The organism is Bradyrhizobium sp. STM 3562, from assembly GCF_045571435.1.
Lineage (GTDB): Bacteria > Pseudomonadota > Alphaproteobacteria > Rhizobiales > Xanthobacteraceae > Bradyrhizobium.
Map to the genome: position 1 here is coordinate 283,803 of NZ_CP120694.1, position 111,867 is coordinate 395,669.

Here is a 111,867-nt window from a genome sequence, read left to right on the forward strand (position 1 = left end):
GGGTTCGTGCCGTCGCCGATGGCGGCGAGGCCAACCGCGCCGTCATGGAGCTCCTGGCTAGGGCGCTCGGCGTACCCAGGGCCAGGGTGCGGCTGCTGTCCGGCGCGACCTCGCGGCTGAAGCAGGTTGCGATCGACGGCGATCCGGCCGAGCTCGGCGCGGCCTTGCGCGCGTTGACGCTGGAGACAGACAAGTGATGGAAGAAGCAGCATGACAGCTCGCATCATCGATGGAAAAGCCATCGCCGCCGATCTTCGCGCCCGTGTCGCCGGCGAAGTCGCGCGGGTCAAGCGCGACCACGGCCTCCTGCCCGGGCTCTCGGTCGTGCTGGTCGGCAACGACCCGGCCAGCGAGGTCTATGTCCGCAGCAAGCACAGGGAGACGCAAGCGGCCGGCATGGCCTCGTTCGAGCACAAGCTGCCGGCCGATGTCAGCCAGGACGAGTTGCTGGCGCTGATCGGCAGGCTCAACCGCGATCCGGCCGTACACGGCATCCTCGTGCAATTGCCGTTGCCCAGAGGCCTCCACGCCGAGACCATCATCAACGCCATCGACCCCGCCAAGGACGTCGACGGGCTGCATCCGAACAATGCCGGACGACTCGCCGGCGGTTTCGCCGCGCTTGCGCCCTGCACGCCACTCGGCTGCATCATCCTGAGCAAGACCGTGCACGCCTCGCTCGAGGGCCTGAACGCCATCGTCATCGGCCGCTCCAATCTGGTGGGGCGGCCGCTGCTGCAATTGCTGCTGAACGAAAACGCCACCGTGACGATCGTGCATTCGCGTTCGCGCGACCTGCCAAGGCTCTGTGCGCAAGCCGATCTGGTTTATGCCGCGGTCGGCAAGCCCGAAATGGTCCGCGGCGACTGGATCAAGCCGGGGGCGACCGTGATTGACGTCGGCATCAACCGCTTGCCTGCGGAAGGCGGCAAAACGCGGCTGGTCGGAGACGTCGCCTTCAAGGAAGCGGCAGAGGTGGCCGGGGCAATCACGCCGGTGCCCGGCGGCGTCGGACAGATGACGGTGGCGTGCCTGCTGGTGAACACGCTGCGCGCGGCCTGTGCAATCGCGCGGCTGCCGAAGCCGGCGGCGTAGTTTTCGGTCATCCCGGGGGTTCGCCTCTTCGAGGCGCCCCGGAATGACGTCGAAAAACTATTTCTTCTTCGCCCGCTCGATGCCCTCGAGGATCAGCTTGTGCGCTTCCTCGGGGCCGCCCCAGCGCAGCACCTTGACCCATTTGCCGCGCTCCAGATCCTTGTAGTGCTCGAAGAAATGCTGGATCTGGGCCAGCGTGATGTCGGGCAGGTCGCTGTAGGTCTTCACCCGGTCATAGCGCTGGGTCAGTTTTGACGAGGGCACCGCGATGATTTTTTCGTCGCCGCCTGCCTCGTCCTCCATGAACAGCACGCCCACCGGGCGCGCGCTCATGACAGCGCCGGGCACGATGGCACGGGTGTTCGCGACCAGGACGTCGCAAGGGTCGCCATCGTCGGACAGCGTGTGCGGGATGAAGCCGTAATTACCGGGATAGCGCATGGCGGTATAAAGAAACCGGTCGACAATCAGCGTGCCGGCTTCCTTGTCCATCTCGTACTTGATCGGCTCGCCGCCGACCGGCACTTCGATGATGACGTTGATTTCGCGTGGCGGGTCGATCCCGATCCTGACAGCGTCAATACGCATGAATGGCTCCGTGGCGCCTTGACGTCAGGCGCTCTGAGAAATGCTGATACAAGCCAAAGCGCCCTGGCACCAGAGCGTGTTGGCTTTGTCCTGGACACGCGATGCGATCGGAGACGATCGCCAATCCCGCTCCAGGCTGTGATTGAGCATGATCTTTTTTCGGAAAGCCCTTTGCGCTAACGCGGCGGCCCTCCGGGTCCGGATCGTGCTCTGGGCGTCATCCCGGTCTGTTCTTGAAGATGGTCTTGTTCGGAAAACCGACGACCACTTGTGCTAACGCGGCCTCTTCAGGCCCAGACCCGTTTAGTTGGTCCAGGCGAAGGCGACCTTGTCGAGCGATTTCGGCCCGAACCGCTCCGACGAGCGGGCGACCATGCGGCCGCCAAGAGCGCGGTAAAACTCGGTGGCGGGATCGTTGTCGGAGAGCGCCCAGACCACCATGCTACGCAGGCCGCTCTGGGCGAGGTCGCGCTTGGCGGCGGAGAACAGGCGGCGGCCAAAGCCGAGCCCCTGGAACTCCGGCCGCAAATACAGCTCGTAAATCTCGCCTTCGAAATGCAGGCTGCGGGCGCGGTTGCGGCCGTAATTGGCATAGCCCGCGACCTTGTCGCCGAACACCAGCACGCTGACGCGGCTGCCCTTGCGGATCGCGCTGTCCCACCATTGCGGGCCGCGGCGATTGATCAGCTTTTCGAGCTCGGCGCCCGGAATGATGCCCTGATAGGCCGCGCGCCAGGCTTCATCATGCGTTGCCGCCACCGCAGCCGCGTCTGCAGCTTTGGCTGGCCGGACCTCGATCAGGGTTGTGCTCATGACGATGATCAAAGCAAGTCGGCGGCTTCGCTTCAAGGTCTATCGTTAATTATCGGTTAACCTGTGGACTTTCTGCATCAGTTTTCTGTGAGACTTGTGCCGAAAAAGGACAGGGCGCGGCATAAGGCAGCAGTCCTCGGAACGCGCAGGCAGGCGGCAGGGCGGCAAGCTCGCGTTGAACGGCTGCGTCTGTCAAGAACGCACTGGATGTGAGTCGGCGCGGCCTGGTTACTGCCGATCCCGAAGCGTGCGCCAGAACTGATGCGCTCCTGCTGATGTCGGACAACAGATGACGTCCTGAGATGACGACTTGGCCCGACGATGACGTAATCCTGTATGACGGCGTGTGCATCTTCTGCTCGCGCTGGGTGCGCTTCGTCGCTGCGCGCGATTCGGATGCGCGGTTCCGCTTCACGGCGATCCAGTCGCCTTACGGCACGCGGCTCGCGCGGGCCTTCGGCATCGACCCTGGCGATCCCGACACCAATGCGGTGATCCATGACGGCGTCGCTTATTTCAAATCGGATGCGGCGCTAGAGCGTTTCACGATTTGGCGGAAGCGTAACCTGCGTTGGCGAAATAGTTGCTGCATTCGCGGGGCTGGATAGTTGTGACGAGGTCGCCGATGCAACGCCAAGTGTCTTCGATGGTGCGCTTCTGGGCGATGCGCATCCAATGCTTGATCTTGGCAAAGGCCTGCTCGATCGGATTGAGATCTGGTGAGTAAGGCGGCAGGTACCAGAGCCTGGCGCCGGCGCCGCGGATGATGCGGCGCAGAGCGGCCGACTTATGGCTGCCGAGATTGTCCATGATGACGATGTCGCCGGGCTTGAGAACGGGAACGAGTTGCTGTTCGACATAAGCTCGGAAGCACTCGCCGTTGATCGGCCCGTCGAAGACGCAAGGGGCCGTGAGACCATTGCAGCGCAGAGCGCCGAGAAAAGTCAGCGTTCGCCAGTGGCCGTGCGGGGCAAAACCTCGCACCCGCTCGCCCTTCGGTCCCCATCCGCGCAGCGGGGCCATGCTGGTTTTGATCCAGGTCTCGTCGATGAAAACCAGGCGCTGGGGATCCAAGCTGGCCTGCCATGACCGCCAGCGTCGCCGCCGACGCGCAACGTCAGCGCGGCCTTGCTCGAGGGCGAACAGCGTTTTTTTTGAATCGCAGTCCTTCGCGCCGCAGGAATGTCCAGACCGCATTGTGCGAGACCTTGACCCCGCGCGCGGCGAGTTCGTCCTTCAGCTTGTGCAGCGTCAGATGCGGCGTCTGTCGGATCCGCTCTTTGATGAAAGCGCGGTGTGGTTCCAGCACCGGCTTGCGATGCCCGCCCATTTTGCCCGGGCTCACCGAGCCGGTCGCCCGATGGCGCTGCGACCACTTCACCACCGACGACACTGCAACACCAAACCGTGCCGCTACCGTACGGCAGCTCTCGCCAGCTGCCACCGCCGCCACCACTCGCTCTCGCAGATCATTGGAAAGAGGTCGGCTCATCAGATGCTGGCCCCCAGCCCAGCCAGCATCTTGAATCACAAACCAACCCTCAGGGGAATCCCTCCCGATTCAGCCTAGCCATGAATTGCTCTAACCGTGCTCTCGCGCCTGCCGGGCTTCGGCTGGACCCGCATCCTGTTCGCGGTGCCAAAGCCGATGCGCGACGCCGTTTACAATCTCGTCGCGCGCAATCGCTACCGCATTTTCGGCAAGTATGACTCGTGCTTCGTGCCGGACGCCGCGCTGCGGGCGCGGGTGATGGAGTGACTCCTACTGTCATTCCGGGTTCGCTCGCTTCGCGAGTGCCCCGGAATGGCGAGGCCGACAATCAGCGCCTTGCACTCGCTGCGAGCACCTCCCTTGCGGCGCGCTCGCCGGAATCGCGGGCGCCGTGGGCGGTGGAGAAGAAGTTCGGCGAGGTGGCTTCGCCGGCGAAGAACAGGCGCTCATCGACGGGCGCGGCGAGGATGGCGCGGTCGCCGGCGTGTCCCGGAAGCGCATGCGAATAGGCGCCACGCGCAAAGGGGTCATGGGCCCAGCGCGACTCCGCAAGCGGCGTCAGCTTGCGGCGAAAATCATTGCCGAGGAAGGAGACGATCTCGTCGATGCTGGCCTGGGCGAACGCGCCCGCACCTGCATCCTCCAGTGCCTTGGCATAGCGGCCGCCGAAAAAGCCCTCGATGCAGGGCTGGCCGAAGGGGCGGATGTGATAGGTGCCCATCTCCGTGCGCATGGTGAGGCCGCGTAAGTTCCCGTCCTTCGGCAGCGCCTCCGCATCCGCAAGCAGCAGCGTCACCTTGTCGTCCACGCCGAGCGGCAGGCCCGCCGCGGCATCCACCTTCGCAGGGATCGCGGGAGAAAAGCGGATCGCCTCGTCGGCGATCAGATTGGTCGGCACCGTGACGATCACCCTGTCGGCTTGAAGCGTCCCTAAAGAGGTCGTCAGGCGCAGGCGTTGTCCGGAATGATCGACCAGTGTGACGTTGCAGTTGAGAACGACGGGAAGCGAATGCCCATAGGCCGTCATCAACCCGCCATAGCCGCGCCGCACCCGCCAGTTGATGTTGGTGTCCTCATAGGCGTCCATGTCGAGGATGGAGACCTGGTCGAGCTCGCAGCCGTTCACGTAGGTCGAGATCGCATCGATCATCGGATTCCAGCGATTGCCGGGCTCGAGATAGAGGCTCGCGGGCGCATCCTCGCCTTTGAGCGCCGCCTCATAGGCGCGCTCATAAAAGGCGTCGAGCGCGCGGAAATAATCGTCGCGTTCGTCTTGCGGAAAGACCTTGCCATAGGCGCGCTCGCGCCACGGTGGCAGGGTTTTGTCGATCTCGAAATTCAACTGTTCGGCGATGGCGACGAAGGAGTTCTGGTCGGCCGAATGCAGCCAGCCGCAGCCGACGTCGAAGATCACGTCAGGAGCGGCCTGCACGGTGTAGCCGCGGCCGCCGATGCGATCGCGCGCTTCCAGCACGATTGTGGTCAGGCCGGAGTTCTTCAGCCCGTGCGCGGCGCCAAGCCCTGCGGCACCTGCGCCGATGATGGCGACGTCGACTGAGGAGGGGAGGGAGCCCATGGCTCGGCTGTAGCACGTTCGCGGGAACGGCTAAAGCCGCCGCAAGCATAGCCGTCATCACCCGCGCATGCGGGTGATCCAGTATTCCAGAGGCCGGAGTCCTATGCGATAGGCCGCGCCGTACTGGATTCCCCGCATTCGCAGGGAATGACTGAGAATTACGCCACCGCTTCCTTGGCCTTTTCGGCGCGCTTGCGCTCGTTCGGATCCAGGAACTTCTTGCGCAGGCGGATGGATTTCGGCGTCACTTCGACCAGTTCATCGTCCTCGATATAGGCGAGCGCTTTTTCCAAGGTCATCTTGATCGGCGGCGTCAGCCGCACCGCCTCGTCTTTCGAGGTGGTGCGGATGTTGGTGAGCTGCTTGCCCTTGAGCACGTTGATCTCGAGATCGTTATCGCGGGTGTGCTCGCCGACGATCATGCCCTTGTACACCTTCCAGCCGGGCTCGATCATCATCGGGCCGCGGTCTTCCAGCTTGAACATGGCGTAAGCCACGGCCTCGCCCTGGTCGTTCGAGATCAGGACGCCGTTGCGGCGGCCCTGGATCTCGCCCTTGTAGGGCGCATAGCCGTGGAAGAGGCGGTTCATGATCGCAGTGCCGCGGGTGTCGGTGAGGAGTTCGCCCTGATAGCCGATCAGGCCACGGGTCGGTGCGTAGAACACCAGCCGCAGGCGGTTGCCGCCGGACGGCCTCATCTCGATCATCTCGGCCTTGCGTTCGCTCATCTTCTGCACGACGACGCCGGAATGCTCCTCGTCGACGTCGATGACGACCTCCTCGATCGGCTCGAGCGTCTGCCCGCTCGCCTCGTCCTTCTTGAACACCACGCGCGGCCGCGACACCGACAGCTCAAAGCCTTCGCGCCGCATGGTCTCGATCAGGATCGCGAGCTGCAATTCGCCCCGGCCCGACACTTCCATGGAGTCCTTGTCGTCGGCCTCGCGGACGCGGAGCGCGACATTGCCCTCGGCCTCGCGCAGCAGGCGGTCGCGGATCATGCGGCTGGTCACCTTGTCGCCCTCGGTGCCCGCGAGCGGCGAGTTGTTGACGATGAAGGACATCGAGACGGTGGGCGGATCGATCGGCTGCGCCGGCAGCGGCGTCTCGACCGACGGATCGCAGAAGGTGTCGGCCACCGTGCCCTTGGTAAGGCCCGCAATGGCGACGATGTCGCCGGCCTCGGCCTCGTCGAGCGGCGTGCGCTCCAGGCCGCGGAAGGCGAGAATCTTGGTGATGCGTCCCTGCTCGATGGTTTTGCCATCGGCGGACAGCACCTTGACCTGCTGGTTCGGCTTGATGCCGCCCGAGCTGATACGGCCGGTAATCAGGCGGCCTAGATAGGGGTTGGCTTCGAGGATCGTGCCGATCATCCGGAACGGCCCCTGCTCGATCTTGGGCTCCCCGACATGGCGCAGGATCAGATCGAACAACGGCTCCATGCCGGCGTCCTTGGGTCCTTCCGGGCTTTCCGCCATCCAGCCCTGCTTGGCCGAGCCGTAGAGGATCGGGAAATCGAGCTGCTCCTCGCTGGCATCGAGCGCCGCGAACAGATCGAACACCTCGTTGATGACCTCGGTCGGCCGTGCGTCCGGGCGGTCCACCTTGTTGATCACGACGATCGGGCGAAGCCCGACCTTCAGCGCCTTGGAGACGACGAATTTGGTCTGCGGCAGCGGGCCTTCGGCGGCATCGACCAGCACCAGGGCGCCATCCACCATGTTGAGGATGCGCTCGACCTCGCCGCCGAAATCGGCGTGACCGGGTGTGTCGACGATGTTGATGCGGGTGTCCTTCCACTGCACCGAGGCGGCCTTGGCCAGGATGGTGATGCCGCGCTCGCGCTCCAGATCGTTGGAGTCCATGGCGCGCTCGGCGACCTTCTGGTTTTCGCGAAAGGTGCCGGATTGCTGTAGCAGGCGGTCGACCAGTGTGGTCTTGCCGTGGTCGACGTGGGCGATGATGGCAACGTTGCGGAGTTTCATGCAGTGCTTCTTTTCAGTCCAGGCAATGACGTAAGGCCGCGATCTCGCCTGATAACGGGACCAGTTTTCCGTTAACGCTCAAGACCTGAGATACCAGAGCGCGATGACCCTTCTTCGAAGGGTCGTCCCACTCCTTGCTTTGATTCGCGCATGATCGTTTCGGACAACCGGCCCCGGCCTTGCCGCTCGCGCGGCCCTCCGGATCATGCTGCGGGATGGTGCGACACCCCAAAAAGGAAGCCCGGCCAACAGACCGGGCACCTCTCACGCGTTTGCGGCGCAATATATTCAGGAAACGCCAAAAAACAATGGCTTGTTTGGCCGGGGCAGGGCTGATTTTAGGCGCCAATCAGGCGCCTCAGGCCCCCTCCTCCGCGGTCGGGTAAACGCCGCTCAACACCTCCTCAAAATGGTTCTTGACCGACTGGTTGCAGAGACAGGCGCGTCCCTTCAACGCCGCGCGGTCGCGCACCCGGATGGCGCCGCGCCTGGTCTCGAGGATTCCTTCGGCCTTGAAAATCTGGATCACCCGGCTGGTGTAGCTGCGGCCGACGCCGAGCAGGGTCGAAAGCTGCTCATGGGTCAGCGGTACGATCTCCTCGGCATCGGTACGCTCCATCGCCGACATGATCCATTTCGCGGTTCGCTGCTCGATGGAGTGGATCGCGTTGCAGGCGGTCGATTGGAAGATCTGCGCCAGCAGGCAGTCCGCGTACCGGGTAAAGACGTTGCGCAGGGTCTTGGACCGTAGCTTCGCCGCGTCGAGCTGGTCGACGGGCATGCGCACGAACGGACCGCCGAATTTCACGGAGATGCGGGTGTAGGCCGGCAGATATCCCTCGCTGACAATGCCGCCCACCGCGCCCTCTCGGCCGACCAGGATGGTCTCGACATCGCGGCCGTCTTCGTTCGCGACCAGGAAGGTGGCGAGGCTCGGCCCGCACGGAAAGTGCACCACATTGACGTTGTCGCCAGGGCTGTAGAGCAGCTCGTCGGGCTCCCCTTCCTCATAGCAAAGATGCGGGGCAAGCAGCGCGTAGTCATCCGCGTCGAGCCGCCGCAATAGATTATTATACGGCCGGTCAATGACCACGGCCGTTTCATCACGTCGCCTCAGCATCGCCAAGGTCCCTCCTCCACCGGCGAGGATAATGGCCAGGCGGTTCCGAGGTTCCGTTCACAAGTGCGCAGACAGTGAAAGTTCTTTGTGGTGGCTTCGCCGTCGGGAACTCACCGACACGCCTTCGGGGCCGGCGGGTCCGCCGCGGCTACATCTCCACCCCATCAAACCTTTAGAGATCCCGCAATTATGGAAGTGGACTCTCCCGACGGCCCTTCGGGCCTGCCGCTGGATATTCTGATCGTGGAGGATGATCCGATCATCGCGCTCGATTTCGAGGACAGGATTCGCGGCTGCGGGGTGAAGCGGGTGCGATCGGCCAGTAACGTGGCACGCGCGCTCGCGATGATCGGCGAACGCGCACCGGACTTCGCATTGCTCGACGTCTCGTTGATTCGCGAGAAAAGCTTTGCGGTCGCCGAAAGGCTCGACGCGCTGAGGATCCCGTTCGTTTTCGTCACCGGGTATGGCGCTGAGGCGAACGTCCTGGAGGCGTTCGCGGACAGGCCGAGATTGAGCAAGCCGTGCACGACCGAAGCGCTGGAAGCGGCGCTGCGGCAGACGCCACGATCGTAGGCGACGCGTAGGAGATCGAAACGGACACTGGGCTTTCCGTCACCCTTCGAGGCCGCCGCGGAGCCTGTCATCGGGCCGCGCTTCGCGCGGACCCGTTGGCGGCGGCCCGTCAGGAATGACGGGTCCGCGTGTGCTCCGATTACCCCAGCTTCGGATCGAGTGTGGTCGACCACAACGCGACATCGGCGCGGTCGCGCAAGGTCACCGTCATCTGTCCGCTCGCCCCGTCGATCTTGACATGACCGAAGAACTGCATGCCCTCCGACGGAGGCAGGTTCTGCTTGCCTTCACCCGGCGCCTTGATGAAGCGCACTTCGGGGCCGAACGTGTTGTCGAGTTCGTTCGGTCCGAAGGTGCCGGCATGCAGGGGGCCGGAGACGAATTCCCAGAACGGCTCGAACTCCTGAAATTGCGCCTTGTTCGGATTGTAGTAATGCGCGGCGGCGTAGTGCACGTCCGCCGTCAGCCATACGGTGTTGTGGATCGGCGCGGTCTTGATGAAGCGCAGGATGTCGGCGATCTCCAGCTCGCGGCCGCGCGGCGGTCCATCGCCTTGCGCGAACGCTTCCGAGCCGCGCCTGTTGGCTGCGTCGTCATAGACAATCAGGCTGAGCGGCATATCGGAGGCGATCACCTTCCACATCGCACGCGAGTCCAGAAGCGAGCGCTTCAGCCAGGCCATCTGGTCCGGCCCGATGAAATAAGCGTCGGGACCATAGGTCTCCTGAAGATTAGGCCCGTTCGGGCCACGATAGCTGCGCTCGTCGAGAACGAAGACGTCGAGCAGCGGGCCGTAGCTGATGCTCCGGTACACCCGCCCCGGCTCGACGATGCTTTCGCGCATCGGATACATCTCGTGGAAGGCGCGTGCCGCGCGCGCGGCGAGCAGCGCGATGTTGCGTTCCTTGTAGGCGGCGGGAAGCTCCTTCGAGGCCGACCAGTTGTTGGTCACTTCATGATCGTCCCACTGCACGAAGATCGGCACCTCGGCATTGAAGGCGCGCACATTGTCGTCGAGGAAATTGTATTTGTGCGCGGCGCGGTACTCCTCGAGCGTCTCGGCGACCTTGGCCTTCTCCGGAATGGTGACGTTCTTCCAGATCTTGCCGTCGGCGAGCTTCACCTCGGAGGAAATGATGCCGTCGGCATAGATGGTATCGCCGGAATGCAGCAGGAAGTCGGGCCGGTGCTTGCGCATGGTCGAGAAGGTGAGCATGCCGCCGTCGTCGGGGTTGATGCCCCAGCCCTGGCCAGCGACGTCGCCGCCCCAGACGAAACTGACGTCGCGCCTGTCGGACGGAGCGGTCCGGAAGCGGCCGACCACGGGTTCGCTCTCGATGCTGGTATGGGCGAGATCGCGGAACTTCACGCGATAAAAGATGCCTTGGCCGCCGGGCAGATTTTCCAGCAGCATTTTCGCGGTGAAGTCGCTTTCCGGCAGCGCCGCGATCGGCGGCAGCGCGCGCGCATTGGCAAAGGACTCGGATGTCGAGACCTCGACCAGCATTTGCGAGGCGCGATCGGCGCGCGCCCAGACCACGCCGCTATCGGACGACACGTCGCCGGACTGCACGCCATGGGTCACCAGCGGCCGGTCGGCGGCGCGGCTGAGATAGGGCATCGCGATCGCGCCGATACCCGCACCTGCCGCGGTGGAGAGGAAACGGCGGCGGGAGATCGGGCGGAATTCGTTGCGGGTGATTTTGATGGCCATAGGAGCCTCGGGTTTGAGTCTGCTTCGACGCGTGACATGGGCCCCGTCGTTCCGGGGCGATGCGTCAGCATCGAACTCTGATGTGCAATTGCACATCTGAGAATCTCGAGAGTCTCAGGTGCGCAATTGCGCACCATAGTTCGCCCTCTTCGAGGCGCCCCGGAATGACGGGCCGCCGTCACGGAAGGACGCTAACCGCTATAGGAAAAGTCTATGACGCCCGGATTAAAGCGTGCTCATGGCGCGGAACTGCGCGCCGGCGCGCTGCAGATTCTGCGACATGGTCGCGATCAGGAGCCTGCGGTCGGCGACCGCGCGGTGAAATTGATCGAGCACGATGTTGAAGGCGACCAGCGCGCCTTGCTCGATCGCGCCGTCCTCGAAGCAACGCAGCGTGTCGCGCAGAATCGTGTCCGCTTCGCTCTGGAGCTGATCGAGCTCCTCGACTGAATCGCTGCGCCTGGCCTGCGCGATCATCTCGAGCAGGCGCTCGCGCAAATGGCTGTTGGTGTTGCGCTCGTCCCGTTTCAGATAGCCTGCGAACCAGGCTCCCAGCGAGCCCGTCGCCGACAGCGCCATCAGAGCCCACCAGATGTAGTCGCTGTATTTGTCGAGGAAGGTCTTCTCCTCGCCGTCGACATAGGCGGCCGCGCCGGGATGCGCGGGAATGACGGCGTCCTTGTCGGTATCGGGGGTTTCGATCTTCGCGGCGAGCGGAAACTCCGCCATCAGTTGCTGCCGCGCCGCGAACAATTGCCGCGTGAGTGCCGCCACCGTGGTGTCCGACAGGCCCTTGCGGGCGACGATGTGGTGGTTGAAGCTGATGGTCTTCACCTCATCGTCGGGACGATCGGGTGAGCCGCTGAAGGCGCCCGCGGGAATATCCGCGGCGTCGTAGGCGGGATGGTTCTGGGCGATCGCGTCCGCCAGATCGATGGCGAGGAAGGTCGGCTCGCCGCTTTCCTTGGCGGATGCGGCAATTGCCTCCGCCGTGATCTTGCTGTTGACCGGGCCCGCGGCGAGGTAGGCGTCCGCCTTTTGGTTGCGGATGGCCTCCGCCACTTCCGCGGTCGGAAACTGCACGATCTCCACCTTGCCGGGATCGACGCCGTACTGCTGCAGGATCACCTTGAGCAGGTTCACGTTGGCCTCGGTGCGGCCAACGACACCGACGCGATGCCCGGCGAGCTGGGCGATCTTGGTGATCTTCGCGCCCAGCTTTTTCTTGCCCTTGGCCCCCGGTACCCAGATCACGACAACGTTCTTGCGCAGGGTCGCCACCGCCTGCGCGTTCTTGGGCACGTCGAGATCGCCGCGAATGATCGCAAGATCGACATTGCCTTTCGACAGCGCCTCCGCGCTGGCAACGGCCCCGTCGGTCTGAACGAGCTTCAGGCGCACATAGCCGTGCGTCTGCGCAAACGTCTGCGTCAACGTTTGCACCACCTTGACGTCATCGCTGTTGGGGGGGCCCACGGCGATCTTCAAGAGCACCGGCCGCATCGCAAAGTAATAGCCGCCGGCAACCGCGCCGATCAGCGCGAGGACCAGCGCGATCGCGACCAACAGCGTTTGCTGTCCCGGCGAGCGCGGCGGGGCTGGGGCCGGTGGAGCGGCTAGATCGAGGCCTCCGGTCATGGATCTCGCAAATAAGCGTTTGAGGCTCAACTTCATGGCGCCGGCACAGTTTGCGGCATTGTAGCAAATTCCTTGGACCCGAAGGGTTACAACTGCGTCATGGTTAGCGGATCCGGCGGGATGCTCGCGGCATTACGGCATGATCGGGGAAAGCGGGTGCCGCTGTCTGAAAAGATCATGCCTAATCAATGGCCTAGGTGGCGAGCTATGCAACCTCGCGCGGTCAAGCAAAGTTCCGGCCAGAACGGGAGACGATCATGGTGAACCGACTGACGACAGAAGCGCGCAAATCGGAGCTTAAGGGCCTGCCCGGCTGGGCAGAGGCGCAGGGCCGGGAGGCGATCACGCGGACCTTCGTGTTCAAGGACTTCAACGAGGCCTTCGGCTTCATGGCCCGTGCGGCACTGGTCGCCGAAAAACACGACCATCACCCCGAATGGCGCAACGTCTACAGGACCGTGGAAGTGGTGCTGTCCACCCATGATGCCGGCGGCGTCACCGAGCGCGACATCAAGCTCGCCAAGGCGATGAACGCCATTGCCGGGCAGCTTGGCGTTTGAACGCGGCAAGGCCACAAGGCTTGCGGTGGCGCTAGCCAGTGCCCCGCTGCTGGAGCTAGGATCGGACGACATTCAAGTGCGGCCCTACGTTCGTCTCGTCACCTTGAGGCGCTCGTCAAGGGAACGCCGCTCCGTTGACGCGCCTCGAGGGACGAGGGCCGGGCTCTCGTAGCGGGGGGCCGTTCATCCTTCGAGGCCGCCGCTTCGCGACGGCACGTCAGGATGACGGTTCGAAATGGTGTTTCAGAACGATCCAGAGGCTTGAGGGGAGTTTTGGCAATGGCGTCAGACTATTCAGTGGGCTTTGAGCCGGCCGATCGGCTGGCTGAGGACCGCGAGAGCGTGCGCCGGCGGTTCTGGGGTAAGTTCAAGCGCGTGATGGCGACGCTTCCTTTCGCGGAGGATCTGCTGGCTGCCTATTACTGTGCCTTCGACAAGGAGACGCCGCGGCATGTCCAGGTCGCGCTGCTAGGGGCGATCGCCTATTTCATCCTGCCGTTCGATTTCATTCCGGACGTGATGCCGGTCCTCGGCTTCACCGACGATGCCGCCATCCTCGCCACCGCAATCCGCATGGTTGCCGCTCACATCACGCCGGAGCATCGCGAGGCTGCGCGCGCCGCACTGAAGCGGGGTATCGAGAGCGAAATTTAACAAGGCCGGAGCGCAGCTTCCGCCACCGCTCCGGCTCTTTTGCCCCCGATCGAGAAAGCTAGTTGCGCGGGCGCTTGATCGGCTTGTCGGCAACCTGCGCCTGAGCCCTTGCATTCTCCTTCTCGGCCTGGTCGGCCTGCCAGGCCTGGAACTGCTTGAACAGGGCTTCCTTATCGGACTCCGACTGGATGCTCTTCGCTGCCGCGGGATTCTGCTGCAGGAAGGTCTCGAACCGATTGCGCATGGCCTGATCGATGCCGTGGGATTCCAGCCATTGCTGCGCGGCCGGCAGGCGCTGCCAGCCCGCCAGCGGGGCTGCCAGCGAAGTCTCCTTCCATTTCGGATGGAACGGAGGATGTTGGAAGGTCGGGAATTTCGTGAAGAACGCGTCCACGAACAGCGCGAGCTTGCGATAACGGTCGGTGTTGGGGGCCCAATTATAGGCGGCAAGCACCGCCGGCACCGCGATGGTATCAACCGTTTCGCCGTCGGCGATCAGATTGGGATAGTCCTTCGAGGTCATGCGCGCCGGCAGGTAGTCGCCCTGCAGCGGCCTGTCGTAGTCGACCGTTGCGAGGTGAAAGCGGCCGTCGTTGTTGAAGGTGCTGACGGACTTGTAGGGCTTGCCGCCGACGACAATCACCGCGTCAACTTCGCCCTTCTTCAGTTTCTCCATCGCGATGCGCTGCTCGATATAGACGAAATTCGCCTTCAGCCCGAGCCGCTCGAACACGGTCAACGCTGTAACGAAGGTGCCGCCGTTGGGCAGATCGACGCTGACCGTCTTGCCCTCGAGATCCTTCAGATTGCGCACCGTTTTCGGCGCAATGACCTGCATCTCTTCGTTGTAGAGCTTGGTCACGTAAGTGAATTGCCGCTTGATGTCTTTCGCAAAGCCCTTGCGCTCGAGATAGTCGAGCGTGTCGGCGCGCACGATGCCGAGGTCGACGCCTTGCAGGAACAGAATGTCGGCGACGCTCTGGACCGAGCCGCGGCCGACGATGGGGAGCACGCGCAGCTTGTTGCCGTCATCCAGCACGGAGGCGAGGTCCGCGCCGAACTGGACATAGGTGCCGCCGATGGTGCCGGTGATCAGCGTCACCGTGTTGGCGTTGAGCGCCTGCTTGGTCTGCGCCGAACCGAATTGAAAGATGGCCCTGAGGCTGTCGCTGACCTTGGCCGGATCATACTCGGTCTCTTCGGCGCGCGCGGCGAGGCCGCACACCATCGCGATGGCAACGATGGCCAGTCCAAAAATCTTACGCATGTTGTCCCCTGAATGTGAAAGCTAATTGGCAGGTAGTTGCGCTAGGCGCTGTCGGGCCTCGGCGGAGCCGAACTGGGCGGCCTTCTGGTACCAGGCGCGCGCCTTCTCCGGCTCCGGCGTGATGTTGCGGACGTCGGAGGGACCAAGCACAGCCGGGTCGTAGGTCCGGGCCAGCATCAGCGCGGCCTCGGCGTTCTGCGCTTCGGCGGCGCGTTCGAGCAGCAGCCGCGCCGCGGGAACGTCGCCCATTGCCAGGAAATCCTTGGCGCGCTTCATCAGCGTGGCGAGCTCTGCGCTGTCGATCCGCTTCGGCTGCGGCGCCGGGGCGGGCTCGGCAACTGGCGGCGCGACAGCAACCTGCGGCGCCACGGCGGCAGCCGGTGCCGCAGCGGCAGGCGGCGTCACGACAGGGACAGGCGGTGTCGCAGCAGCAGGTGCTGCGCTTCGCAAGGCTGCCTGGTAGGCAGTCGAAATCTCCTCACGCGATGGTGCTGTTGCCGTCGCCACCACCCTAGGCCCAGGCGTCGGCGCGCTGGCGCTCGCCTCAGACGCCGGCGCAGTCATGCGCGTGGGATCCTTCAACTGCAGATCGGCAGCCGTGAGCTGACCACCCTCCGGCTTTGCAGCGGCGCTCGGCGATACCGCGGCGGAGATGGAAGCCTTTGCGTTGACGATGATGTCGCGCGTTGCGTCGGAGGAGAACCAGGTGAACAACGCGGCCGCACCCGAGGCCGCAACGACCAGCAAAAGTATTTTCGATGTGATGGACGCGAGCCCTCGCCTGCGCGGCGGGGCGACGAATTCGTGCGGCTCCGGTTCGCCGTCGGGATCGGACAGGAACAATGGGACCGACTGATCCGGTGTGTAGTCGTTTCTTGCGGATCGTCCGAACCTGTAAGCCGCTGGTTGAGAGTTCGTTAAGTCTTCGTCAAACCCATCGACATCGTGATCGTATGAACGAAACCGCGTCCTTGGCTCTACCATGGTGATGCTTCCCCACTACTGCAACGCAACAGTCGGGGCAGCCTTGGCCAATGTCCCTGCTATTCATTGTTATTGTCCAGATGCCGCCCCGCTACTGGAACTGCGGTAATCCGCCGTCTGAATCAGCCCAAAAGACGGCTCAGCTAGGCACGAATGGGGAGATTTTTTGGATTCATTGAGGCGGACGAGAGCAGTTCACAATGAAATTGTGGACATCATCTTCTGCGAATTCGCTGCATCGCAGATCACCCGCCGCAGCGTCCGGTGCATCCGGTCAGGGTAGGCTGGGTTAGAAAAACCGACGCGTTATCAGCGGCATATACAACTTATATGGAGATCGTTCCGGTCCGCTTTCTCACCCCGGCCAAGGGCCGAGCGCTCAGACCGGACGCCGCGCCGAGACTGTTTTGCTCGTGGCGAAATTGTGGCGAAAACGGCAAATGTGACATTGGGACGAAACGTCTGCGTGGTGGGCCGCTATGGTTAATGCCTGGTTTACATTGCCCGCCCACGCGCACCCTGAGCCGCCGTTTTTGCGCGGGTGCGCGCGGGCATCGCCGTCAGGGATGCACGATCACCTTGCCCATCGCCTTGCGGCCCGCGAGGACCTTGAGCGCGTCGGCGGTTTGCGACAGCGGGAAGGTCCGATCGACATGCGAGGAGATCTTGCCTTCCGCCGTCCACTGCACGAGCTTTTGCAGGTTGGCGCGGTTCTTTGCGGGATTGAGCCGCGCCCAATTGCCCCAGAACACGCCGCGGATGTCGCAGCCTTTGAGCAGCGCGAGGTTGAGCGGCATCTTCGGAATGTCACCGGCCGCAAAGCCGATCACCAGGAAGCGGCCTTCCCAGGCGATCGAACGCAACGCGGCCTCGGCATAGTTGCCGCCGACCGGATCGAAGATGATGTCGGCGCCCTTGCCGTCGGTGAGACGGCGCAAGCCCTCCTTGAGGTCCTCGTTGGCATAATTCAGCGTCAGCTCGGCGCCGTGCGCCTTGGCGAATTCGAGCTTTTCCTCCGACGACGCGCAGGCGATCACCCTCAGCCCCATCAGCTTGCCGAGCTCGCAAGCGGCAAGGCCGGTGCCGCCGGCAGCGCCCAAGACCGCGAGCGTCTCGCCTTGCTTCGGGCTTGCGCGATCCTCCAGCGCATGCAGCGCGGTGCCGTAGATGATGATGATGCCGGCGGCGCGGTCGAAATCCAGATTGTCGGGAATCTTCACAATGGAGGCGGCCGGCAGCGCGATCTTCTCGCGCGCGCCATTGTGACCGCAGGAGGCGATGACACGGTCGCCGACCTTGAGGTCGGTGACACCTGCCCCGACGCTCTCGATCACGCCTGCGACTTCGGCCGCCGGCGAGAACGGAAACGGCGGTTTGATCTGGTATTTGCCCTGGATCATCAGGAGATCGAAAAAATTCAGCGCCGCGGCCTTGATCGCGATCACGGCCTGCCCAGCCTCCGCGACGGGATCGGGCACATCGGCCAGCACGAGATCGTCGGGTTGGCAATATTGCGAGCAGAGAATGGCTTTCATGGACCCACCTGAGTTTCGGACGCAGAGTTTGTCGCGCCAACTTGTCATTGCCGCTGACGCGAAGCAATCCATCGCCGTGTCAAACATTCCGGATCATCATGCCGCTGGCGAACATCGCAACGACGTCTCACGAGGGATCGAACAATGTTTGAAAAAGGCCTGCTGAAGCACAAGCGCATCCTGATCACCGGCGGCGGCACCGGACTCGGCGCCGCGATGGGACGACGGTTTCTGGAGCTCGGGGCCGAGCTCGTCATCTGTGGTCGCAGGCAGGACGTGTTGGAGACGACGGCAGCCGAGATGCGCATCGCGAGCGGCGGCAAGGTCGCCACAATTGCCTGCGATATCCGCGACGGTGCTGCGGTCGAGGCCATGATGGACCAGCTCTGGCGCGAGGCTCCGCTGGATGTCCTGGTCAACAACGCTGCCGCAACCTTCATTGCCCAGGCCGAGCGGCTGTCGTTCCGCGCGGCGGACGCGGTCCTGGCGCCAACACTGCATGGCGCTCTATTGCACCATTGCCGCCGGCAAACGCTGGATCGAAGCTCGGCACAAGGGCGTGGTGCTGTCGATCCTTTCAACATCGACCATCACGGGCCGCGCCTTCACCGTGCCCTCGGCGATGGCGAAATCCGCGCTGCTGGCGATGACCAAGAGCCTCGCCGTCGAGTGGGGGCCGAAGGGCATTCGCATGGTCGCCATCGCGCCGGGCAGTTTCCCGACGCCGGGTGCTTCCGGGCAGCTTCGCCCCGAAGGCCGCGAGGAGGGCGCTGCGCGCAATCCGCTGGGGCGTGTCGGCGAGGTCAGCGAGCTGGCTGACCTCGCCAGTTTCCTGATCTGCGATGCCGCAGGCTACATCAACGGCGAAATGGTGGTGCAGGACGGCGGCGCCCATCTGCGTTCGTCGGGCGCGGAGGATCTGTTGCAATGGAGCGAGGCGCAATGGGAGGCCTTGCGCGCCTCTCGGGCGAAGAGCTGACCCGCAACAATCTGTGGCTGCCTTCCCAAAACTCGTGTTCCCGGCTATGGCTTCGCGCGGCGAAGCATCGATCACCGGGCCATCTTCCAGTCACAATATTGGGGGAACCAACCGCTCATGTCGTTTCGGCGGGCGCTGACAATTCTGATCATCAATGCATTGGCGTGCGGGGTGGCTCACCTCGCGCAGGCGCAATCCGCGGCCTCGCCAAAGCAGGCAAAGGCCGCCGCCAAGCCGGCGCCGGCGGCTGCCAAGCCATCGGCCGCGGCCGCAGGCGGTGCCGAGCCGACCCTAATCGGCCAGTTCGGTACCTGGGGCGCTTACACGGCCATGCCGAACGGCAAGAAGGTGTGCTTCGCGCTGGCCAAACCGACCTCGTCAAAAACCGTTCCGCCGAATCGGCCGCGTGATCCGGCTTATGCCTTCGTGTCCACGCGTCCGGCGGAAAAGGTTTTCAACGAGGTCTCGATCATGATCGGCTATGCGCTCAAGCCGGGCTCCGAATCGACATTGCAAGTCGGCGGCGCAACCTATGCGATGTACACGCAAGGAGACGGGCTCTGGATCAAGAACGCCGCCGAGGAAGAGCGGATGGTGGAGGCGATGCGCCGCGCTTCCGACGTCGTCGTCAAGGGCGTCTCGGCCAAAGGCACCGAGACGGTCGACACGTTCTCGCTCAAGGGCCTGTCGCAGGCGCTCGACAGGATCGCGCAGGACTGCAAGCGCTAACTCTTTTTTGGGCACTAAACCAATTCATGGCGACTTTCCAGCAAGCGCGGGACGCCTTATCTAATCGGTCATGATCAGCACCATCACCAACGCGATTGCGGCCGGTTCCGCGGCGCCCCTGCCTTTGGAAAAAGTCCCGCTGGAGGCCTATGTGCCGCCGGCGAAGCCGTCGTTGATCGGCCTGTCGCGGTCTGAGCTTTCCGAGCGGCTCGGCGAGATCGGGGTTGCACCCGCCCAACGCAAGATGCGGGTGCAGCAACTCTGGCACTGGATCTATTTCCGCGGTGCCAAGAGCTTTGACGAGATGACCTCGATCTCCAAGGACACGCGCGCCGAACTCGCCAAGCATTTCACCGTGGACCGGCCGGAAGTCGTCGCCGAGCAGATCTCCAACGACGGCACCCGCAAATGGCTGTTGCGGCTCCCTTCCGGCGATAAGGCCGAGAAGCCGCATGAGGTCGAGTGCGTCTATATCCCGGAGACCGACCGCGGCACGCTCTGCGTCTCCTCCCAGGTCGGCTGCACGCTGAATTGCGCGTTCTGCCACACCGGCACGCAGCGCCTGGTGCGCAACCTGACGGCCGGCGAGATCGTCGGTCAGGTGGTGGTCGCGCGCGACCGTCTCAACGACTGGGACAATCGCGAGAGCGGCCGGCTCGTCACCAACATCGTGATGATGGGCATGGGCGAGCCGCTCTACAATTTCGAGGCGGTGCGCGATGCGCTTTTGATCGTCGCCGACAACGAGGGCATCGGCATCTCGCGCCGGCGCATCACGCTGTCGACCTCGGGCGTGGTGCCCAATATCATCAGGGCCGGCGAGGAGATCGGCGTCATGCTGGCGATCTCGCTCCACGCGGTGCGCAACGAGCTGCGCGACGTGCTGGTGCCGCTGAACCGCAAATATCCGATTGAAGAATTGCTGCAGGCCTGCCGCGATTATCCCGGCGCCTCCAACGCGCGGCGTATCACCTTCGAATATGTGATGCTCAAGGGCGTCAACGATTCGCTCGAAGACGCCAAGCTGCTGGTCAAGCTGCTCAAGGGCATTCCGGCCAAGATCAACCTGATTCCTTTCAATCCATGGCCGGGCACGGCCTATGAATGTTCGGACTGGGACCAGATCGAAAAATTCTCCGAATACATCTTCAACGCGGGCTATTCCTCGCCGGTGCGCACGCCGCGCGGCCGCGACATTCTCGCCGCCTGCGGCCAGTTGAAATCCGAGACTGAAAAACTCTCCGCACGCGAGCGCCAGGCGCTGCGCGCCATGGCCATGACGGACTAGTCGTTGTGCGTTCGGTGTCCGTATTCGTCATTGCGAGCCGACGGGTCCGCGCAAGGCGCAGCCCGATGCCAGGCTCCGCGAAGCAATCCAGGGCCTTGAGCAAGATTCCGGATTGCTTCGTCGCTCGCGCTCCTCGCAATGACGGAAATGGCGTTTTCTCATGACGCTGATCGGCCGCCTTGTCGTCGTCTTCCTCGGCTTTCTCGCCGCCTGTCTCGCGGCGGGGATCATCATTATTGGCGCGCTGTTGTTTCCGGAGTTCAGCGAGCTCGGCACCGGCCCGGTCGATGAGGGCGTGTTCGACATTCTGCTCGGCTTCGGTTTCGTCGTCATTTCCGGCTTCGCGCTAATACCGGCAATGGTGATCGTCACGATTACCGAGGCCTTCTACATCCGCAACGTGCTGACCTACGCGGTCGGTGGCGGGTTGGTCGGGCTCGTCTTTTATCTCGGCCTGGTTCCTTTCGACACCGAGACCATGCGCTTCGAGGGCATTGTGCGGCGGCACCTCGAGATCATGACCGGCGCCGGCATCGTCGCGGGACTGGTCTATTGGATGATCGCCGGCCGCACCGCCGGCGCCTGGCGTGTGCCTCCGCGCAAGCTCAATCCGCCCCCGCCGCTGCCCTCGGCGTCGCGGCCGCCATCATCGCCGGAGCCTCCGCAGGCGCCGCCGCCAAAGTGAGTGTCATTCCGGGGCGCCTCGAAAGAGGCGGACTATGGTGCGCAATTGCGCACCTGAGAATCTCGAGATTCTCAGATGTGCAATTGCACATCAGAGTTCGATGCTGACGCATCGCCCCGGAATGACAACAGGGGTTTTCAGGCTCCGATACCTCCGCTAAACCGCGCGCCATGAACCGGACCGGACTCTTCATCGCGCTGTCGCTGGCGATCGTCATCGGCATTGTGTTCGGGCTTTATCCCGAACTCGACCTCAAGCTGGCGGCACTGTTTTATGATCCGCAGTCGCGAGCGTTTCCGTTGAAGCAGGATTGGCTCGCTGCCTTCGCGCGCGATGCGGCGATGTGGATCGCCTGGGGCCTCGCCACGCCCGCGATCGCGGCGCTGGTGATCAAGCTGCTGCGGCCGGACCGGCCGCTTCTGATGTCGGGCCGTGCCGTTGCCTTCCTCCTGCTCACGCTGACGCTGTCGGCGGGCGTGCTCACCAATTTCACCTCCAAAGCCTATTGGGGGCGGCCGCGTCCCGTCGCCGTGAGCGAATTTAGCGGCGAACTGCCGTTCGTCGCCTGGTGGGACCCGCGCGGCGGCTGCGGCCATAATTGCTCGTTCTTCTCCGGCGAGGGCGCGACCGCCTTTTGGACCTATGCCCCGGCGGCCCTTGCCCCGCCGGCCTGGCGGCCGCTCGCCTATGCCGCCGCCACCGCCTTCGGCCTGACCACGAGCGTGCTGCGCATGGCCTTCGGCGGTCATTTCTTCACCGACGTCGCCGCCGCGGGCCTTGTGAGCTTTCTCGTAATCTGGCTCGTCCACGGTTACATTTACCGCTGGCCGCGAACCCGGCTGTCGGACGAGGGAGTCGACGCCGCGCTGACGCGCTTTGCCTGGCCCGGCTATCGGCTCCGCCAGCGCCTGCTCGGCCGAGAAACAGGTCCCGCGCCGTCGGTGTGAGCGAGTCGGGTCGCGCCAGCCGCCATTAAGCAGGTGCCCACGGCTGCGAAATTTGATATGCGCGCAGCCAAGTCACCAACGACATCAGCCATTTCGAGCGATTGGAAGCTCTATGAGCACGATTTTGAAGAGCCTGCCTAAAGGGGAAAAAGTCGGCATCGCTTTCTCGGGCGGTCTCGACACCAGCGCGGCGCTGCTGTGGATGAAGCAGAAGGGCGCCCGCGTCTTTGCCTATACCGCCAATCTCGGCCAGCCTGACGAGGCCGACTACAACGAGATTCCGCGCAAGGCCGAGGCCTTCGGCGCCGAAAAAGCGCGCCTCGTGGATTGCCGCACGCAACTGGTGCATGAAGGTATCGCCGCCATCCAGTCCGGCGCCTTCCACATCTCGACCGGCGGCGCGACCTACTTCAACACCACCCCGCTCGGGCGCGCCGTAACCGGCACGATGCTGGTCGCGGCAATGAAAGAGGACGGCGTCAACATCTGGGGTGATGGCTCGACGTTCAAAGGCAACGACATCGAACGGTTCTATCGCTACGGCCTTTTGACCAATCCGAGCTTGAGGATCTACAAGCCCTGGCTCGACCAGCAGTTCATCGACGAACTGGGCGGCCGCGCGGAAATGTCGGCGTTCCTGACCGCGAACGGGTTCGACTACAAGATGAGCGCCGAAAAGGCCTATTCGACGGACAGCAATATCCTCGGTGCAACGCACGAGGCCAAGGATCTCGAGCGCCTGGACACCGGGATCACGATCGTGAGCCCCATCATGGGCGTGCCGTTCTGGCGCGACGACTGTGTCGTTAAGGCGGAGAAGGTCTCCGTGCGCTTTGTGGAAGGCCAGCCCGTCGCATTGAACGGCCGGACCTTCGCCGATCCGGTCGCGCTGTTTCTCGAGGCCAACGCCATCGGCGGCCGACATGGCCTTGGCATGAGCGACCAGATCGAGAACCGGATCATCGAGGCAAAGAGCCGCGGCATTTACGAAGCGCCCGGCATGGCACTCTTGTACATCGCCTACGAACGCCTGATCACCGGCATCCACAACCAGGACACCATCGAGCAATACCGCATCAGCGGTTTGCGCCTTGGCCGATTGCTCTACCAGGGGCGGTGGTTCGATTCCCAAGCCCTGATGCTGCGCGAAACCGCCCAGCGTTGGGTGGCGCGCGCCGTCACCGGTGAGGTGACGCTCGAACTGCGCCGCGGCAACGACTACTCGATCCTGAACACCGAGAGCCCGAACCTGACCTATCAGCCGGAGCGGCTGAGCATGGAGAAGGTGGAAGACGCCGCATTCACCCCGGCGGACCGTATCGGCCAGCTCACGATGCGCAACCTGGACATCGCCGACACGCGCGCCAAGCTCGACATCTACGCCGACACAGGCTTGCTATCGATCGAGGAGGGCTCCGACATCCTCAGGCTCGACAGCGACAAGGGCTGAGCGCAGCTCTTTCCCACGTCGTCCCGGACGAGCGAGCTCCCGGCGACGCCGCAGCATCGTCCGTGGCGAGCGCGATCCGGGACCCATAACATAACCACAGGCGGATGTTTTGTGGCGCGCTGATAAGTCGTGCATGCCACAAGCTCCTGCCAGCGGTTATGGGTCTTGGCTTTCGACGACCAAGAAACAAAAATGGCCGGGATTGCTCCCGGCCATTTTCATTTTCGCCTCTTGCCACAGCGCTACCGCGGCGGCGCGACCCCCGGTGGGGGCGGCGGCAGCGATGCGGTGCCGCCGTTGAGCAACGGCGTGATGCGGCGGATGGTGACCCGCCGGTTGACCCGGCTCGGCCCATCGGTCTGCTCCTTCAGATATTGCGAGCCGTAACCCTGCGAGGTCAGGTTTTCCGCGGGCACGCCGAATTGCTGGGTCAGCAGCTCGGCGGCGGCTTCGGCGCGGCGGTCCGACAGCGACAGATTGTCGGTGTCGTTGCCGGTCGCATCCGTGTGGCCCTCGATCAGGAACACCTCGCGCGGGTTGCGCTGGATGGCGCGGTTGAGGCCGTCGGCGATCACCTGCAGCTTCGCCGCCTGGTCCGGGGAAATCTCCCACGAACCGAGGTCGAAGTTGATGGTGTTGACGTCGATGCTCGGCATCAGCATGCGCACGTTCGGGCTGTAGCGGATCTCGTCGAGGGTGTAGCGCCGATCGATGCGGTCCACCGGCGGCGCCTCCATCGTCTCGTAAATCAAATCCGGCGGCGCATCGGCGGCATCGACAATGTAGCGATCGTAGGGAATGCGGACGACCGGCGGAGGCAGGTCCACATAGAAGCCGCCGACCGCGCGCGGATCGCGATAGCTGTTGTCGATGATGATGACCTCGCGGCCCATCGGGTCGCGGCGGATTCGTCGCAGCATCGAGCCATCAGGAGCGAGCACGGTGATGATCTGCGTGCCGTCGGGGCGGACCACGATGGTGCGGGTCTCGTTGCCTACGCGCTGGGTCTCGATGTCGCGCGCGCCGAAGCGGAAACGCTCCATCTCGTCGTGGCGAACGAACGCTTCGCCGCTGGGGTCGCGGATGATGACGCGGCCCGGCTCGGTGATGACAGTGCGCCCGCCTTCCTGAACTTCGCGCCGTTCATTGCGGAAGTCCTCGAGCCGCCGCGGCCCTTGCACCGCGGCCGGGTTGGCCGGCAGCGGGGTCAGCTTTGACTGTGGCTGCGGAGGCGGCGGCAGGGGCGCGGCCACCTGCGGCGGCGGACGGCGCACGGCCATCGGCGCGGCGCCCGACGGCGCGGCGCTCTGGTTGGTGGGTTGGTTAGCGGGCGCGCCCGCTGCCGGCTGCGGGGCGCCAGGGGCAGGTGCTGCGGTGCCGGGCGCCGGGGCAGGACGCGCAGCCGGAGCCGGGCCCCCGGCCTGAGGTGCCGGTGCGGTGGGCGCGATGGTCGGTGCCGTGCCCGCGCGGCCGCCTGGCGGCGGAGCTCCCGGCGTGGGCGATGGTGCCGGCGGCGTTGCAGGCTGGGCAGCATTTGGGCGCACGACGCCTGCGGGCGGAGGCGGAGGGGTGGTGCCCGCTGCGGGCGGATGCGTCGGAGCCGTCCCAGGAGCTGGCGTTGGGCTCGGCGCCGCATGCGGTTGGACCGGTGCCGGGCTCGGGGAAGCGTGCGGCGCCGGTGCCGCGGCCGGCGGTGGTGGGGGCGGGGCCGGTGCGTGCTGCGGCGGCGCGGGTGGCGGGCTCGGCTGCTTGGGCGCGGCAGGCGGTGGCGCAGCCGCCGGAGGGGGTGGCGGAGCGGGGCGCGCTGCCGGCGGCGGCGCCGGCGGGGTCGGATGCGCGGGCGGTGGCGGAGCCGGAGGAGTTGGTCGTGCAGGCGGCGCAGCCGCGGGCGGAGGCGGCGGCGTGGGATGCCCAGGTGCGGCACCAGGCGGCGGCGCGGGAGGATGCGGAGCCGGAGCGGCTGGGGGCGGTGCGGGGTGCGGCTGAGCCGCGGGCGGTGCGCCCTTCGGCGGTCCTGGGGGCTGTTTCGGAGCCTCCTTCGGCGGCTGCTTCGGTTTGCCGTCGGGGCCGACTTCTCCCTGTTGTGCCTGCGCCACGACCTGCGGCGCGTTCTCGGCATGCGTTGCAAAGCTTGCAAACTGCATCGCCGTCATGGCGGTCGTGGCAAGCAGCACGAGACGAAGTCTTGTCATCTGTTGGAAGTTCCCCGGAATGGCTCGAGTGAAAAGCGCGGCGATCAACAAATACGGGTTAGGCCGCAATGTGGCGGGTCTTGCGGATGGACTCGGATATATTTTTGAAAAAAGCAGGCCCCGAGTGGAACCAATTCATGGCGCATTCAGCCGCGCGATTCAAACGGCGGCTCAGATTTTCCCCCGCGGGATGTCGGACGCCCCATGATCGAGATCCGGCCCAGGTACAGCCGGTCTATCGATCTGCACATCGGTCGCGGGATTGGGCGTGCGCGGTCCATTCGGTCCGCGCACCGGCACTTCGTCCGGTCGCCCTGGCGGCAATTCGTCCGGCCGAGGCGGTTCGCCGGGCTCGCGCAACGGCGGCGGCCTTTCGGGATTGGGATTGCCGGGCGGGTTCTCCGGCGGCGGCACGGTCGGATGACCAGGCGTCGGCGGCGGGACCTCTGGAGGCTCGATCCCCATTTTACAGCGCCACCTTGCTGTTGCCGCCGATCTCCGGCCGCGTGCCGCTGACGAGCGCGGCAGCCATTTTGGTGTAGGCGACCAGCTTGCCCGGGGAATCCCAGAACTCGGCCTGCTCGGGTCTGATCTTCAGCACGCGAATATTGGGATCATCGGCATCCTTCCACCAGGCGCGCGCAGGCGTCGAAAACAGCTCCCTGATCTTGTTGCGATCATTGAACACCGCCGCGGTACCGCTGACCGAGACGTACTTCTGGCTGCCGGTGTCGGCAAAGGAGAGGTTGACCGCGGGCGCGCGTGCGATCTCCTCGTCCTTATGCTGCCGCGCATCGGCGAGAAAGTAGATGGCGTCCTCGTCGCGCTCGACATAGGCGGTCATCGGGCGCGCGCGCAGCTTGTCGCCGTCATGCGTGACCAGCATCGCGTAGCCGATCTTCTTCATCAGTTCCCAGGCGCGGTCGATATCGCCGACATTATTGTTGGCCATGTTCGCTCCCTTCGATTTGGAAGCGATAACGGCGCGACGACAGCGATGTTCCGCTTCCGCAGCGGAACGCTCATTCCGGCGCGTGACACACCGCTTCGATGTTGTGACCGTCGGGATCGAGCACGAAGGCGCCGTAATAATCCGGATGATAATGCGCGCGGATGCCGGGTGCGCCATTGTCGCGCCCACCGGCCGCGAGCGCGGCCTTGTAGAAGGCATCGACCGTCGCGCGATCTTTCGCTGCGATTGCGACATGCACCGGCTTGTTCAGGGCGCCCTCGCCGCCAATCCAGAAATCGGGCTTGCCATTGGCGCCAAAGCCCGCGGCGGATTCACCGGGCCGGTCTTCTTGCGTCACTTCCATGATGAGGCTGTAGCCGAGCGGCGCCAGCGCCGCAGTGTAAAAGGCCTTGGCGCGCGCATAGTCGGAAACCGGAAAGCCGAGATGGTCGATCATCGAAGTCTCCTGCGGTCGTGGAGCGAACCCCGTTCGCAGGTGATTTCAACAATGCCGTCGTGGCGGAATTGGCGCCATCCGCAAAATGCAGCCTCTCTCGCCCCGCGGATGCGGGACGAGAGAGCAGAACGTGACGGGCTGACGATCAGACCTGCCGTTCGACCAGCTTCAGCTTGAGCTCGGCGATGGCTTCCGAGGGGTTGAGGCCCTTCGGGCAGGCCTTGGCGCAGTTCATGATGGTGTGGCAGCGATAGAGCCGGAATGGATCCTCAAGATTGTCCAGCCGCTCGCCGGTGGCCTCGTCGCGGGAGTCGTTGACCCAGCGCGTCGCCTGCAAGAGTGCCGCGGGTCCCAGGAAGCGCTCGCTGTTCCACCAATAGCTCGGGCACGAGGTCGAGCAGCAGGCGCAGAGGATGCACTCATACAGCCCGTCGAGCTTTTCGCGGTCCTCGTGGCTCTGCCGCCATTCCTTCTGCGGCGTCGGCGAAGAGGTCTTCAGCCACGGCTCGATCGAGGCATATTGCGCATAGAAATTGGTGAGGTCGGGGACAAGATCCTTCACCACGGGCTGATGCGGCAGCGGATTGACCTTCACCGCGCCGTCTTTGACGTCGTGCATCGATTTGGTACAGGCCAGCGTGTTCTGACCATCGATATTCATCGCGCAGGAACCGCACACGCCCTCACGGCAGGAGCGGCGGAAGGTCAGTGACGGGTCGATATGGTTCTTGATCCAGATCAGGCCGTCGAGCACCATCGGGCCGCAATCGTCGGTATTGACGTAATAGGTGTCGATCCGCGGGTTTTTGCCGTCGTCCGGATTCCAGCGATAGATCTTGAACTCGCGCGTGTTGGCGGCGCCGGCCGGTTTCGGCCAGGTCTTGCCGCCGGTGATCTTGGAATTCCTCGGAAGCGCGAATTCAACCATTTGCTTTGCCTTTTGCCCTTCTCCTCATTGCCGGGCACAAGCGCGAAGCGCGTCTTCACCCAAGATATCCGGCAATCCATCATTCTTCCAGGATGGATGCGCGGGTCGAGCCCGCGCATGATAGTGTGTGTTAGTAAACGCGCGCCTTCGGCGGGATGTACTGCACGTCGTTGGTCATGGTGTAGTTGTGCACCGGGCGATAATCGATCGTGGTCTTGCCGCTCTCGTCGATCCACGCCAGCGTATGCTTCATCCAGTTCTTGTCGTCGCGCTCGGCAAAATCCTCGCGCGCATGCGCGCCGCGGCTCTCGGTGCGGTTGGCGGCGGATTCCATCGTCACCACCGCCTGCACGATCAGATTGTCGAACTCCAGCGTCTCGACCAGGTCGGAATTCCAGATCAGCGACCGGTCGGACACGGAGATGTCGGAAATCCCACTGTGCACCTTGTGGATCAGGTTCTGGCCCTCATGCAGCACCTCGCCGGTGCGGAACACCGCGCAATTGTTCTGCATCACGTGCTGCATGCTTTCGCGCAGTTTTGCCGTCGGCGTGCCGCCGGACGCGTTGCGGAAATGATCGAGGCGGCCGAGCGCCATCTCGGCCGAGTTCGCCGGCAGATCCGGCTGCTTGCCGTTTGGCGTCAGCTTCTCTGCAAGCCGCAGGGCCGCGGCGCGGCCGAACACGACCAGGTCGATCAGCGAGTTGGAGCCCAGGCGATTGGCGCCATGCACCGAGACGCAGGCCGCCTCGCCGATCGCCATCAGGCCCGGCACCACCGCATTGTCGTCGCCGTTCCTCTTGGTCAGCACCTCCGCGTGAAAGTTCGTGGGGATGCCGCCCATGTTGTAATGCACCGTCGGCACGATCGGGATCGGCTCGCGGGTGACGTCGACATTGGCGAAGATCCGCGCCGATTCGGAAATGCCGGGCAGCCGCTCGGCCAGCACCTTGGGATCGAGATGGTCGAGGTGCAGGTAGATGTGGTCCTTCTTCTTGCCCACCCCGCGGCCCTCGCGGATCTCGATGGTCATGGCGCGCGACACCACGTCGCGCGAGGCGAGGTCCTTCGCGGAGGGCGCATAGCGCTCCATGAAGCGCTCGCCTTCCGAATTGACCAGATAACCGCCCTCACCGCGGGCACCTTCGGTGACGAGACAGCCGGCGCCGTAGATCCCGGTGGGATGGAACTGCACGAACTCCATGTCCTGCAGCGGCAGGCCGGCGCGCAGCGCCATGCCGCCGCCATCGCCGGTGCAGGTGTGCGCGGAGGTGCAGGACGCATAGGCGCGGCCGTAGCCGCCGGTCGCGAGAATGGTGGTTTGGGCGCGGAAGCGATGGATCGTGCCGTCATCGAGCTTGAGCGCGATCACGCCGCGGCAGGCGCCCTGGTCGTCCATGATCAGGTCGATGGCGAAGAACTCGATGAAGAACTCCGCGGAATGGCGCAGCGCCTGGCCGTACATGGTGTGCAGCATGGCGTGGCCGGTGCGGTCGGCGGCGGCGCAGGTGCGCTGCGCCTGGCCCTTGCCATAGTCGATGGTCATGCCGCCGAACGGGCGCTGATAGATCTTGCCGTCCGCGGTGCGCGAGAACGGCACGCCCCAATGTTCGAGTTCGTAGACGGCTTCCGGCGCGTTGCGCACCATGTATTCGATGGCATCCTGGTCGCCGAGCCAGTCCGACCCCTTCACGGTGTCGTACATATGCCAGCGCCAATCGTCGGGGTGCATGTTGCCGAGCGAGGCGGAAATGCCGCCCTGCGCGGCCACCGTATGCGAGCGGGTCGGAAACACCTTGGTGATGCAGGCCGTGCGCAGGCCCGCCTCGCTGCAGCCGACCACGGCGCGCAAGCCGGCGCCGCCGGCGCCGACCACGACGACGTCGTAGGTGTGATCTTCGATTGGGTAGGATTTTCCGTTCGTAGCCGGAGCGCTGCCGCCGTTTGCGGCCTTGCCGTTGCCCTCAGCGGCCATGGCTTATACTCCCGATGACAATTTGAAGATGGCGTAGATCGATGCCAGCGCCACCGCAAACGAGAAGAAATTGTTCGCCATGATGGCGGCGAGCTTGAGCTTCTCATTGTGCACGTAATCTTCCAGCACGACCTGCATGCCGATTTTCATGTGCCAGGTCGAAGCGACAATGAAGAGCAGGAGGATCAGCGCAACCCAGGGCGAGCCTAACACCTGCGCGGCACCTGCCTGGTTGCGGCCGAGCACCATCATCACCACCACGATGCCCGGGATCATCAAGAGCGTCATGGCCACGCCGGTGAGGCGCTGGCGCCAGAAATCGGTCGTGCCGGAATGGGCGGCCCCGAGATTGCGGACGCGGCCGAGCGGGGTGCGCATCGAGGTCGAGGCGCGGGGCGCGCCGTGGGATTCCGTATAGCTCATCGGCCGCCTCCGATCGCGTAAGCAATGATCCACAACAGCACGGTCAGGGAAATGCCGCCGATGAGGGCGCCCCAGGTCAAGGTCTCGCGCTCATTCGCCTTGAAGCCGTAGCCGAGGTCCCAGACGAAGTGCCTGACGCCACTCAAGAGGTGGTGCATCAGCGCCCAAGTGTAACCGAACACGATCACACGGCCGATGAAGCTCGAGGTGAACGCCTGCACATTGGCGTAAGCGGTGGGGCCGGAGGCGGCAGCGACCAGCCACCACACCAGCAACAGGGTACCCACGTAAAGCGCAATGCCGGTGGCGCGATGGACGATGGACATGATCATCGTCAGCGTCCATCGATAAGTCTGGATGTGAGGCGAGAGCGGTCGTTCGATCCTGGCGGTCATTTTCTCGCTGCTTTGGGCTGCGTTGAGCGGCTTTCGAGGCGTTTGCGGGCCCGCGACGGCGCGCCTTTAATATCGCGGAAGACGGGCCCTATTTACGGAGTTGACTGAGCCAGTGCAACGGCCAAATGCCCGCAAAGCGAATCTACGTTCATCGTTATGGGACGTCAAAATCGCTGAAAAATCGGGCTTGGTATACCAGACCAGCCGTGCGGTGTTGAAGATACGAATCGCCGTTTACTACTTAGAAGGCGCGTTAGCCTCGCGCCCCGAACGGGTCTGATGCGCGCCATTGCGCAACCAGAAAATCCGCGAATATGCGGGTCTTTGGCGAGGCGAAGCGGGACGATTCAAACAACAGGTGGAGCGGCGCCGGCGAGGGCTCGTGTTCCTGCAGGACGCGCTGCAGGCGGCCCTGCTCCAGCTCGTGCCGAACCTGCCAGAACGGCACCCGCACGATTCCAGCGCCGTCTTGCGCGGCCAGCACCAGCGCGTCGAGGCTATTAATCCAGAGCTTGGCAGCTATTGGAATTTTGCATTCCACGCTTGCCTGCATCCTGAAGCGCCAGAGGCCGGCGCCTGGGGTGTCGGAAAACACCAGGCAATCATGGCGGCCGAGATCCTCGGGCGTTTGGGGCACGCCACGCCGCTGCAGATAGGACGGCGCGGCGCAGACAACCATCCGGATGTCGGCCAGCTTTCGCGTCGTGAGCTGCGAGTCCGGCAAATGCCCGACGTGCAGCGCGACGTGGATGTCTTCCTCGATCAGGTTAACGGCGCGGTCGACGAGCTGCAGGTCGACCGCCAGCGAAGGATAGCACCGCGAGAACTCGGCCAGCCTCGGTGCGATCAACAGCCGTCCGATCAGCGTCGGGGCACTGACGCGAAGCCGCCCGGACGGCACCTCGCTGCCGGCCGACAGCGCCAACTCGACCTGCTTGAGCTCGGTAAGGATCGCCTTGGCCCTGTCGTAAAGCAGGCGCCCCTGCTCGGTCAGGGCGAGCCGGCGCGTGCTGCGGGCGACGAGCTGCGTGCCGAAATGGCGTTCGAGCGCGGAAAGCTGGCGGCTGACAGAGGTTAATGAACTCGGCAGCGAGCGGGCGGCGGCGGACAGGCTCCCGGCCTCGACCACCCGCACAAAGGTTGCCATGGCTGCGAACTGGTCCATGTCCCGGATCCTTCCGCTTCTCGCAAGGCATCTTGCCGGATCGCGCTGATACTCCCGCTTTCGACAACAGTCTATGGTGCCATCAAACTTCGAAGATTGGAGGAGCCGTGGCCGGCCTTGATGTTTCGGAAGTGATCGAGCTTGCAGCCTTGCTGATCGTGGTGGGCGGATTGTCCGGCTTCCTGGCGGGGCTGTTCGGCATCGGCGGCGGCGCCATCCTGGTCCCGGTGTTTTACGAGTGCTTCCGGCTTGCCGGCGTGCCGCTGGAAGTGCGGATGCCGCTCTGCGTCGGCACCTCGCTGGCGGTGATCATCCCGACCTCGATCCGCTCGTTTCGCGCTCATTACAAGCGCGGCGCAGTCGACATGACAATCGTCAAGCGATGGTGGCTGCCGATCCTGATCGGCGTCGTGGCTGGCAGCGTGACTGCGCGCTATGCGCCGGAGCGGCTGTTCAAGATCGTCTTTGTCGCGGTCGCCTATTCCGCCGCGGCGCGGCTGCTTTTCGCACGCGAGGCCTGGAAGTTCGGCGACGACTTGCCGAAGGGGCTGCTGATGCAGGTGTACGGCTTTCTCGTCGGCATCCTCTCCACCCTGATGGGGATCGGCGGGGGACTGTTCTCCAATCTGCTGATGACGTTCTACAGCCGCCCGATCCATCAGGCGGTCGCAACGTCCTCGGCGCTCGCTGTGCTGATCTCGATCCCCGGTGCCATCGGCTATGTCTATGCCGGCTGGCCGGCGGCGGCGCGCTATCCGGACGTGATGGCGCTGCAGCTTCCGTTCGCGCTGGGCTACATTTCCCTGATCGGCGCGCTCTTGGTGATGCCGATGAGCCTGTTCACCGCCCCCCTCGGCGTGCGGGCCGCGCACGCGCTGTCAAAGCGGATGCTGGAGGCCGCCTTCGGCTGCTACCTGCTCATTGTCGGCAGCCGGTTTGTGGTGAGTCTCGCCTCCGGCCAATGATCGCTTGGCGTGTGAAGCGGGGGCAATCGTTGAGCCGTCGTCCCGGCTCGCGCGTCGCTTGGCCGGGACCACTTGATCGGCTTGCTTCACCCCTTCAGGCGCACCTCGCTGTGCCGCCATCTGCGAAGGTCGCCCTGGGCCTCGAGACGCTCAGACTTGACCAGCACCTGGATGCGGGCGGCCAAGACCTCGTCACTGATCGGCAAGCCGAGTTCCTTGCATCGTCCGTATGCCATGCCGACGACCAGGGCCATCTTCCGCCATTGCCATTCCATGACTGAGAAGAGAATGGAATCGATATCGGCCTCCGAGACCGAAGGCGGGATGCGAACCTGGTCCCAGCGGAGCGCGCTGGTGATGGCGGGAAATTCCCTAAACGGAATCAGATCCGGAAATCTGTCGTAGATGCCGCGAAGCAGTTCGGAATGCAGCGCGGTCACCACAGTTTCGAGCGCGGCGGTGAACTCGCCGCGATCATGCTGGTCCAGAGCCAAGATCGCGGCTCTCGCCTCGTCGATCGCATAGGCGGCATCGAGCAAATATTCGTGGATTTCGGCGGCCTGCTCTCGGTTCATATCGAGTCCGCCGCCATCGCGGCGCCTCCTAAGCCTTCGTATAAATATCCTTATACGTATCGCGCAAAATGTTCTTCTGCACCTTGCCCATGGTGTTGCGCGGCAGTTCGTCGACGACGAACACGCGCTTGGGCATCTTGAATTTTGCCAATCGCCCTTCGAGGCCCTTCAGCACGGTCGCCTCATCCACGTTCGCGCCGGCATGGCGTACCACCACCGCGGTGACGCCCTCGCCGAAATCGGCATGCGGCACGCCGATGACGGCGGATTCCACCACGCCCGGCATGGCGTCGATCTCGCTTTCGATTTCCTTGGGATAGACGTTGAAGCCGCCTGATATCACGAGGTCCTTGCCGCGGCCGACGATGTGCACATAGCCCTTGTCGTCGATCTTGCCGAGATCGCCGGTGATGAAGAAGCCATCCTCGCGAAACTCGGATTTCGTCTTCTCCGGCATCCGCCAATAGCCCTTGAACACATTCGGGCCCTTTACCTCGATCATGCCGATGGTCTCGGGCGGCAGCACCTTGCCCGTTTCAGGGTCGGCGACGCGCAACGAAACCCCGGGCAGCGGGAAGCCGACCGCGCCGGGCACGCGCTCGCCGTCATAGGGGTTCGAGGTGTTCATGTTGGTTTCGGTCATGCCGTAGCGTTCGAGCACGGCGTGGCCGGTGCGGGCCGACCATTCGCGATGGGTGTCGGCCAAGAGCGGCGCCGAGCCGGAGACGAACAGCCGCATGTGCCTGGTGGCCTCGCGCGATAGCGCCGGGTTCTGCAGAAGCCGGGTATAGAAGGTCGGCACGCCCATCAGCGCGGTCGCGCGCGCCATCAATTTGATGATCGCGTCGGGATCGAATTTCGGCAGGAAAATCATCGAGGCGCGGGCGAACAGGGTGACGTTGCTCGCCACGAACAGGCCATGGGTATGATAGATCGGCAGCGCGTGGATCAGGACGTCCTTGTCGGTAAAGCGCCAGTAATCGACCAGGGTCAGCGAGTTCGAGGCAAGATTGTCGTGGCTGAGCATCGCGCCCTTGGAACGGCCGGTCGTGCCCGAGGTGTAGAGGATCGCCGCAAGATCGTCATTGCCGCGGGCGACGGTTTCGAAGGTCGGGCTTGCCTTGGCCGCCGCGTCCGTCAGCGAGCCCTTGCCGTGGGCGTCCAGCGTATCGACCTTCGCTTTCACCTTGGCGGCGATCGTCGCGATGCCTTCGGCCTTGGCGGGATCGCAGACGACCAGCGACGGTTCGGCGTCGGTGATGAAATAGTCGAGCTCGTTGAGCGTATAGGCGGTGTTGAGCGGCAGATAGACCGCGCCGGCCCGCACGGTGGCGAGATAGAGCACAAGGTTCGCCACCGATTTCTCGATCTGCGCCGCCACGCGGTCACCCGGCTTGACGCCGCGGGAGACCAGGACATTGGCGAATTGGCCGGCTCGCGCGATCAGGTCGCCGTAGGTGATGCGCTCGCCGTCGAGGGTCTCGATTGCGAGCCGGTTGGGGTCGTCAAGTCGGTCGAACAGGCGGGAAAACAGGTTGGCGTTGGCGGTTGTGTTCATGCAACATTCCGTGGGGCACGGCCTCTAGACCATGATCCGGAAAAGCGGAAACCGCCTTTCCGGAAAGATCATGCTCAAAACAAAGGGATGAGATCATGATCCGATTCCGTCTAATCGGATCATGATCTTGAGTTGGGGCTGGATTAGCAAAAACGCCCTTCAAAAAGCAACGGAGACGGTTTGCATGACAAACGGCGGGAAACGTGTGGCCTGGATCACCGGCGGCGGCAGCGGCATCGGAGAGGCGGGCGCGGAGGCGCTGGCCGCGGACGGCTGGACGGTTGTGGTTTCGGGGCGCCGCAGGGACGCCCTCGATACGGTGGTTGAGAAGATAGAGAACACCGGTGGCGCGGCCGAGGCGGTGGCGCTCGACGTCAGCGTCGCCGCCGATGTCGAGAAGACGGCCGAGCAGATCCTGGCCAGGCATGGCCGCATCGATCTTTTGGTTAACAGCGCCGGTATCAACCTGCCCAAGCGACGCTGGGCCGATATGGAACTGGACGGCTGGAACAAGCTCGTCGAGATCAACCTCAACGGCGTGCTCTATTGCATGCGCGCGGTCTTGCCCGCGATGCGGGCCCAGAAGGATGGCCTGATCATCAATGTCTCCTCATGGGCCGGCCGCCATGTCTCGAAAATGCCGGGCCCGGCCTACACCACGACCAAACATGCTGTGCTGGCGCTGACCCATTCCTTCAACATGGATGAATGCGTCAACGGCCTGCGTGCCTGCTGTCTGATGCCCGGCGAAGTCGCGACCCCGATCCTCAAATTGCGGCCTGTGGTGCCGAGCGAAGAGGAGCAGGCCAGGATGCTGCAACCGGAAGATCTCGGCCGCACCATCGCCTTCGTCGCCGGTCTCCCGCCCCGCGTCTGCATCAACGAAATCCTGATCAGCCCGACCTGGAACCGCGGCTTCATCCAGACGCCGTCGAACAGGGATTGACCTCTTCCACCCTCTCCCACAAGGGGAGAGGGTAAAAGAATCCCGGCTCGCGTGGAGCTTGTCAGCAGGCGGAGTTGGCAACACGATCTCCCCTGCAAATAGTTTCAGGAATCACAAAGAAGTTTTTCTCGAAACCGCATCGAAAGACCTCCCGTAGTTCGCCGCGACGACAACGCAAGCTCCAAAGCGAAGCCCCGTCGTCGCAGTTCATCGCCGGCGGATGCCGGCTCCTCAATTCGGGAGATTCTTCATGTCCAAGCGTATTGCCTTGCTGTCCGCCGCCGCCTTCAGTGCGCTGGCGCTCACCGCCAATCTCATCGCGCCGCTGCGCGCCGAGGAGAAGACCGTCATGGTCGGCGGGGCCGCGATGTACCCATCCAGGAACATCATCCAGAACGCGGTCAAGTCGAAAGACCACACCACGCTGGTGGCGGCGGTGAAGGCCGCAGGCCTGGTCTCCACGCTGGAGGGCAAGGGGCCGTTCACGGTGTTTGCTCCGACCAATGCCGCCTTCGGCAAGCTGCCCTCCGGCACTGTGGACAATCTGGTCAAGCCCGAGAACAAGGCGGCCTTGACCAAGATCCTTACCTACCATGTGGTGCCGGGCAAGCTCGAAGCCTCCGACCTCACCGAACGGCAAGAAGCTCAGGAGTGTCGAGGGCGAGGAACTCACCGTGAAGAAAGACGGCGGCAAGATCTGGATCATCGATGCCAAGGGCGACTCCTCGATGGTTACGATCTCCAACGTCAACCAGTCGAACGGCGTCATCCATGTGGTCGACGCCGTGCTGATGCCGGCGACCTAAAACCGATGCGGGTGCCGCGCTAGACCGTCATCCTTAAGGAGCGGCCATTTCGATCTGAGCTCCGCTTCGTTCCCCGACCGGATGCGCGAAGGGCGAGCCGGGCAAACCCGGCTCGCTTTTTTGTGAAGGCGGATAGCCGAAAGGCATTAATTCCATGGCGTGGTGTTCAGTAACGAAATGTCCCTTCCGGGCGTATAATTACCCATACGGATTGAAAACGGAGCCGCCATGTCGAGCCTTGCAGCGACAGAGGATCATGTGACCCGCGAGCCGGCGAAAGTCATCCAGCCGGCCTGGGTGCGGGTCATGCATTGGATCAATGCGCTCGCAATGATCCTGATGATCATGTCGGGCTGGCAGATCTACAACGCCTCGCCGCTGTTTGGCTTCACCTTCTCGCGCAGCATCACGCTCGGGGGCTGGCTCGCGGGCGCGCTGCTGTGGCACTTCGCGGCAATGTGGCTGTTGATGATCAATGGCCTCGCCTATCTCATCGTGGGTCTTGCCACCGGCCGCTTCCGCAAGAAACTGCTGCCGATCACGCCTAATGGCGTGTTCGCCGACTTGAAGGCGGCGCTGACTTTCAAGCTCGCCCATGATGATCTCTCGACCTACAATTACGTGCAGAGGCTGCTCTATGCCGGGATCATCGTCGTCGGCGTGGTCATCGTGCTCTCGGGCCTGTCGATCTGGAAGCCGGTGCAGTTCCATTATCTCACCGCGCTGTTCGGCGGCTATGACGTGGCGCGCTATGTGCACTTCGTCTGCATGTCGCTGATCTGCCTGTTCCTGATCGTCCATGTCGCGCTGGCGATCCTGGTGCCGAAAAGCCTGCGCGCGATGATCATCGGACGCTGATCGGAGGGAAGCATTCAATGGCACGCAAACGCTCATTTCTGATCCCCGGCGTCGACAAGCGCCTCTTGATCAAGGACGCAGTCAAGATGATGCCCGACCTCACGCGCCGCCGCTTCATCGCGACCGGCGCGAGCCTGGGCGCGCTGACGCTTCTCACCGGTTGCGACGTGCTCGATAGCGACTCCGCAGAGCAGATGCTGGCGCAGGTCTCCAAGTTCAATGACGCCGTGCAGTCCTGGATCTTCAATCCGAACACGCTTGCGCCGACCTTTCCCGAAAGCGCGATCACCAAGCCGTTTCCGTTCAACGGCTATTACGATCTCGACGATGCGCCCGAGATCGACGGCGAGGACTGGAAGCTGGAGGTACGCGGTCTCGTCGACAACAAGAAATCCTGGACCCTCGATGAGCTCTACAAGCTCCCGCAAGTCAAACAGATCACGCGCCACGTCTGCGTCGAAGGCTGGAGCGCGATCGGGAGCTGGACCGGCACGCCGCTGCGCGATTTTCTGGGGCTGATCGGCGCGGACACCCGCGCCAGATATGTCTGGTTCCAATGTGCCGACAAGGACGGCTACAACTCACCGCTCGACATGGCGAGCGCGCTGCATCCGCAGACCCAGATGACGTTCAAATTCGCCGACGAGATTTTGCCGCGCGCCTATGGTTTTCCGATGAAGATCAGGGTGCCGACGAAGCTCGGCTTCAAGAACCCGAAATATGTGATCTCGATGGAGGTCACCAACGAGTACAAGGGCGGCTACTGGGAAGACCAGGGCTATAATTCGTTCAGCGGGAACTAATGTGTCGTCCGTTAAGAAGCCCAATTGAGCGCGGTTGGGGCGGCGAGCAGTCGCATCAAGGCGTTCAAGATCAAGCGTAGCAGAAGGCTAAGCCAGGCGAGGACGAGGCGGAGATTGTGGCCGACGGCAGAGAGGATGACGTTGGCCGCATCGCCCTCGCGGCCCTTGAGATAGCAGCGGCCGAGTTGACCGTCGGTCTTCATGTGTCCGATCACGGGCTCGATGGCTGAGCGGCGCTTGAGTTCGCGTTTGATTGCGCCGAAGACGCCCCGCTTCTGGCCGGAGATGAAGACGCGGCGCGGGTTTTCGGTTTTGTGGCCGCGATAGCCCTTGTCGACATAGCCGCGCTCGATCGCGCAACCGGTGAGCTTCTCGGTGGCCTCGATGACGTCACCGAGCGTGTGGCCGTCATATGGGTTGCCCGGCAGCGCCTGGGCGTGCAGCACAAACTGGCCGCCCGGAGCGCGGGCGTTAGTGGTCACGATCGAGGCTTTGACGCCGAACTCATAAGGCGCCGAGGCCTTGCCCTTGCCGATGCATTCGACCTCGGGCGCGTGGAAGGAATAGAGCTTCCAGCCACGCTGGCGCTGCTCCTGGGAGCGGATTTGCGCGGCGCGCAAAAGCGCCTGCTCGAAGGCAGCCTCAAGCTCCGACTGACCTCCGATCTTACGGCGGATGTCGCGGATAAGCCGGCCGAGCCAGGTTCGCAAGCTGCGCAACTGCCGACGATGGCGCTTGAACTGCTTGGCGTGGGCATAGCGCCCGGCCATCATCGCCGCCCGCTTGGCGATACGCAGATAGGACTGCCGCAGCCGCACGCCGTGCGCGCGTGCCAGCCGATTGAGGCCCTTGATCGCCGCATGGACGAGCTTGGCGTCGGTCGGGAAGGTGATGGCCTTGGGCTGAACGGTGGTGTCCACCGTCACCCGCTTCAGATCGCGCGTCCGCAACGCGCCAGTCTCATGCGCTACCCTCAGGCTCTCGGCCAGCAACAGCTCCAGTTTGCTACCAAGCCGCTTGCGCCAATGGCTGAGGCCGGAACGCTCGTGCGGGAACTCATGCTGGAAAAATTCAAAGCCGGTGAAGTGCTGGAAATACGGGTCGTAGACCCAGCGCTCGCAGACGCCTTCGTCGGACAAGCCGTAGATGTGCTTGAGCAGCAGCAGCCCGATCAGGAAGCGGCTCGCCACGCCCGGCCGGCCCTTGTCGCTGTAGAGCGGTGCGATCTCGCGATCGATCCAATCCCAGTCGATCTTGGCGCCGAGCTGCACCAGCTCGTGCTTCAGATTGATGATCTGATCCAGCCTGGCGCGAAACAGATCGCCTTCCGCTGCCGGTTCCGACTTTTTCGGTCGCATCGGTCCCCTCCGCTGCGACCACAGAATCATGCCCGGCGATTCGAGGGAATCTCCAAAACGAAATTGCAAGCTTTCGAGGCCTCAACCCTCGAAAGCTTGCAATCTCAAAACCGCAACCGGCGCCAAAAACCGATTCCCGCTCAACGGCCTCGGCTCATTTTCACGGACGACTAATGTGTCGTCATTCCGGGGCGCGCACGAGCGCAAATCCGGAATCTCGCACCCGCAGTCTTTGGATTCCGGGTTCGATCGCTTTGCGATCGCCCGGGAATGACGCCGTCACATTTTAAAGCTTCCTCTGAAGCGCCGAGGCGATCGCGCCGAGCGCCAGCATGGCAGCGGAAATATTCAGCGCATAACTCAGGCTGCCGAGCGCGTCCGTAATCGCGCCGACCACGAAAGGTCCGAGTGTCTGGCCGATGCCGAAGGCAATCGTCATTGCCGCGATTGCGGTCGGCCAGGCGGATGGCGCGTAGTTGAGGCGCACGAAGGCGGTGGTCGAGCCGGCCACGGCAAAGAAGGCGACGCCGAAGACGACAGCCGACAGCGCGAGCAGGGCGGTCGAGTGACCGAAGATCGGCAAGGCCGCGCCAAACGTGTTGAAAGCCAGGATGATCGCCGTCGCCAGCCCGCCGCGGTCAAGCGCCAGTGTGCCGCGCCACACCCAGGGCGTGGCAAAGGCAGAGAGGCCGATCAGGCTCCAGAACGCCGCCTGCGCCAGCGCGCCACCACCGAGATCGCGGACATAGGCGATCATGAACGTCATGTAGGCGATGTATCCCGCGCCGAACAGGAAGTAGCCGGCGAGATAGATCGCGACCGGCCACACCGAAAACGCCGCCCGCGACGTGTCGGTGATGCCGGCCTTGCTCTCGATCGGCGCGAGCAACAGCGGAATGGTCAGCAGGGTCGAAAGCGCCGCCAGCGCCCACCACACGATCCACCACGATCCCGCGCCAAAGGCTTGCAGGACGAACGGCGCAACCAGACCTGAGGCGAGGATGCCAAGTCCCGGACCGGCGTAAAACAGGCTGAGTAGGAAGCTCGCCCGCTCGGGATGGGACTGTGCAATCTGGGCGGCCAGGGCGCCACCTGCGACGAAACCGGCCGCGGCGGCGAAGCCGCCGACGAGACGCGCAAAGCTCAACACGACGAAATTGCCTGATACCGCGCAGAGCGCGAGCGCGCCGAGACTGACGAGAGTTCCGCCTCGCAGCGCGGCTGACCAACCGAAACGCCTGACCAGGTGCGAGGCCAACAGCGCGCCGGCGAGGTAGCCGGCGGCATTGATCGTGTTCATGAAACCGGCCGCCGAATACGACCAGTGCAGGGAATCGCGCATGTCCGGCAGCACCAGCGCATAGGCGAAGCGGCCGATGCCGAGCCCAACGGTTGCGGCAAGGGAGAGGGTGAGGATGAGCCGCGCAGCCCGCGCGGGCGTCAAGGAAGGTTGAGGGGCGTGCAAGGGATACTCCGACGCCACGGATAGTCGCAGGCGGAGCCGGCTTTGCCCAGCGGTGGGAGCGGCAATGGTGTCTTGCCAATTAAGCAATGGCGCTTTAGCACTCCGCGCGGATTTTCCGTTTGATCGTCGTGCCCGGGCTTGCCCCGGGCATCCACGTCTTCTTTCGAGCTCGATCCAAAGGCGTGGATGGCCGGGACAAGCCCGGCCGTGACGAAGTGCGCGAGGAGAACATCATGCCCACCCACAAACTGCTGCTCCTGCCCGGCGATGGCATCGGCCCCGAAGTGATGGCGGAGGTGAAGCGCCTGATCGATTGGCTCAATGCCAGGGGCATCGCGCAATTCGAGACCGAGCAGGGCCTGGTCGGCGGCGCAGCCTATGATGCGCACAAAGTCTCGATCAGCGAAGGCGACATGGCGAAGGCGAAAGCTGCGGACGCCGTGATCTTCGGCGCGGTCGGTGGCCCGAAATGGGACGGCGTTCCCTACGACGTGCGGCCCGAGGCCGGCCTGCTGCGCCTGCGCAAGGATCTCGGGCTGTTTGCGAATTTGCGGCCCGCGCTGTGCTACCCGGCGCTGGCGGAGGCCTCCAGCCTCAAGCGCGATGTCGTCGAGGGGCTCGACATCATGATCGTGCGCGAACTCACGGGCGGGGTCTATTTCGGCGAGCCCAAAACCATCACCGACCTCGGCAACGGCCAGAAGCGCGCGGTCGACACCCAGGTCTACGATACCTACGAGATCGAGCGCATCGCCCGCGTCGCCTTCGATCTCGCGCGCAAGCGCCGCAACAAGGTGACCTCGATGGAAAAGCGCAACGTCATGAAGACGGGCGTGCTCTGGAACGAGGTGGTCACCCAGGTCCACGACCGCGAATACCGGGATGTCGTGCTCGAACATCAGCTCGCCGATTCCGGGGGCATGAATCTGGTGAAGTCGCCCAAGCAGTTCGACGTCATCGTCACCGACAATTTGTTCGGCGACATGCTCTCCGATATCGCGGCGATGCTCACCGGCTCGCTCGGGATGCTACCGTCGGCGTCGCTCGGCGAAGTCGACGCTAGAAGCAAGAAGCGCAAGGCGCTGTATGAGCCGGTGCACGGCTCGGCCCCCGATATTGCCGGCAAGGGGCTCGCCAACCCGATCGCGATGATCGCCTCTTTCGGCATGGCGCTGCGCTATTCCTTCGATATGGGCGCGCTCGCCGACAAGCTCGACGCGGCGATCGCCGCGGTGCTGGCAAGCGGCCTGCGCACGGCCGATATCAAGTCGGAAGGCACCAAGCCCGCCGGCACGGCGCAGATGGGCGAGGCGATCCTGAAGGAGCTGGAGAGGCTTTACGCGTAGGGAGGCAGAGGCGCCTGTCTCTCGTCATGCCCGGGCTTGACCCACGGCTGTCCGGTTTAGAATTTGTGGACAAGGGGCATGGCGTTGATTCTAGTCTGTTCTGGACGTCTGCAAGCGTTCCGGGACACGACAGGAGATCAGCGCCATGCCGCATCACAATACAGTATTCCGCGAGGTTCTGAAGCTCGTGCCGTGGCATCGGTTTGAAGCGCTTGTGGAAGGAGATGATGCGGATGCGCGCGTGCGGCGGCTGCCGACCAAGGTGCAGTTCCTGGCATTGCTGTACGGCCAACTTTCGGGGGCGGCGGGGCTGCGCGAGATTGTGACGGCTCTTTCGAGCCATGAGGCGCGGCTCTACCACCTTGGCGCAGCGCCGGTCCGGCGATCAACTTTGTCCGACGCCAACGCCAACCGGCCTTTCACGGTGTTTACCGGGCTGCTGGAGTTGATGATGAAGCAGGCCCACCGTGGCTTGCGCCGCAAGGTGGCCGAGGCGGTCTATCTGATCGATGCCACCAGCGTGCGGCTGAACAGATATAGTGCCGACTGGGCGCAGTTTTCGGCCGGCGTCTGCGGCGCCAAGGTGCATGTGATCTACGACGCCGACGCCGATCAGCCGATCTATGCGGCGGTCACCGCGGCCAATGTCAACGATATCACGGCAGCCCATCAGATGCCGGTCGAGCCGGGTGCGACCTATGTCTTCGATCTCGGCTATTACGACTATCTTTGGTGGGCCGCGCTTGATGCCGCCGGATGCCGGATCGTCACCCGCTTCAAATCCAATACGCCGCTGGACGTCATCGAGGAGCTTGCGGTCGTTCCCACCAGCAACATCCTCTCCGACCGTATCGGCTTCTTGCCCGCGCGCCAGGCCAAGAGCCGCCGCAATCCGATGCAGGATGCCGTGCGCGAGGTGCGGGTCAGGACCGACACCGGCAAGGTCCTGCGCATCCTGTCGAACGATCTCGATGCCCCCGCCGAGGAAATCGCCGAGCTCTATCGCCGGCGCTGGGCCATCGAGCTGTTCTTCCGCTGGGTCAAGCAAACCTTGAAGATCACCCGCTTCGTCGGCGCCTCCGAGAATGCGGTGCGCATCCAGATCGCCGTCGCTCTGATCGCCTTCCTGCTGCTACGTCTGGCTCAAGCTGCCCAAAAGCCGTCCGAAGCCCGCTCGTCTTCGCCAGGTTGGTCCGCGCCAACCTCTTGCACCGCAGATCAATCCACAATCTGCTCGATCCGCCACCGATCCTTCAAGATCAGCAACAGATGAGCCTTGCTCTATGCTAACTCTCAACCGGACAGCCGTGGGCTCGTCCCGGGCATCCACGTCTTCCTTTTCGGCGCGACAAACGTGAATGGCCGGGGACGAGCCCGGCCATGACGTCAGTCTACTGATGGATTCCGCGGTATCGCGACCAGCCCAGGCGCTCGCGCTAAGGGTCCCGGCTTTCCGCCGGGACGACCCTAAGCCTCAATACAGCGGGAACGTGGTCGGGTACCAACCACCCAGATCAGACGGCGGGTTGAGCGGCGCTCGATCGATCGGGCGGTTGTTGTTCTCGCGCGCGAACGACGGGAAGCCGAGCTGCGGCGGGTAGGCATAGTCGGTGAACTTGCGGTCGCCAGGCAGCACCTCGGTGCCGGCATCGAGCCAGGAGCGCTTGGAAATATAGAGACGCGTATGCGGGCCCTGCTGGACGACCACGTTGGGACCGCCCGGGCCATAGGTGACACGGCCATCCCTGTCATATTTCAGTTTTTCGGCGTTGGCCGGGGCAACGCCGGTGGCTGCAAGGGCGCCCGCTGCCAAAAACAGCGCGAGACCAACGGCTCCGAATTTCCTTCTCATCATGACGTCCTTGAACTGCAAGCCAGGCGGATGGCCAATTCTCTGATTGATTTGCACTTTATCTGCTGGCGGGCGATCCCCACAAGGTCAATCCGGCCACACCTTGGAACATAATGCGCGCCTGCTAGCGAAAGTTGCAGCCGATCAAAGCGCACCGCGCAGATGCGGATTGTCCGCCTCCGTGATCCAGTCGGACGCCGCCGTTGCGCCGGCCGGCCCGCAGCCTTGCCGCCTGAGCTCGGCGCGCGCGAACAATTCGGCCAATTTCGGCTCGTTTCCAGCGCTGAGCAGCGTCAGCCGGTCCAGCATGCAGGCAATCGCGCTGCGTCGCGCCGGCAGGCCATCGCCCTGGCAGGACCAGCCCGAGAGGCGCAAGGCGGCATCATCGTGCGTTTTGAAAAAGCCCAGGCACGCGCCTGCGCCATCCCGGACGTTCTCGCGCGCAAGCAGCGCAATGGGACCGAATTTGCTCTCGATCACGCCGGCGGCCTCCAAATCGGCGCGGCCGACGGGCATGCGGGCGGCAAGATCGGCCAGCGGCGGCAGCGCGGAGAAGGCCTCGCCGCCGAACCGGTAGATTTCGAGCTCGGCCAGCGGCCGATCGGCCTCGCCGATCCAGCGGAAGATATCCCTGCGGCCGCCCTGCGGGTGCCTAAGGATGGTGTAAGTACCTGATTTTTCGTCCGGATTGAGAACGCTCAGGGCGAAGGCGGGTGCCGACCGGTCGGCGACGCTCCAGTCCGACCGGGGCGCCTCTCGCGAGCCCGAGATGTCAGGCAGTTGCTCCCAAAAATGGACGGCGAGGATGGCGACCAGCGCCAAGGTCCCCACATAGGCGAACAAGCGCGCCACCATGGCGCAGATTTCATCGGCAAAGCTCGTCAGCGCCGGATCGAATCGTGTCGAGAACGGGGAACTGGCCGGATCGGCCCCAGACGGTCGCATGAAAGGCGCGGGCGGCATGGTAACGTTGTGTTGAGGCTATTTCTCGCATAGAAGCGCGTCCGCTTCTCTATCCGCAGCAAGCCGAGGGCAGGCATTTTTCGTCGGAGAGTGAATGATGGGTTACAAAGTCGCAGTGGTCGGCGCGACCGGCAATGTCGGGCGGGAAATGCTCACCATTCTGGACGAGCGCAAATTCCCCGCCGACGAGGTGGTGGCGCTGGCGTCGCGCCGCAGCGTCGGCGTCGAGGTCTCCCATGGCGACCGGACGTTGAAGGTCAAAGCGCTCGAACATTACGATTTTTCCGACGTCGACATTTGCCTCATGTCGGCCGGCGGTTCGGTGTCGAAGGAGTGGTCGCCGAAGATCGCGGCCAGCGGCGCCGTCGTGATCGACAATTCCTCGGCCTGGCGCATGGACCCCGACGTGCCGCTGGTCGTGCCCGAGGTGAATGCGGATGCGGCCGCCGGCTTTACCAAGAAGAACATCATCGCCAATCCGAACTGCTCCACGGCCCAGCTCGTGGTCGCGTTAAAGCCGCTGCACGATGCGGCGACCATCAAGCGCGTGGTGGTGGCGACCTATCAGTCGGTCTCCGGCGCCGGCAAGGATGCGATGGACGAGTTGTTCTCGCAGACCAAGGCCGTCTACACCAATGACGAGCTGATCAATAAGAAGTTTCCCAAGCGTATCGCCTTCAACGTCATCCCCGAGATCGACGTGTTCATGGAGGACGGCTACACGAAGGAAGAGTGGAAGATGATGGCGGAGACCAAGAAGATTCTTGATCCCAAGATCAAGCTCTCCGCGACCTGCGTGCGCGTGCCGGTCTTTGTCGGCCATTCGGAAGCCGTCAATATCGAGTTCGAGAAGCCGATCACGCCAGATGAAGCGCGCAGCATCCTGCGCAAGGCGCCCGGGTGCCTCGTCATCGACAAACAGGAGCCCGGCGGTTACGTGACGCCTTACGAGGCGGCCGGCGAGGACGCCACTTATGTCAGCCGCATCCGCGAGGATGCGACGGTGGAGAATGGCCTCGCTCTGTGGTGCGTGTCGGACAATTTGCGCAAAGGTGCCGCGCTGAACGCGGTTCAGATCGCGGAGGTGCTGGTCAACCGCAAGCTGCTCACCGCCAAGAAAAAGGCGGCCTGAGGCGGGTCGGGGAGGGAGCCGGAAGCACATGTCTGAGCAGACGGTCCCTTCCAGGCCACATCCGGTGCTGAGGGGCATCGGGCGGGCCCTTGAAGTCACGGTGTTCAACAGCCGCTGGCTGCTTGCTCCCTTCTATGTCGGCCTCGTCGTCAGCCTCGCCGTGCTGTTCCTCAAGTTCATCAGGATGCTCTGGGAGTTCATCCTGCATGCTCCCGGCGCGAAGTCCACCGACACGATCCTCGATGCCCTGTCATTGATCGATGTAACGCTGGTCGCCAACCTGATCCTGATCGTGGTGTTCTCCGGCTACGAGAATTTTGTCTCGCGTATCGATACCAGCGGCAATCGGAACTGGCCGACATGGATGACCATGATCGATTTCGCGGGGCTGAAGCAGAAGCTGCTGGCCTCGATCGTCGCGATCTCCGCGATCCATGTGCTGGAGGCTTTCTTGAACATCGACGCGGCCTTCGACGCCACCAGGATGACCTGGCTGGTCGCCGTGCATCTGGTGTTCGTGATCTCGGCGCTCCTGCTCGCGCTGTCCGACCGCTGGTCGGCGGAGAGGGGGGAGTAGCGCCGTAGGGTGGGCAAAGCGAAGCGTGCCCACCACCCTTTACGCGTGCTTTGAGTTGGTGGGCACGGCGCCTGCGCGCCTTTGCCCACCCTACGCAGCTACGGCAGTTCGCTGCCCGCCGCGCTCCTAAATTCCTTCGTCTGCTTGTCCAACACGAACAGCGAGCCCTCCGCCACGCCAAAATAGGCGCCGTGCAATTGCAACTGGCCGCTCTCGACTTTCGTGCGGACGAAGGGAAAGGTCATCAGGTTTTCCAGGCTCCGGAACACCGCCGCCTTCTCGATACGCACCGTGAACTGCTGTATCGTTTCGTGCGCGCGTTGCTCGACGACTTCGCCGGGCTTGATGAACATAGCCATCCATTTGCCGATGAAGTCGCCCGGCGACAGCGGTTCGCTCTTGTCGATGAGGGCACGAATGCCGCCGCATTGGGCATGTCCCAGCACCACGATATGCTTGATGTGCAGCACGCTGACGGCAAATTCCAGGGCCGCGGAAACGCCGTGCGCCGCGCTGTCGGGCTGGTAGACCGGCACGAGGTTCGCGATGTTGCGCACCACGAACAACTCGCCGGGCCCGGCGTCGAAGATAACCTCCGGAGATACCCGAGAATCGCAGCAGCCGATCACCATGACCTCGGGCGATTGGCCGCGCACCGACAATTCCTGATAGCGCGACTGCTCGATCGGCAGCCGATTGCTCCGAAAGGCCCGATAGCCCTCGAGCAGCTTGTTCGGAAACGTGATCATGGCCCAATCGCATAGCCCAATACGGTGAGGCTGAACAAGCCTTTCGATTGGGCAGGCAAAATGATATCGCCTCGGCTCCCAGCCAATATCAGAGGAAACCAAGCCATGACCCGTCCGCGCCGCAGCCTCTTGTTCATGCCGGGATCCAATGCGCGGGCGCTGGAGAAGGCGCGAAACCTGCCGGCCGATGGCTTGATCCTCGACCTCGAGGATTCGGTGGCGCCGGACGCGAAGGCCAAGGCGCGGGAGCAGATCGCGCAAACCCTAAAGCTCAAGCCGTTCGGCAAGCGCGAGATCCTGATCCGCATCAACGCCCTGGACACGCCCTACTGGCGCGAGGACATCGCGATGGCGGCGCAGGCCAGGCCCGACGGCATTCTGGTGCCGAAAATCTCCAGCGTCGACGACCTCAACAGCGTCGGGTCGCGCTTGGCCGAGGCCGGCGCGGAAAGCTCGCTTGCTGTCTGGGCGATGATCGAGACCGCGCGCGCGGTCTTGCATGCGGATGAACTCGCGGCCGCAGCGCGTGACCCCAAGACGCGCCTGGCCGGCTTCGTGTTCGGACCCAACGACATTTCGCGGGAAACGCGTATCAAAATGCTGCCGGGGCGGTCCACGATGATCCCGATGATCACGCATTGCATGCTCGCCGCAAGGGCGCATGGCATCGAAATGCTCGACGGGCCGTACAGCGATTTTTCCAATGTCGAGGGTTTTGCGGCGGAGTGCCGGCAGGCGCGCGATCTCGGCTTCGATGGCAAGACGCTGATCCACCCGAGCCAGATCGAGGCCTGCAACGCCATCTTCACGCCCCCGGCGGAAGAGGTGGCGCAGGCGCGCCGCATCATCGCGGCCTTTGAATTGCCGGAAAATGCCGGCCGCGGCGCGATCTCGCTCGACGGGCAAATGGTCGAGCGGCTCCACGCCGAGATGGCTAAGCGGACCATCGCGATCGCCGATGCGATCGCGGCGATGGGGAATTAGAGCATGATCCGGAAAAGTGTGGAGCGGTTTTCCGAAAAGATCATGCTCAATCTAAAGAGCTAAAGCGCGATGACGCTTCAACTCGATCTCATCGCGCTTTAGGCAGCCTTCACGTTCTTGCCGAGTTGCTCGATCGTCGGCGCATTGAGGCAATAGTCTCGATAATGCTCGGGCGCCGTTCGGGCGTCGAGATCGTGGTCGCACTCCCGCTTGTGCTGGCATAGCGCGCAGGACGCGCTCCATGTCGCGCAGGAGCAGCGGCGCGCTGCTGGCGAGATCGCCCTCGTCGATGCCGAGCGTTTTGAGTAGCTGCGGCAGCTCATCCGCGGCATGCGGTCCCTGGCGAACCAACTCGTCGAGGTCGTCGGGGGAAACTCTCAGATCGCTGGCGATGCGCGCGAACTCGTTGCGGTCGAGCTGGCGGATTTCGTTCAGCTCGCGGCGATGCTTGAGCCAATCGGCGAATGTGCTCAGCAACTGCTCGATCCTCGGATATGGCTTGCTGTGCGCGGTCATGATCGCCTCCGGTCATGATCGCAATAAACCACGACCGGATCGACGCCCCGTTGCGCTGGATCAAACCGCCGATTTGCAGGTACCAGTGCCGAAGCGGTCAACCGCCCAGGCATAGAGGCTCCCCGCGACCGGCGGCAATTTGGCGCGGCCTTTGGCGGACAAGTGAAACCCGATGATATCGGGATCGTTGATGAGAGCGGAAAAGTCGGACGGCTCGAAAAAGCGCTTTGGCTTGTCGTGAACCGCATAGAACGATTTTCGCGGCAGAGCACAGCGCAGCTCGTCATAACGGCGCACCAGCGCCGTGAGCGCGGCGGGACCGTAGAGCGCAAGGCGGATATCGGAGATCCGCTTGGATCGGCCGGTCAGCCGATGCCATGCGAAGGTGAGGCGATGGCGGAGCGCGAGCCAGTCCGGCTCAAGCTCGTCCTGCGCCATCAGCCTTTCGAACGCACCGACGATCGGATCGTTCGGCGGCAGATAGAGCACCGAGTTGCCGATCAGGTGCACCCGTTCCCAGGCGAAATAGGGCTTTGCGGGATCGATCTCGACGGGTCTCAGCAGCAGCACGTCGGCATCGAGCCACAGCCCCGCGCGAGCCGTCATCAGGCGCATGCGGAAGAAATCGCTGAACTGCAGGGTCGTCCAGTCGCGCCAGCTCCCGTCGGGCTGGGCGGGGCGCAATTTCTCCGAAAAGGCGTGCGGCAGGATCGCCTCGGCCTCGGTATTGCCGACGCCCTCCGGGAGGCCCGGAATGGTATCGAAGCTGTAGACCGTGACTTTGTGGCCGGCCGCAATCTGCGACCGCAGGCAGGTCTGCCGCATCGGATCCAGCGGACCGTGCCAGAAGGTGACGATGTCGGGCAACATGCGTCAGCTAGGGCGCGATGAGATGAAGCTGAATCGTCATCGCGCTCCCGCAGGCGAAGCCGGCAAAAGGATCACGCCCAGGCGCGTTCGCGCTGGAGTTTGGCCTCATAGGTGTCGATCGAGGACTTCTTCTCCAGGGTGAGCCCGATGTCGTCCAGCCCGTTGATCAGGCAATGCTTGCGGAACGGATCGATCTCGAACTTCACCTTGCCGCCGTCAGGACCGCGGATCTCCTGGTTGGGCAGGTCGATGGTCAGCGTGGCGTTCGAGCCGCGCTCGGCATCGTCGAACAGCTTGTCGAGATCCTCCTGGCTGACGCGGATCGGCAGAATGCCGTTCTTGAAGCAGTTGTTGTAGAAAATGTCGCCGAACGAGGTCGAGATCACGCAGCGGATGCCGAAATCGAGCAGCGCCCAGGGCGCGTGCTCGCGGCTCGAGCCACAGCCGAAATTGTCGCCGGCGACCAGGACCTTGGCATTGCGATAGGCCGGCTTGTTGAGGATGAAATCCGGGTTCTCGCTGCCGTCGTCCTTGTAGCGCTGTTCGGAGAAAAGCCCCTTGCCGAGCCCGGTGCGCTTGATGGTCTTGAGGTACTGCTTGGGAATGATCATGTCGGTGTCGACATTGATGATCTTCAGCGGCGCCGCGACGCCTTCCAGCGTGGTAAACTTTTCCATCGTTGCACTTCCCGGGTGGGTTCTGGGACAGGCCGATGATTTATCGTGAATACGCCCAATAATAAAGGCTAATCTGCCGCGGCCTCGATCTCGGCCATGTCGTCGTCCGACAGCCCGAAATGGTGGCCGATTTCGTGAACCAGCACGTGGCGGACGATATCGCCGAGCCGCTCCTCATGTTCGGCCCAATAGTCCAGGATCGGGCGGCGATAGAGCCAGACCATGTTGGGCAGCCGCGCGATATCGGCATGGCTCTGATGCGGCAGGCCCACGCCCTGGAACAGCCCGAGCAGGTCGAATTCACTCTCGCATTCCAGCTCGTCCAGCACCTCGTCGGTCGGAAAATCGTCGACGCGGATGATCACGCCTTCGCAAAGGTCGCGAAACCGCGCAGGCAGGCGCTCGAACAGTTCGTGCGCCATGGTTTCCATGTCGGCGAGCGAGGGGGCTTTCAAATCGGTCCACATGGCCGCTCTGTTTAGCGCGCCTGCCGCGACTTGGCACCTCGCTTTTGTGACGGGACTGGCTGGGAGGGAACGCGGATGCTAGAAGCTTGGGCCAGAGGCGAGTCTGGGTGGACGCGATGAAGGCAATCGGGGCGACGGTGTTGATGGTTCTGGCGGGGGCGCTCGTGCTCCCTGCGGCGCAGAGCCATGCGCAAAGCGCGACGACTGATCTTCGCATGGCGCAAGCGGCTCCGCCGGATGAGCCCGCACCGCGGCACGTGCGCCGGCCGACGGCGCGGCTGCGCGTTTACCCGAATTACCAGGAACCGCCCGAGGTCGCTCCGCGCTATTTTCCGGGGCCGAATGCGGTGCGCGAATGCAACGCGACCTATGTGCAGGAATATCGGCCGAGCGGCACCGTGATCGTGCCGCGCATGAGCTGCTACTGGCGTCCCGGCTAGCGTCTCAACGATTAACGTCGCAAGCTCCACTGGGTGCACGTCGCGAGGATGTCAGCGGCGAAGCTGGCATCTTTGCGGCGCAAGCGTTCATTCACCGTTCAATTCGCAAAGCCAAAAATCCGAATCGTGACCGCGTCGCGCAATCACGCGTCGTCGTCACGACATTGGGTGGAGAACAGGAATGAACGTAACAAAGATCTTGGGGCTTGCCGGTCTCGGCGCATTGCTGGTGTTGAGCGCTCCGGTCGAGCGCGCGCAGGCATTGTCGTTGAGCAACCCAGCGGCAGTGTCGGCCGTGCAGGACGGAACGAGGCTGACCACCGAGGTGCATTGGCGTTATCACCGCCATTGGCATCGGCCTCACTGGCATCGCGGTTGGCACCGTGGCTGGCATCGCCGCCACTGGCACCACCACCACTGGCGCTGACGATCAGCCCGGTCTTTGCTTTCTCGTCTGACCAACAATCGGCCCGCCATTGGCGGGCCTTTTTGCGCTGGCTATGGTCGCGGACGCCATTCCGCAGCGATCCCGAAAGCATCGCCCCGGAATCATGGGATGCGCCGCTAAACCCAGTCTTTGAACTTCCAACCCTTCAGCTTCATCTTCCAGGGCGTCAGGTTTTCCAAACGCCACTGCGCGAAACGGCCGGGTGGCCAATTGCTGAGCCGCCGCTCTGGTTGCGGCGGCTCCTCGGGTTGTTCGATCACGCGCTTGACGACGCGGGCCTCGACGCGGCGTCGGTTCTGCCGCGTCGCATCCCTGATCAAGTCGACATATTCAGGCTTGCTCGCCATCGTCACTCCTTGCGCCGAAGCGCCTCGCGTCCCGGGCCTCAAGCCTGCGGGCGCTTGTTTAAGGAGTTGTTGCGAAAGCCTGTCGACTTGAAAAGATGGTTAGCGCCAATCCCTCACATCGACGAAATGCCCCGCAATGGCCGCGGCCGCGGCCATCGCCGGCGACACCAGATGGGTGCGGCCCTTGAAGCCCTGGCGGCCCTCGAAGTTGCGGTTCGAGGTCGAAGCGCAGCGTTCTTCCGGCCTCAGCTTGTCCGGGTTCATCGCAAGGCACATGGAGCAGCCCGGCTCGCGCCATTCGAAGCCGGCCTTGATGAAGATCTTGTCCAGACCCTCGGCTTCCGCCTGCTCCTTCACAATGCCCGAGCCGGGCACGATCATCGCATTGACGCTGGCATTCACCGTCTTGCCTTCGGCGATCTTGGCCGCCGCGCGCAGGTCTTCGATGCGGCCATTGGTGCAGGAGCCGATGAAGACGCGGTCGAGCTTGATGTCGGTGATCTTCGTCCCCGCCGTCAGCCCCATATATTTCAGGGCGCGATGCTTGGAGAATCGCTTGGCCTCATCCTCGATCTGATCGGGATCGGGAACGATGCCGGTGACGGAGACGACGTCCTCGGGCGAGGTACCCCAGGTGACGATGGGCGGCAGCCTCGCCGCGTCCAGCCTGATCTCGTGGTCGAAATGCGCGTTGTCATCGGAGCGGAGCGTTTCCCAGTAACGCATTGCCGCGTCCCACGCCGCCCCCTGCGGCGCCTTTGGGCGGCCGCGCAGAAAATCGAACGCTTTCTCATCAGGCGCAACGAGGCCGGCGCGCGCGCCGCCTTCGATTGACATGTTGCAGACGGTCATGCGGCCTTCCATCGACAGCGACCGGATCGCCTCGCCCGCATATTCCAAGACGTAACCGGTGCCGCCCGCCGTGCCGATCTCGCCGATGATGGCGAGGATGATGTCCTTCGCGGTCACGCCCTCGGGCAATTTGCCGTCGACGGTCACGCGCATGTTCTTGGCCTTTTTCTGGATCAGCGTCTGCGTGGCGAGCACGTGCTCGACCTCGGAGGTGCCGATCCCATGCGCCAGCGCGCCGAACGCGCCGTGGGTCGAGGTGTGACTGTCGCCGCAGACGATGGTGGTGCCGGGCAGCGTAAAGCCCTGCTCAGGGCCGATCACATGGACGATGCCCTGGCGCCTGTCGAACTCGTCGTAATATTCGATGCCGAAGTCCTTGGCGTTTTGCGCCAGCGCCTTGATCTGCTCAATGCTTTCAGGATCTGGATTCGGCTTGCTGCGATCGGTGGTCGGCACATTGTGGTCGACGACGGCCAGCGTCTTCCCCGGCGCGTGCACCTTGCGGCCCGCGACGCGCAAGCCCTCAAAGGCCTGCGGCGACGTCACCTCATGCACGAGATGACGATCGATGTAGATCAGGCAGGTGCCGTCTTCGGCCTCGTGCACCAGATGGTCGTTCCAGATCTTGTCGTACAGTGTAGTCGGTTTGGACATGAGCATCAGCTCCAGGCGGGACTTGTTGTGAGTGATTGAGGCGCGACAGCGCGCCGGTCAAACGAAATCGGCTAGCGTCAAAACGCGCGCGTAAGTTCCGACGTGGCGGAGGTCGCGAAGCGGCCGAAGAAACGCCCAGGCAGGCGCGAGCGATCGTCGATCACGACGCGCCGGCAGGCCATGCTGGTAGGGTTTAGAACCATTTCAGACTTATATAGCACGCGATTTTGGAAGCGCGATATGCGTTTGGAATCGCTGCCGCTGCGAAGACCGGGCGATTGGTCCTCGGTCATTCCGGGGCGCTCGCAAGGCGAGCGAACCCGGAATCTAGAGGTTGTGGCGCGAGAGTCCGGATTCGCGCTCGCGCGCGCCCCGGAATGACGGCAGGAGGTCGCAACAAAAAAGCGCGGGGCCGGCCCCGCGCTTTGATCAAATCTTGAAGAACTGTGCCGCTTACTCGCCGACGGCGGCGGCGCGGTCCTGCTTGTCCTGCTTCTCGACGATGCGGGCCGATTTGCCGCGCAGGTTACGCAGGTAATAGAGCTTGGCGCGGCGCACCTTGCCGCGGCGCACCACCTTGATCGAGTCGATCATCGGCGACAGCACCGGGAACACGCGCTCCACGCCCTCGCCGTAGGAGATCTTGCGCACGGTGAAGCTCTCATTGATGCCATGGCCGGAGCGACCGATGCAGACGCCCTCATAGGCCTGCACGCGGGTGCGATCGCCTTCAACCACCTTGACGTTGACGATCACGGTGTCGCCGGGCGCGAAATCCGGGATTTCTTTTTTGGCAGCGAGTTTCTCGTACTGCTCTTTTTCGAGCTGTTGAATCAGATTCACGGCTAAATCTCCATCGGCGGCGCGCCCGGCGGCTTTAAGGAAAGCGCGGGCCTGCGCGGTCGTCCTTTATCCTGCGACTTCTCGGATTGGGCGCTCCTATACGGCAAAGGTGGGCGTTTGTCACCCGTCTGTCTTGTTTTTTCTGCCGGCTGCCGCATCGCCATGCGCGGCCCAGAGATCCGGCCGCCGTGCCCGGGTCAGGGCCTCTGCCTCGGCCCGCCGCCAGGCCGCAACCTTGGCGTGGTCGCCGGAGGTCAGGATTTCCGGGATCGCGCGGCCCTCAAAGAGCTGCGGGCGGGTATATTGGGGGTATTCTAGTAGGGAGGCGGAGAAGCTTTCTTCGGCGGCCGATTGGGCCTTGCCCATCACCCCCGGCAGCAGCCGGACGCAGGCATCGATCAGCGCCATGGCAGCGATTTCGCCCCCCGAAAGGACGAAATCGCCGATCGAGATTTCCTCGAGATTGCGTGCCTCGATCACCCGCTGGTCGACGCCTTCGAACCGGCCGCAGACGATCAGAGGGCCCGGCCCGGCCGCGAGTTCCCGCACCAAGGACTGGGTCAATGGCCGACCGCGCGGGCTCATGAGCAGCCGCGGGCGGTCGGGGGCGACCTCGGCCGCATCGATCGCGGTCGCCAGCACGTCGGCGCGCAGCACCATCCCCGGGCCGCCGCCGGCCGGCGTGTCGTCGACGCTGCGGTGCCGGTCGGTGGCGGAGTCGCGGATGTCGCGCGCCGCCAAAGCCCACAGGCCGGTGGCCAGCGCCTTGCCCGCCAGGCTGACGCCGAGCGGTCCCGGGAACATGTCCGGAAATAGCGTGAGGACCGTCGCCTGCCATGCAGGGCGGTCGTTCTGGGATGTGGGCGAAGCCGTCATGGTGGCAAACTGGCCCGACGCGCGCCGGGCGTCAAATCGGCCTCAAATTGGGCATGCCCCGCCTTCAGGCGTCTGAGCGCGGCGAACCGACCCCGTCCGACAGATGCGGGGCGAGGGCGAGCGCCAGCGGGCATATCGCCAGTGCGGTGGCGGCGGTCGCAACGGTTGCCATGGTCGCGCCAAGGGCATCGCCCAAGAGGCCATAGAGCACCGGCGCGATCGCGCCCGATCCAATGGTCCCGGTATAGAACAGGGCGAAGGCGCGTTCAGTGCGGTGAGCCGGCGTAAGCTCGGGAACCGTCCCATAGAGCACGGAAGAGGTGCCGTTGAGCATCACGCCAAGGAGCGGCAGCAGCACGATCGCCGGCGTGAGCGGCAAGGCGAGGACGGCCAAAATGCAGGCCGCCGTTCCGCCCTCGGTGAGGAGCACGGTGCGCAGCGTGCCGACCCGTTCGCCCAGCCAGCCGCAGGTGAACTTGCCGCAGGCCCCGCCGATGAAAACCATGGCGAGCGCGAAACCGCTTGTCGGCAGCGACGCGCCTTTGTCGCGCAGCAGGAACGGCAGAAATGTCAGGAAACCCATTCGCACGGCGGTGTCGAGAATTCCGATCCAGAGCAGCCACTGGAAGCCGCCGCGCCCCCTGCCGGCCCGAGCGGAACCGGTCGCTTTGCTCGTCTGCGCCCTGCCGACCGCGGGCATCAGCAACGCCATACACCCAGCCACCAGCACGCCGACGCATGCCAGCAGCAGCAATGCATGTCGCCACGACATGACGACCAGCAGCAGCGAGGTCAGGGCGGGGATAGCAGCCTTGCCGAGATCGCCGGTGAAATTGTAGACGCCGAGCGGACCTCGCGCCGCCCTGCCATAGGCGCGCGACACCGCGCTTGAGGCAATCGGGTGCTGGGTGCTCGACCCCGCGCCGGACAGTGTGAGCGCCAGACCCAGTCCCAGGACCCCGCCGGACAGCCCGGCAAAAAGGTAGCCGAGCGCCGACAGCGCCGTGCCGAGTATCAGGATGATCTTTCCGTCGATCCGCTCGGCGATGCGGCCGACCGGGATTTGCAGCCCGGCCATGGCCCCGGCATAGAGCCCGCGCATCAAGGCCAGCAGTCCGTAGCTCAAGGCGAACTCGGTCTGCCAGACCGGCAGCAGCACGTAGATCAGGTCGGTATAGCCGTCGTGGAGCGCATGGTTGAGCCCGGTCACTGTTAGCGTGCGTGCCGCCTGGCCGGGCTCTTGCGCGGATCGCGAGTCTGGCGTTGACAGAAAATTTGATGACTGGGTTGCCACGATCTCAGACCTGAGTTGAAGAAAGAAGAGCCATATGAGTAAGTTGTGACCGAGTATGAGATGCTTTCGGCTCTGTCACAAATCAGTAATAATTGGATGGTGTGTGAGAAAATCTACGCCATGTTCGTTCCGCGCCGCAGCCTGCCACCCCTGAATGCCGTCCGCGCCTTCGAAGCGGCCGCTCGTCTCGGCAGCTTCAAGGAGGCTGCCGCCGAGCTGGCCGTGACCCATGGCGCGGTCAGCCAGCAGGTGCGCCTGCTGGAAGCGTGGCTCGGCACGCCCCCGCTGTTTCGGCGATCGGTGCGGCGGGTGGTGCTCACGCCGGCCGGCGCGGCGCTACTCGCGGAGTTCGGTCCGGCACTGGATCGGATCTCGGCGGCCGTGCAGCAGCATCGCGAGCGGCGTGGCGATCCGCCCGCGGCGCTGTTGCGCGTCAATGCGCTGGCGACGTTCAGCCTGCGCTGGCTGCTGCCCCGGATGAACCGGTTTCGCGCCGAGCATCCCGAGATCGAAGTGCGCCTGACCACGTCCAACGATCCGCTGGATGCGCTATCTGAGACCTTTGATGTCGTGATCCGCGGTGGCCCGGACAGCTTCCATGGCTTTGCATCGCGCTTCCTGCTGTCGGAGCGCCGGCTGCCGGTCTGCAGCCCAGCGCTGCTCGCCGAGAGGCCGCTTGCCGATGTAGCGGATCTATCCCGGCACACATTGCTGCATGTGACGTCGATGCCGCGATTATGGCGTGACTGGCTGACCGAAGCGGGGCAGCCGGCGCTGGAGCCCGCAGCTTCGCTGACGTTCGATCATTTCTACCTGACCATTCAGGCCGCGCTTGACGGCCTCGGCGTGGCGATGGGGCCGACCGCCCTGATTGCCGACGATCTCGCGGCCGGGCGTCTGGTGGCGCCGTTTCCGAAAATCAGCCTGCCGGCCCGCAGTTACTTCGCCTACTTCCCTGAAAGTCGCCGCAACGATCCGCATGGCGCCGTGTTCTGCGACTGGCTCGAACAGCAGGGCCGCCGCACTGGCTGACTTGTGGAGCTCACGGAATCACCGCCGTGAGGTCGAGGCCCTGCATCAAGGCGGCGGCCTCAACGGCGCGCGGGAAATCCGCGAGCGGGAAACTGGTCACCACGATCTTGCTGAGATCGAGCAGGCCCTCAGTGGCCAAGGCAGCAAGTTCGCCGGGCGCGGTGCGGTCGTACATGAACTGCCCGACGACCTCCCAATCATTGGCCAGCATCTCGCGGAACGACAGTTCCAGCGGCACCTCGGCGCTGCCCATCAGCACCAGCCGCCCGCCGCGCCTCAGCGCCCGCAAGGTCGAGAGCGTAGTCGAGGTGCTCTTGGCGCTGCCCAAAAGGTCAAGCGCGACGTCGGCGCCGCCGGCCGCGGCGCGGCGGATGATGGCGAGATCGGCGGCCGCATCGCCGCTCACGACAGCCGGGATCACGCGCGGGCCAAAGGCTTCGCGCAATTGTTCGAGCGCCGCCTGCTTGCGCCCGACTGCCACGACGCGGCCGGCGCCCATCGCGACCGCCAGCATCACCGCGCCCGAGCCGAAATAGCCGGTCGCGCCGTTGATGATGATGGTCTGCCCGCCGCGTAAGCCGCTGCGCTGCAGCCCGCCGAACGGCACGATCAGCTTTGCGAGCCCAATGAGTTCGGTCGCCGGCCTGTCGTCGAGACCGGAGAGCGGGGTGACGCAGGCCGCCGGCCAATGCGCAATCTCGGTGAACACGCCGTCGCGCCAGCGGGCCTGCAGCGCGAGCGCAGCATCCGTGGTCACGGTGGCGGTGAGTCCGATCAGGATCTGCGGCGGCTCGCGGCCGGGCACATCGCCGCGCAAATACGGGCTTAAGAAAATCCGGTCGCCGCTTTGCACGTGGGTGACGTTGTCGCCGGTGGCGATCACGCGGCCGATCGCGTTGGTGCCGGGCACGAATGGCATCGGCGGCAGGCTGTAGGGCACGGCGCCCGACAGCACCCGGCCCATATAGGACAGCACCATGCCGGCCTCGATGCGCACCAGCACGCCGTCAGGTGCGGGGCGTGGGGTTTCGACGGTGTCGAAGCGCAGATCGTTATGGGCGTGAAGCCGCCAGGCTTTGTGCGTGTCGGGCATGGCTATTGATCCAATTCAATGTCATCCCGGACAAGCGAGCGAACGTGAGCGCGATCCGGGACCCACAACCACGGGAGCTGCTTGTTGAGCACGCTGGGACGACGAATCATCGCAACAACGTCCGCCTGTGGTTATGGGTCCTGGCTTTCGCCAGGACGACGGAGATTACGCCGCTAGGCCCACGCTTGGCCAGTCAGGCGGCGTCGGGGCTGTCGCCCTCAACTTCCTTGGGCAATTCGATGATCACGCGGCCGCCGGCAATGTCGACCGTCGGTACCACGGCGTTGGAGAAGGGCAGCAGCATGGTTGCGCCCGCCGGCGGCGCGATTTCCAGAATGTCGCCGGCGCCGAAATTGTGAATGGCGATCACGCGGCCGAGCGGCTCGCCCGCGGCGGTGACGGCGGCAAGCCCGATCAGATCGGCGTGGTAGTATTCGCCGTCATCCGTCGCAGGCAGTTTTTCGCGAGGCACATAGAGCTCGAGACCGTTGAGACGCTCGGCCTCCTCGCGCGTGGCAATGCCCTTGAATTGCGCGATCAGATGGCCCTTGGCCTCGCGTGCGCTCGCCAGTTCGAGCTGGCGTGTGCCCTCCTTGGTGGACAGCGGGCCGTAGCGCTTCACGGCGAAGGGGTCTTCGGTGAAGGTCCAAAGCCTGACGGCGCCGCGCACGCCGTGCGCAGCGCCGATCCGGGCGACGCAGACTTTTTCCGCCATCAGCGGGCCTCACCCTTCGAGACGCGGCCTGTTGGCCGCTCCTCAAGATGAGGGGATAGACCCTCATGCTGAGGAGCACGGCGTAAGCCGTGCGTCTCGAAGCATGAGGCCCCACTCATGCGCGAACCTTACGCCGACTTGGCGGCGGCCTCGGCCTGCGCCTTGCGCTCCTTGCGCGGCACGGCCTTTTCCGGATTCTTGCGGGCCGTGCGCTTGGCAACGCCGGCGGCATCGAGGAAGCGCATCACGCGGTCCGACGGCTGCGCACCCTTGGCGAGCCAGGCCTTGACCTTCTCCAGATCGAGCTTCAGCCGGCCTTCATTGTCCTTCGGCAGCAGCGGATTGAAATAGCCAAGACGCTCGATGAAGCGGCCGTCGCGCGGAAAGCGCGAGTCGGCGGCGACGACGTGATACACGGGGCGCTTCTTGGTGCCCGCGCGAGCGAGGCGGATGACGACTGACATCTGGTTCTCCTGTTGATCGTTTCAACTACTGTTTTGCCTGTTCTGCTTTTCTCGTCATTGCGAGCCAACGGGTCCGCGCAAAGCGCGGCCCGATGACAGGCTCCGCGAAGCAATCCAGAATGCCTGCGCGGTGACAGTCTGGATTGCTTCGTCGCTTCGCTCCTCGCAATGACGGGCGAAGTCATTTCTTCTTCCCCAGCCCCGGCAACAGCCCGGGCAGGTTCGGCTTGTTGCTGATGCCGGTGAGCCCCGGCAGGTTCGGCAGGCCTGAGCGCAGGCCGGGCGGAAGATCCTTGGGCAGATTGGGCAGGTCTGTCGGCAGCCCGCCGCCGCTCTTCACTTTCTCCGCCATCGCCTTCATCTGCTCCGGCGAGGGCATGGCGCCGCCGCCAAAGCCCATGGCCTGCGCGATGCCGGCGAGCGGGCCGCGCTTGCCTGAGCCCATGGCCTTCATGACGTCGGCCATGTTTCGGTGCATCTTGAGCAGCTTGTTGACATGCTCGACGCTCTGTCCGGAGCCGGCGGCGATGCGCTTCTTGCGGCTGGCCTTGAGAAGGTCGGGATGGCGCCGCTCCTCGCGGGTCATGGAATCGATGATCGCGATCTGGCGCTTCAGAATCTTGTCATCGAGGCCGGCGGCCGCGATCTGGTTCTTCATCTTGGCGATGCCGGGCATCATACCCATCAGTCCGGAGAGGCCGCCCATGTTCGCCATCTGCGAGAGCTGCTCGCGCATGTCGTTGAGGTCGAACTGGCCCTTGCGCATCCGCTCGGCGGTGCGCGCGGCCTTCTCGGCATCGATCGAGGCTGCCGCCTTCTCCACCAGCGACACCACGTCGCCCATGCCGAGGATGCGGCCGGCGATGCGGCTGGGGTAAAAATCCTCTAGCGCGTCGGTCTTTTCGCCGGTGCCGATCAGCTTGATCGGCTTGCCGGTGACCGCGCGCATCGATAGCGCGGCGCCGCCGCGGCCATCGCCGTCGACGCGGGTCAGCACGATGCCGGTGAGCCCCACGCGCTGGTCGAAGGAGCGGGCGAGATTGACCGCGTCCTGTCCGGTCAGCGCGTCGGCGACCAGCAGCACCTCGTGCGGATTGGCGGCGGCTTTGATGGCGGCGGCCTCCGCCATCATCTCCTCGTCCAGTGTGGTGCGGCCGGCGGTATCGAGCAGCACGACGTCGTAGCCGCCGAGCTTGCCGGCGTCCATGGCGCGCTTTGCGATCTGCGTCGGCTGTTGTCCCGGCACGATCGGCAGCGTTGCGATCTCGAGATCGCGCCCGAGCACCGCGAGCTGCTCCATGGCGGCCGGGCGGTAGACGTCGAGCGAGGCCATCAGCACCTTGCGCTTGTCGCGCTGGGTCATGCGGCGGGCGAGTTTTGCGGTGGTGGTGGTCTTACCGGAGCCCTGCAGGCCGACCATCATGATCGGCACCGGCGGCACCGCATTGAGATCGATGGTCTGGCCGTCGGAGCCGAGCGTGGCAACGAGCTCGTCGTGGACGATCTTCACCACCATCTGGCCGGGGGTGACCGACTTGACCACGGTGGCGCCGACCGCCTGTTCCCGCACCTTCTCGGTGAAGCTGCGCACCACTTCCAGCGCAACGTCGGCCTCCAGGAGCGCACGGCGCACCTCGCGCATCGCGGCGTCGACGTCCTTTTCGGTCAGCGCACCACGCCCCGTCAGACGATCGAGGATGCCGCCAAGCCTTTCCGACAGATTGTCGAACAATGCCGTTGTCCTTTGTCCTGCTCGCGCAGGGTTGCCTCATTCACCGTCATCATGCCCCGCGAAGTCGGGGCATCCAGTACGCGGCTTCTCGGCTCAAGCCGAACCGCCACCGAAAATACTGGATCACCCGCCTTCGCGGGTGATGACGACCTTATTTGTGTCTCGCCGCGCGCCTTTGCCACGGGCGGCAATCACCGTTAATCCAAACACGTTCGCGCCCGAGGGCGCATAGCGCTGTCGGGCGTTGACCTCCGGCCTCCAGGGCCGGGCGGTGGCTCGAAAAGATGACACTTTCCGATGAACGGGCTGCCTTAAACGCCCACGCGGGTCAAAAGTCAAGGAAACTCGGGCAAATGTGATGGTCGCATACCCCTCGGCCATCGGCTGACCTCTTGCCCAAACGGCATTTTTTGGCTCAATCGGGAACGAAATGAGCCGCCGCCGCAACATCTATTCCGGACCCAAATCCGATCATTTTGACGGAGAGCGCTTCTTCGATCCCGATGGCGCGCCGCCGAAAGCCTTTCGCGACGTGCTGCGCTGGCAATTCGACCGTGACCGGAACCGGGCGAAATGGCCGAAATGGGCGCCGAGTCCCTTCGCGGACAAGCCGCCGCCGCGGGTCGATGGCGGCAAGGTGCGGCTTTCCTTTGTCGGCCATGTGAGCTGGCTGATCCAGACGTCGGGCCTCAACATTTTGATCGATCCGGTCTGGTCGGCGCGGGTATCCCCATTCGCCTGGGCGGGGCCGCGGCGGCACAACGATCCCGGCATTGCGTTCGAGGCGTTGCCGCAGATCGATGTGGTGCTGGTCTCGCATGGTCATTATGACCATCTCGACATCGCCACGGTCTCAAAACTCACCCGAAAATTCGCCCCGCGCGTGATCACGCCGCTCGGCAACGACCTCACCATGCAAGCGGCCGATGCTGCGATCAAGGCGGAGGGTTTTGATTGGCACGATCGCGTCGAACTGGGCGGCGGAATTGCGGTGACGCTGGTGCCGACTCACCATTGGTCGGCGCGCGGCCTGTTCGATCGCAACTGCGCGCTGTGGGCGAGTTTCGTGCTGGAGACGCCAGCCGGCAAGATCTACATCGTCTGCGACTCCGGCTATGGCGAGGGCAGGCATTTCCGTCGTGTGCGGCAGGCGCACGGTCCGCTGCGGCTCGCGATCCTGCCCATTGGCGCCTATGAGCCGCGCTGGTTCATGCGCGACCAGCATATGAATCCATCCGACGCCGTGAAGGCGCTTTGCGACTGCGGTGCCGAGCAGGCGCTCGCCCACCACCACGGCACCTTCCAGCTCACCGATGAAGCGATCGATGCGCCGGTTTTGGCTTTGGCGGATGCGTTGGATCAAGCGAGCATTCCGCGCGAGCGGTTTGCGGTGCTCAAGCCCGGGCAGGTGTGGGAGATCTGACTGTCGCTCCCTCAGCGCGTCATGGCCGGGCTTGTCCCGGCCAGCCACGTGTTTGCCGGGTTAAGTTAGGCGTTGATGCCCGGGACAAGCCCGGGCATGACGTGCCTAAAGAGGGTTGTCGCCAGGAGACTACTGCTGGGCCGCCTTGATCGCCCAAGTGACGCTGACCGTTACGGACAGCGTCTCCTCTCCTTGTGCAATCGGCGTCGGGGCGGCCATCGCCATTGGCGCGGCGGCCATCTTGGCCCGAAAGATCGGGGTCGGGGCGCCTCCCTCGGCAATCGAGAGCGGCGCGCCGAGCGCGACGCCCGCGGCCTTGGCATAGGTCTCCGCCTTGCGCCTGGCATCGGCCAACGCCTGTTCGCGCGCCTGGTCCAGCAGTTTGGACGGATGCTCGACGGTGAAGTTGACATTGCCGACGTCGTTGGCGCCGGCGCCGACGAGGGCGTCGATCACGCTCGCCACCTTGTTCACCTCGTGCAGTTTGATGGTGACGCGGTTGCTGGCGCGATAGCCAACGATCGGCGAGGGACCCGAGCGGTTCGCGGCATATTGGGGCTGCAGCGACAGGCGCGAGGTCTGCACATCCTTGTCGTCAATACCGGCGCCCTTCAGCGCGGCCAGCACCTTTCCCATCGCCGTATTGTTGGCTTCCGAGGCCTCGCGGGCCGTCTTGCCGTCGGAAGCGACGCCGGCATCGAGTTGCGCGAGATCCGGCGGCACCGAAACCGTGGCTTCGCCGGTCACGGAGATCGCGGGTGGGAAGTCGGTGTCGGCCAGGGCCGGCGCGCCGATCAGCGAGGCGGTGGCGAGGGTGGCGACGAGAGCAAAGCGGGACATCGTCACTTCAGCATACTCACTTCAGCGGCACGTAGACGTTGATCACCAATTTGTCCTCCGCGGTCTTCAGGGGATCGGTGATGTATTCCTCGATGAACATGTCCTTGGCTTCCAGCTTCTTCTCGTCGAGATGATTGGTGATCGCCTCGTAGGTGTTGTCCATGTTGTCGTAGGAGCCGCGATGGACGAATTTCAGCGCCTTGCCGTCGGGGGACTGGCCCATGCTCATCCCCTTGGGCAGGTTCTTCGGCTCCTGCTCCACCGGGATTTCCGCAAGATAGGTGAAGCCGGTGTCGTCGGTCGAGGTGTAGACGATCATGGGGTTGCCGGTAGGCTTGATGCCCTGCTTGTCCAGCATCGTGCTCAGGGCCTTGAGCGAATCGATGAGCGTATCGAAGGCCGTGTCCCAATTGGCGCTGCCCTTGGCGACCACGACCTTTTTCCCCTCGAGATTGATCGGCTCGCCGAAGGGATCGGCGGCCTGCACCGGCGCAGGCGCCTGTGCAGCGGCCGGCGGGGTCGCAGGCGAGGGGCTTGCGGTCGGAGCAGGGCTTGCGGCGGGGGCTGGGCTTGCAACCGGAGCGGGACTGGCGCCCGGAGCGGGCGAGGGACTTGCGGAAACGGCCGGCGCGGGCGTTGCCGGGGGTGACTGCGCCGGGGCCTCGTGCGCTGCCAGGAAAAGCGCGGCTGCCGGGGCCAGCGCGGCAAAGGCGAGGCGGAACAAGCGGAAATTCATCAGGTATTCTCCAAAACCGGCAAGAAAGCCGGCGAAGCATCGCTGTCTAACACGCTGGCCCTCGTTTCGTCCCATAACAGATGAGTCATCCCGCCTCCGCCTTCGCACTCTGGTCAGGGCCTCATCATTGGCCATATAAGGCGGTGACAAATTGGATATTTTCATGAGCGCGCTCGCCAACCACGCCTTTGCCAAGATGAACGGGATCGGCAATGAGATCGTCGTCGTCGACCTGCGCGACGCCAAGGGCACCGTGACGCCCGCGGAAGCGCGCGCGGTGGCCGCTCATGTCCCCTACGACCAGCTCATGGTGCTCGAGAAGCCGCGGCTTGCCGGCACCGAGGCTTTCATCCGCATCTACAACAATGACGGCTCCGAAGCCGGCGCCTGCGGCAACGGCATGCGCTGCGTGGTGAGCCGCATCTTCGAGGCGACCGGAGAGCATGCGGCCACCTTCGAGACCAGGGCGGGCCTTCTGAACTGTTGGCAGGGGCCTTCGCCGGGGCTCTACACCGTCGACATGGGCGCGCCGAAGTTCGGCTGGCAGGACATTCCGCTCGCCGAGGAGTTTCGCGACACCCGCTATATCGAATTGCAGATCGGGCCGATCGATGCGCCGGTCCTGCATTCGCCCTCTGCCGTCAGCATGGGCAACCCGCATGCGGTCTTCTGGGTGGACGACGTCGGTGCGTATGATCTCGGCCGCTTCGGGCCGCTGTTGGAAAACCACCCGATCTTCCCCGAACGCGCCAATATCACGCTCGCCCATATCGTCGACCGCGACCACATCACCATCCGCACCTGGGAGCGCGGCGCGGGACTGACCAAGGCCTGTGGCTCGGCGGCTTGCGCCACTGCGGTCGCGGCAGCCCGGCTCAAGCGCGCCAACCGGTGCGTGGAGATCACGCTGCTAGGGGGCAAGCTCGCGATCGAGTGGCGCGAGCGCGACGATCATGTGCTGATGACCGGACCTGCGACCTTCGAATATGAGGGGCGGTTCGAGCCTTCGCTGTTTGCCAGCGTCGCGTGAGCTGCGATGAGCGTCGAGGTCATCACGTTCGGCTGCCGCCTCAACGCTTTCGAGTCCGAGGTGATCGCGCGCGAGGCCGAGAGCGCCGGGCTTGCCGATACCATCGTCATCAATAGCTGCGCTGTGACCAACGAGGCCGTGGCGCAGGCGCGGCAATCGATCCGGCGGCTGAAACGGCAGCGGCCGGGCGCGCGCATCGTCGTCACCGGCTGCGCGGCCCAGACCCAGGCGCGGATGTTCGCCGGGATGAGCGAGGTCGATCGCGTCGTCGGCAACGACGACAAGATGCGCCGCGAGGCCTGGCACGAGGCGCGGGACGCCTTTGCCATCGAGAAAAGCGAAAAGGTTGCCGTCAGCGACATCATGGCGGTGAAGGAGATGGCGCCGCATCTGCTCGACGGTTTTCAGCGCGGCTTGCCGCGCGTCTTCGTGCAGGTGCAGAACGGCTGCGATCACCGCTGCACCTTCTGCATCATTCCGTTCGGGCGCGGCAATTCACGCTCGGTGCCGATGGGCGCCGTGGTGGAGCAGGTGCGGGCGCTGGCTGAACGTGGGCACGCCGAGATCGTGCTGACGGGCGTCGATCTCACCAGCTATGGCGCGGACCTGCCGGGTGCGCCCAGGCTTGGCCAGCTTACCAAGCAGATCCTGCGGCACGTGCCACAATTGCGCCGCCTGCGGATTTCGTCGATCGATTCGGTCGAGGCGGATGCCGATCTGCTCGATGCGATCGCGACCGACGAGCGCTTGATGCCGCATCTGCATCTATCGCTGCAATCGGGCGACGACCTGATCCTGAAGCGAATGAAGCGGCGGCATTCGCGCAAGGATGCGATCGACTTCTGCGCGCAGGTCAAGCGGTTGCGGCCGGACATTGCGCTCGGCGCCGACATCATCGCGGGCTTCCCGACCGAAACGGAAGAGGCCTTCGCGCGCTCGCATGATCTGGTCGAGGAATGCGGGCTGACATTCCTGCACGTCTTTCCCTATTCACCGCGCCCGGGCACGCCGGCGGCGCGCATGCCGCAGGTTGCAAGCGGCGTGGTCAAGGAGCGCGCGCGGCGCCTGCGTGCGGCCGGTGAAGCGGCGTTGCGGCGGCGGTTGGAAGCCGAAGTCGGGAAGACGCGGGATGTGCTGATTGAGAGCGACAAGCTGGGACGCACCGAACATTATTTGCCGGTGGCGATTTCCGGCGAGGCGCCGGGCATGGTTCGGCGGCTTGTGATCGCCAATCACGATGATACACGGCTGCTTGTGCAGCTCCCGCGGTCATCGCCCGGCTTGACCGGGCGCCCCAGTACGCCGCGGCCCTTCGATTGAGCGCGACCGTCTCTGGAATACTGGATCATCCGCCTTCGCGGATGATGACAGCGATATGTGGGGCCAACTCCGTGCTCCTTACTCCCCCTTCCATCCACAGGCCCGCAGCCGCTCACGCATGTGCTCGGGCGCGGGTGCGGTGACGCGCACCGGGTCCTTGTTCTTCGAAATCGGAATCACCAATTCACGCGAATGCAGATGCAGGCGTGGCTCGCCGAAGCGGGGGCCATTGCCGTAGACATTGTCGCCGACGATCGGCCAGCGCTGGGCTGCCGCATGCACGCGAAGCTGGTGGGTGCGCCCGGTGATCGGTTCCATGGCGAGCCAGGCGAGGCCGTCAGCGCGTCCCAATACCTTCCATTTCGTGACCGCCGGTTGGCCTTCCGGATCCGGTTTCTGCCACCAGCCGCGTTCGGCGTTCTGCCGGCCGAGCGCGAGTTCGATAACGCCCTCGTCCTCGCCAGGTCCGCCTTCCACCACGGCCCAATAGGTTTTGGCGATCCGGCCATGCTTGAACAAAAGCCCGAGTGAGGCCGTTGCCTTGCGATGCCGGCCCAGGATCAGGCAGCCCGAGGTGTCCTTATCGAGCCGATGGGCCAAAACCGGCGGGCGTGGCAGGCCGAAGCGCAGCGCGTCGAAGGAGGCCTCCAGATTGGCGCCGCCCTTGGGCCCGCGATGCACTGGCAGGCCGGCCGGCTTGTCGATGACCAGCATCAGCCCGTCGCGATGAAGTACGCGGGCGAGGATCTCTTCGGCGCTCAGTTCGGGAACATCCATCACGAGTGCAAGACTTTTGTTTGTAGCGAGGAACGGCTAACACGGCTGATGTGGCGGATTTGACATTCGCCCGTGATCTCGGCGAGTGCTCAAGCGAATGTCAAATCCACCACATCAGCAAACGATTAAATCTCCTGGCGCCGCTTGTCGATTTGAAGTTCCTGATCCGGACGAGCGGCGCTACTGCAGGAACTTCAGATCGGCGGCACCAGCCCATGAATGACACCACCCAAGACGCACCCAAATTGAGCTGGTGGCGGCGGCTGTCCAGCGGACTGAAGCGGACCTCCGCTTCGCTGGGATCGGCGGTCGCCGACCTCGTCGTCAAGCGCAAGCTCGACCGCGCGATGCTCGACGACATCGAGGACGTGCTGCTCCGCGCCGATTTGGGAACCGAAGTCGCCGCGCGGATTGCCGATGCGGTCGGTGCCGGCCGCTACGACAAGGCGATCAGCGCCGATGAGGTCAAGAACGTGGTCGCGGCGGAGGTCGAAAAAGTGCTGGCGCCGGTGGCGAAGCCGCTCGTCGTCGACGCGACCAAAAAGCCGTTCGTCATCCTCGTCGTCGGCGTGAACGGCTCGGGCAAGACGACGACCATCGGCAAGCTCGCCGCGAAATTTTCTGCCGATGGCCGCAGCGTGATGCTGGCCGCCGGCGATACGTTCCGTGCCGCGGCCATCGAGCAGCTCAAGGTCTGGGGCGAGCGCACCAAATCGCCTGTGATCGCAGGAGCGCAAGGCTCGGACTCGGCAAGTCTCGCCTTCAACGCGCTGACCGCCGCGAAAGAGCAGGGGCGCGACGTGCTGCTGATCGATACCGCCGGCCGGCTGCAGAACAAGGCGGAGCTGATGAACGAATTGGAAAAGGTCGTTCGCGTGATCAGGAAGGTTGACGCATCGGCGCCGCATGCCGTGCTGTTGGTGCTGGACGCGACCGTGGGGCAAAACGCGTTGTCGCAGGTCGAGGCCTTTCATCGCACCGCCGGCGTCACCGGTCTTGCCATGACCAAGCTCGACGGCACCGCCCGCGGCGGCATTCTGGTTGCGCTTGCGGAGAAGCACAAATTGCCGGTGCATTTCGTCGGCGTCGGCGAAGGGGTCGAAGATCTTGCGCCGTTCACCGCAAAGGATTTTGCCAAAGCGATTGCAGGGATCGAAAGCTAATTGGTCATATCCTGCCCCGGGATCGCTGCCCGAGGGCAGGCTTCCGGCGGGGCATCGAACACGCCGCGCTGTCAGCGGCGCACAATCATCTCGGAATACCGGATCACCCGCCTTCACGGGTGATGACGGCAACAGAAGGCATCGTATGGACAAGACTCAGCCGCACCCACTGTTCAAACTCGCGACCGAGCTCGGTCCGCTGCTCGTGTTCTTCGCCGTCAACGCCAAGTTCCATCTCTTCGTCGCGACCGGCGCCTTCATGGTTGCGATCGTCGCGGCCATGGCTGCATCCTATGTGGTGACGAGGCATGTGCCGATCATGGCGCTGGTCACCGGCGTCATTGTCCTGGTGTTCGGCACGCTGACGCTGGTGCTGCACGACGAGACCTTCATCAAGGTGAAGCCAACCATCATCTACGGCCTGTTCGCGGCCGTGCTCGGCGGCGGACTTTTGTTCGGCCGTTCCTTCATCGCCGTGATGTTCGACCAGATGTTCAATCTGACGCCGAAGGGCTGGCGCCTGCTCACCGCGCGCTGGGCGCTGTTCTTTCTAGGGATGGCGATCCTGAACGAAGTGATCTGGCGCACCCAGAGCACCGACTTTTGGGTCGCATTCAAGGCCTTCGGCGTGATCCCGCTGACCATGTTGTTTGCGATCACGCAGATGCCGCTGATCAAGCGCTACCATCTGGAGCCCGCCTCGCTCGAGGCCAGCGAAGCCGAAGCGGGAGATGTGAGTAAGGGGTGAGCTGATTTTTCGCTGTCATTCCGGGGCGGTGCCAAGCGCCGATACCGGAATCTCGAGATTCCGGGTTCGACGCTGCGGATCGCCCCGGAATGACGTGCCAACTAACTAGCTTCCCGCCTTCAGCGCCTTGTCGATCTCCGCCAGCAGCACGCTCGTGACATTGTCCGGCGTGATCGGGCCGACCAGCTTGTAGGCGATCTTGCCGTCGCGGCTGACGATGAACGTTTCGGGCACGCCGTAGACGCCCCATTCGATTGCGGCGCGGCCGTTGGCGTCGACGCCGACCGCTGCAAACGGGTTGCCGTAGCGACCGAGGAAGCGCCTCGCATTGTCGGGGGCGTCCTTGTAGTTGATGCCGATCACCTGGAAACGTGAGTCCTTGGCCAGCTCAGTCAGGAGCGGAGCCTCGTCGTGACAGGGGACACACCACGATGCCCAGACGTTAACGACGCTGACCTTGCCCTTGAACGCCGCCGGATCGAGGCCCGGCACCTGAGCGCCGTCGTTCGTCAGGCCCTGCAGCGGCGGCAGCAGCGTTTGCGGCGCCGGGCGTCCGATCAGGGCGGAGGGAATCCGCGAGGGATCGCCGTCGCCCAGCCGCAACCAGAACAGCGCGGCCAGCGCGAGAAAGACGATCAGCGGCAGCGCCATCAGCCATGAGCGGCGTTGCGGTGTGGCTTCGGATGTCACCTGCTCGGTCATTTGATGTCCGTTGCGCTGCGCCCGGAGCGCCTGGAAACGCCGCTGTCTTCGAGCTCACGCAAGCGCCGCTTCTGGTTGCGGTAGTCGAGCGCGATCCAGGCAATGAGCAGCACCACCACCAGCGCCGCGGCGAGGTAGGAGGTCACGATGAAGGAGGCATAGGGGCCGAGCGGCATCGCGTTACGCCGGTTGCGAGGCAGCCGAAGCCGCCCCAAGTTCGCTTGCGGAGGCGCGCGCCTGCATCATCTGCAAAGTGCGTATGCGCCGGCGCAGGATTTCGTTGCGCATCGCGGCTAGGTGCAGCGTGATAAACAGCAGCGTGAAGCCGACGGCCATGACAAGCAGCGGAATCAGAAAGGCGCGGTCAAGCGTCGATCCGCCCATCCGGAACACCGAAGCCGGCTGATGCAGCGTGTTCCACCAGTCGACCGAAAATTTGATGATCGGCAGGTTGAGGGCGCCGACCAGCGTGAGCACCGCGGCGGCACGCGCCGCGCGCGAGGGGTCTTCCACCGCCCGCCACAGCGCCATCAGTCCGAGATACATCAGGAACAGGATCAAGACCGAGGTTAGTCGCGCGTCCCATTCCCAATAGGTGCCCCACATCGGGCGGCCCCACAGCGAGCCCGTCACCAGCGCGAGAAAGGTGAAGCTGGCGCCGATCGGGGCGGCGGCCTTGGCGGCGACATCGGCGAGCGGATGCCGCCACACCAGCGTGCCGAGCGCGGCCGCGCTCATCACCGCCCAGACGAACATGGACAGCCACGCGTTCGGTACGTGGATGAACATGATCTTCACCGTCGCGCCCTGCTGGTAATCGTCCGGCGCGGCGGCCGACAGGTACAGCCCGATCAGCAGCACGATCGCAGTTCCCGCGGCGAGGTACGGCAGCAGCCGCCCCGTCAGAGACAGGAACCGGGTCGGATTGGCGAGGTCGCTGAACTTCATGGCATCCTGTTAATGGCCGAGGCCTTTGCAGGCAATCAGCATATGGTCGCTCGGCAAGAGTTGATCGGCATCAATCCAACCCGTGCCGCAAGCTCGCGGCGGCGGCAAACGGCCCGACCACGAAGCTCACCAGCGACAACGCGCAGAGAATTGAAAACGGCGCGCCGAATGATAATGGCCCGGCGATTGCGGCCTCGGAAGCCGCAACGCCGAAGATCAGCACCGGGATCGACAGCGGCAGCACCAGGACGGCCAGCAACAGGCCGCCGCGATGCAGCGTTACCGCGAGCGCGGCGCCGATCATTCCCGTGAAGGTCAGCGCGGGTGTGCCGGCAAGCAGCGTCAGCGCCACCGCAGCCGTCGCCAGCATGTCGAGATTGAGCAGGAGCCCGAGGACCGGGGTCGCGACGACCAGGGGCAATCCCGCAGCGAGCCAATGCGCCAGGGCCTTGCCGGCGCAGGCGAGTTCCAGGGGGACGCGGCCCATCACGATCAGGTCGAGCGAGCCGTCCTCATGATCAGCCATGAACAGCCGGTCCAGCGTCAAAAGGCTCGCCAGCAGCGCGCCCAGCCAGAGGATCGCCGGGCCCAGCCGCGTCAGAAGCGTAAGGTCGGGACCGACGGCGAACGGCATCAGCACCACCACGGTCAGGAAGAACAAGACGCCGATCAGCGCCCCGCCGCCGACGCGCAGGGCGATCCGGATGTCGCGGCGAATCAGGGCGGCCAGCGCGGTCACGGCGTCTCCCCAATTCGCAGTTCCCTCGCCGCGAGCCCTAGCGGTGCGTGGGTGGCCGCCACGATCAGGCCGCCTCTGGCCAGGTGCTCGCGCATAAGGCCGGCCACCATGCCCTGGCCGCTGCTATCGAGCGCGTTGGTGGGCTCGTCGAGCAGCCAAACCGGCCGCCGCACCGTCAGCAGGCGGGCGAGCGAGAGGCGCCGCCGCTGGCCGGCGGAGAGATAGGCCGCCGGCAGATGCGCGGCATGCGTAAGCCCGACCGCGGCCAGGCTCCCGGGCGCGTCGAACGCTTCGCCCCCCAGGAAATCCCGCCAGAAGGTGAGGTTTTCCAGCACGCTCAGGGCCGGCTTCAGCGCGTCGCGATGGCCAAGATAATGGGCCTGCTCGCCCAAAGTCAGCTCGGCGTCGCCCCCGTCGAGGGCGAGCGAACCACCGGCCTGCGGCAGCAGACCCGCAATCAGCCGCAGCAGGGATGTCTTGCCCGAGCCGTTGCGTCCGGTGACCGCGAGTAACTGGCCGGCGGCGACCTCGAAAGAGAGTCCGGAAAACACCTCGCGCCCGCCACGCACGCAAGTCAGGCTGCTTGCCAAAAGCCGCATTGTGCCTCTTTGCGTGCCCTCTTTGGGGTAGGGCAGCAGAATTTATGGGTGGCATCCTGCTGCGGGACGATTGTCGCTGTGGCGGTGATAATAGAAAGCTTCTATAAGCCGGAACTTAATGCGGCATACCATCCTCGCTGCAAACCATCAGGCCCTCACTGACGGTGCTATAATACCCGAATGCAGGGTATAACTGACAATTGGGATTTCCTCGCATGACCTCTCTCGACAGCTTCAAATGCCAGAAGACCCTCAAGGTCGGCGGCAAGACCTACGTGTATTACAGCCTGGCCGCCGCCGAGAAAAACGGTCTGAAGGGAATTTCCAAACTGCCTTATTCGATGAAGGTGCTCTTGGAGAATCTGCTGCGCAACGAAGACGGTCGCAGCGTCAAGAAGGAGGACATCCAGGCGGTCGCGAAGTGGCTGCGCAAGCGCAAGCTCGAGCATGAGATCGCGTTCCGCCCGGCGCGCGTGTTGATGCAGGATTTCACCGGCGTGCCGGCCGTGGTCGATCTCGCGGCCATGCGAAACGCGATGCAGAAGCTCGGGGGCGATGCGGAGAAGATCAATCCCCTGGTGCCGGTCGATCTCGTCATCGACCATTCCGTGATCGTGAACTTCTTCGGCGACAACAAGGCTTTCGCCAAGAACGTGACCGAGGAATACAAGCAGAACCAGGAACGCTACGAATTCCTGAAATGGGGCCAAAAAGCGTTTTCGAATTTCTCGGTGGTGCCGCCCGGCACCGGCATCTGCCACCAGGTCAATCTCGAATATCTCGCGCAGACGGTGTGGAGCAAGAAGCAGAAGATGACGGTCGGCAAGAAGACCGGCACCTTCGAGGTCGCCTATCCGGATTCGCTTGTCGGGACCGATTCGCACACCACCATGGTCAACGGCCTCGCCGTGCTCGGCTGGGGCGTCGGCGGCATCGAGGCGGAAGCCTGCATGCTCGGCCAGCCGCTATCGATGCTGCTGCCCGACGTCGTCGGCTTCAAGCTCAAGGGCCAATTGAAGGAGGGCGTCACCGCCACCGATCTCGTGCTCACGGTCACGCAGATGCTGCGCAAGCTTGGCGTGGTCGGCAAGTTCGTTGAGTTCTATGGCCCCGGCCTGGACAATCTCTCGGTTGCCGACAAGGCGACCATCGGCAACATGGCGCCCGAATATGGCGCGACCTGCGGCTTCTTCCCGGTCGATGCCGCGACCATCGATTACTTGAAGACCTCGGGCCGCGCCCCCTCGCGCGTCGCGCTGGTTCAAGCCTATGCCAAGGCCCAAGGCCTGTTCCGCACCGCCAAGACGCCGGACCCGGTGTTCACCGAAACCATCACGCTCGACCTCGGCGATGTCGTGCCGTCGATGGCCGGTCCGAAGCGGCCTGAGGGGCGCGTTGCGCTGCCTTCCGTTTCGGAAGGCTTCGCCGGCGCGATGGCGAGCGAATACAAGAAGGCCGACGATGCGGAAAAGCGCTATCCGGTGGAGGGGCGCAACTTCGATCTCGGCCATGGCGACGTGGTGATCGCGGCGATTACCTCCTGCACCAACACCTCCAATCCGAGCGTTCTGATCGGCGCGGGCCTGCTCGCGCGCAAGGCCGCCGCGAAAGGGTTGAAGGCCAAGCCCTGGGTGAAGACGTCGCTCGCGCCGGGCAGCCAGGTGGTCGCCGAATACCTCGCCAATTCCGGCCTGCAGACCGATTTGGACAAGGTGGGCTTCAACCTGGTCGGCTTCGGTTGCACCACCTGCATCGGCAATTCCGGCCCGCTGCCGGAAGAGATTTCGAAGTCGATCAACGACAACGGCATCGTCGCCGCCGCGGTGCTCTCCGGCAACCGCAACTTCGAAGGTCGCGTCAGCCCGGATGTGCAGGCGAATTATCTCGCCTCGCCGCCGCTCGTCGTCGCTTATGCGTTGGCGGGATCGGTGACCAAGAACCTCGCGGTCGAGCCGCTCGGCGAGGGCAAGGATGGCAAGCCCGTTTATCTGAAGGACATATGGCCAACCGCGAAGGAGATCAACGGCTTCGTGAAGAAGTACGTCACCGCGCCGATCTTCAAGAAGAAATATGCCGACGTGTTCAAGGGCGACACCAACTGGCGCAAGATCAAGACCGTCGACAGCGAGACCTATCGCTGGAACATGAGCTCGACCTATGTGCAGAATCCGCCCTATTTCGAAGGCATGAAGAAAGAGCCGGAGCCGACCACCGACATCGTCGATGCGCGGGTTCTCGCGATGTTCGGTGACAAGATCACCACCGACCACATCTCGCCGGCAGGCTCGATCAAGCTGACCTCGCCGGCCGGGAAATTCCTGAGCGACCATCAGGTGCGGCCCGCCGATTTCAACCAATACGGCACGCGGCGCGGCAATCACGAAGTGATGATGCGCGGCACCTTCGCCAACATTCGCATCAAAAACTTCATGCTCAAGGGCGCCGACGGCAACATTCCGGAAGGCGGCAACACCAAGCACTGGCCGGATGGCGAGCAGATGTCGATCTACGATGCGGCGATGAAGTACCAGGCCGAAGGCGTGCCGCTGGTGGTGTTCGCCGGTGCCGAGTACGGCAACGGCTCCTCGCGCGACTGGGCCGCGAAAGGTACGCGCTTGCTCGGTGTGCGTGCGGTGATTTGCCAGAGCTTCGAGCGCATCCACCGCTCCAACCTCGTCGGTATGGGCGTGCTGCCGTTAACCTTCGAGGAAGGCACGTCGTGGCAGTCGATTGGGCTGAAGGGCGACGAGAAGGTGACGATTCGTGGGCTGCAGGGCGATCTGAAGCCGCGCCAGAAGCTGACGGCGGAGATCGTCGGCAGCGATGGCACGCTGCAGCGCGTGCCGCTGTTGTGCCGGATCGATACGCTGGACGAGCTCGATTACTACCGCAACGGCGGCATTCTGCACTATGTGCTGCGCAAGCTCGCAGCTTGATCGAAGCTCCGGTCCATGGCTCACTGTGAAGTGAGTGGCGAGCAATTCGGAGGCGGCCTAAGACAAGGGCCGCCTCCTTGGCATTCGAGCGTGATTGGGACACGAAGCTCGCGTTAGCGCAAAGCGGGTACCTCTTTCCCAGCTAACAAACGCGAGGCGTTTGCTAGGCGATCATGCTCAAACACGAGATAGAACTGGCGTGCGGTCGCGCCGAGAAACGGTAGTGTGGTGATGCGGGTGCGTGGTTAGCTATGACAGCGATGATGGCCTATACTTCTTTCTCGCGCTGGTCAGGCGCACTCGGCCTCTGTGCGATCATCGCCATCATAAGACCCGCCCAGGCTGATCCGCGCGCGGTAGTCGAGCTCTTCACCTCGCAAGGCTGCTCGTCCTGCCCGCCCGCCGACAAGATCATCGGCGAACTCGCGAAAGATCCTGATGTGATCGCAATGAGCATGCCGATCGATTATTGGGATTATCTCGGCTGGAAGGATACGCTCGCCGATGCCCGCTTCTCCGCGCGGCAGCGCGCCTATTCGAGAGCGCGCGGCGACCGCGACGTCTACACCCCGCAGGCCATCGTCAACGGATCGGCGCAGGTGATCGGCAGCGATCGCGCCGGCATCGAGAGCGCGATCAACGCGACCGGGAAGAACGGCGTGATGTCGGTGCCGGTGACGATGAGTCTGTCCGGCAAGCAGATCAACGTTTCGGTGGCCGCGAGCAAGGTTCCCTTGGTCACGCACGGCGAAGTGTGGATCTGCTCGATCTCCAAGGCCGTGCCGATTTCGATCGGTCGCGGCGAAAATCGCGGCCGGGAAATCACCTACCACAACGTCGTGCGTAACCTGTTGAAGGTTGGCGACTGGAATGGAAGCCCCGCGAGTTGGACCGTGCCGCTGGAAAACGTGGTGCGCGAGGGCGTGGATGGCGCGGTGGTCTATCTGCAGGACGGCCGCAGCGACCGGCCTGGCCCGATGCTGGGCGCGGCCTATACCTCCTTGGGCTCCGTCTACGGCTCGCTGCACTGAGCCCTACTGAAGCTCGCGCGTTGCGTCATCGCGGGTGCGCAAATGCGCGAACCCGGACGCCCAGGCATTGATCTTCCGGATTTGAGGCTAGGCTTTGCGGCTCGTTGCCGGACGAGCGGGGGGACGAATCGTAGGCTGCGCCCAAAACAAAAAGGACCAACTTTCGTTGGTCCTCTCACTCTCTTCCTGCGTCAGGCCCGATCCCGACAATCCCGGGGGGCTGGGGGCTGAGGAATCCGGAATCGAAAGGACCGGGCCAACGCAGTGATGACGTTATCGCTATTTAGGGCGGCAGGCGGTGGGCGGAAGTGGGGCGGCATTGTGATTCCGCTAACGTTGCCGTGACGCTAGGGCCGTCTGGCTCGACGCGCGGCGTGCCCGCAAAGTCCGAAAAGACCATGCCTAATCAGAAGCTTGAGAGAAGAGGAGCGCGCGGTCATCCGATCCGGCGGGCGCTTGCCGGAAGGGGCAGGACAATTCGTCGCGTCGCTTGCCGCGATTGGTGATTCGCAAAGCCCCTTGCGGCGTCCACCGGTTGGGGCGATCATGTCAACGAGATGACAGGAGGCGCTCCATGAATCTGATGTCGGAGGATGCCGATCCAAGCGCAAGTTACGCAGCGGCGCGTAATGCCGTTGCGAATGCTGTGCCGAACCGGGTGACATTCAATCGTTTCGAACTCAATCGCATCTTGAATCTGTACGGGCGCATGGTCGCCGATGGCGAGTGGCGCGACTACGCCATCGATTTTCTGAAGGACCGCGCGGTGTTCTCGGTGTTCCGCCGCGCGTCCGAAGTCCCGATCTATCGGATCGAGAAGGATCCGCGGCTCGCGCGCAAGCAGGGCATGTACAGCGTGATCTCGGCCACTGGCCTGATCCTGCGCCGCGGCCACGACCTCGACCGCGTGCTGCTGGTCATCGACCGCAAGCTGGCGCTGGTGTAGCTCAGGCCACCCATCACTACGTTATTTCGTCGTCCGTTAAGAAGCCCAATTGAGCGCGGTTGGGGCGGCGAGCAGTCGCATCAAGGCGTTCAAGATCAAGCGTAGCAGAAGGCTAAGCCAGGCGAGGACGAGGCGGAGATTGTGGCCGACGGCAGAGAGGATGACGTTGGCCGCATCGCCCTCGCGGCCCTTGAGATAGCAGCGGCCGAGTTGACCGTCGGTCTTCATGTGTCCGATCACGGGCTCGATGGCTGAGCGGCGCTTGAGTTCGCGTTTGATTGCGCCGAAGACGCCCCGCTTCTGGCCGGAGATGAAGACGCGGCGCGGGTTTTCGGTTTTGTGGCCGCGATAGCCCTTGTCGACATAGCCGCGCTCGATCGCGCAACCGGTGAGCTTCTCGGTGGCCTCGATGACGTCACCGAGCGTGTGGCCGTCATATGGGTTGCCCGGCAGCGCCTGGGCGTGCAGCACAAACTGGCCGCCCGGAGCGCGGGCGTTAGTGGTCACGATCGAGGCTTTGACGCCGAACTCATAAGGCGCCGAGGCCTTGCCCTTGCCGATGCATTCGACCTCGGGCGCGTGGAAGGAATAGAGCTTCCAGCCACGCTGGCGCTGCTCCTGGGAGCGGATTTGCGCGGCGCGCAAAAGCGCCTGCTCGAAGGCAGCCTCAAGCTCCGACTGACCTCCGATCTTACGGCGGATGTCGCGGATAAGCCGGCCGAGCCAGGTTCGCAAGCTGCGCAACTGCCGACGATGGCGCTTGAACTGCTTGGCGTGGGCATAGCGCCCGGCCATCATCGCCGCCCGCTTGGCGATACGCAGATAGGACTGCCGCAGCCGCACGCCGTGCGCGCGTGCCAGCCGATTGAGGCCCTTGATCGCCGCATGGACGAGCTTGGCGTCGGTCGGGAAGGTGATGGCCTTGGGCTGAACGGTGGTGTCCACCGTCACCCGCTTCAGATCGCGCGTCCGCAACGCGCCAGTCTCATGCGCTACCCTCAGGCTCTCGGCCAGCAACAGCTCCAGTTTGCTACCAAGCCGCTTGCGCCAATGGCTGAGGCCGGAACGCTCGTGCGGGAACTCATGCTGGAAAAATTCAAAGCCGGTGAAGTGCTGGAAATACGGGTCGTAGACCCAGCGCTCGCAGACGCCTTCGTCGGACAAGCCGTAGATGTGCTTGAGCAGCAGCAGCCCGATCAGGAAGCGGCTCGCCACGCCCGGCCGGCCCTTGTCGCTGTAGAGCGGTGCGATCTCGCGATCGATCCAATCCCAGTCGATCTTGGCGCCGAGCTGCACCAGCTCGTGCTTCAGATTGATGATCTGATCCAGCCTGGCGCGAAACAGATCGCCTTCCGCTGCCGGTTCCGACTTTTTCGGTCGCATCGGTCCCCTCCGCTGCGACCACAGAATCATGCCCGGCGATCGAGGGAATCTCCAAAACGAAATTGCAAGCTTTCGAGGCCTCAACCCTCGAAAGCTTGCAATCTCAAAACCGCAACCGGCGCCAAAAACCGATTCCCGCTCAACGGCCTCGGCTCATTTTCACGGACGACTATTTCGGACAACCGCCATCCGAACGTGTAGGGTGGGCGAAGCGGAGCGTGTCCACCAGGACCTGTCGTGACGTTGATGGTGGGCACGGCGCGAAGCGCCTTTGCCTACCCTACGGCTGACGTCGCACTCCGATATCCCGGACATGGGCGTAACCCCACCGTCATTCCCGACAAGCGCGCAGCGCTTGATCCGGAATCTCGAAATTAGCGACTCGCGGCCCAAGATTCCGGGTTCGCGCGCTTTGCGCGCGCCCCGGAATGACGGCAGACAATTCAATTATTCCGCCGGCACCGTGGTCGCGCCCTCGCCGAGCGCGCGCTGCATCATCACGGTGTCGAGCCAGCGCCCGAATTTGAGGCCGACATTCGGATGAGTGCCGATCAGCTTGAAGCCGCATCTGGTGTGTACGCCGATCGAACCGGCATTGGCGGAATCGCCGATCACCGCGATCATCTGGCGGTAGCCGCGCGCCTCGCACTCCAGGATCAGCCGCTGCAGGAGCTGCAGGCCGATGCCGCGGCGATGCGTGGCGGGCTCCAGATAGATCGAGTTCTCCACCGTGAAGCGGTAGGCGGGCCGCGGCCGGTAGGCGCCGGCATAAGCGTAGCCGACCACGCGGCCGTCCAGCGTCGCGGCGAAATAAGGGAAGCCGCCGTCCATCAGCGCCCTGTAGCGCCGCGTCATCTCGGCAAGGTCCGGCGGCGTCAATTCGAACGTCGCCGTGCCGTGGCGCACAGCGTGTTCATAGATCGCTGTGATGAAGGGAAGGTCGGCCTCTTCGGCCGGGCGGATTTCGGGTGAGGACATGGGTGCGAGGACATCAGCGGAACAAACCGCTTCAATGTAGCTCGTCATGGCCTGCTTGTCCCGCCTGCGGGAGCGAAGGTCCTTCGGCAGCGCGAAAGGCCCGGGCATCCGCGTCTTTCTTGCTTGGTCTTCGTGGATGGCTGGGGCACACCCGGCCACGACGGTGACGAGATGGTCGGCCCAAAACAAAAGCCCCGGCACTGAGGCCGGGGCTCCGTATCGCGTCTTGCTCGACGGATCAGTTGTCGCGCTGACCGAGCAACTGCAGGAGCAGCGTGAACAGGTTGATGAAGTTCAAATACAGCGACAGGGCACCGATGATCGAGGCACGTTCCGCCATATCGCCGCCGGCCGAGGCGTAGCCGTAGATGTAGTCGTTCTTCAGCCGCTGGGTGTCCCAGGCGGTGAGGCCCGCGAACACCAGCACACCAACCACCGACACCACGAACTGCAGCGCGGAGCTGACCAGGAACAGGTTCACCAGGCTCGCGATCACGACGCCGATCAGGCCCATGAACAGGAACGAGCCGAAGCCGGTGAGGTCACGCCGCGTGGTGTAGCCATAAAGGCTCAGCGCACCGAAGGTCGCCGCGGTGATGAAGAACACGCGTACGATCGAGGTGTGGGTATACACTAGGAAGATCGACGACAGCGATACGCCCATGAGCGCCGAGAACACCCAGAACAGGAGCTGGGCGGTCGAAGGCGCGAGGCGGTTGATGCCGGCCGAAAGCGCGAACACCATGCCGAGCGGGGCCAGGATGAACAGCCACTTCAGCGGGCTTACGAACATCGCGTAGCCGAACGGCGTCAGGAACGCGTTGCCGATCTTGGCCGCGGCGCCCGAGGGGTCGCTGGTCACCGCCGCCATGTAGATGCCGAGCGCGGCGAGACCGGTGATGGCCAGGCCGATGCTCATGTAGTTGTAGATGCGCAGCATGTAGGCGCGCAGACCGGCGTCGACGGTCGCGGTATCAACGCGCCCTGCGGCCCGGCCGAAAGGAGAAGCGTAGTTGCGGTCTAGGTCCGACATGGTCGAATTCCCGTATGTTGGTGCGGTGAGGCGCAGGGGCTGCGGTCGCCGCCGAAAAACCTATCTCAGATGGCCGTGCTTGCCGACATTAATTTTGTGTCACCAAGCCCTGCATCTGACCCAAGGGTTAAATGGGAAACTAGCATATCCGTCGCAAGCTTCCACGCGCGGCCGAATGTCGCTCCAATGCCCAAATCCCGCGACAAAAAGGCCGAAAACGGCAGTCTGCCGACCGTTAAGCCTCAATAGCCCTTTTTAGAGGTTTCGCAGCACCGAGGCGGGTTTCTGGTTCAGTGCCAAGAGTGTCCCGGCCAGACCCAGCCCGACGGTCACCAGCAGTGCCGCCAGGACCACGGCCGCGGCGCTGCCGGCCTGCCAGACGAAACTCAAGGTCATCAGGCGGGTCACGATCAGATAGGCCGCGATCGAGCCCGCAATCACGGCAAACACGGCCGTGGCGAGGCCAATCAGCAGATATTCCAGGGCGTAGGCGCCAAGCAGCCGGACCCGGGTGGCACCGAGGGTCTTCAGAATGACGGCGTCGTAGACGCGATGGCGGTGGCCGGCGGCCAGGGCCCCGCCCAGCACCAGGATCGCCGAAATCAGCGTTACGGCGCTGGCGCCGCGGATTGCCAGCGCGAGATTGGAGACCACCGAACCGATGGTTTCCATGACCTCGCGCACCCGCACGCTCGTCACCATCGGAAAGGCGTTCGCCACCTGCTTGATGATGCGTCCATCGCCGGAGGGGTCCGGATAGGCTTCCGTCAAGGTGGCGATGTGGGTGTGCGGCGCGCCCTTGAAGGCGTTGGGCGAAAACACCAGCACGAAATTGATGCCGAGCCCCTGCCAGTCGATCGTGCGCATATTGCCGATGCGCGCGGGGATGTCGCGGCCGAGCACATTGACCACGATCTCGTCGCCAAGCTTGAGCTTCAGTCCGTCGGCGATCTTCTTCTCGATCGAGACCAGGGGTGGCCCGTCGTAGTCTTTGCTCCACCACTGCCCCTCGACGATCTTGGAGCCTTTCGGAATGTCGCCGGTATAGGTCAGGCCGCGGTCGCTCTGCAGCACCCATTCGGAGTCGGATGACGGGGCAAGGTCCTCCGCCCTCACACCGCGCGCCGCGACGATGCGCCCGCGCAGCATCGGCACGTCCTCCACCGTCGATTGCGGCTCGATCTGTTTGAGGAAGGCATTGAAACGGTCGGCATCCGATGAGGGAATGTCGATGAAGAAAAAGGACGGCGCGCGGTCCGGCAGCGAGGCCAGAAACTGCTGGCGCAGATTGCCGTCGATCTGCGTGATGGTAACCAGCACCGCAAGCCCGAGGCCAAGCGACAGCACCACGGAGGGCGTCAGCGCGCCCGGCCGGTAGATGTTGGAGATCGCCAGCCGCAGCATGGGAAAGCGCGTGCGCGGCAGACGCACGGCCGCCGCCATCACGCCGGCCGCAATGCCGCGCAGCACCGCAAAGACAATCACCGAAGCGACGACGAACACGGCCGCGATACGCTTGTCGTAGGCCAGTCCGATCACCACCGCGACCAGCAGCGCGATCACGAACGCCATCAGCGCGAGATAGCGCCAGCGCGGCCGGTGCCATTCGGCGACCACCGCCTCGCGGAACAGCGCCGCGACCGGCACGTCGTGGACGCGGCCGAGCGGCCACAGGCCGAAAGCGAGCGCGGTCAGAAGACCGTAAACGAAGGACAGTGCGAGCTCGCTCCCATGCAGCGCCGGCACCACCGGCAGCGGCAGGAGCTTGCCGAACAGGCCGACGATGACGAAGGGCAGGGCGGCGCCCGCGACCAGCCCGATCACCGCGCCCAAACTCGCGAGCACGATCACTTGCGCAAGATAGATCATGAACACGTCACGGCCGGTCGCGCCGAGCGCCTTCAGCGCCGCGATCACCTCCAGCCGGCGATCGATATGGCTCTTGACCGCATTGGCGACGCCGACGCCGCCGACCAGAAGCGCGGCGAGGCCAACCAGGGTGAGAAACTGCGTAAAGCGATCGATCGTGCGCTCGAGCTGCGGCGACGCATTGCCGCGGCTGCGCACCTCCCAGCCGGCCTCGGGCGCGGCTTGCCGCGCGTCATCGAGGAGCGTGGCGATCGCGCGGTCATCGGAGGCATTGTCCGGCAGCCTGACCCGATAGATCCAGCGCACCAGGCTGCCCGGCTGCAGCAGCCCCGTCGCGCGCAAGCCGTCGATGCTGACCAGAAAGCGCGGCCCGAAGCCAAGGCCGCTGGCAAGCTTGTCGGGCTCGGCGTCGACGGCGCTGCGGATCTGGAAGGTGGCGTCGCCGATCGAGACCTTGTCGCCGATCTTGAGATCGAGCCGGGCAAGCAGCGCCGGATCGGCCGCCGCGCCATAAGCGCCATCGCGCTGTGCAACCAGGTCTGCGGTCGGCCTGTCGGGCGCGAGCGACAGCGCGCCCAGCATCGGATAGTTGTCGTCGACCGCTTTCATTTCGACCAGCGCAAGCTTGCCGTCGGAGGTCTTGGCCATGGCGCGCAGGGTCGCCGCGACCGAGAGCTCACCGCGCGAGCGCAGGAAGCCGATCTCGGCGGGTTTTGCCTCGCGTTGAAACAGCACGAAGGCAACGTCGCCGCCGAGCAGGGTGCGACCCTCGCGCGCAAGCCCGTCCGAGAGGCTGGCCGCGACCGAGCCGACGCCTGCGATCGCCATCACGCCAAGCGCGATGCAGGCGATGAACACGTAGAATCCGCGCAGGCCGCCGCGCAATTCACGCAAGGCGTAACGCAGGGCAAGCGCCGCATCGCGACGACTGCCGGGATGTTCGACTGCGATGCTCATGACGCGGTGTTGCGATCCGCGCTGGTATCGTCGATGTGGCCCGATCGTAAGCGCACCACACGATCGCAGCGTTCGGCCAGCGAATGATCGTGGGTGACCAGCACGAGCGTCATGCCGCGTTCGGCGTGCTTGGTGAAGATGAGGTCGACGATCTGCTTGCCCGTGGCTTCGTCGAGATTGCCGGTCGGCTCGTCGGCCACCAGGATCGCGGGATCCGGCGCGAGTGCACGGGCGAGCGCGACGCGCTGCTGCTCGCCGCCGGAAAGCTGGGTTGGATAATGATGCAGGCGGTGACCGAGTCCGACCGAGATTAGCTCCTGTTCGGCGCGCGCGGCCGCGTCAGCCACGCCCGCGAGTTCCAGCGGCACCGCGACGTTCTCCAGCGCCGTCATGGTCGGGATCAGGTGAAACGACTGGAAGACGATGCCGACCTGCCGGCCGCGAAAACGCGCCAGCGCATCCTCGTTGAGGGCATTGAAAGCGGTGCCGTTGACCACCACCTCTCCACTGTCTGGACGTTCCAATCCCGCCATCACCATCAGCAGCGTGGATTTTCCCGAGCCCGACGGCCCGATCAGGCCGAGCGCCTCGCCTGAGGCCACGCGCAGGCTGATATCCTTGAGAATGTGAACGCGCGCAGCGCCGGTGCCGAGCGAGAGGTTGACGTCTTTGATGGAAATGGTGTCCGGGGCAAGGCCGGAAAATTGCGAGGGTTCGATGCGACTGTCCATGGCTCGGTCATATGGCACTTGGTCCGGCGCGGTCGAGAGGCGTGGACGATTGTTCATGCACATAGTCGTGTTGATGGTCGCCATGATGACGGTGCAGCCCTCTTTCGTGCAAACCTCCGCGGCGGGCGAAGCCAAGCCCATCAAGATGGTGGTTCTGGGCGATTCATTGAGTGCCGGCCTTGGGCTGCCGGGAGCTGCGGCATTTCCGGCCAAGCTACAAAAAGCTTTGAGAGACAAGGGTATAGAGGTGGAGATAACCAACGCCGGGGTGTCGGGCGACACCGCCTCCGGGGGCCGCGACCGGCTCGATTGGTCGGTGCCCGAGGGAACCCAGGCGGTGATCGTCGAACTCGGCGCCAACGATGCCCTGCGCGGCATCGATCCCAAGATCACGCGCGAGGCGCTCTCTGACATCGTCAGCCGGCTGAAGAAGCGCGGAATCGCGGTGATGTTGTGCGGCATGCTGGCGCCGCCGAACTACGGCAGCGACTATGCGGCGCGCTTCGACGCGATCTACCCGGATCTTGCGAAAGCCTTCGACGTGCCGCTTTACCCGTTCTTCCTGAACGGCGTCGCTGCCGACGCGAAGCTCAACCAGGCCGATGGGGTTCATCCCACCGCGGAAGGCGTCGACATTATCGTGAAGAATGTCTTGCCCACGGTGGAGGCATTTTTAGGCACGATAAAAGGTCAGCCTAGTTGAAAAATGGGCAAGGTGACGCTTACCCGTTTACGTGTTTCTACGGGGCTTTCCGCTTCGTTAACGCAGGATGCTTCGCAGAGTCACATAACTACGGTACAAATTCCGCATCGGTGATTCGCCGCCGGGATTTGTGGTCAGGTCCGATCTGCCTGGATCGGGCCGCAAGCATCGGGAGTCCTGACGATGCCGCGTTTGTTTACTGGTCTGGAAATCCCGCCAGATGTCTGCCAGACGCTTTCCAGCCTGCGAGGTGGTCTCCCCGGCGCCCGCTGGATCGATCCCGAGAATTACCACGTCACCTTGCGCTTCATCGGTGATATCGACGGCGCCTCCGCCCACGAGATCGCCTCGATGCTGGAGCGGGTCGACCGCAAGCCGTTCGAGGTGACGGTGCGGGGTCTCTCCAGCTTCGGCGGACGCAAGCCGCGCGCGGTGGTCGCCACCATCGTGCCGAGCCGGCCGCTGATCGAGTTGCAGGCGGAGCTGGAGCGGCTGATGCAGCGCATCGGGCTTGATCCGGAGGGACGCAAATTCATTCCGCATGTCACGCTGGCGCGGCTCTATGATGCTTCGAGCCAGGACGTTGCCGATTATCTCTCGCTGCGCGGCTATTTCCCGAGCAAGGTCTTTACCGCCGAGCGCTTCGTGCTGTTTTCCTCGCGCGCCTCCACTGGCGGCGGCCCCTATGTCGTCGAGGATTCCTACGCGCTGAGCGCGTAGGACGCGCGGCTCTTGCCGCACTCGCACTGTCATCGCCCGGCTTGCCGCCTCCGCTAAAGCTCCGGCGTGCCCGGGAGTCGCTGGCCCCGTGGAAGCCTTGGCGTAGACGGGACCGGGCGATCCAGTATTCCAGAGGCGGTGCCGACAAATCTCGGGCGGCGCGGCTACTGGATTCCCCGCTTTCGCCGAAAGTGACGAGGGTACGTGGGTGGGCCGCCCTGCCTGCATACCCCGGCTGCAAATGTCGACTTGCAATTTTCGGCCGGCTGAGGCCGAAAGAGATCCATGCTCACGCCACCTTCCTCTTCGTTCCAAGCTCAATACCAGGCTCTGATCTCGTCCGGCGCCATCGAGGCCGATGCGGCCCAGGCCGAGGTCGCAGAGGCCTTCGCGACCCTGGAACGTCGCCTTGCGGGCTATAAGCCGTCGCGCAAGCAGGGCCTGTTCGGGCGACTGTTCGGCGACAAGAACGACACACCGCCGCGCGGCCTCTACGTTCATGGCGAGGTCGGCCGCGGCAAGACCATGCTGATGGATCTGTTCTTTCAGGCGAGTCCTGTCGCGCACAAGCGCAGGGCCCATTTCCACGAATTCATGGCCGAAGTGCATGAGCGCATCTATGGCTACCGGCAGAACATCGCCCGCGGCGAGATCGGCGATACCGATGTCATCGCGCTCACCGCGGGCGCGATTTTCGACGAGGCGTGGCTGCTCTGCTTTGACGAGTTCCACGTCACCGACATCGCCGATGCGATGATCCTGGGGCGACTGTTCGCAAAGCTGTTCGAGCTCGGCACCGTGGTGGTGGCGACCTCAAACGTCGCACCGGAGGATCTTTACAAGGGCGGCCTCAACCGCGCGCTGTTCCTGCCCTTCATTGCGCAGATCGAGGCGCATATGGACGTACTGCGGCTAGACGCCAGAACCGATTTTCGGCTGGAGAAGCTCGCCGGCGTCAAGATGTGGCTGGTGCCGGCCGATGCGGAAGCCGATCGCGCACTCGACAATGCCTGGGTGAAGCTGACCGGCCACGCCAAGTGCAAGCCGCGCGATATTTCGATCAAGGGGCGCATCCTGCATGTGCCGTGCTCCTCGCAGGGCGTCGCTCGCTTTGCCTTTGCCGATCTCTGCGAAAAGCCGCTGGCCGCGTCCGACTATCTGCGGCTCGCGCACGACTATCATACCATCCTGATCGATCGCATTCCGGTGATGGACTATCCGCAGCGCAACGCGGCCAAGCGCTTCATCGCGCTGATCGACACGCTCTATGACAATGCCGTGAAGCTGATGGCTTCGGCGGAGGCTGACCCGATGTCGCTCTATCTCGCGACCGAGGGCCACGAGGCCAACGAGTTCAAGCGCACCTCCTCGCGCCTGATCGAGATGAGCTCGGATTCCTACCTGGCGCTGGCGCACGGACGGAAGGATTCCGCGGCCAGCGGCGCCACCACGGGACTGGTGGAGACCTAAAATTCCCGACCCGTCATTCCGGGGCGCTCGCCCCGAACTCGGGTTTACCCGAGTTCGGCAATTTTGGTTGTCCAAGTCGGCAACAGCCGACTTCGATGCGAGCGAACCCGAAATCCAGAAGTGGTGCGCGAGATTCTGGTTTCGCGCTTCGCGCGCCCCGGAACGACAGGTCGCCAGCCCTGACCGAATTCAGGGCAGGTGCGACAATTGGGCATGGCGCGACTTGAACGTATCAGTCGAAAGCGATAACAGCCACTCGACTTCAAACCACCCCGGCTCGGGTTCAAAGGACAGGCTTCCATGGCACGCGACAAGATTGCTTTGATTGGCTCCGGTCAAATCGGCGGAACGCTGGCTCACCTCATCGGCTTGAAGGAGCTTGGCGATGTGGTGCTGTTCGACATTGCCGAGGGGGTGCCGCAGGGCAAGGCGCTCGACATCGCGCAATCCTCGCCGGTCGACGGTTTCGATGCCCAATATTCCGGCACCAATTCCTACGAGGCGCTCGACAACGCCGACGTCTGCATCGTCACCGCGGGCGTGCCGCGCAAGCCCGGCATGAGCCGTGATGATCTGCTCTCCATCAATCTCAAGGTCATGGAGCAGGTCGGCGCCGGCATCAAGAAATACGCGCCGAACGCCTTCGTCATCTGCATCACGAACCCGCTCGACGCCATGGTCTGGGCGCTGCAGAAGGCTTCCGGCCTGCCGCACAAGAAGGTGGTCGGCATGGCGGGTGTGCTGGACTCCGCGCGTTTCCGCTACTTCCTCGCCGACGAATTCAACGTCTCGGTCGAAGACGTCACCGCCTTCGTGCTGGGCGGCCATGGCGACACCATGGTGCCGCTGGCGCGCTACTCCACGGTAGCAGGCATTCCGCTGCCCGACCTCGTCAAGATGGGCTGGACCTCGCAGGCTCGCATTGACGAGATCGTCGACCGGACCCGCAATGGCGGCGCCGAGATCGTCAATCTGCTCAAGACCGGCTCGGCCTTTTACGCACCGGCCGCCTCGGCGATTGCGATGGCCGAGAGCTATCTGCGCGACAAGAAGCGGGTGCTGCCCTGCGCCGCCTACCTCAACGGCGAATATGGCGTGAAGGACATGTATGTCGGCGTGCCCGTCGTGATCGGCAGCAAGGGCGTCGAGCGCATCGTCGAGATCGAGCTCGCCGGGAAGGATCGCGAGGGTTTTGACAAGTCGGTCGCTGCCGTGCAGGGCCTGGTCGACGCCTGCAAGAAGATCGCGCCCGACCTGCTCGGCCGGTAATCCTTGCCTCGCCGAAATCGCCCAGCTTCGGGTCTTGAAGCTGGATTGGTATATGGTATACCAGAACGAAATCGGTGTGGATCTTTTGCAATTCACCGGATGAGGGTTGGGGAGCGTCCCTGATGAATATTCACGAATACCAGGCCAAGGCACTGCTCAGCGAGTTCGGGGTGCCGATGTCGAAAGGCTTCCCGGTGCTGCGGCCCGAGGACGCCGATGCCGCCACCAAGTCGGTCCCAGGGCCGATCTGGGTGGTGAAGAGCCAGATCCATGCCGGCGGCCGCGGCAAGGGCAAGTTCAAGGAGGCCTCCGCTGGCGAGAAGGGCGGCGTGCGCATCGCGAAATCGGCCGGCGAGGTGAAAGAGTTCGTCAAGCAGATGCTTGGCGCAACCCTGGTTACGGTGCAGACCGGCCCCGCCGGCAAGCAGGTCAACCGCCTCTACATCGAGGAAGGCTCCGACATCGAGAAGGAGTTCTACCTCTCGCTCCTGGTCAACCGCGAAACGTCCGAAGTGTCCTTCGTGGTCTCGACCGAAGGCGGCGTCAACATCGAGGATGTCGCGCATTCGACCCCGGAAAAGATCGTCTCGTTCTCGGTCGATCCGGCCACCGGCATCATGGGGCACCACGGTCGCGCGGTCGCGAAGGCCTTGAACCTCACAGGCGATCTCGCCAAGCAGGCCGAGAAGCTGACGACCCAGCTCTACAACGCCTTCGTCGCCAAGGACATGGCGATGCTGGAGATCAACCCGCTGGTCGTCACCAAGCAGGGCAGCCTGCGCGTCCTCGACGCCAAGGTCGCGTTCGACGACAACGCGCTGTTCCGGCATCCCGAGGTCGTGGCGCTGCGCGACGAAACCGAGGAGGACGCCAAGGAGATCGAGGCGTCCAAATACGACCTCAACTATGTCGCGCTCGACGGCAATATCGGTTGCATGGTCAATGGCGCCGGCCTTGCCATGGCGACCATGGACATCATCAAGCTCTATGGCATGTCGCCGGCGAACTTCCTCGACGTCGGCGGCGGCGCCAGCAAGGAAAAGGTCGCGGCCGCCTTCAAGATCATCACCGCCGATCCCAACGTGAAGGGCATTTTGGTCAACATCTTCGGCGGCATCATGAAGTGCGACGTCATCGCCGAAGGCGTTGTCGCCGCGGTGAAGGAAGTGGGCCTGAAGGTGCCGCTGGTGGTGCGGCTCGAAGGCACCAATGTCGAGCAGGGCAAGAAGATCATCCGCGAATCGGGCCTGAACGTGCTGCCGGCGGACAATCTCGATGACGCCGCGCAGAAGATCGTGAAGGCCGTCAAAGGGAGCTAACGGCCATGGCCGAGGACCATCTCGCCGCACCGGCGCCTCTACAGGAGCATCGCAGATTGGGCGTGTTCGCGGGCGAATGGAGCGGCGAGGAGGTGGTCTATCCCTCGCGCTGGGTAGAGGGCGGGCCGGCGACCTCGCACGTCGTCGCCCGCATGGACCTCAACGGCTTCTACCTGATCCAGGACGCAAGGCAGACGCGCGACGGCAAGGAGAGCTTTGCCACCCATGCGCTCTTCACCTATGACCGCGAGGATCGGCTTTACAAACTATTCTGGCACGACTCGCTGGGCTATTTCGCGCCATCGCCGGCCTCCGGCTCTTGGATCGGCAAGGTGCTGACCCTGGTGCGCGGCTCGCTGCGCGGCAATGCGCGCCACATCTACGAGATCATCGATGACGACAGCTATTCGATGAAGATCCAGTTCTCGCCGGATGCCGAGGGGTGGAGCGACGTGCTCACCGGCGTCTACAAGCGGATCCACTGACAAACGACATCCACGCGGAAGCAGCAACAGACATGTCCATCCTGATCGACAAGAACACCAAGGTCATCTGCCAGGGTTTCACCGGCAAGAACGGCACCTTCCACTCTGAGGCTGCGATTGCCTATGGGACCAAGATGGTCGGCGGCACCTCGCCGGGCAAAGGCGGTGCGACCCATCTGGGCCTGCCGGTGTTCGATACGGTGCGGGAAGCGCGCGAGAAGACCGGCGCGGACGCATCCGTGATCTACGTGCCGCCGCCGGGCGCGGCGGATGCGATCTGCGAAGCGATCGATGCCGAGATTCCGCTGATCGTCTGCATCACCGAGGGCATTCCGGTGCTGGATATGGTGCGGGTGAAGCGCTCGCTCTCCGGCTCGAAGTCGCGCCTGATCGGGCCGAACTGCCCGGGCGTGATGACCGCGGGCGAGTGCAAGATCGGCATCATGCCGGCGAATATCTTCAAGCCGGGCAATGTCGGCATCGTCTCGCGCTCGGGCACGCTGACCTATGAGGCCGTGTTCCAGACCACCCAGGAGGGCCTCGGCCAGACCACTGCGGTCGGCATCGGCGGCGACCCGGTCAAGGGCACCGAGTTCATCGACGTGCTGGAAATGTTCCTGGCCGACCCCAAGACCACCTCGATCATCATGATCGGCGAGATCGGCGGCTCGGCCGAGGAGGACGCGGCGCAATTCATCAAGGATGAGGCCAAGCGGGGCCGCAAGAAGCCGATGGTCGGGTTCATCGCTGGCGTCACGGCGCCCCCCGGCCGGCGCATGGGTCATGCCGGCGCCATCATTTCCGGCGGCAAGGGCGACGCCCGGTCGAAGACAGAAGCCATGGAATCTGCTGGAATTACAGTGTCCCCATCGCCAGCCCGGCTCGGACACACGCTTGCCGAAAAATTGAAGCGGTGATTCAGTCTTTCGTTCTTTTCGGCCTGAACATTTACACTAAATAAGGTAAACGGTCTCTAAGACCGCCGCGCTGATCCGCTGCCGTGGGTCGGCGACCGCACCTTTTCGGTCGCGAAGTAAATCACCAGGACTCGATCATGTCTCGCCAAGACGCGAACGCCGCCTTTGCCCTCTCGTCATTTCTGCAGGGCACCAACGCCACCTACATCGACGACATCTACGCCCGTTACGAGAAAGACCCGGCCTCGGTCGACAGTGAGTGGCAGGAGTTTTTCAAGAGCCTGAAGGACCAGCCGGCGGACGTCATCAAGAACGTCGAAGGTCCCTCCTGGAGCCGCGACAACTGGCCGCTGACCCCGCAGGACGAACTGACCAGCGCGCTCGACGGCAACTGGGCCACCGTCGAGAAGGCGGTCGGCCAGAAGATCGCCGCCAAGGCGCAGGCCAAGGGCGCCGAGATCACCGCCGCCGAGCTGCACCAGGCGACGCGCGATTCAGTGCGGGCCTTGATGCTGATCCGCGCTTACCGCATGCGCGGTCATTTCCACGCCAATCTCGATCCGCTCGGCATCGAGCAGCATCCGAGCCGTGAAGAGCTCGACCCGCGCACCTATGGTTTCGAGGAAGCCGATTTTGACCGCAAGATCTTCCTCGATCACGTGCTGGGCCTCGAATATGGCACGTTGCGCGAGATCGTGACGATCTGCGAGCGCACCTATTGCCAGACGCTCGGCGTCGAGTTCATGCACATTTCCAATGCGGCGCAGAAGGCCTGGATCCAGGAGCGCATCGAGGGGCCGGACAAGGAGATCAGCTTCACGCGCGAGGGTCGCAGGGCGATCCTGAACAAGCTGATCGAGGCCGAAGGCTTCGAAAAGTTCTGCGACGTCAAGTTCACGGGAACAAAGCGCTTCGGGTTGGACGGCGGCGAATCGCTGATCCCGGCGCTGGAGCAGATCATCAAGCGCGGCGGCAATCTCGGCGTGAAGGAAATCGTCGTCGGCATGCCGCATCGCGGCCGTCTCAACGTGCTCACCCAGGTCATGGGCAAGCCGCACCGCGCGCTGTTCCACGAGTTCAAGGGCGGCTCGGCGAACCCTGAGGACGTCGAAGGTTCGGGCGACGTGAAGTACCATCTCGGTGCTTCGTCCGACCGCGAGTTCGACGGCAACCGCATCCATCTGTCGCTGACCGCGAATCCCTCGCATCTGGAAATCGTCGATCCCGTGGTGCTCGGCAAGGTGCGCGCCAAGCAGGATCAGCATGGCGATCCGCCCGATATGCGCATTTCCGTGCTGCCGCTCCTGATGCATGGCGACGCGGCGTTCGCCGGCCAGGGCGTGGTGGCCGAATGCTTCAGCCTCTCGGACCTGAAGGGTTACCGCACCGGCGGTTCCCTGCATTTCATCGTCAACAACCAGATCGGCTTCACCACCTATCCGCGTTACTCGCGCTCCTCGCCCTATCCCTCCGATGTGGCGAAGATGATCGACGCGCCGATCTTCCATGTGAATGGCGACGATCCGGAAGCCGTGGTGTTCGCCGCCAAGGTCGCGATCGAGTTCCGGCAGAAATTCCACAAGCCCGTCGTGATCGACATGTGGTGCTATCGCCGCCACGGTCACAACGAGGGCGACGAGCCGGGCTTCACCCAGCCGGTGATGTACAAGCGGATCGCCTCGCACCCCTCCACGCTGGAGATCTATGCCAAGCGCCTGGTTGCCGATGGCGTGATCACCGAAGGCGAAGTCGAGAAGGCCAAGTCCGATTGGCGGGCGCGGCTGGATGCCGAGTTCGAGGCGGGTGCCGGCTATAAGCCGAACAAGGCCGATTGGCTGGACGGCAAGTGGGCCGGCTTCAAGATCGCCGACCAGGAAGAGGATGCCCGCCGCGGCGTGACCGGCGTCGAGATCGCGACGCTCAAGGACATCGGCCGCAAGATCACCAAGGTGCCGGATGGCTTCCGGGTTCACCGTACCATCCAGCGCTTCCTCGACAACCGGGCCAAGGCGATCGAGAGCGGCGTCGGCATCGACTGGGCAACCGGCGAGGCTTTGGCGTTCTGCACGCTCCTGCAGGAAGGCTATCACGTGCGGCTCTCCGGGCAGGATTCCGAACGCGGCACCTTCTCGCAGCGGCACTCGGTCCTGATCGATCAGGAGGATGAAAGCCGCTACACGCCGTTCAATCATCTGGGCGGCGAGCAGGGCCATTACGAGGTCATCAACTCGCTGTTGTCGGAAGAAGCCGTGCTCGGGTTCGAATATGGCTACTCGCTCGCCGAGCCGAATGCGCTCGCCGTCTGGGAAGCGCAGTTCGGTGACTTCGCCAACGGTGCGCAGGTGGTGTTCGACCAGTTCATCTCCTCGGGCGAACGCAAATGGCTGCGCATGTCCGGGCTCGTGTGCATGCTGCCGCATGGTTACGAAGGCCAGGGGCCGGAGCACTCCTCCGCGCGCCTGGAGCGTTATTTGCAGCTCTGCGCCGAGGACAACATGCAGGTGGCCTATCCGACCACTCCGGCCAACTATTTCCACGTGCTGCGGCGGCAGCTCCATCGTGAGATCAGGAAGCCGCTGATCCTGATGACGCCGAAGTCGCTGCTGCGCCACAAGCGTGCGGTCTCGAAGCTCGAGGAGCTGGCCAAGGGCACGACCTTCCACCGCATCCTCTACGATGACGCGCAGATGCAGCCCGATGAGAAGATCAAGCTGGTGCCGGATGACAAGATCCGTCGCGTGATCCTGTGCTCGGGCAAAGTCTATTACGATCTCTATGAAGAGCGCGAGAAGCGCGGCATCGACGACATCTACCTGATGCGCATCGAGCAGCTTTATCCGGTGCCGCTGAAGGCGCTGGTGATGGAGCTCGCCCGCTTCAAGGGCGCCGAGATGGTGTGGTGCCAGGAAGAGCCGCGCAACATGGGCGCGTGGCACTTCATCGAGCCGTATCTGGAGTGGGTGCTGAACCAGGTCGGCGCCACGCATCGCCGCCCGCGTTACGCCGGCCGCGCCGCGGCGGCGGCGACCGCGACCGGTTTGATGTCGAAGCACCTCGCCCAGCTCAAGGCACTGCTGGACGACGCGCTGAACTAACCGCAATCCACCCGTCATGCCCCGCGAAAGCGGGGCATCCAGCAGCCCGCGCCAGCGACGCTTGAGCATCGCCGGCTCGGGTTCCTGGATCCTCCGCTTTCGCGGAGGATGACAGTTACGCTTTTGACGCACAGGTTTTTCGAGGAAAGCATCATGACCGAAATTCGCGTTCCGACGCTCGGCGAATCCGTCACGGAGGCCACCATCGGCCGCTGGTTCAAGAAGGCCGGCGATCCGGTTGCCGTTGACGAGCCCTTGGTCGAGCTCGAGACCGACAAGGTGACCATCGAGGTGCCGGCACCTTCCGCCGGCACGCTTGGCGAGATCATCGCCAAGGACGGTGAGACGGTCGCCGTTGGCGCGTTGCTTGGTCAGATCAATGATGGCGCGGCCGCTGCGGCCAAGCCCGCGTCTGCGCCCGCTGCCGCTGCTCCCGCTGCAGCCAAGCCGGCCGCGCCTGCGCCACAAGCGGCGCCCGCTCCGGCCGCCGCACCGAAGGCCGCGCCTTCAGACATTCCGCTCGCGCCGTCGGTGCGAAAACTCTCGGCCGAAAGCGGCGTCGATGCGTCGACCGTGCCGGGCTCCGGCAAGGACGGCCGCGTCACCAAGGGCGACATGCTGGCCGCGATCGAGCGCGCCGCTTCGGCGCCGATGCCGATCAGCCAACCGGCGGCTGCGGTGCAGGTGCGTGCGCCGTCCCCGCCTGACGATGCGGCGCGCGAGGAACGCGTGCGGATGACGCGGCTGCGCCAGACCATCGCGCGGCGTCTGAAGGACGTGCAGAACACCGCGGCGATGCTGACGACCTTCAACGAGGTCGACATGAGCCACGTGATGGCTATGCGCGCGCAGTACAAGGACGTGTTCGAGAAGAAGCACGGCGTGAAGCTCGGCTTCATGGGCTTCTTCACCAAGGCCTGCGTGCAGGCGCTGAAGGACATTCCGGCCGTCAACGCCGAGATCGACGGTACCGATCTCATCTACAAGAACTACTACCACATCGGCATCGCGGTCGGCACCGACCGCGGCCTGGTGGTCCCCGTCGTGCACGATTGCGACCAGAAGTCGATCGCCGAAATCGAGAAGGGCATCGCCGATTACGGCCGGCGCGCTCGCGACGGCCAGCTCAAGATCGAGGAGATGCAGGGCGGCACTTTCACGATCACAAATGGCGGCATCTACGGCTCGCTGATGTCGACGCCGATCCTGAACGCGCCGCAGTCCGGCATCCTGGGCATGCACAAGATCCAGGAGCGGCCGATGGTGATCGGCGGCAAGATCGAGGTTCGCCCGATGATGTATCTGGCGCTGTCCTATGATCACCGCGTCATCGACGGCAAGGAAGCGGTGACCTTCCTGGTGCGCGTCAAGGAAAGCCTGGAGGATCCTGCGCGCCTGGTGCTCGATCTTTGATTCAAGCCATGCGTACGCGATGATAAGGGATAGGGGACGACATTGACCGACCAAGTCGTCATCATCACTGGCGGCAGCCGCGGCATCGGCCGCGCCACCGCACTTGCCGCCGCCACGCGCGGCTACCGCGTCTGCATCGGCTACGCCAGCAACCAGGCCGCCGCGAACGGCGTGGTTTCCGAAATCGAAGCCAAGAACGGCAAGGCGATCGCGGTGAAATGCGACGTCGGTGAGGAGCGCGACATCCTCGCGCTGTTCAAGGCAGCCGACAAGCTCGGCCCGCTCGGGGCGCTGGTGAACAATGCCGGCATCGTCGGGCCGACCTCGCGGGTCGACGAGATGTCGGCCGAGCGCATCCAGCGCATGATGGCGGTCAACGTCACCGGCAGCATCCTGTGCGCGCGCGAGGCCGTGAAGCGGATGTCGACGCGCCATGGCGGCAAGGGCGGCGTCATCGTCAATTTATCCTCTGTGGCCGCCAAGCTCGGCTCCCCCAACACCTATGTCGATTACGCCGCGTCCAAGGGCGCGATCGACTCCTTCACGCTCGGCCTCGGCTACGAGGTCGCCGGCGAAGGCATTCGTGTCGCGGGGATCAGGCCCGGCCTGATCGACACCGAAATCCACGCGAGCGGCGGCGAGCCCGACCGCGCGCACCGGCTTGCACCGAACGTGCCGATGAAACGCGTCGGCACGGCGGATGAAATCGCCAATGCGATCCTCTGGCTGATGTCGGACGAGGCCTCCTACGTGACCAGCGCCATCCTTGATGTCTCGGGTGGGCGCTAATACCTGTCACAGACTTTGAGCATACAGGACTTCAATCATGCCCACTTACGATCTCGTTGTCATTGGCACCGGTCCTGGCGGATATGTGTGCGCCATCCGCGCGGCACAGCTCGGTATGAAAGTCGCCGTCGTTGAGAAGAATGCGACGCTGGGCGGCACCTGCCTCAACATCGGTTGCATGCCGTCGAAGGCGCTCCTGCATGCTTCGGAGATGTTCGAGGAAGCCGCGCATTCCTTCGCCAAAATGGGTGTTGCCGTCTCCGCACCGAAGCTCGATCTGCCCGCGATGATGAACTTCAAGCAGCAGGGCATCGACGGCAACGTCAAGGGCGTCGAGTTCCTGATGAAGAAGAACAAGATCGACGTTATCCGCGGTGTCGGCAAGATCCTCGGCACCGGCAGGGTCGAAGTTTCCCTGGATGGCAAGGCGCAAGCGATCGAGACCAAGAACATCGTGATTGCCACCGGCTCCGATGTCGCGCCGCTGAAGGGCATCGAGATCGATGAGAAGCGCATCGTCTCCTCGACCGGCGCGCTGTCGCTGCCGAAGGTGCCCGAGAAAATGCTGGTCGTCGGTGCCGGCGTGATCGGACTTGAGCTCGGCTCGGTGTGGCGCCGCCTGGGCGCCGACGTGATGGTGGTCGAATTCCTGGACCGTATCTTGCCGGGGATGGACGGCGAGATCTGTAAGCAATTCCAGCGCATCCTGGAAAAGCAGGGTTTTGTGTTCAAGCTGTCTTCCAAGGTCACGGGCGTTGATACCTCGGGCAAGACGCTGGCGGTGAAGGTCGAGCCGGCAGCGGGCGGACCCGCAGAGAGCCTGGAGGCCGACGTCGTGCTGGTTGCGATCGGCCGCTTGCCCTATACGCAAGGCCTCGGCCTGAAGGAGGCCGGCGTTGCGCTCGACAATCGTGGCCGCGTGCAGATCGACCCGCATTTTGCGACCACGCTGAAAGGCGTCTACGCCATCGGCGACGTGGTCGCGGGGCCGATGCTCGCGCACAAGGCCGAAGATGAAGGCGTCGCCGTTGCCGAGATCATCGCCGGCCAAGCCGGTCACGTGAATTACGATGTCATACCCGGCGTTGTGTATACAACGCCGGAAGTCTCGGCCGTTGGTAAGACCGAGGAAGAGCTGAAGCAGGCCGGCATCGCTTATACCGTCGGCAAATTCCCGTTCACCGCCAATGGCCGCTCCAAGGTCAACCAGACCACGGATGGTTTTGTAAAGATTCTCGCAGATGCGAAGACCGATCGTGTCCTTGGCGTGCACATTGTTGGCCGCGAAGCGGGCGAAATGATCCATGAAGCGGCCGTATTGATGGAGTTCGGTGGCTCTGCAGAAGATCTCGCCCGCACCTGTCATGCGCATCCAACCCGGTCGGAAGCTATCAAGGAAGCCGCGCTTGCGGTCGGCAAGCGGGCCATCCATATGTAGCCGACGCCCCGGATGCGAAGCGGGCGGGACGAATTGAATGCTGCGCCGCCTTCTGCAACCCGTCTGGATTCTGCTGGCGATCATCTTTTTGATCGAAGCCTGGCTGTGGGATCATCTCGAACCCATCGTCGCCCGGGTCGTCGCCGCCATCCCGCTCAGCGCCTTCAAGCAGTGGCTCGCGGACCGCGTCGATACGCTGTCACCGGCGATGACGCTGGTCGTCTTCATCGTGCCGGTGATCCCGCTGTTTCCGCTGAAGATGATCGGGGTCTGGCTGCTCATGCATCAGTATTGGATGAGCGCGTTCACGACCATTCTGTTCGCGAAATTCCTCGGCGTCGGTATCACCGCTTTCATATTCGACGTGACGCGGCCGAAGCTTCTGGAGATGGCCTGGTTCGAAAAGCTCTACGAGTTCGTGCTGGCGCTGCGTGCCAAGTGCAAGGAGCTGGTCGATCCGGTGAAGGCGAAGATTCTTGCAGTCTTGCGCGGCGATAGCGATCGCTGGACGGCACGAATGCTGCGGCTGATCCTGCGCTTCCGCAAGAGCGTCCACGAGGCGCGGTAGTGGATCCGTTGTCCCTGCGCAAACGGCTTCGCCGTTTGTCGCTGAAGGTGCTCGCCACCGGGTCCGCGCGAAGCGCGGCCCGATGACAGGCTCCCCGAGCCTCGAAGGATGAACGGCCCCGCTGCATCAGCCGGGCGGTCGCCCGTCGAGACGCGCGCGATGTGCGCTCCTCAGGGTGACGGTGTTGCAGTGAGTGCGTAGCTCAATGCAGCGGCAACAGATGCGGCTCGAACACGCCGAGCGCCGTGATCGCGATTCCCACGACGGCCAGGAGACCCGAGACCCAGGCCAGCGCCAGGATGCCCGTGATGATGGTGGCGGATGCCAGCACGATCGCGATCTGGAAGGCGGCGGAGCCGAGCTCGAAATGGTGGTACTTGGCGGTCGCGAGATTTCGCTCTTCTTCAGCGTGCTTGGCGCGTTCCGATAGCTGTTCGGTGCCTTCGCCGGTCTCCGGCTCGGAGCGGTAGCGCGCCGCGGTCTTCTGCCAGTCGTCGATCTGCTTTTGTGCCGCAGCCTTGGCGGCGTCATCCGCTACGCTGCCCTGCCCGAGCTTGGTTTGCTCCGCAGCGGTCTGTACCACGGTGCGGCGAATCGTCTTGGCCTGGAAGAACGCCCACAGATTGGAGGCCTCGACGTTCTTGCTGATGGCTTCTGTCTGCGCGCCCTTGCCCAGCGTCTCCGATAGTGCAAGGCACAGCGCAATGATCGCGATCAACAGCGCGATCTTCCTGTTTTCGCCGGCTGCGTGCTCGGCGTGTTCGGCGTGCTCCATGCTCTCGTGCGCGCTCATGATTTCTCTCCGGATAGGACCGGCAACACGAATGCCGGAACCACGCTGCTGGCGCAAGGGGGCGCTGGGCGCGCTTGCGCGTGACAGGTGCGTGTCAGCTTGATGAACGCGCCGTTCAGCTCCGTGGATGCGCGCTGCGGTAGACTTCGAGCAAACGCTCGCTGTCGATGCCGGTATAAACTTGCGTGGTCGAGAGCGAGGAATGGCCGAGCAATTCCTGGATCGCGCGTAAGTCGCCGCCGCGTGACAGCAAATGAGTCGCAAAGGAATGCCGCAGCGCATGCGGGGTCGCGCTGTCGGGCAGGCCGAGCGCGCCGCGCAGTCGCGCCATGGTGAGCTGAATGATGCGCGGATTGAGCGGTCCGCCGCGCGCGCCGACGAAAATCGGCCCTTCCGCCGGCAGCGCATGCGGACACATCCGGACATAGTCCGCGATCAACTGCAGCACGTTCTGCAGCACCGGCACCATGCGCGTCTTGTTGCCCTTGCCGGTAACGGTCAACACGTCGCCTGCGCCAGGCTGCGGCACGTCGCGCCGCTTGAGCGACAGTGCTTCGGAAATACGCAAGCCGGATCCGTAAAGCAACGCCATCACCGCGGCGTCGCGCACCAGTATCCAGGTTTCGCGCTCTTCGCCCGCGCGCTCATCGGCATCGGTCAGGCGCTTGGCGCCGGCGATGTGGATCGGCTTCGGCAGGCTCTTGCCGACCTTGGGCGCACGGATCGCCGACAATGCGCCGAGCTTGCCTTTGCCTTCGCGCTCGAGAAAACGGCCGAACGAGCGCAGTCCCGCCAGGGCCCGCATCAGCGAGCGGCTGGCGACGTCGTCCGCGCGCCGCATCGCCATGAAGGCCCGCACGTCGGTCGCCTCGATCGCTGAAAAGCGCGCGAGCGTCACCCGCGCGCCCCAATGTTCGCAGAGGAACGCCAGGCATTGGCGGACGTCGCGGCCATAGGCTTCCAGCGTCTTCGGCGATAATCTGCGCTCGGCGCGCAGGTGCGACAGCCAGCGCGCCATTTCCAGCGCGATGGTCTCGTCGGCACAGTCGAGCTCGATCGGCTCAGTGGCAGGTGGCGTTCGGGCCATGGGCTGTTGGCGCAGTGATTCTCATGATTATATCGCACCGCTTTCCTTTCGCCTTCGCTAAGAAAGCCAACCGGCGTTAAGTTACCCCCTCCGATGGATCACGCTCCCCGCACCGGCTTTTCTTCCCCGACATCGACACGCGTCGTCGATGTGCTGGTTCCGGTCGCGCTGAACCAGACCTATTCCTACCGCGTGCCGCGCGGCATGGAGCTGAAGGCCGGCGATGTCGTCGGCGTGCCGCTTGGTCCGCGCGAGGTACTTGCCGTGGTCTGGGGCGAAAACGCCAATCCGGATCCGCGGCTGCACAATCGCCTGAAGGACGTCGCCGAGAAGCTCGATGTGCCGCCGCTCAAGCAGGAGCTGCGCTCGCTGGTGGATTGGGTCGCCAATTATACGCTGTCCTCGCGCGGTATGGTGCTGCGCATGTGCCTGCGCATGGGCGAGCATTTGGGACCCGAGCGGGTGCGCATCGGCGTGCGGCTGGTCGGCGAGCCGCCGCAACGGCTCACCGCGGCGCGCAAGCGGCTGCTCGCGGTGCTTTCGGACCGCCTGTTGCATGGCAAGAGCGAGGCCGCGCACGAGGCCGGCGTCTCGACCGGCGTGATCGACGGCCTCGTCGATGAGGGCACGCTGGTCACGGAGCCGTTGCCGCCGGCGCCGCCGCCGCCCGCGCCCGATCCGTCCCATGCGCAGCCTGAATTCTCGCGCCAGCAGCGCACCGCGGTCGATACCATGCGCGCGCTCGCCGCGAGCGGCAGCTTTCACGTGGCGCTGCTCGATGGCGTCACCGGGTCGGGCAAGACCGAAGTCTATTTCGAGGCGGTCGCCGAGGTCATTCGCCGCGAAAAGCAATCGCTGATCCTGATGCCGGAGATCGCGCTCACGGGCCAGTTTCTCGACCGCTTCGCGCAGCGTTTTGGCGTGCGACCAATCGAGTGGCATTCGGAGCTCACGCCGCGCACCAGGCAGCGCAACTGGGCGGCGATCGCTGGCGGCGAGGCGCCGGTCGTGGTCGGCGCGCGCTCGGCGCTGTTTCTGCCCTATGCCGATCTCGGCCTGATCGTGGTCGACGAGGAGCACGACCAGTCCTACAAGCAGGATGACGGCGTGCATTACCATGCGCGCGACATGGCGGTGGTGCGCGGCCATATCGCCAAGATCCCGGTCGTGCTGGCGTCGGCGACGCCGTCGGTCGAGACCGAGGTCAATGCGCGCAAGGGCCGCTACCAGCGCGTGGTGCTGCCGCAGCGCTTCGGCGGGGCGCACATGCCCCATATCGAAGCCATCGACCTGCGCCGCGAAGCGCCGCAGCGCGGCCGCTTCATCTCGCCGCGCCTGGCGCAAGAGGTGCAGAATGCGATCGATCGGCGCGAACAGGCGCTCTTGTTCCTCAATCGCCGCGGCTATGCGCCGCTGACGCTGTGCCGCGCCTGCGGCCACCGCTTCGCCTGCACCATCTGCGATGCCTGGCTGGTCGACCACCGCTTTCGCCAGCGCCTCGTCTGTCATCATTGCGGCTTCTCGATGCCGCGCCCGCACGTCTGCCCGAACTGCGCGGCCGAGGAATCGCTGGCCGCCATCGGGCCCGGTGTCGAGCGGCTGCAGGAAGAGGCGGCATCCCTGTTTCCCGACGCGCGTACCATGGTGCTGTCGAGCGATCTGATCACCTCGATCGAGACCATGCGCAGCGAGCTCAACGCGATCGCGGAAGGACGCGTCGACATCATCATCGGCACGCAGCTCGTGGCGAAGGGCCATCATTTTCCGCGCCTCAATCTCGTCGGCGTGGTCGATGCGGATCTTGGCCTCGGCAATGGCGATCCGCGCGCCGCCGAGCGCACCTGGCAATTGCTCAACCAGGTGATCGGCCGTGCCGGGCGCGACCAGGGCCGCGGCGTCGGCTACTTGCAGACGCATCAGCCTGAGCATCCCGTGATGAAGGCGCTGATCGCCTGCGACCGCGAAGCGTTTTATGCCAGCGAGATCGAGGCGCGCGAGCGCACGCTCTATCCGCCGTTCGGCCGGCTCGCGAGCCTGATCATCTCGGGAGGCGATCGCCCCATCGCCGAGGGCTTTGCGCGTAAACTGGCGACCACCGCGCCGCGCGATGAGCGGGTCCTGCTCCTGGGACCGGCGGAGGCGCCGCTCGCGGTGATCAAGGGTCGCTACCGTTTCCGCCTGCTGCTGAAGTCGGCGCGCAATGTCGATCTCTCGGATTATCTACGGCATTGGCTGGCCGCCGCGCCCAAGACGACAGGCAATCTCAAGCTCGAAGTCGACGTCGATCCGCAGAGCTTTTTGTGATGACTGCTTCGTCCTTTCGGGGTGGCTCGAAGGAGCCGAACCTCAGATGCGCAATTGCGCATCGGGAAACCCTGAGATTCTCAGATGTGCAATTGCACATCAGAGTTCGATGCTGGCGCATCGCCCCGGAACGACGGTGCCAAGACAAAAAAACCCGCCGTCATCGGTGACGGCGGGTTTCGTGTGTCAGCGCGCAACCAGTTCTGCCGTCCTGTTCAGGGCGAAGTACGCAACGGCGCTGAATGGGGTGAAAGCTCGCGCGGCTTTAGCCGATGACTTCGGCCGTGACGCGGCCGACGCCGGCGCTGGTCAGGCCGACGGCACGCGCCGCGGCGGTCGAGAGGTCGAGGATACGGCCGCGAACGAACGGGCCACGGTCGTTGACGGTGACGACGACGCTGCGGCCGCCATGGGTCACGCGGAGCTTGGTGCCGAAGGGCAGCGAGCGGTGCGCGCAGGTGAGCGCGTTCTGGTCAAAACGCTGGCCGGAAGCGGTCTGCCGGCCGGACTCATTGCCGTAGAAGGAGGCGACGCCGGTGAACACGCGTCCACCCCCGAAGGACGGCGTCATCGACTCATGGGACTCCTGAGCGGAGTTGCCCGACATGTTCAGGGCGTGATGGGTGTGATGGTGACGAGGATGATAGTGGTGCCTGGATTTGGCCGAAGCCTCGGTGGCGGTTCCACCGACCAGAAGAGTTGCAGCGACAACAGCAAGCGCCGTCCGCGAGCGGGTGATGCGCCCCGCCGTCCACTTATTCCGTGCTTTCATTCAGATTAGTCCCTTTGGCAGAAGTATTGCCACACGTGTGGCAAGTGGTACCCCCATCTCGTTGTGGAGACGGCGCCGTTTCACGGGTCAATGAGGCGTGAATTGGGCAGTAAACCTGATTTATCTCAGGCTGAAATATCTCGTTACCGATTCAGATCATCAACAAAGGTTCCGTAACACGGTTCGTTAACCAACAATTAACCTTTTTAATACTTACGAATACTGGCGAATACAGTTGTCGCCAGTTGTCGCCGCGCTGCGGCAAGTAAAAACCGAGTTAAGGCCGAACGCTGGTCGGCGGCGGTTCCTTGCGCTGAGCTCATGCGGCTATGCGCCGCGCCGAGGAACAAAGGGCAGTCATGCCTCCCGGACATTTGGATTCTGGGCAGACGGCGAGGGCGACGCTTCTGCCAAATTTCGCGTGAGAGAATTCGCCCGCGAAGTTGCGGCTAAAACACGAGCAGCAAGCGCGTTTGCGGCGGCCCAGTCATGTTGCACCTGCGCCCCTGCTATGTTAGCAAAGCCGCGATTTTTGACGGTCCCGGTGCTCTCGCGTGCCGGGTAAAAAATCGAAGTCCCGCTTGAATTCCAAGGGCTTGGATCGCTAGGCGCCGCGTTTTGCGGCGACGGTTTTTCCCTTGCGAGTTTGACAGCTAAAAGAGCTAAGTCTGTGGCTGCTGAAGATCCGACTGTTTCGGGAGTGTCTGGCCGTTACGCAACGGCCCTGTTCGAATTGGCCCGCGATGAAAAGGCCATTGATACGGTCCTGCTCGATCTCGACAAATTCAACTCTATGCTCGAGCAGAGTGCTGACCTCAGGCGGCTCGTGCGGAGCCCGGTCTTTTCGGCCGATATCCAGCTCTCGGCGCTCACGGCCGTGCTCAATCAGGCCGGGATTTCGGGCATCTCCGCTAATTTCCTCAAAGTGCTCACCACCAATCGTCGCCTGTTCGCGGTCGCCGACGTGATCCGCGCCTTCCGCGCGCTGGTTGCCAAGTTCAAGGGCGAGGCCAGCGCCGAAGTCACGGTGGCGGAGGCGCTGAGCGAAAAGAATCTCGACGCGCTCAAATCGGCACTGAAGTCAGTGACCGGCAAGGACGTCGCCCTCAATGTGAAAGTCGATCCCGCGATCATCGGCGGTCTTGTCGTCAAGCTCGGCAGCCGCATGATCGACAGTTCGCTTCGCACCAAACTCAATTCGATTAAGCACGCGATGAAAGAGGCAGGCTGATGGACATCCGCGCCGCGGAAATTTCCGCGATCCTCAAAGATCAGATCAAGAATTTCGGCCAGGAAGCCGAGGTCTCCGAAGTCGGGCAGGTGTTGTCCGTCGGTGACGGTATCGCCCGCGTCTACGGCCTCGACAACGTCCAGGCCGGCGAGATGGTCGAGTTCGAGAACGGCACCCGCGGCATGGCGCTCAATCTCGAGAGCGACAACGTCGGTATCGTGATCTTCGGCGCCGACCGCGAGATCAAGGAAGGCCAGACGGTGAAGCGCACCCGCGCCATCGTCGACACGCCGGTCGGCAAGGGTCTGCTCGGCCGCGTCGTCGACGCGCTCGGCAATCCGATCGACGGCAAAGGGCCGATCCAGGCGACCGAGCGCCGCCGCGTCGACGTCAAGGCGCCAGGCATCATTCCGCGCAAGTCGGTGCACGAGCCGATGGCGACCGGCCTGAAGGCGATCGACGCCCTGATCCCGATCGGCCGCGGCCAGCGCGAGTTGATCATCGGCGACCGCCAGACCGGCAAGACCGCGATCGCGCTCGACGCCATCCTGAACCAGAAGCCGCTGAACGCGACCGGTGACGAGAAGATCAAGCTCTACTGCGTCTATGTCGCGATCGGCCAGAAGCGCTCCACCGTCGCGCAGTTCGTGAAGGTGCTGGAAGAGCAGGGCGCGCTGGAATATTCCATCGTGGTTGCGGCCACCGCCTCCGATCCAGCGCCGATGCAGTACATCGCGCCGTTCACCGGCTGCACCATGGGCGAATATTTCCGCGACAACGGCATGCATGCCGTGATCATTTATGACGACTTGTCCAAGCAGGCCGTCGCTTACCGCCAGATGTCGCTGTTGCTGCGCCGCCCGCCGGGCCGCGAAGCCTATCCGGGCGACGTGTTCTATCTGCATTCGCGCCTGCTCGAGCGCGCCGCCAAGCTCAACGACGAGAAGGGCGCTGGCTCGCTGACCGCGCTGCCCGTGATCGAGACCCAGGCCAACGACGTCTCGGCCTACATTCCGACCAACGTGATTTCGATCACCGACGGCCAGATCTTCCTGGAGACCGACCTGTTCTTCCAGGGCATCCGGCCTGCCGTGAACGTCGGTCTGTCGGTGTCGCGCGTCGGCTCGTCGGCGCAGACCAAGGCCATGAAGAAGGTCGCCGGCAAGATCAAGGGCGAGCTCGCGCAGTACCGCGAAATGGCGGCGTTCGCGCAGTTCGGCAGCGACCTCGACGCCACGACGCAGCGCCTGCTCAACCGCGGCTCGCGCCTCACCGAGCTCCTGAAGCAGCCGCAGTTCTCGCCGCTGAAGATGGAAGAGCAGGTGTGCGTGATCTGGGCCGGCACCAACGGCTATCTCGATCCGCTGCCGGTCAACAAGGTGCGCGCCTTCGAGGACGGCCTGCTCTCGCTCCTGCGCGGCAAGCACGCCGACCTGCTCAACACCATCCGCGACACCCGTGATCTCTCGGATGAGAGCGCGGCCAAGCTGAAGACCGCGGTGGAGGGGTACGCGAAATCGTTCGCGTGACGCCGGCATGGCCGGGCTGGTCCCGCCTGCGGGGCCGAAGTCTCTTCGGCGAGGCGAACGTCCGGCCACCCACGGTCCGCTGGCCGTGGCGACAGAAATAAGACGTGGATGCTCGGCGCAAGGCCGGGCATGGCGCGGCAAAGAATAGCGGGCCGGGCCCGAACGGGTTCGGCGGGGTGAGAACGAAGAATGGCATCACTGAAAGACATGCGGGTGCGCATCGCCTCCACCAAGGCGACGCAGAAGATCACCAAGGCCATGCAGATGGTTGCCGCGTCGAAATTGCGGCGCGCCCAGAGCGCAGCCGAATCCGCGCGCCCCTATGCCGAAAAGATGGAGGCGGTGATCGCCAATATCGCCAGCGCGGCCGCAGGCTCGCCCGGCGCGCCGCCGCTGCTCGCGGGCACCGGCAGGGATCAGGTGCACCTGCTCTTGGTGTGCACCGGCGAGCGCGGTCTGTCCGGCGCATTCAACTCCTCGATCGTCCGGCTCGCGCGCGAGCGGGCCCAAGCCCTGATGAACGAGGGCAAAGAGGTCAAGTTCTTCTGCGTCGGCCGCAAGGGTTATGAGCAGCTTCGCCGCCAATACGAGAAGCAGATCGTCGAGCACATGGATTTGCGCAGCGTGCGCCAGCTCGCCTTCTCCAACGCCGACGACATCGCCAGGAAGGTGATCGCGCGTTTCGAGGCTGGCGAGTTCGACGTTTGCACGTTGTTCTATTCGCGCTTCAGGTCTGTCATCGCGCAGGTTCCGACCGCGCAACAGATCATTCCGCTGGTGATCGAGGCGCCGGCCAATGGCGGTGCGGCGGCGACGGCCTATGAATACGAGCCGGCGGAAGACGAGATTCTGCCGCGCCTCTTGCCACGCAATCTCGCCGTGCAAGTTTTTCGCGCGCTCTTGGAGAACAACGCCTCGTTCTACGGCGCGCAGATGACGGCGATGGATAACGCCACCCGCAATGCGGGCGAGATGATCCGCAAACAGACGCTGATTTATAACCGCACGCGCCAGGCCATGATCACCAAGGAGCTGATCGAGATCATCTCCGGCGCCGAGGCGGTCTAACAACAGGTTGCACTAACCAAGGGAGCACGACATGGCATACGTCACATCGGCTACCACCAAGGGCGGACGCAACGGCCGCTCCATGCTCGATTCCGGCGGATTGGCGCTAGCGATGGCGCTGCCGAAGGAATTGGGCGGCGCCGGCGACGGGCACAATCCCGAGCAGCTATTCGCGCTCGGCTATTCCGCCTGCTTCGGTCAGGCGATCCTCGTGCTTGCCAAGAAGCATGACGTCGACGGCCAGGCGGCCAAGGTCACGGCCGACGTCACCTTGAACACCGACGGCGGCTTTTCGCTTGCGGTCGAATTGAAGGTTTCCATTCCGGGCGCCGACAAGGCCAAGGTCCAGGCGCTGGTCGACGAAGCCCACACCATCTGCCCGTATTCGAAGGCAACCAAAGGCAACATTCCGGTCAAGTTGACCGTGGTCTAATATTTCGGTTCGAAGGAGATAGTTGAATGGCTACACCAGCCACCCAGGTCGGTCGCATCACGCAGGTCATGGGCGCCGTCGTCGACGTGCAGTTCGAAGGCCACCTGCCGGCGATTCTGAACTCGCTGGAAACCCAGAACCAGGGCAGCCGCCTCGTGCTCGAAGTCGCCCAGCATCTCGGTGAGTCCACCGTGCGCACGATCGCGATGGATGCGACCGAAGGTCTGGTCCGTGGCCAGGAAGTCACCGATACCGGTCGACCCATCGCCGTGCCGGTCGGCGACGGCACGCTCGGGCGCATCATGAACGTGGTCGGCGAGCCCGTCGATGAAGCTGGTCCGATCAAGGCCGTCGAACTGCGCGCCATCCATCAGCCAGCGCCCGAATACACCGAGCAGTCGACCGAAGCGGAAATTCTCGTCACCGGCATCAAGGTCGTGGACCTGCTCGCGCCTTACGCCAAGGGCGGCAAGATCGGCCTGTTCGGCGGCGCGGGCGTCGGCAAGACCGTGCTGATTCAGGAGCTGATCAACAACGTCGCCAAGGCGCACGGCGGCTATTCGGTGTTCGCCGGCGTCGGCGAGCGGACCCGTGAAGGCAACGACCTCTATCACGAGTTCATCGAATCCAAGGTCAACGCCGATCCGCGTCATCCCGACCCGAACGTGAAATCGAAATGCGCGCTGGTGTACGGCCAGATGAACGAGCCGCCGGGCGCCCGCGCCCGCGTCGGCCTCACCGGGCTGACGGTCGCCGAATATTTCCGCGACCAGGGCCAGGACGTGCTGTTCTTCGTCGACAACATCTTCCGCTTCACCCAGGCCGGCTCGGAAGTGTCGGCGCTGCTCGGCCGTATCCCTTCCGCGGTGGGTTACCAGCCGACGCTCGCCACCGACATGGGCGCGCTGCAGGAGCGCATCACCACGACCACCAAGGGCTCGATCACCTCGGTGCAGGCGATCTACGTGCCGGCCGACGACTTGACCGACCCGGCGCCCGCGACCTCGTTTGCGCACTTGGACGCCACCACGGTGTTGTCGCGCGCGATTTCGGAAAAGGGCATCTATCCGGCCGTGGACCCGCTCGACTCCACCTCGCGCATGCTCTCTCCGCTGGTCGTCGGCGAGGAGCACTACACCACCGCGCGCATGGTCCAGCAGATCCTGCAGCGCTACAAGTCGCTGCAGGACATCATCGCCATTCTCGGCATGGACGAATTGTCGGAAGAGGACAAGCTGACAGTGGCGCGCGCCCGCAAGATCGAGCGCTTCCTGTCGCAGCCGTTCCACGTCGCCGAAGTCTTCACGGGATCGCCGGGCAAGTTCGTCGAACTCGCCGACACCATCAAGGGCTTCCGCGGCCTGTGTGAGGGCAAATACGACCACCTGCCGGAAGCCGCCTTCTACATGGTCGGCACCATCGAAGAGGCGGTCGAGAAGGGCAAGAGGCTGGCTGCCGAGGCGGCCTAAGATTCGAGCTCATCATTAGCCGGGCAGAAGCGCCAAGCGCGTCTTTGGGCTAGCTGCCCGGCAATCCAACTGCAGAGCAACGTTTTCGATTGATGGACCTGTGGGTCAAGCCCGCGGGTGACAATCGAAAGAGAGCGGAAAGACCATGGCCACGTTCCACTTCGATCTTGTCTCGCCGGAAAAGATTGCGTTCTCGGGCGAGGTCGACCAGGTCGATATCCCCGGCGCAGAGGGTGATTTCGGCGTGCTTGCGGGACATGCGCCGGTGGTCGCGGCGATCCGGCCGGGCATCCTCACCGTGACGACCGGAACCGCGCACCAGAAGATCATCGTGCTTGGTGGTCTTGCCGAGATGTCCGAAAGGGGTCTCACCGTGCTCGCCGATGTCGCCACCTCGCTCGAGGAACTCGATCGCGCCCGCTTTGCCGAGACGATCGCGGAGATGGAGGAGGGGCTGAAGGAGAAGCAGGGCTCCGAGCTCGACCAGGCGATCGAACGGCTCGATCACTTCCGGAGCATCCAGAACGAGCTCAACACCACCGCGATGCATTAAGGTCCGTCTCTAGGACAAAGCCCTCTCAGACCCTCAACCTGAGGTGCCCGCGAAAGCGAGCCCTTGAAGGGACGACAGCCCGGCTCTTGCGGCGAGATCCCCCTCATCCGTCGATGCGGGCGGAGCCTGTCATCGGGCTGCACTTCGCGCGGACCTCCGTGGCTCGCGTCTCCAGCGATAAACGGCAGAGCCCTTCGCGCGGGGATGACGGGTCCAAGATGGTGGCGCGGTTCGAAATGGTCGCGCGCTTTTTTCCTACGCCGCGAACGTCGCGAATTGTCGCGCCACTTCGCGATAGACGTTGCGTCGGAAGGGCACGACGAGCTCGGGGATACGCTCCAGTCGCTCCCAGCGCCAGGAATCGAACTCGGCCGGCTGGCCATTGCGCACCGTGAGCGGATCGATATCGCTGTCGTCGCCTGTAAAGCGGAGCGCGAACCATTTTTGCCGCTGGCCGCGGAACTTGCCGAGCCGGTGCGGCGGTCCCTCATAGGGCGGAAACTCGTAAATGAGCCAGTCGGTGGTCTCGCCGAGATAATGGGCGCTGCTCACGCCGGTCTCTTCCCACAGCTCGCGCGCGGCGGCCGCGCGCAGATCTTCGCCCTCCTCGACGCCGCCCTGCGGCATCTGCCACTCAAGGCCCGGCAGGATGATTTCAGGTCCATCGTCGCGAAAGCGGCGACAGATCAGGACGAGACCACCTGCATTGAACAGGGCGATTCCGACGTTGGAACGATAGGCTTGATCGATGGACACTGGGAGCTCACCCGGCTGTCATGCCGGGCGGTGCGGAAGCACCGACCCGGACTCACATCGTCATTTCGGAGCGGCCCGATCGAGCCGAACCCGGAATCTCGAGATTCTCAGATGTGCAATTGCACATCAAAGTTCGATGCTGTCGCATCGCCCTGGAATGACTGTCGGCTCCGGGTTCGCTCTCGCGAGCGCCTCGGAATGACCCCGCAAGTCCTAACCAGTCTCTGCCAGCGAAGCAAATTCCTGCACCACCCGTTCGTAGACCGGGCGCTTGAACGGAATGATCAGTTGCGGAAGATTCCGCATCGGTTCCCAACGCCAGCTCACGAATTCGGATTTGTGGCCGTCTCCGGGATGCTGGACGTTGATCTCGCTGTC

Annotated in this window: 106 protein-coding genes and 6 pseudogenes (2 of these 112 running past the window's edge); 53 read left to right on the plus strand and 59 right to left on the minus strand. The window is 64.0% G+C overall.

The window, feature by feature from the left end:
* Both P6U23_RS01330 and folD read left to right on the plus strand, forming a co-directional pair.
* Positions 1-197, plus strand: partial view of a DUF167 family protein gene (locus P6U23_RS01330; RefSeq protein WP_407177834.1) — the 3' portion only. It extends 136 nt beyond the left edge of the window; only the last 197 of its 333 coding nucleotides appear in the window; the start codon falls outside the window, past its left edge; it ends in the stop codon at positions 195-197.
* A 13-nt stretch (positions 198-210) separates the two neighbouring features.
* Positions 211-1,095, plus strand: coding sequence for a bifunctional methylenetetrahydrofolate dehydrogenase/methenyltetrahydrofolate cyclohydrolase FolD (gene folD, locus P6U23_RS01335; protein ID WP_407177835.1), 885 nt, complete (start codon positions 211-213; stop codon positions 1,093-1,095).
* A 57-nt stretch (positions 1,096-1,152) separates the two neighbouring features.
* Here folD and ppa read toward each other — a convergent pair whose 3' ends face one another.
* Both ppa and P6U23_RS01345 read right to left on the minus strand, forming a co-directional pair.
* Complete coding sequence (gene ppa / locus P6U23_RS01340; RefSeq protein ID WP_407177836.1) at positions 1,153-1,683, minus strand: inorganic diphosphatase; 531 nt, start codon at positions 1,681-1,683, stop codon at positions 1,153-1,155.
* Positions 1,684-1,986: 303 nt separating this feature from the next.
* A complete protein-coding gene (locus tag P6U23_RS01345) occupies positions 1,987-2,496 on the minus strand; it encodes a GNAT family N-acetyltransferase (protein WP_024511184.1) in 510 nt (169 codons plus the stop codon).
* Positions 2,497-2,798: 302 nt separating this feature from the next.
* Between P6U23_RS01345 and P6U23_RS01350 the strand changes: the two are divergent.
* Positions 2,799-3,032, plus strand: a pseudogene (locus P6U23_RS01350) (thiol-disulfide oxidoreductase DCC family protein); the annotation flags it as partial.
* A gap of 7 nt (positions 3,033-3,039) precedes the next feature.
* Here the strand turns inward: P6U23_RS01350 and P6U23_RS01355 are convergent.
* Positions 3,040-3,988, minus strand: a protein-coding gene (locus P6U23_RS01355) for an IS630 family transposase (protein ID WP_407176024.1) whose coding sequence is annotated in 2 segments (ribosomal slippage) — positions 3,040-3,651 and positions 3,653-3,988 — 948 coding nt in all. Because the reading frame shifts where the segments join, the coding sequence is not laid out codon by codon here.
* A gap of 87 nt (positions 3,989-4,075) precedes the next feature.
* Between P6U23_RS01355 and P6U23_RS01360 the strand changes: the two are divergent.
* A pseudogene (locus P6U23_RS01360) lies at positions 4,076-4,255 on the plus strand (DCC1-like thiol-disulfide oxidoreductase family protein); the annotation flags it as partial.
* 61 nt (positions 4,256-4,316) lie between these two features.
* Here P6U23_RS01360 and P6U23_RS01365 read toward each other — a convergent pair.
* From P6U23_RS01365 to P6U23_RS01375, 3 genes are all read right to left on the minus strand, one after another.
* On the minus strand, positions 4,317-5,564 hold the full coding sequence (locus P6U23_RS01365) for a flavin monoamine oxidase family protein (protein ID WP_407177837.1): 1,248 nt from the start codon (positions 5,562-5,564) through the stop codon (positions 4,317-4,319).
* A 158-nt stretch (positions 5,565-5,722) separates the two neighbouring features.
* Positions 5,723-7,549: a translational GTPase TypA gene (gene typA, locus P6U23_RS01370; RefSeq protein ID WP_407177838.1), complete on the minus strand. Its 1,827-nt coding sequence runs from the start codon at positions 7,547-7,549 to the stop codon at positions 5,723-5,725.
* 358 nt (positions 7,550-7,907) lie between these two features.
* Positions 7,908-8,669: a Crp/Fnr family transcriptional regulator gene (locus P6U23_RS01375; RefSeq protein WP_407177839.1), complete on the minus strand. Its 762-nt coding sequence runs from the start codon at positions 8,667-8,669 to the stop codon at positions 7,908-7,910.
* A 189-nt stretch (positions 8,670-8,858) separates the two neighbouring features.
* Between P6U23_RS01375 and P6U23_RS01380 the strand changes: the two genes are divergently transcribed.
* A complete protein-coding gene (locus P6U23_RS01380; protein WP_407177840.1) occupies positions 8,859-9,245 on the plus strand; it encodes a response regulator in 387 nt (128 codons plus the stop codon).
* Positions 9,246-9,384: 139 nt separating this feature from the next.
* Here P6U23_RS01380 and P6U23_RS01385 read toward each other — a convergent pair whose 3' ends face one another.
* Positions 9,385-10,959: an alkaline phosphatase D family protein gene (locus tag P6U23_RS01385; RefSeq protein WP_407177841.1), complete on the minus strand. Its 1,575-nt coding sequence runs from the start codon at positions 10,957-10,959 to the stop codon at positions 9,385-9,387.
* A 225-nt stretch (positions 10,960-11,184) separates the two neighbouring features.
* Positions 11,185-12,633 (minus strand): TAXI family TRAP transporter solute-binding subunit, encoded by a 1,449-nt coding sequence (locus P6U23_RS01390; protein ID WP_407177842.1) that lies wholly within the window; start codon positions 12,631-12,633, stop codon positions 11,185-11,187.
* 221 nt (positions 12,634-12,854) lie between these two features.
* Between P6U23_RS01390 and P6U23_RS01395 the strand changes: the two genes are divergently transcribed.
* Together P6U23_RS01395 and P6U23_RS01400 are read left to right on the plus strand one after the other, a co-directional pair.
* Positions 12,855-13,157, plus strand: a complete 303-nt coding sequence (locus P6U23_RS01395; protein WP_407177843.1) for a 4a-hydroxytetrahydrobiopterin dehydratase — start codon at positions 12,855-12,857, stop codon at positions 13,155-13,157.
* A gap of 279 nt (positions 13,158-13,436) precedes the next feature.
* Positions 13,437-13,811, plus strand: coding sequence for a YkvA family protein (locus P6U23_RS01400; protein ID WP_407177844.1), 375 nt, complete (start codon positions 13,437-13,439; stop codon positions 13,809-13,811).
* 58 nt (positions 13,812-13,869) lie between these two features.
* Here P6U23_RS01400 and P6U23_RS01405 read toward each other — a convergent pair whose 3' ends face one another.
* From P6U23_RS01405 to P6U23_RS01415, 3 genes are all read right to left on the minus strand, one after another.
* Positions 13,870-15,078, minus strand: a complete 1,209-nt coding sequence (locus P6U23_RS01405; RefSeq protein WP_407177845.1) for a TAXI family TRAP transporter solute-binding subunit — start codon at positions 15,076-15,078, stop codon at positions 13,870-13,872.
* A 21-nt stretch (positions 15,079-15,099) separates the two neighbouring features.
* On the minus strand, positions 15,100-15,921 hold the full coding sequence (locus P6U23_RS01410; protein WP_407177846.1) for a hypothetical protein: 822 nt from the start codon (positions 15,919-15,921) through the stop codon (positions 15,100-15,102).
* Positions 15,922-16,622: 701 nt separating this feature from the next.
* Entirely contained in the window at positions 16,623-17,597 is a 975-nt protein-coding gene (locus tag P6U23_RS01415) for an NADPH:quinone oxidoreductase family protein (protein WP_407177847.1), read from the minus strand.
* Positions 17,598-17,741: 144 nt separating this feature from the next.
* Here P6U23_RS01415 and P6U23_RS01420 point away from each other — a divergent pair.
* The 6 genes and pseudogenes from P6U23_RS01420 (at position 17,742) to argG (ending at position 23,675) form a co-directional block, all read left to right on the plus strand.
* Positions 17,742-18,576 (plus strand): annotated as a pseudogene (locus tag P6U23_RS01420) (SDR family oxidoreductase).
* A gap of 117 nt (positions 18,577-18,693) precedes the next feature.
* Positions 18,694-19,305, plus strand: a complete 612-nt coding sequence (locus tag P6U23_RS01425) for an invasion associated locus B family protein (protein WP_407177848.1) — start codon at positions 18,694-18,696, stop codon at positions 19,303-19,305.
* 70 nt (positions 19,306-19,375) lie between these two features.
* On the plus strand, positions 19,376-20,593 hold the full coding sequence (rlmN, locus tag P6U23_RS01430; RefSeq protein WP_407177849.1) for a 23S rRNA (adenine(2503)-C(2))-methyltransferase RlmN: 1,218 nt from the start codon (positions 19,376-19,378) through the stop codon (positions 20,591-20,593).
* A 160-nt stretch (positions 20,594-20,753) separates the two neighbouring features.
* Positions 20,754-21,278: a hypothetical protein gene (locus P6U23_RS01435; protein ID WP_407177850.1), complete on the plus strand. Its 525-nt coding sequence runs from the start codon at positions 20,754-20,756 to the stop codon at positions 21,276-21,278.
* 170 nt (positions 21,279-21,448) lie between these two features.
* Positions 21,449-22,225 carry a phosphatase PAP2 family protein gene (locus P6U23_RS01440; protein ID WP_407177851.1) on the plus strand — a complete coding sequence of 259 codons (777 nt, stop codon included), beginning with the start codon at positions 21,449-21,451 and terminating at the stop codon, positions 22,223-22,225.
* Between the two features lie 112 nt (positions 22,226-22,337).
* On the plus strand, positions 22,338-23,675 hold the full coding sequence (gene argG / locus P6U23_RS01445) for an argininosuccinate synthase (protein ID WP_407177852.1): 1,338 nt from the start codon (positions 22,338-22,340) through the stop codon (positions 23,673-23,675).
* Between the two features lie 242 nt (positions 23,676-23,917).
* Here the strand turns inward: argG and P6U23_RS01450 are convergent, their stop codons facing one another.
* The 9 genes from P6U23_RS01450 to P6U23_RS01490 all read right to left on the minus strand — a co-directional run bounded on the left by P6U23_RS01450 (position 23,918) and on the right by P6U23_RS01490 (position 32,132).
* A complete protein-coding gene (locus P6U23_RS01450; protein ID WP_407177853.1) occupies positions 23,918-25,867 on the minus strand; it encodes an OmpA family protein in 1,950 nt (649 codons plus the stop codon).
* A 171-nt stretch (positions 25,868-26,038) separates the two neighbouring features.
* Positions 26,039-26,332 (minus strand): hypothetical protein, encoded by a 294-nt coding sequence (locus P6U23_RS01455; RefSeq protein ID WP_407177854.1) that lies wholly within the window; start codon positions 26,330-26,332, stop codon positions 26,039-26,041.
* Between the two features lies 1 nt (position 26,333).
* Positions 26,334-26,819 (minus strand): pyridoxamine 5'-phosphate oxidase family protein, encoded by a 486-nt coding sequence (locus tag P6U23_RS01460; RefSeq protein WP_407177855.1) that lies wholly within the window; start codon positions 26,817-26,819, stop codon positions 26,334-26,336.
* A 70-nt stretch (positions 26,820-26,889) separates the two neighbouring features.
* Entirely contained in the window at positions 26,890-27,276 is a 387-nt protein-coding gene (locus P6U23_RS01465) for a VOC family protein (protein ID WP_407177856.1), read from the minus strand.
* A gap of 145 nt (positions 27,277-27,421) precedes the next feature.
* A complete protein-coding gene (locus P6U23_RS01470) occupies positions 27,422-28,204 on the minus strand; it encodes a succinate dehydrogenase iron-sulfur subunit (RefSeq protein ID WP_407177857.1) in 783 nt (260 codons plus the stop codon).
* A gap of 130 nt (positions 28,205-28,334) precedes the next feature.
* Complete coding sequence (sdhA, locus tag P6U23_RS01475) at positions 28,335-30,179, minus strand: succinate dehydrogenase flavoprotein subunit (RefSeq protein ID WP_407177858.1); 1,845 nt, start codon at positions 30,177-30,179, stop codon at positions 28,335-28,337.
* A gap of 3 nt (positions 30,180-30,182) precedes the next feature.
* Positions 30,183-30,602 (minus strand): succinate dehydrogenase, hydrophobic membrane anchor protein, encoded by a 420-nt coding sequence (gene sdhD / locus P6U23_RS01480; protein ID WP_407177859.1) that lies wholly within the window; start codon positions 30,600-30,602, stop codon positions 30,183-30,185.
* A complete protein-coding gene (gene sdhC, locus P6U23_RS01485) occupies positions 30,599-30,997 on the minus strand; it encodes a succinate dehydrogenase, cytochrome b556 subunit (RefSeq protein ID WP_407177860.1) in 399 nt (132 codons plus the stop codon). The genes sdhD and sdhC overlap by 4 nt, the downstream gene beginning before the upstream one ends.
* 253 nt (positions 30,998-31,250) lie before the next feature.
* Positions 31,251-32,132, minus strand: coding sequence for a LysR family transcriptional regulator (locus P6U23_RS01490; protein WP_407177861.1), 882 nt, complete (start codon positions 32,130-32,132; stop codon positions 31,251-31,253).
* A gap of 137 nt (positions 32,133-32,269) precedes the next feature.
* Between P6U23_RS01490 and P6U23_RS01495 the strand changes: the two genes are divergently transcribed.
* The gene (locus P6U23_RS01495) at positions 32,270-33,127 is read left to right on the plus strand and encodes a sulfite exporter TauE/SafE family protein (protein WP_407177862.1); all 858 of its coding nucleotides are present in this window, start codon (positions 32,270-32,272) and stop codon (positions 33,125-33,127) included.
* Positions 33,128-33,213: 86 nt separating this feature from the next.
* Here the strand turns inward: P6U23_RS01495 and P6U23_RS01500 are convergent, their stop codons facing one another.
* Positions 33,214-33,702 carry a DUF3658 domain-containing protein gene (locus tag P6U23_RS01500; protein WP_407177863.1) on the minus strand — a complete coding sequence of 163 codons (489 nt, stop codon included), beginning with the start codon at positions 33,700-33,702 and terminating at the stop codon, positions 33,214-33,216.
* Between the two features lie 28 nt (positions 33,703-33,730).
* Complete coding sequence (locus tag P6U23_RS01505) at positions 33,731-35,260, minus strand: malonate--CoA ligase (RefSeq protein ID WP_407177864.1); 1,530 nt, start codon at positions 35,258-35,260, stop codon at positions 33,731-33,733.
* A 184-nt stretch (positions 35,261-35,444) separates the two neighbouring features.
* Here P6U23_RS01505 and P6U23_RS01510 point away from each other — a divergent pair, with 184 nt between their 5' ends.
* The 4 genes and pseudogenes from P6U23_RS01510 (at position 35,445) to P6U23_RS01525 (ending at position 38,673) form a co-directional block, all read left to right on the plus strand.
* Positions 35,445-36,206 carry an SDR family oxidoreductase gene (locus P6U23_RS01510; protein WP_407177865.1) on the plus strand — a complete coding sequence of 254 codons (762 nt, stop codon included), beginning with the start codon at positions 35,445-35,447 and terminating at the stop codon, positions 36,204-36,206.
* A 250-nt stretch (positions 36,207-36,456) separates the two neighbouring features.
* Positions 36,457-37,012: pseudogene (locus tag P6U23_RS01515) on the plus strand (fasciclin domain-containing protein).
* A gap of 228 nt (positions 37,013-37,240) precedes the next feature.
* Entirely contained in the window at positions 37,241-37,870 is a 630-nt protein-coding gene (locus P6U23_RS01520; RefSeq protein WP_407177866.1) for a cytochrome b/b6 domain-containing protein, read from the plus strand.
* A 17-nt stretch (positions 37,871-37,887) separates the two neighbouring features.
* On the plus strand, positions 37,888-38,673 hold the full coding sequence (locus tag P6U23_RS01525; RefSeq protein WP_407177867.1) for a molybdopterin-binding protein: 786 nt from the start codon (positions 37,888-37,890) through the stop codon (positions 38,671-38,673).
* An 11-nt stretch (positions 38,674-38,684) separates the two neighbouring features.
* On the opposite strand, the gene P6U23_RS01530 is transcribed toward P6U23_RS01525, so the two are convergent.
* Together P6U23_RS01530 and P6U23_RS01535 are read right to left on the minus strand one after the other, a co-directional pair.
* Entirely contained in the window at positions 38,685-40,031 is a 1,347-nt protein-coding gene (locus tag P6U23_RS01530; protein WP_407177868.1) for an IS5 family transposase, read from the minus strand.
* A 286-nt stretch (positions 40,032-40,317) separates the two neighbouring features.
* A complete protein-coding gene (locus P6U23_RS01535) occupies positions 40,318-41,496 on the minus strand; it encodes a YbfB/YjiJ family MFS transporter (RefSeq protein WP_407177869.1) in 1,179 nt (392 codons plus the stop codon).
* A 233-nt stretch (positions 41,497-41,729) separates the two neighbouring features.
* Here P6U23_RS01535 and leuB point away from each other — a divergent pair, with 233 nt between their 5' ends.
* Both leuB and P6U23_RS01545 read left to right on the plus strand, forming a co-directional pair.
* Entirely contained in the window at positions 41,730-42,842 is a 1,113-nt protein-coding gene (gene leuB / locus P6U23_RS01540; RefSeq protein WP_407177870.1) for a 3-isopropylmalate dehydrogenase, read from the plus strand.
* 145 nt (positions 42,843-42,987) lie between these two features.
* Positions 42,988-44,132, plus strand: a pseudogene (locus P6U23_RS01545) (IS4 family transposase).
* 184 nt (positions 44,133-44,316) lie between these two features.
* On the opposite strand, the gene P6U23_RS01550 reads toward P6U23_RS01545, so the two are convergent.
* Together P6U23_RS01550 and P6U23_RS01555 are read right to left on the minus strand one after the other, a co-directional pair.
* Positions 44,317-44,694: a hypothetical protein gene (locus P6U23_RS01550; RefSeq protein WP_407181745.1), complete on the minus strand. Its 378-nt coding sequence runs from the start codon at positions 44,692-44,694 to the stop codon at positions 44,317-44,319.
* A 144-nt stretch (positions 44,695-44,838) separates the two neighbouring features.
* Entirely contained in the window at positions 44,839-45,639 is an 801-nt protein-coding gene (locus P6U23_RS01555) for a hypothetical protein (protein ID WP_407177871.1), read from the minus strand.
* 115 nt (positions 45,640-45,754) lie between these two features.
* Between P6U23_RS01555 and P6U23_RS01560 the strand changes: the two genes are divergently transcribed.
* Both P6U23_RS01560 and P6U23_RS01565 read left to right on the plus strand, forming a co-directional pair.
* Complete coding sequence (locus P6U23_RS01560) at positions 45,755-46,789, plus strand: aspartate-semialdehyde dehydrogenase (RefSeq protein WP_407181746.1); 1,035 nt, start codon at positions 45,755-45,757, stop codon at positions 46,787-46,789.
* Between the two features lie 28 nt (positions 46,790-46,817).
* Positions 46,818-47,366, plus strand: coding sequence for a TIGR00645 family protein (locus P6U23_RS01565; RefSeq protein ID WP_407177872.1), 549 nt, complete (start codon positions 46,818-46,820; stop codon positions 47,364-47,366).
* A 98-nt stretch (positions 47,367-47,464) separates the two neighbouring features.
* Here the strand turns inward: P6U23_RS01565 and P6U23_RS01570 are convergent, their stop codons facing one another.
* A complete protein-coding gene (locus P6U23_RS01570) occupies positions 47,465-48,115 on the minus strand; it encodes a carbonic anhydrase (protein WP_407177873.1) in 651 nt (216 codons plus the stop codon).
* 105 nt (positions 48,116-48,220) lie between these two features.
* On the opposite strand from P6U23_RS01570, the gene P6U23_RS01575 reads away from it, so the two are divergent.
* Positions 48,221-49,099: an HpcH/HpaI aldolase/citrate lyase family protein gene (locus P6U23_RS01575; protein ID WP_407177874.1), complete on the plus strand. Its 879-nt coding sequence runs from the start codon at positions 48,221-48,223 to the stop codon at positions 49,097-49,099.
* 98 nt (positions 49,100-49,197) lie between these two features.
* Here the strand turns inward: P6U23_RS01575 and P6U23_RS01580 are convergent.
* The 4 genes and pseudogenes from P6U23_RS01580 to P6U23_RS01595 form a co-directional block, all read right to left on the minus strand.
* Positions 49,198-49,615, minus strand: a pseudogene (locus P6U23_RS01580) (hypothetical protein).
* A gap of 60 nt (positions 49,616-49,675) precedes the next feature.
* Positions 49,676-50,485 carry a hypothetical protein gene (locus tag P6U23_RS01585; RefSeq protein ID WP_407177875.1) on the minus strand — a complete coding sequence of 270 codons (810 nt, stop codon included), beginning with the start codon at positions 50,483-50,485 and terminating at the stop codon, positions 49,676-49,678.
* A 71-nt stretch (positions 50,486-50,556) separates the two neighbouring features.
* Positions 50,557-51,162, minus strand: a complete 606-nt coding sequence (gene leuD, locus P6U23_RS01590) for a 3-isopropylmalate dehydratase small subunit (protein WP_407177876.1) — start codon at positions 51,160-51,162, stop codon at positions 50,557-50,559.
* Between the two features lie 68 nt (positions 51,163-51,230).
* Complete coding sequence (locus tag P6U23_RS01595; RefSeq protein ID WP_407177877.1) at positions 51,231-51,629, minus strand: metallopeptidase family protein; 399 nt, start codon at positions 51,627-51,629, stop codon at positions 51,231-51,233.
* Between the two features lie 143 nt (positions 51,630-51,772).
* Between P6U23_RS01595 and P6U23_RS01600 the strand changes: the two genes are divergently transcribed.
* Both P6U23_RS01600 and P6U23_RS01605 read left to right on the plus strand, forming a co-directional pair.
* Entirely contained in the window at positions 51,773-52,069 is a 297-nt protein-coding gene (locus P6U23_RS01600) for a hypothetical protein (RefSeq protein WP_407181747.1), read from the plus strand.
* A gap of 181 nt (positions 52,070-52,250) precedes the next feature.
* A complete protein-coding gene (locus tag P6U23_RS01605) occupies positions 52,251-52,496 on the plus strand; it encodes a hypothetical protein (protein ID WP_407177878.1) in 246 nt (81 codons plus the stop codon).
* 137 nt (positions 52,497-52,633) lie between these two features.
* Here the strand turns inward: P6U23_RS01605 and P6U23_RS01610 are convergent, their stop codons facing one another.
* The 6 genes from P6U23_RS01610 to P6U23_RS01635 all read right to left on the minus strand — a co-directional run bounded on the left by P6U23_RS01610 (position 52,634) and on the right by P6U23_RS01635 (position 57,359).
* Positions 52,634-52,864 carry a hypothetical protein gene (locus tag P6U23_RS01610; RefSeq protein WP_407177879.1) on the minus strand — a complete coding sequence of 77 codons (231 nt, stop codon included), beginning with the start codon at positions 52,862-52,864 and terminating at the stop codon, positions 52,634-52,636.
* Positions 52,865-52,963: 99 nt separating this feature from the next.
* Complete coding sequence (leuC, locus tag P6U23_RS01615) at positions 52,964-54,370, minus strand: 3-isopropylmalate dehydratase large subunit (RefSeq protein ID WP_407177880.1); 1,407 nt, start codon at positions 54,368-54,370, stop codon at positions 52,964-52,966.
* Between the two features lie 77 nt (positions 54,371-54,447).
* Complete coding sequence (locus tag P6U23_RS01620; RefSeq protein ID WP_407177881.1) at positions 54,448-54,663, minus strand: hypothetical protein; 216 nt, start codon at positions 54,661-54,663, stop codon at positions 54,448-54,450.
* A 160-nt stretch (positions 54,664-54,823) separates the two neighbouring features.
* Positions 54,824-55,213 carry a 50S ribosomal protein L19 gene (rplS, locus tag P6U23_RS01625; RefSeq protein WP_407177882.1) on the minus strand — a complete coding sequence of 130 codons (390 nt, stop codon included), beginning with the start codon at positions 55,211-55,213 and terminating at the stop codon, positions 54,824-54,826.
* A 120-nt stretch (positions 55,214-55,333) separates the two neighbouring features.
* Positions 55,334-56,089: a tRNA (guanosine(37)-N1)-methyltransferase TrmD gene (trmD, locus tag P6U23_RS01630; protein ID WP_407177883.1), complete on the minus strand. Its 756-nt coding sequence runs from the start codon at positions 56,087-56,089 to the stop codon at positions 55,334-55,336.
* A gap of 64 nt (positions 56,090-56,153) precedes the next feature.
* The gene (locus P6U23_RS01635; RefSeq protein ID WP_407181748.1) at positions 56,154-57,359 is read right to left on the minus strand and encodes an MFS transporter; all 1,206 of its coding nucleotides are present in this window, start codon (positions 57,357-57,359) and stop codon (positions 56,154-56,156) included.
* 144 nt (positions 57,360-57,503) lie between these two features.
* On the opposite strand from P6U23_RS01635, the gene gcvA reads away from it, so the two are divergent.
* On the plus strand, positions 57,504-58,415 hold the full coding sequence (gene gcvA, locus P6U23_RS01640; RefSeq protein ID WP_407177884.1) for a transcriptional regulator GcvA: 912 nt from the start codon (positions 57,504-57,506) through the stop codon (positions 58,413-58,415).
* Between the two features lie 10 nt (positions 58,416-58,425).
* Here the strand turns inward: gcvA and P6U23_RS01645 are convergent, their stop codons facing one another.
* From P6U23_RS01645 to ffh, 4 genes are all read right to left on the minus strand, one after another.
* The gene (locus P6U23_RS01645; RefSeq protein WP_407177885.1) at positions 58,426-59,508 is read right to left on the minus strand and encodes a zinc-binding dehydrogenase; all 1,083 of its coding nucleotides are present in this window, start codon (positions 59,506-59,508) and stop codon (positions 58,426-58,428) included.
* 193 nt (positions 59,509-59,701) lie between these two features.
* Positions 59,702-60,223, minus strand: a complete 522-nt coding sequence (rimM, locus tag P6U23_RS01650) for a ribosome maturation factor RimM (protein ID WP_407177886.1) — start codon at positions 60,221-60,223, stop codon at positions 59,702-59,704.
* Between the two features lie 128 nt (positions 60,224-60,351).
* Positions 60,352-60,687 (minus strand): 30S ribosomal protein S16, encoded by a 336-nt coding sequence (gene rpsP, locus P6U23_RS01655; RefSeq protein ID WP_407177887.1) that lies wholly within the window; start codon positions 60,685-60,687, stop codon positions 60,352-60,354.
* Positions 60,688-60,868: 181 nt separating this feature from the next.
* Complete coding sequence (ffh, locus tag P6U23_RS01660; protein ID WP_407177888.1) at positions 60,869-62,419, minus strand: signal recognition particle protein; 1,551 nt, start codon at positions 62,417-62,419, stop codon at positions 60,869-60,871.
* Positions 62,420-62,849: 430 nt separating this feature from the next.
* Here ffh and P6U23_RS01665 point away from each other — a divergent pair, with 430 nt between their 5' ends.
* Positions 62,850-63,842: an MBL fold metallo-hydrolase gene (locus P6U23_RS01665; RefSeq protein ID WP_407177889.1), complete on the plus strand. Its 993-nt coding sequence runs from the start codon at positions 62,850-62,852 to the stop codon at positions 63,840-63,842.
* A 129-nt stretch (positions 63,843-63,971) separates the two neighbouring features.
* Here the strand turns inward: P6U23_RS01665 and P6U23_RS01670 are convergent, their stop codons facing one another.
* Together P6U23_RS01670 and P6U23_RS01675 are read right to left on the minus strand one after the other, a co-directional pair.
* Positions 63,972-64,682: an SIMPL domain-containing protein gene (locus P6U23_RS01670; protein WP_407177890.1), complete on the minus strand. Its 711-nt coding sequence runs from the start codon at positions 64,680-64,682 to the stop codon at positions 63,972-63,974.
* Positions 64,683-64,698: 16 nt separating this feature from the next.
* Positions 64,699-65,418: a GyrI-like domain-containing protein gene (locus tag P6U23_RS01675; RefSeq protein ID WP_407177891.1), complete on the minus strand. Its 720-nt coding sequence runs from the start codon at positions 65,416-65,418 to the stop codon at positions 64,699-64,701.
* A 163-nt stretch (positions 65,419-65,581) separates the two neighbouring features.
* Here P6U23_RS01675 and dapF point away from each other — a divergent pair, with 163 nt between their 5' ends.
* Both dapF and mtaB read left to right on the plus strand, forming a co-directional pair.
* Positions 65,582-66,448 carry a diaminopimelate epimerase gene (gene dapF / locus P6U23_RS01680; protein ID WP_407177892.1) on the plus strand — a complete coding sequence of 289 codons (867 nt, stop codon included), beginning with the start codon at positions 65,582-65,584 and terminating at the stop codon, positions 66,446-66,448.
* A gap of 6 nt (positions 66,449-66,454) precedes the next feature.
* Positions 66,455-67,768, plus strand: a complete 1,314-nt coding sequence (gene mtaB, locus P6U23_RS01685) for a tRNA (N(6)-L-threonylcarbamoyladenosine(37)-C(2))-methylthiotransferase MtaB (RefSeq protein ID WP_407177893.1) — start codon at positions 66,455-66,457, stop codon at positions 67,766-67,768.
* A 78-nt stretch (positions 67,769-67,846) separates the two neighbouring features.
* Here mtaB and P6U23_RS01690 read toward each other — a convergent pair whose 3' ends face one another.
* Entirely contained in the window at positions 67,847-68,545 is a 699-nt protein-coding gene (locus P6U23_RS01690) for an RluA family pseudouridine synthase (RefSeq protein WP_407177894.1), read from the minus strand.
* 215 nt (positions 68,546-68,760) lie between these two features.
* On the opposite strand from P6U23_RS01690, the gene ftsY reads away from it, so the two are divergent.
* Positions 68,761-69,708, plus strand: coding sequence for a signal recognition particle-docking protein FtsY (gene ftsY / locus P6U23_RS01695; RefSeq protein WP_407177895.1), 948 nt, complete (start codon positions 68,761-68,763; stop codon positions 69,706-69,708).
* 145 nt (positions 69,709-69,853) lie between these two features.
* Positions 69,854-70,456, plus strand: a complete 603-nt coding sequence (locus tag P6U23_RS01700) for a septation protein A (protein WP_407177896.1) — start codon at positions 69,854-69,856, stop codon at positions 70,454-70,456.
* A 105-nt stretch (positions 70,457-70,561) separates the two neighbouring features.
* Here the strand turns inward: P6U23_RS01700 and P6U23_RS01705 are convergent, their stop codons facing one another.
* The 5 genes from P6U23_RS01705 to ccmA all read right to left on the minus strand — a co-directional run bounded on the left by P6U23_RS01705 (position 70,562) and on the right by ccmA (position 73,444).
* Positions 70,562-71,158 carry a DsbE family thiol:disulfide interchange protein gene (locus P6U23_RS01705; RefSeq protein ID WP_407177897.1) on the minus strand — a complete coding sequence of 199 codons (597 nt, stop codon included), beginning with the start codon at positions 71,156-71,158 and terminating at the stop codon, positions 70,562-70,564.
* Positions 71,155-71,334 (minus strand): heme exporter protein CcmD, encoded by a 180-nt coding sequence (ccmD, locus tag P6U23_RS01710; RefSeq protein WP_407177898.1) that lies wholly within the window; start codon positions 71,332-71,334, stop codon positions 71,155-71,157. The genes P6U23_RS01705 and ccmD overlap by 4 nt, the downstream gene beginning before the upstream one ends.
* 4 nt (positions 71,335-71,338) lie before the next feature.
* On the minus strand, positions 71,339-72,106 hold the full coding sequence (locus P6U23_RS01715; RefSeq protein WP_407177899.1) for a heme ABC transporter permease: 768 nt from the start codon (positions 72,104-72,106) through the stop codon (positions 71,339-71,341).
* Positions 72,107-72,176: 70 nt separating this feature from the next.
* The gene (gene ccmB / locus P6U23_RS01720) at positions 72,177-72,845 is read right to left on the minus strand and encodes a heme exporter protein CcmB (RefSeq protein WP_407177900.1); all 669 of its coding nucleotides are present in this window, start codon (positions 72,843-72,845) and stop codon (positions 72,177-72,179) included.
* Entirely contained in the window at positions 72,842-73,444 is a 603-nt protein-coding gene (ccmA, locus tag P6U23_RS01725) for a heme ABC exporter ATP-binding protein CcmA (RefSeq protein ID WP_407177901.1), read from the minus strand. Before ccmA ends, ccmB begins: the two co-directional genes overlap by 4 nt.
* A gap of 215 nt (positions 73,445-73,659) precedes the next feature.
* Here ccmA and acnA point away from each other — a divergent pair, with 215 nt between their 5' ends.
* The 3 genes from acnA to P6U23_RS01740 all read left to right on the plus strand — a co-directional run bounded on the left by acnA (position 73,660) and on the right by P6U23_RS01740 (position 78,357).
* Positions 73,660-76,380, plus strand: a complete 2,721-nt coding sequence (acnA, locus tag P6U23_RS01730; RefSeq protein ID WP_407177902.1) for an aconitate hydratase AcnA — start codon at positions 73,660-73,662, stop codon at positions 76,378-76,380.
* Between the two features lie 251 nt (positions 76,381-76,631).
* Entirely contained in the window at positions 76,632-77,411 is a 780-nt protein-coding gene (locus P6U23_RS01735; RefSeq protein ID WP_407177903.1) for a DUF1223 domain-containing protein, read from the plus strand.
* 574 nt (positions 77,412-77,985) lie between these two features.
* On the plus strand, positions 77,986-78,357 hold the full coding sequence (locus P6U23_RS01740) for a DUF2794 domain-containing protein (RefSeq protein WP_407177904.1): 372 nt from the start codon (positions 77,986-77,988) through the stop codon (positions 78,355-78,357).
* 36 nt (positions 78,358-78,393) lie between these two features.
* Here P6U23_RS01740 and P6U23_RS01745 read toward each other — a convergent pair whose 3' ends face one another.
* The 5 genes from P6U23_RS01745 to P6U23_RS01765 form a co-directional block, all read right to left on the minus strand.
* The gene (locus tag P6U23_RS01745) at positions 78,394-79,740 is read right to left on the minus strand and encodes an IS5 family transposase (RefSeq protein ID WP_407177868.1); all 1,347 of its coding nucleotides are present in this window, start codon (positions 79,738-79,740) and stop codon (positions 78,394-78,396) included.
* A 447-nt stretch (positions 79,741-80,187) separates the two neighbouring features.
* Positions 80,188-80,718, minus strand: coding sequence for a GNAT family N-acetyltransferase (locus tag P6U23_RS01750; protein WP_407177905.1), 531 nt, complete (start codon positions 80,716-80,718; stop codon positions 80,188-80,190).
* 238 nt (positions 80,719-80,956) lie between these two features.
* A complete protein-coding gene (locus tag P6U23_RS01755; protein ID WP_024511421.1) occupies positions 80,957-81,751 on the minus strand; it encodes a Bax inhibitor-1/YccA family protein in 795 nt (264 codons plus the stop codon).
* Positions 81,752-82,006: 255 nt separating this feature from the next.
* Positions 82,007-84,577 (minus strand): ABC transporter permease, encoded by a 2,571-nt coding sequence (locus P6U23_RS01760; RefSeq protein ID WP_407177906.1) that lies wholly within the window; start codon positions 84,575-84,577, stop codon positions 82,007-82,009.
* On the minus strand, positions 84,574-85,308 hold the full coding sequence (locus tag P6U23_RS01765; protein ID WP_407177907.1) for an ABC transporter ATP-binding protein: 735 nt from the start codon (positions 85,306-85,308) through the stop codon (positions 84,574-84,576). Before P6U23_RS01765 ends, P6U23_RS01760 begins: the two co-directional genes overlap by 4 nt.
* Positions 85,309-85,363: 55 nt before the next feature.
* Here P6U23_RS01765 and P6U23_RS01770 point away from each other — a divergent pair, with 55 nt between their 5' ends.
* The 12 genes from P6U23_RS01770 to P6U23_RS01825 all read left to right on the plus strand — a co-directional run bounded on the left by P6U23_RS01770 (position 85,364) and on the right by P6U23_RS01825 (position 99,494).
* On the plus strand, positions 85,364-86,011 hold the full coding sequence (locus P6U23_RS01770; protein WP_407177908.1) for an arylesterase: 648 nt from the start codon (positions 85,364-85,366) through the stop codon (positions 86,009-86,011).
* Between the two features lie 183 nt (positions 86,012-86,194).
* On the plus strand, positions 86,195-86,731 hold the full coding sequence (thpR, locus tag P6U23_RS01775) for an RNA 2',3'-cyclic phosphodiesterase (protein ID WP_024511425.1): 537 nt from the start codon (positions 86,195-86,197) through the stop codon (positions 86,729-86,731).
* A 285-nt stretch (positions 86,732-87,016) separates the two neighbouring features.
* A complete protein-coding gene (gene zapE, locus P6U23_RS01780; protein WP_407177909.1) occupies positions 87,017-88,201 on the plus strand; it encodes a cell division protein ZapE in 1,185 nt (394 codons plus the stop codon).
* Positions 88,202-88,501: 300 nt separating this feature from the next.
* Positions 88,502-89,470, plus strand: coding sequence for a malate dehydrogenase (gene mdh, locus P6U23_RS01785; RefSeq protein ID WP_407177910.1), 969 nt, complete (start codon positions 88,502-88,504; stop codon positions 89,468-89,470).
* Positions 89,471-89,592: 122 nt separating this feature from the next.
* Positions 89,593-90,789, plus strand: coding sequence for an ADP-forming succinate--CoA ligase subunit beta (sucC, locus tag P6U23_RS01790; RefSeq protein WP_407177911.1), 1,197 nt, complete (start codon positions 89,593-89,595; stop codon positions 90,787-90,789).
* Between the two features lie 5 nt (positions 90,790-90,794).
* Positions 90,795-91,274 carry a DUF1579 family protein gene (locus P6U23_RS01795; protein ID WP_407177912.1) on the plus strand — a complete coding sequence of 160 codons (480 nt, stop codon included), beginning with the start codon at positions 90,795-90,797 and terminating at the stop codon, positions 91,272-91,274.
* A 32-nt stretch (positions 91,275-91,306) separates the two neighbouring features.
* Complete coding sequence (gene sucD / locus P6U23_RS01800) at positions 91,307-92,191, plus strand: succinate--CoA ligase subunit alpha (RefSeq protein WP_024511430.1); 885 nt, start codon at positions 91,307-91,309, stop codon at positions 92,189-92,191.
* A gap of 137 nt (positions 92,192-92,328) precedes the next feature.
* Positions 92,329-95,286 carry a 2-oxoglutarate dehydrogenase E1 component gene (locus P6U23_RS01805; protein WP_407177913.1) on the plus strand — a complete coding sequence of 986 codons (2,958 nt, stop codon included), beginning with the start codon at positions 92,329-92,331 and terminating at the stop codon, positions 95,284-95,286.
* A 153-nt stretch (positions 95,287-95,439) separates the two neighbouring features.
* Positions 95,440-96,699, plus strand: coding sequence for a 2-oxoglutarate dehydrogenase complex dihydrolipoyllysine-residue succinyltransferase (odhB, locus tag P6U23_RS01810; protein WP_407177914.1), 1,260 nt, complete (start codon positions 95,440-95,442; stop codon positions 96,697-96,699).
* A 42-nt stretch (positions 96,700-96,741) separates the two neighbouring features.
* On the plus strand, positions 96,742-97,488 hold the full coding sequence (locus P6U23_RS01815; protein WP_407177915.1) for an SDR family oxidoreductase: 747 nt from the start codon (positions 96,742-96,744) through the stop codon (positions 97,486-97,488).
* A gap of 37 nt (positions 97,489-97,525) precedes the next feature.
* Positions 97,526-98,926 (plus strand): dihydrolipoyl dehydrogenase, encoded by a 1,401-nt coding sequence (gene lpdA / locus P6U23_RS01820; protein ID WP_407177916.1) that lies wholly within the window; start codon positions 97,526-97,528, stop codon positions 98,924-98,926.
* Positions 98,927-98,963: 37 nt separating this feature from the next.
* On the plus strand, positions 98,964-99,494 hold the full coding sequence (locus tag P6U23_RS01825) for a hypothetical protein (RefSeq protein WP_407177917.1): 531 nt from the start codon (positions 98,964-98,966) through the stop codon (positions 99,492-99,494).
* A gap of 202 nt (positions 99,495-99,696) precedes the next feature.
* On the opposite strand, the gene P6U23_RS01830 is transcribed toward P6U23_RS01825, so the two are convergent.
* A complete protein-coding gene (locus P6U23_RS01830) occupies positions 99,697-100,287 on the minus strand; it encodes a DUF4337 domain-containing protein (protein ID WP_407177918.1) in 591 nt (196 codons plus the stop codon).
* Between the two features lie 115 nt (positions 100,288-100,402).
* The gene (locus P6U23_RS01835; protein ID WP_407177919.1) at positions 100,403-101,374 is read right to left on the minus strand and encodes a tyrosine recombinase XerC; all 972 of its coding nucleotides are present in this window, start codon (positions 101,372-101,374) and stop codon (positions 100,403-100,405) included.
* Between the two features lie 93 nt (positions 101,375-101,467).
* On the opposite strand from P6U23_RS01835, the gene P6U23_RS01840 reads away from it, so the two are divergent.
* Positions 101,468-103,678 carry a primosomal protein N' gene (locus P6U23_RS01840; RefSeq protein ID WP_407177920.1) on the plus strand — a complete coding sequence of 737 codons (2,211 nt, stop codon included), beginning with the start codon at positions 101,468-101,470 and terminating at the stop codon, positions 103,676-103,678.
* Between the two features lie 265 nt (positions 103,679-103,943).
* Here the strand turns inward: P6U23_RS01840 and P6U23_RS01845 are convergent, their stop codons facing one another.
* Positions 103,944-104,450: a septal ring lytic transglycosylase RlpA family protein gene (locus P6U23_RS01845; protein WP_407177921.1), complete on the minus strand. Its 507-nt coding sequence runs from the start codon at positions 104,448-104,450 to the stop codon at positions 103,944-103,946.
* Positions 104,451-105,120: 670 nt separating this feature from the next.
* On the opposite strand from P6U23_RS01845, the gene P6U23_RS01850 reads away from it, so the two are divergent.
* The 6 genes from P6U23_RS01850 to P6U23_RS01875 all read left to right on the plus strand — a co-directional run bounded on the left by P6U23_RS01850 (position 105,121) and on the right by P6U23_RS01875 (position 110,733).
* Positions 105,121-105,681, plus strand: a complete 561-nt coding sequence (locus P6U23_RS01850; RefSeq protein ID WP_407177922.1) for a F0F1 ATP synthase subunit delta — start codon at positions 105,121-105,123, stop codon at positions 105,679-105,681.
* Entirely contained in the window at positions 105,681-107,210 is a 1,530-nt protein-coding gene (atpA, locus tag P6U23_RS01855; RefSeq protein WP_407177923.1) for a F0F1 ATP synthase subunit alpha, read from the plus strand. The genes P6U23_RS01850 and atpA overlap by 1 nt, the downstream gene beginning before the upstream one ends.
* A gap of 189 nt (positions 107,211-107,399) precedes the next feature.
* Positions 107,400-108,278, plus strand: a complete 879-nt coding sequence (locus tag P6U23_RS01860; protein ID WP_407177924.1) for a F0F1 ATP synthase subunit gamma — start codon at positions 107,400-107,402, stop codon at positions 108,276-108,278.
* A 31-nt stretch (positions 108,279-108,309) separates the two neighbouring features.
* Positions 108,310-108,711 carry an organic hydroperoxide resistance protein gene (locus tag P6U23_RS01865; RefSeq protein WP_407177925.1) on the plus strand — a complete coding sequence of 134 codons (402 nt, stop codon included), beginning with the start codon at positions 108,310-108,312 and terminating at the stop codon, positions 108,709-108,711.
* Between the two features lie 26 nt (positions 108,712-108,737).
* Positions 108,738-110,180: a F0F1 ATP synthase subunit beta gene (gene atpD / locus P6U23_RS01870; RefSeq protein WP_407177926.1), complete on the plus strand. Its 1,443-nt coding sequence runs from the start codon at positions 108,738-108,740 to the stop codon at positions 110,178-110,180.
* 145 nt (positions 110,181-110,325) lie between these two features.
* A complete protein-coding gene (locus tag P6U23_RS01875) occupies positions 110,326-110,733 on the plus strand; it encodes a F0F1 ATP synthase subunit epsilon (RefSeq protein ID WP_024511444.1) in 408 nt (135 codons plus the stop codon).
* A gap of 255 nt (positions 110,734-110,988) precedes the next feature.
* On the opposite strand, the gene P6U23_RS01880 is transcribed toward P6U23_RS01875, so the two are convergent.
* The gene (locus P6U23_RS01880; protein ID WP_407177927.1) at positions 110,989-111,489 is read right to left on the minus strand and encodes an RNA pyrophosphohydrolase; all 501 of its coding nucleotides are present in this window, start codon (positions 111,487-111,489) and stop codon (positions 110,989-110,991) included.
* 213 nt (positions 111,490-111,702) lie between these two features.
* A protein-coding gene (locus P6U23_RS01885; protein WP_407177928.1) for an RNA pyrophosphohydrolase crosses the window boundary here: on the minus strand, positions 111,703-111,867 show its 3' end. The gene runs 342 nt beyond the window's last position; only the last 165 of its 507 coding nucleotides appear in the window; the start codon falls outside the window, past its right edge; the stop codon is at positions 111,703-111,705.

Bases quoted from the DNA above. Each gene is read 5' to 3' on its own strand.
- folD (WP_407177835.1), top strand. From the start codon at position 211: ATGACAGCTCGCATCATCGATGGAAAAGCCATCGCCGCCGATCTTCGC.
- P6U23_RS01860 (WP_407177924.1), top strand. From the start codon at position 107,400: ATGGCATCACTGAAAGACATGCGGGTGCGCATCGCCTCCACCAAGGCG.
- P6U23_RS01645 (WP_407177885.1), bottom strand. From the start codon at position 59,508: ATGCCCGACACGCACAAAGCCTGGCGGCTTCACGCCCATAACGATCTG.
- sdhD (WP_407177859.1), bottom strand. From the start codon at position 30,602: ATGAGCTATACGGAATCCCACGGCGCGCCCCGCGCCTCGACCTCGATG.
- P6U23_RS01620 (WP_407177881.1), bottom strand. From the start codon at position 54,663: ATGACCGAGGACCAATCGCCCGGTCTTCGCAGCGGCAGCGATTCCAAA.
- P6U23_RS01750 (WP_407177905.1), bottom strand. From the start codon at position 80,718: ATGTCCTCACCCGAAATCCGCCCGGCCGAAGAGGCCGACCTTCCCTTC.
- sucC (WP_407177911.1), top strand. From the start codon at position 89,593: ATGAATATTCACGAATACCAGGCCAAGGCACTGCTCAGCGAGTTCGGG.
- P6U23_RS01845 (WP_407177921.1), bottom strand. From the start codon at position 104,450: ATGAAAGCACGGAATAAGTGGACGGCGGGGCGCATCACCCGCTCGCGG.
- P6U23_RS01450 (WP_407177853.1), bottom strand. From the start codon at position 25,867: ATGACAAGACTTCGTCTCGTGCTGCTTGCCACGACCGCCATGACGGCG.
- P6U23_RS01705 (WP_407177897.1), bottom strand. From the start codon at position 71,158: ATGACCGAGCAGGTGACATCCGAAGCCACACCGCAACGCCGCTCATGG.
- P6U23_RS01525 (WP_407177867.1), top strand. From the start codon at position 37,888: ATGGCACGCAAACGCTCATTTCTGATCCCCGGCGTCGACAAGCGCCTC.
- P6U23_RS01740 (WP_407177904.1), top strand. From the start codon at position 77,986: ATGAATCTGATGTCGGAGGATGCCGATCCAAGCGCAAGTTACGCAGCG.
- P6U23_RS01455 (WP_407177854.1), bottom strand. From the start codon at position 26,332: ATGGGGATCGAGCCTCCAGAGGTCCCGCCGCCGACGCCTGGTCATCCG.
- P6U23_RS01345 (WP_024511184.1), bottom strand. From the start codon at position 2,496: ATGAGCACAACCCTGATCGAGGTCCGGCCAGCCAAAGCTGCAGACGCG.
- P6U23_RS01560 (WP_407181746.1), top strand. From the start codon at position 45,755: ATGGGTTACAAAGTCGCAGTGGTCGGCGCGACCGGCAATGTCGGGCGG.
- P6U23_RS01380 (WP_407177840.1), top strand. From the start codon at position 8,859: ATGGAAGTGGACTCTCCCGACGGCCCTTCGGGCCTGCCGCTGGATATT.
- leuB (WP_407177870.1), top strand. From the start codon at position 41,730: ATGCCCACCCACAAACTGCTGCTCCTGCCCGGCGATGGCATCGGCCCC.
- P6U23_RS01700 (WP_407177896.1), top strand. From the start codon at position 69,854: ATGGACAAGACTCAGCCGCACCCACTGTTCAAACTCGCGACCGAGCTC.
- P6U23_RS01440 (WP_407177851.1), top strand. From the start codon at position 21,449: ATGAACCGGACCGGACTCTTCATCGCGCTGTCGCTGGCGATCGTCATC.
- P6U23_RS01385 (WP_407177841.1), bottom strand. From the start codon at position 10,959: ATGGCCATCAAAATCACCCGCAACGAATTCCGCCCGATCTCCCGCCGC.
- P6U23_RS01755 (WP_024511421.1), bottom strand. From the start codon at position 81,751: ATGTCGGACCTAGACCGCAACTACGCTTCTCCTTTCGGCCGGGCCGCA.
- P6U23_RS01670 (WP_407177890.1), bottom strand. From the start codon at position 64,682: ATGTCCCGCTTTGCTCTCGTCGCCACCCTCGCCACCGCCTCGCTGATC.
- P6U23_RS01405 (WP_407177845.1), bottom strand. From the start codon at position 15,078: ATGCGTAAGATTTTTGGACTGGCCATCGTTGCCATCGCGATGGTGTGC.
- rimM (WP_407177886.1), bottom strand. From the start codon at position 60,223: ATGGCGGAAAAAGTCTGCGTCGCCCGGATCGGCGCTGCGCACGGCGTG.
- P6U23_RS01565 (WP_407177872.1), top strand. From the start codon at position 46,818: ATGTCTGAGCAGACGGTCCCTTCCAGGCCACATCCGGTGCTGAGGGGC.
- P6U23_RS01585 (WP_407177875.1), bottom strand. From the start codon at position 50,485: ATGTTGCCCGACATCGTCACCTTCTGGCACGGTCCGCTGGATCCGATG.
- leuD (WP_407177876.1), bottom strand. From the start codon at position 51,162: ATGGAAAAGTTTACCACGCTGGAAGGCGTCGCGGCGCCGCTGAAGATC.
- P6U23_RS01745 (WP_407177868.1), bottom strand. From the start codon at position 79,740: ATGCGACCGAAAAAGTCGGAACCGGCAGCGGAAGGCGATCTGTTTCGC.
- P6U23_RS01470 (WP_407177857.1), bottom strand. From the start codon at position 28,204: ATGGTTGAATTCGCGCTTCCGAGGAATTCCAAGATCACCGGCGGCAAG.
- P6U23_RS01690 (WP_407177894.1), bottom strand. From the start codon at position 68,545: ATGGATGTTCCCGAACTGAGCGCCGAAGAGATCCTCGCCCGCGTACTT.
- mdh (WP_407177910.1), top strand. From the start codon at position 88,502: ATGGCACGCGACAAGATTGCTTTGATTGGCTCCGGTCAAATCGGCGGA.
- P6U23_RS01460 (WP_407177855.1), bottom strand. From the start codon at position 26,819: ATGGCCAACAATAATGTCGGCGATATCGACCGCGCCTGGGAACTGATG.
- P6U23_RS01715 (WP_407177899.1), bottom strand. From the start codon at position 72,106: ATGAAGTTCAGCGACCTCGCCAATCCGACCCGGTTCCTGTCTCTGACG.
- P6U23_RS01570 (WP_407177873.1), bottom strand. From the start codon at position 48,115: ATGATCACGTTTCCGAACAAGCTGCTCGAGGGCTATCGGGCCTTTCGG.
- ccmD (WP_407177898.1), bottom strand. From the start codon at position 71,334: ATGCCGCTCGGCCCCTATGCCTCCTTCATCGTGACCTCCTACCTCGCC.
- P6U23_RS01550 (WP_407181745.1), bottom strand. From the start codon at position 44,694: ATGAGAAGGAAATTCGGAGCCGTTGGTCTCGCGCTGTTTTTGGCAGCG.
- P6U23_RS01555 (WP_407177871.1), bottom strand. From the start codon at position 45,639: ATGCGACCGTCTGGGGCCGATCCGGCCAGTTCCCCGTTCTCGACACGA.
- mtaB (WP_407177893.1), top strand. From the start codon at position 66,455: ATGAGCGTCGAGGTCATCACGTTCGGCTGCCGCCTCAACGCTTTCGAG.
- gcvA (WP_407177884.1), top strand. From the start codon at position 57,504: ATGTTCGTTCCGCGCCGCAGCCTGCCACCCCTGAATGCCGTCCGCGCC.
- P6U23_RS01600 (WP_407181747.1), top strand. From the start codon at position 51,773: ATGGTTCTGGCGGGGGCGCTCGTGCTCCCTGCGGCGCAGAGCCATGCG.
- P6U23_RS01510 (WP_407177865.1), top strand. From the start codon at position 35,445: ATGACAAACGGCGGGAAACGTGTGGCCTGGATCACCGGCGGCGGCAGC.
- P6U23_RS01520 (WP_407177866.1), top strand. From the start codon at position 37,241: ATGTCGAGCCTTGCAGCGACAGAGGATCATGTGACCCGCGAGCCGGCG.
- acnA (WP_407177902.1), top strand. From the start codon at position 73,660: ATGACCTCTCTCGACAGCTTCAAATGCCAGAAGACCCTCAAGGTCGGC.
- P6U23_RS01390 (WP_407177842.1), bottom strand. From the start codon at position 12,633: ATGAAGTTGAGCCTCAAACGCTTATTTGCGAGATCCATGACCGGAGGC.
- sdhA (WP_407177858.1), bottom strand. From the start codon at position 30,179: ATGGCCGCTGAGGGCAACGGCAAGGCCGCAAACGGCGGCAGCGCTCCG.
- P6U23_RS01575 (WP_407177874.1), top strand. From the start codon at position 48,221: ATGACCCGTCCGCGCCGCAGCCTCTTGTTCATGCCGGGATCCAATGCG.
- P6U23_RS01610 (WP_407177879.1), bottom strand. From the start codon at position 52,864: ATGGCGAGCAAGCCTGAATATGTCGACTTGATCAGGGATGCGACGCGG.
- atpA (WP_407177923.1), top strand. From the start codon at position 105,681: ATGGACATCCGCGCCGCGGAAATTTCCGCGATCCTCAAAGATCAGATC.
- sucD (WP_024511430.1), top strand. From the start codon at position 91,307: ATGTCCATCCTGATCGACAAGAACACCAAGGTCATCTGCCAGGGTTTC.
- leuC (WP_407177880.1), bottom strand. From the start codon at position 54,370: ATGTCCAAACCGACTACACTGTACGACAAGATCTGGAACGACCATCTG.
- P6U23_RS01505 (WP_407177864.1), bottom strand. From the start codon at position 35,260: ATGAACACAACCGCCAACGCCAACCTGTTTTCCCGCCTGTTCGACCGA.
- P6U23_RS01500 (WP_407177863.1), bottom strand. From the start codon at position 33,702: ATGAACCGAGAGCAGGCCGCCGAAATCCACGAATATTTGCTCGATGCC.
- P6U23_RS01760 (WP_407177906.1), bottom strand. From the start codon at position 84,577: ATGAGCATCGCAGTCGAACATCCCGGCAGTCGTCGCGATGCGGCGCTT.
- P6U23_RS01605 (WP_407177878.1), top strand. From the start codon at position 52,251: ATGAACGTAACAAAGATCTTGGGGCTTGCCGGTCTCGGCGCATTGCTG.
- P6U23_RS01865 (WP_407177925.1), top strand. From the start codon at position 108,310: ATGGCATACGTCACATCGGCTACCACCAAGGGCGGACGCAACGGCCGC.
- thpR (WP_024511425.1), top strand. From the start codon at position 86,195: ATGCCGCGTTTGTTTACTGGTCTGGAAATCCCGCCAGATGTCTGCCAG.
- dapF (WP_407177892.1), top strand. From the start codon at position 65,582: ATGAGCGCGCTCGCCAACCACGCCTTTGCCAAGATGAACGGGATCGGC.
- atpD (WP_407177926.1), top strand. From the start codon at position 108,738: ATGGCTACACCAGCCACCCAGGTCGGTCGCATCACGCAGGTCATGGGC.
- P6U23_RS01675 (WP_407177891.1), bottom strand. From the start codon at position 65,418: ATGAATTTCCGCTTGTTCCGCCTCGCCTTTGCCGCGCTGGCCCCGGCA.
- P6U23_RS01795 (WP_407177912.1), top strand. From the start codon at position 90,795: ATGGCCGAGGACCATCTCGCCGCACCGGCGCCTCTACAGGAGCATCGC.
- P6U23_RS01465 (WP_407177856.1), bottom strand. From the start codon at position 27,276: ATGATCGACCATCTCGGCTTTCCGGTTTCCGACTATGCGCGCGCCAAG.
- ppa (WP_407177836.1), bottom strand. From the start codon at position 1,683: ATGCGTATTGACGCTGTCAGGATCGGGATCGACCCGCCACGCGAAATC.
- P6U23_RS01840 (WP_407177920.1), top strand. From the start codon at position 101,468: ATGGATCACGCTCCCCGCACCGGCTTTTCTTCCCCGACATCGACACGC.
- trmD (WP_407177883.1), bottom strand. From the start codon at position 56,089: ATGACGGCTTCGCCCACATCCCAGAACGACCGCCCTGCATGGCAGGCG.
- P6U23_RS01665 (WP_407177889.1), top strand. From the start codon at position 62,850: ATGAGCCGCCGCCGCAACATCTATTCCGGACCCAAATCCGATCATTTT.
- zapE (WP_407177909.1), top strand. From the start codon at position 87,017: ATGCTCACGCCACCTTCCTCTTCGTTCCAAGCTCAATACCAGGCTCTG.
- lpdA (WP_407177916.1), top strand. From the start codon at position 97,526: ATGCCCACTTACGATCTCGTTGTCATTGGCACCGGTCCTGGCGGATAT.
- P6U23_RS01425 (WP_407177848.1), top strand. From the start codon at position 18,694: ATGTCGTTTCGGCGGGCGCTGACAATTCTGATCATCAATGCATTGGCG.
- P6U23_RS01435 (WP_407177850.1), top strand. From the start codon at position 20,754: ATGACGCTGATCGGCCGCCTTGTCGTCGTCTTCCTCGGCTTTCTCGCC.
- P6U23_RS01375 (WP_407177839.1), bottom strand. From the start codon at position 8,669: ATGCTGAGGCGACGTGATGAAACGGCCGTGGTCATTGACCGGCCGTAT.
- P6U23_RS01830 (WP_407177918.1), bottom strand. From the start codon at position 100,287: ATGAGCGCGCACGAGAGCATGGAGCACGCCGAACACGCCGAGCACGCA.
- rlmN (WP_407177849.1), top strand. From the start codon at position 19,376: ATGATCAGCACCATCACCAACGCGATTGCGGCCGGTTCCGCGGCGCCC.
- odhB (WP_407177914.1), top strand. From the start codon at position 95,440: ATGACCGAAATTCGCGTTCCGACGCTCGGCGAATCCGTCACGGAGGCC.
- P6U23_RS01395 (WP_407177843.1), top strand. From the start codon at position 12,855: ATGGTGAACCGACTGACGACAGAAGCGCGCAAATCGGAGCTTAAGGGC.
- ccmA (WP_407177901.1), bottom strand. From the start codon at position 73,444: ATGCGGCTTTTGGCAAGCAGCCTGACTTGCGTGCGTGGCGGGCGCGAG.
- P6U23_RS01770 (WP_407177908.1), top strand. From the start codon at position 85,364: ATGCACATAGTCGTGTTGATGGTCGCCATGATGACGGTGCAGCCCTCT.
- rpsP (WP_407177887.1), bottom strand. From the start codon at position 60,687: ATGTCAGTCGTCATCCGCCTCGCTCGCGCGGGCACCAAGAAGCGCCCC.
- P6U23_RS01765 (WP_407177907.1), bottom strand. From the start codon at position 85,308: ATGGACAGTCGCATCGAACCCTCGCAATTTTCCGGCCTTGCCCCGGAC.
- P6U23_RS01530 (WP_407177868.1), bottom strand. From the start codon at position 40,031: ATGCGACCGAAAAAGTCGGAACCGGCAGCGGAAGGCGATCTGTTTCGC.
- typA (WP_407177838.1), bottom strand. From the start codon at position 7,549: ATGAAACTCCGCAACGTTGCCATCATCGCCCACGTCGACCACGGCAAG.
- P6U23_RS01365 (WP_407177837.1), bottom strand. From the start codon at position 5,564: ATGGGCTCCCTCCCCTCCTCAGTCGACGTCGCCATCATCGGCGCAGGT.
- P6U23_RS01595 (WP_407177877.1), bottom strand. From the start codon at position 51,629: ATGTGGACCGATTTGAAAGCCCCCTCGCTCGCCGACATGGAAACCATG.
- ftsY (WP_407177895.1), top strand. From the start codon at position 68,761: ATGAATGACACCACCCAAGACGCACCCAAATTGAGCTGGTGGCGGCGG.
- P6U23_RS01735 (WP_407177903.1), top strand. From the start codon at position 76,632: ATGACAGCGATGATGGCCTATACTTCTTTCTCGCGCTGGTCAGGCGCA.
- P6U23_RS01835 (WP_407177919.1), bottom strand. From the start codon at position 101,374: ATGGCCCGAACGCCACCTGCCACTGAGCCGATCGAGCTCGACTGTGCC.
- P6U23_RS01805 (WP_407177913.1), top strand. From the start codon at position 92,329: ATGTCTCGCCAAGACGCGAACGCCGCCTTTGCCCTCTCGTCATTTCTG.
- P6U23_RS01825 (WP_407177917.1), top strand. From the start codon at position 98,964: ATGCTGCGCCGCCTTCTGCAACCCGTCTGGATTCTGCTGGCGATCATC.
- P6U23_RS01400 (WP_407177844.1), top strand. From the start codon at position 13,437: ATGGCGTCAGACTATTCAGTGGGCTTTGAGCCGGCCGATCGGCTGGCT.
- sdhC (WP_407177860.1), bottom strand. From the start codon at position 30,997: ATGACCGCCAGGATCGAACGACCGCTCTCGCCTCACATCCAGACTTAT.
- P6U23_RS01875 (WP_024511444.1), top strand. From the start codon at position 110,326: ATGGCCACGTTCCACTTCGATCTTGTCTCGCCGGAAAAGATTGCGTTC.
- P6U23_RS01415 (WP_407177847.1), bottom strand. From the start codon at position 17,597: ATGAAAGCCATTCTCTGCTCGCAATATTGCCAACCCGACGATCTCGTG.
- argG (WP_407177852.1), top strand. From the start codon at position 22,338: ATGAGCACGATTTTGAAGAGCCTGCCTAAAGGGGAAAAAGTCGGCATC.